General features: G+C 67.3%; 104 protein-coding genes, 2 tRNA genes, 1 other RNA gene and 2 pseudogenes (1 of these 109 running past the window's edge). 48 read left to right on the top strand and 61 right to left on the bottom strand.

Annotated elements, in window-relative coordinates; translation table 11 throughout:
• From AC07XP_RS07150 to AC07XP_RS07140, 3 genes are all read right to left on the bottom strand, one after another.
• Positions 1–1141, bottom strand: partial view of an ATP-binding protein gene (locus AC07XP_RS07150; RefSeq protein WP_495264215.1) — the 5' portion only. The gene continues 188 nt to the left of window position 1, outside the view; only the first 1141 of its 1329 coding nucleotides appear in the window; the start codon lies at positions 1139–1141; its stop codon lies beyond the left edge, outside the window.
• Between the two features lie 11 nt (positions 1142–1152).
• Entirely contained in the window at positions 1153–1812 is a 660-nt protein-coding gene (locus AC07XP_RS07145) for a response regulator (protein ID WP_062478105.1), read from the bottom strand.
• 61 nt (positions 1813–1873) lie between these two features.
• Positions 1874–2644, bottom strand: a complete 771-nt coding sequence (locus AC07XP_RS07140) for an IclR family transcriptional regulator domain-containing protein (protein ID WP_070060906.1) — start codon at positions 2642–2644, stop codon at positions 1874–1876.
• Positions 2645–2798: 154 nt separating this feature from the next.
• On the opposite strand from AC07XP_RS07140, the gene pobA reads away from it, so the two are divergent.
• Complete coding sequence (gene pobA, locus AC07XP_RS07135) at positions 2799–3980, top strand: 4-hydroxybenzoate 3-monooxygenase (protein WP_495264214.1); 1182 nt, start codon at positions 2799–2801, stop codon at positions 3978–3980.
• Here pobA and AC07XP_RS07130 read toward each other — a convergent pair.
• From AC07XP_RS07130 to AC07XP_RS07110, 5 genes are read right to left on the bottom strand one after another with little or no spacing between them, the layout of a single operon-like run.
• Positions 3950–4396, bottom strand: coding sequence for a nuclear transport factor 2 family protein (locus AC07XP_RS07130; RefSeq protein WP_495264213.1), 447 nt, complete (start codon positions 4394–4396; stop codon positions 3950–3952). The genes pobA and AC07XP_RS07130 overlap by 31 nt on opposite strands.
• Positions 4393–4800 (bottom strand): SRPBCC family protein, encoded by a 408-nt coding sequence (locus AC07XP_RS07125; RefSeq protein WP_495264212.1) that lies wholly within the window; start codon positions 4798–4800, stop codon positions 4393–4395. Before AC07XP_RS07125 ends, AC07XP_RS07130 begins: the two co-directional genes overlap by 4 nt.
• Before the next feature lie 19 nt (positions 4801–4819).
• Positions 4820–5179 carry a VOC family protein gene (locus AC07XP_RS07120; protein ID WP_159276673.1) on the bottom strand — a complete coding sequence of 120 codons (360 nt, stop codon included), beginning with the start codon at positions 5177–5179 and terminating at the stop codon, positions 4820–4822.
• Entirely contained in the window at positions 5158–6075 is a 918-nt protein-coding gene (locus AC07XP_RS07115) for a helix-turn-helix transcriptional regulator (protein ID WP_495264211.1), read from the bottom strand. The genes AC07XP_RS07120 and AC07XP_RS07115 overlap by 22 nt, the downstream gene beginning before the upstream one ends.
• 39 nt (positions 6076–6114) lie before the next feature.
• Positions 6115–8445: a xanthine dehydrogenase family protein molybdopterin-binding subunit gene (locus AC07XP_RS07110; RefSeq protein WP_495264210.1), complete on the bottom strand. Its 2331-nt coding sequence runs from the start codon at positions 8443–8445 to the stop codon at positions 6115–6117.
• A 227-nt stretch (positions 8446–8672) separates the two neighbouring features.
• Here AC07XP_RS07110 and aat point away from each other — a divergent pair, with 227 nt between their 5' ends.
• From aat to AC07XP_RS07095, 3 genes are read left to right on the top strand one after another with little or no spacing between them, the layout of a single operon-like run.
• Entirely contained in the window at positions 8673–9428 is a 756-nt protein-coding gene (gene aat, locus AC07XP_RS07105; protein WP_495264209.1) for a leucyl/phenylalanyl-tRNA--protein transferase, read from the top strand.
• A gap of 6 nt (positions 9429–9434) precedes the next feature.
• The gene (locus AC07XP_RS07100; protein ID WP_062478083.1) at positions 9435–10184 is read left to right on the top strand and encodes an arginyltransferase; all 750 of its coding nucleotides are present in this window, start codon (positions 9435–9437) and stop codon (positions 10182–10184) included.
• A gap of 30 nt (positions 10185–10214) precedes the next feature.
• On the top strand, positions 10215–11039 hold the full coding sequence (locus AC07XP_RS07095) for an IclR family transcriptional regulator (RefSeq protein ID WP_062478081.1): 825 nt from the start codon (positions 10215–10217) through the stop codon (positions 11037–11039).
• A 104-nt stretch (positions 11040–11143) separates the two neighbouring features.
• On the opposite strand, the gene AC07XP_RS07090 is transcribed toward AC07XP_RS07095, so the two are convergent.
• The 7 genes from AC07XP_RS07090 to AC07XP_RS07060 all read right to left on the bottom strand — a co-directional run bounded on the left by AC07XP_RS07090 (position 11144) and on the right by AC07XP_RS07060 (position 20523).
• On the bottom strand, positions 11144–12310 hold the full coding sequence (locus AC07XP_RS07090) for a serine hydrolase (protein ID WP_095950197.1): 1167 nt from the start codon (positions 12308–12310) through the stop codon (positions 11144–11146).
• Between the two features lie 117 nt (positions 12311–12427).
• Positions 12428–13966 carry a 2-isopropylmalate synthase gene (locus tag AC07XP_RS07085; protein ID WP_070060915.1) on the bottom strand — a complete coding sequence of 513 codons (1539 nt, stop codon included), beginning with the start codon at positions 13964–13966 and terminating at the stop codon, positions 12428–12430.
• Between the two features lie 53 nt (positions 13967–14019).
• Positions 14020–15723, bottom strand: a complete 1704-nt coding sequence (gene leuA, locus AC07XP_RS07080) for a 2-isopropylmalate synthase (RefSeq protein ID WP_492696960.1) — start codon at positions 15721–15723, stop codon at positions 14020–14022.
• A 211-nt stretch (positions 15724–15934) separates the two neighbouring features.
• Positions 15935–16759, bottom strand: coding sequence for a CDP-diacylglycerol--serine O-phosphatidyltransferase (gene pssA, locus AC07XP_RS07075; protein WP_062478071.1), 825 nt, complete (start codon positions 16757–16759; stop codon positions 15935–15937).
• A 193-nt stretch (positions 16760–16952) separates the two neighbouring features.
• On the bottom strand, positions 16953–17969 hold the full coding sequence (ilvC, locus tag AC07XP_RS07070; protein WP_062478069.1) for a ketol-acid reductoisomerase: 1017 nt from the start codon (positions 17967–17969) through the stop codon (positions 16953–16955).
• A gap of 148 nt (positions 17970–18117) precedes the next feature.
• Positions 18118–18609 carry an acetolactate synthase small subunit gene (gene ilvN / locus AC07XP_RS07065; protein ID WP_062478068.1) on the bottom strand — a complete coding sequence of 164 codons (492 nt, stop codon included), beginning with the start codon at positions 18607–18609 and terminating at the stop codon, positions 18118–18120.
• 129 nt (positions 18610–18738) lie between these two features.
• Entirely contained in the window at positions 18739–20523 is a 1785-nt protein-coding gene (locus tag AC07XP_RS07060; RefSeq protein WP_062478065.1) for an acetolactate synthase 3 catalytic subunit, read from the bottom strand.
• 283 nt (positions 20524–20806) lie between these two features.
• On the opposite strand from AC07XP_RS07060, the gene AC07XP_RS07055 reads away from it, so the two are divergent.
• From AC07XP_RS07055 to AC07XP_RS07030, 6 genes are read left to right on the top strand one after another with little or no spacing between them, the layout of a single operon-like run.
• Entirely contained in the window at positions 20807–21373 is a 567-nt protein-coding gene (locus AC07XP_RS07055; RefSeq protein ID WP_062478063.1) for an RNA polymerase sigma factor, read from the top strand.
• Entirely contained in the window at positions 21370–21795 is a 426-nt protein-coding gene (locus AC07XP_RS07050; RefSeq protein ID WP_062478060.1) for a DUF3619 family protein, read from the top strand. Before AC07XP_RS07055 ends, AC07XP_RS07050 begins: the two co-directional genes overlap by 4 nt.
• Before the next feature lie 59 nt (positions 21796–21854).
• The gene (locus tag AC07XP_RS07045) at positions 21855–22670 is read left to right on the top strand and encodes a DUF3106 domain-containing protein (RefSeq protein ID WP_369646839.1); all 816 of its coding nucleotides are present in this window, start codon (positions 21855–21857) and stop codon (positions 22668–22670) included.
• A 12-nt stretch (positions 22671–22682) separates the two neighbouring features.
• Complete coding sequence (locus tag AC07XP_RS07040; protein WP_495264208.1) at positions 22683–23243, top strand: RDD family protein; 561 nt, start codon at positions 22683–22685, stop codon at positions 23241–23243.
• Positions 23240–23638 (top strand): diacylglycerol kinase, encoded by a 399-nt coding sequence (locus AC07XP_RS07035; protein WP_062481435.1) that lies wholly within the window; start codon positions 23240–23242, stop codon positions 23636–23638. Before AC07XP_RS07040 ends, AC07XP_RS07035 begins: the two co-directional genes overlap by 4 nt.
• Positions 23639–23669: 31 nt before the next feature.
• Entirely contained in the window at positions 23670–24260 is a 591-nt protein-coding gene (locus AC07XP_RS07030; RefSeq protein WP_495264207.1) for an LOG family protein, read from the top strand.
• A 132-nt stretch (positions 24261–24392) separates the two neighbouring features.
• On the opposite strand, the gene AC07XP_RS07025 is transcribed toward AC07XP_RS07030, so the two are convergent.
• Both AC07XP_RS07025 and AC07XP_RS07020 read right to left on the bottom strand, forming a co-directional pair.
• Positions 24393–24731: a P-II family nitrogen regulator gene (locus AC07XP_RS07025; RefSeq protein ID WP_056580191.1), complete on the bottom strand. Its 339-nt coding sequence runs from the start codon at positions 24729–24731 to the stop codon at positions 24393–24395.
• Positions 24728–26425, bottom strand: a complete 1698-nt coding sequence (locus tag AC07XP_RS07020; protein ID WP_492676825.1) for an NAD+ synthase — start codon at positions 26423–26425, stop codon at positions 24728–24730. Before AC07XP_RS07020 ends, AC07XP_RS07025 begins: the two co-directional genes overlap by 4 nt.
• Positions 26426–26444: 19 nt before the next feature.
• Between AC07XP_RS07020 and AC07XP_RS07015 the strand changes: the two genes are divergently transcribed.
• Positions 26445–27605 carry a GNAT family N-acetyltransferase gene (locus AC07XP_RS07015; RefSeq protein WP_495264206.1) on the top strand — a complete coding sequence of 387 codons (1161 nt, stop codon included), beginning with the start codon at positions 26445–26447 and terminating at the stop codon, positions 27603–27605.
• A gap of 77 nt (positions 27606–27682) precedes the next feature.
• The gene (locus AC07XP_RS07010) at positions 27683–28435 is read left to right on the top strand and encodes a hypothetical protein (RefSeq protein WP_447744682.1); all 753 of its coding nucleotides are present in this window, start codon (positions 27683–27685) and stop codon (positions 28433–28435) included.
• Between the two features lie 41 nt (positions 28436–28476).
• Here the strand turns inward: AC07XP_RS07010 and ppa are convergent, their stop codons facing one another.
• Positions 28477–29004 carry an inorganic diphosphatase gene (ppa, locus tag AC07XP_RS07005; protein ID WP_007834256.1) on the bottom strand — a complete coding sequence of 176 codons (528 nt, stop codon included), beginning with the start codon at positions 29002–29004 and terminating at the stop codon, positions 28477–28479.
• 254 nt (positions 29005–29258) lie between these two features.
• Here ppa and AC07XP_RS07000 point away from each other — a divergent pair, with 254 nt between their 5' ends.
• The 7 genes from AC07XP_RS07000 (at position 29259) to AC07XP_RS06970 (ending at position 37721) form a co-directional block, all read left to right on the top strand.
• Positions 29259–31775 carry a sodium-translocating pyrophosphatase gene (locus AC07XP_RS07000; RefSeq protein ID WP_495264205.1) on the top strand — a complete coding sequence of 839 codons (2517 nt, stop codon included), beginning with the start codon at positions 29259–29261 and terminating at the stop codon, positions 31773–31775.
• Between the two features lies 1 nt (position 31776).
• Positions 31777–32145 (top strand): nuclear transport factor 2 family protein, encoded by a 369-nt coding sequence (locus tag AC07XP_RS06995; protein WP_062481424.1) that lies wholly within the window; start codon positions 31777–31779, stop codon positions 32143–32145.
• Positions 32146–32218: 73 nt separating this feature from the next.
• Positions 32219–32950 (top strand): MerR family transcriptional regulator, encoded by a 732-nt coding sequence (locus tag AC07XP_RS06990; protein WP_495264204.1) that lies wholly within the window; start codon positions 32219–32221, stop codon positions 32948–32950.
• A 5-nt stretch (positions 32951–32955) separates the two neighbouring features.
• A complete protein-coding gene (locus AC07XP_RS06985; protein ID WP_495264203.1) occupies positions 32956–34392 on the top strand; it encodes a TolC family protein in 1437 nt (478 codons plus the stop codon).
• Between the two features lie 2 nt (positions 34393–34394).
• Positions 34395–35381 carry an HlyD family secretion protein gene (locus AC07XP_RS06980; protein WP_495264202.1) on the top strand — a complete coding sequence of 329 codons (987 nt, stop codon included), beginning with the start codon at positions 34395–34397 and terminating at the stop codon, positions 35379–35381.
• A gap of 13 nt (positions 35382–35394) precedes the next feature.
• Positions 35395–36579: an ABC transporter permease gene (locus AC07XP_RS06975; RefSeq protein WP_495264201.1), complete on the top strand. Its 1185-nt coding sequence runs from the start codon at positions 35395–35397 to the stop codon at positions 36577–36579.
• Positions 36579–37721: an ABC transporter permease gene (locus AC07XP_RS06970; protein ID WP_495264200.1), complete on the top strand. Its 1143-nt coding sequence runs from the start codon at positions 36579–36581 to the stop codon at positions 37719–37721. Before AC07XP_RS06975 ends, AC07XP_RS06970 begins: the two co-directional genes overlap by 1 nt.
• Here AC07XP_RS06970 and AC07XP_RS06965 read toward each other — a convergent pair.
• The gene (locus tag AC07XP_RS06965; RefSeq protein ID WP_062473073.1) at positions 37718–38347 is read right to left on the bottom strand and encodes a TetR/AcrR family transcriptional regulator; all 630 of its coding nucleotides are present in this window, start codon (positions 38345–38347) and stop codon (positions 37718–37720) included. The two genes, AC07XP_RS06970 and AC07XP_RS06965, sit on opposite strands and share 4 nt — an antisense overlap.
• A gap of 118 nt (positions 38348–38465) precedes the next feature.
• Between AC07XP_RS06965 and AC07XP_RS06960 the strand changes: the two genes are divergently transcribed.
• A complete protein-coding gene (locus AC07XP_RS06960; protein ID WP_495264199.1) occupies positions 38466–39302 on the top strand; it encodes a metal-dependent hydrolase in 837 nt (278 codons plus the stop codon).
• Positions 39303–39307: 5 nt separating this feature from the next.
• Here AC07XP_RS06960 and AC07XP_RS06955 read toward each other — a convergent pair whose 3' ends face one another.
• The 8 genes from AC07XP_RS06955 to AC07XP_RS06920 all read right to left on the bottom strand — a co-directional run bounded on the left by AC07XP_RS06955 (position 39308) and on the right by AC07XP_RS06920 (position 46841).
• Complete coding sequence (locus AC07XP_RS06955; protein WP_070060930.1) at positions 39308–39901, bottom strand: hypothetical protein; 594 nt, start codon at positions 39899–39901, stop codon at positions 39308–39310.
• A gap of 226 nt (positions 39902–40127) precedes the next feature.
• The gene (locus tag AC07XP_RS06950; protein WP_056580179.1) at positions 40128–40376 is read right to left on the bottom strand and encodes a hypothetical protein; all 249 of its coding nucleotides are present in this window, start codon (positions 40374–40376) and stop codon (positions 40128–40130) included.
• Positions 40363–40722 (bottom strand): hypothetical protein, encoded by a 360-nt coding sequence (locus AC07XP_RS06945; protein ID WP_370680636.1) that lies wholly within the window; start codon positions 40720–40722, stop codon positions 40363–40365. The genes AC07XP_RS06950 and AC07XP_RS06945 overlap by 14 nt, the downstream gene beginning before the upstream one ends.
• A 26-nt stretch (positions 40723–40748) precedes the next feature.
• Positions 40749–41660: a DUF6999 family protein gene (locus AC07XP_RS06940; protein WP_495264198.1), complete on the bottom strand. Its 912-nt coding sequence runs from the start codon at positions 41658–41660 to the stop codon at positions 40749–40751.
• On the bottom strand, positions 41644–43563 hold the full coding sequence (locus AC07XP_RS06935; RefSeq protein ID WP_159276637.1) for an iron-containing redox enzyme family protein: 1920 nt from the start codon (positions 43561–43563) through the stop codon (positions 41644–41646). Before AC07XP_RS06935 ends, AC07XP_RS06940 begins: the two co-directional genes overlap by 17 nt.
• 4 nt (positions 43564–43567) lie before the next feature.
• The gene (locus tag AC07XP_RS06930; RefSeq protein WP_495264197.1) at positions 43568–44512 is read right to left on the bottom strand and encodes a fatty acid desaturase family protein; all 945 of its coding nucleotides are present in this window, start codon (positions 44510–44512) and stop codon (positions 43568–43570) included.
• On the bottom strand, positions 44493–45266 hold the full coding sequence (locus AC07XP_RS06925; protein ID WP_495264196.1) for a sterol desaturase family protein: 774 nt from the start codon (positions 45264–45266) through the stop codon (positions 44493–44495). The genes AC07XP_RS06930 and AC07XP_RS06925 overlap by 20 nt, the downstream gene beginning before the upstream one ends.
• Positions 45267–45275: 9 nt before the next feature.
• On the bottom strand, positions 45276–46841 hold the full coding sequence (locus tag AC07XP_RS06920) for a phospholipase D family protein (protein WP_062473093.1): 1566 nt from the start codon (positions 46839–46841) through the stop codon (positions 45276–45278).
• Between the two features lie 131 nt (positions 46842–46972).
• Between AC07XP_RS06920 and AC07XP_RS06915 the strand changes: the two genes are divergently transcribed.
• Both AC07XP_RS06915 and AC07XP_RS06910 read left to right on the top strand, forming a co-directional pair.
• Positions 46973–47530, top strand: a complete 558-nt coding sequence (locus tag AC07XP_RS06915) for a peroxiredoxin (RefSeq protein ID WP_492741496.1) — start codon at positions 46973–46975, stop codon at positions 47528–47530.
• Positions 47531–47585: 55 nt separating this feature from the next.
• The gene (locus AC07XP_RS06910; protein ID WP_062473096.1) at positions 47586–49019 is read left to right on the top strand and encodes an aldehyde dehydrogenase family protein; all 1434 of its coding nucleotides are present in this window, start codon (positions 47586–47588) and stop codon (positions 49017–49019) included.
• 24 nt (positions 49020–49043) lie between these two features.
• On the opposite strand, the gene AC07XP_RS06905 is transcribed toward AC07XP_RS06910, so the two are convergent.
• A complete protein-coding gene (locus tag AC07XP_RS06905) occupies positions 49044–49943 on the bottom strand; it encodes a ZIP family metal transporter (protein WP_495264247.1) in 900 nt (299 codons plus the stop codon).
• 43 nt (positions 49944–49986) lie between these two features.
• Positions 49987–50625, bottom strand: a complete 639-nt coding sequence (locus tag AC07XP_RS06900; RefSeq protein WP_495264195.1) for a superoxide dismutase — start codon at positions 50623–50625, stop codon at positions 49987–49989.
• Positions 50626–50864: 239 nt separating this feature from the next.
• Between AC07XP_RS06900 and AC07XP_RS06895 the strand changes: the two genes are divergently transcribed.
• The 4 genes from AC07XP_RS06895 to moeA are packed head-to-tail and all read left to right on the top strand — an operon-like array spanning position 50865 to position 55312.
• A complete protein-coding gene (locus AC07XP_RS06895; RefSeq protein ID WP_495264194.1) occupies positions 50865–52154 on the top strand; it encodes a serine hydrolase domain-containing protein in 1290 nt (429 codons plus the stop codon).
• Positions 52155–52203: 49 nt separating this feature from the next.
• Entirely contained in the window at positions 52204–53343 is a 1140-nt protein-coding gene (gene moaA / locus AC07XP_RS06890) for a GTP 3',8-cyclase MoaA (protein ID WP_495264193.1), read from the top strand.
• Positions 53344–53354: 11 nt separating this feature from the next.
• The gene (mobA, locus tag AC07XP_RS06885; RefSeq protein WP_495264192.1) at positions 53355–53999 is read left to right on the top strand and encodes a molybdenum cofactor guanylyltransferase MobA; all 645 of its coding nucleotides are present in this window, start codon (positions 53355–53357) and stop codon (positions 53997–53999) included.
• Positions 53996–55312 (top strand): molybdopterin molybdotransferase MoeA, encoded by a 1317-nt coding sequence (gene moeA, locus AC07XP_RS06880; RefSeq protein ID WP_495264191.1) that lies wholly within the window; start codon positions 53996–53998, stop codon positions 55310–55312. Before mobA ends, moeA begins: the two co-directional genes overlap by 4 nt.
• 116 nt (positions 55313–55428) lie before the next feature.
• On the opposite strand, the gene rnhA is transcribed toward moeA, so the two are convergent.
• Positions 55429–55878, bottom strand: a complete 450-nt coding sequence (gene rnhA / locus AC07XP_RS06875) for a ribonuclease HI (RefSeq protein ID WP_062473103.1) — start codon at positions 55876–55878, stop codon at positions 55429–55431.
• 66 nt (positions 55879–55944) lie between these two features.
• A complete protein-coding gene (locus AC07XP_RS06870; RefSeq protein WP_223301333.1) occupies positions 55945–56706 on the bottom strand; it encodes a class I SAM-dependent methyltransferase in 762 nt (253 codons plus the stop codon).
• Between AC07XP_RS06870 and gloB the strand changes: the two genes are divergently transcribed.
• The 3 genes from gloB (at position 56705) to AC07XP_RS06855 (ending at position 60910) form a co-directional block, all read left to right on the top strand.
• Positions 56705–57484, top strand: coding sequence for a hydroxyacylglutathione hydrolase (gene gloB / locus AC07XP_RS06865; RefSeq protein ID WP_390343511.1), 780 nt, complete (start codon positions 56705–56707; stop codon positions 57482–57484). The two genes, AC07XP_RS06870 and gloB, sit on opposite strands and share 2 nt — an antisense overlap.
• Complete coding sequence (locus AC07XP_RS06860) at positions 57481–59085, top strand: transglycosylase SLT domain-containing protein (RefSeq protein ID WP_495264190.1); 1605 nt, start codon at positions 57481–57483, stop codon at positions 59083–59085. Before gloB ends, AC07XP_RS06860 begins: the two co-directional genes overlap by 4 nt.
• Positions 59086–59149: 64 nt before the next feature.
• Positions 59150–60910, top strand: a complete 1761-nt coding sequence (locus AC07XP_RS06855; RefSeq protein ID WP_095950227.1) for a monovalent cation:proton antiporter-2 (CPA2) family protein — start codon at positions 59150–59152, stop codon at positions 60908–60910.
• Between the two features lie 18 nt (positions 60911–60928).
• Here the strand turns inward: AC07XP_RS06855 and AC07XP_RS06850 are convergent, their stop codons facing one another.
• From AC07XP_RS06850 to dnaX, 7 genes are all read right to left on the bottom strand, one after another.
• Complete coding sequence (locus AC07XP_RS06850; protein ID WP_062473112.1) at positions 60929–61762, bottom strand: ABC transporter permease; 834 nt, start codon at positions 61760–61762, stop codon at positions 60929–60931.
• On the bottom strand, positions 61759–62574 hold the full coding sequence (locus AC07XP_RS06845) for an ABC transporter ATP-binding protein (protein WP_495264189.1): 816 nt from the start codon (positions 62572–62574) through the stop codon (positions 61759–61761). Before AC07XP_RS06845 ends, AC07XP_RS06850 begins: the two co-directional genes overlap by 4 nt.
• Positions 62575–62626: 52 nt before the next feature.
• The gene (locus AC07XP_RS06840) at positions 62627–63664 is read right to left on the bottom strand and encodes an ABC transporter substrate-binding protein (RefSeq protein WP_062473116.1); all 1038 of its coding nucleotides are present in this window, start codon (positions 63662–63664) and stop codon (positions 62627–62629) included.
• A gap of 138 nt (positions 63665–63802) precedes the next feature.
• Positions 63803–64195 (bottom strand): MAPEG family protein, encoded by a 393-nt coding sequence (locus AC07XP_RS06835; RefSeq protein WP_447744740.1) that lies wholly within the window; start codon positions 64193–64195, stop codon positions 63803–63805.
• A gap of 51 nt (positions 64196–64246) precedes the next feature.
• Complete coding sequence (recR, locus tag AC07XP_RS06830; protein WP_062473120.1) at positions 64247–64837, bottom strand: recombination mediator RecR; 591 nt, start codon at positions 64835–64837, stop codon at positions 64247–64249.
• Between the two features lie 7 nt (positions 64838–64844).
• Positions 64845–65177 (bottom strand): YbaB/EbfC family nucleoid-associated protein, encoded by a 333-nt coding sequence (locus AC07XP_RS06825; RefSeq protein ID WP_007836669.1) that lies wholly within the window; start codon positions 65175–65177, stop codon positions 64845–64847.
• Between the two features lie 73 nt (positions 65178–65250).
• Positions 65251–67098: a DNA polymerase III subunit gamma/tau gene (gene dnaX, locus AC07XP_RS06820; RefSeq protein WP_495264188.1), complete on the bottom strand. Its 1848-nt coding sequence runs from the start codon at positions 67096–67098 to the stop codon at positions 65251–65253.
• A 114-nt stretch (positions 67099–67212) separates the two neighbouring features.
• Between dnaX and ffs the strand changes: the two genes are divergently transcribed.
• Positions 67213–67309, top strand: an RNA gene (ffs, locus tag AC07XP_RS06815) — signal recognition particle sRNA small type.
• Between the two features lie 105 nt (positions 67310–67414).
• Positions 67415–67843: a GNAT family N-acetyltransferase gene (locus AC07XP_RS06810; protein WP_495264187.1), complete on the top strand. Its 429-nt coding sequence runs from the start codon at positions 67415–67417 to the stop codon at positions 67841–67843.
• Between the two features lie 12 nt (positions 67844–67855).
• On the opposite strand, the gene AC07XP_RS06805 is transcribed toward AC07XP_RS06810, so the two are convergent.
• Genes AC07XP_RS06805 through AC07XP_RS06795 form a run of 3 tightly spaced genes read right to left on the bottom strand, consistent with a single transcriptional unit; the run spans position 67856 to position 74915 of the window.
• Entirely contained in the window at positions 67856–69094 is a 1239-nt protein-coding gene (locus AC07XP_RS06805; protein ID WP_495264186.1) for a TIGR03862 family flavoprotein, read from the bottom strand.
• Positions 69091–72363 (bottom strand): UvrD-helicase domain-containing protein, encoded by a 3273-nt coding sequence (locus AC07XP_RS06800; protein WP_495264185.1) that lies wholly within the window; start codon positions 72361–72363, stop codon positions 69091–69093. The genes AC07XP_RS06805 and AC07XP_RS06800 overlap by 4 nt, the downstream gene beginning before the upstream one ends.
• Positions 72360–74915: a PD-(D/E)XK nuclease family protein gene (locus tag AC07XP_RS06795; RefSeq protein ID WP_495264184.1), complete on the bottom strand. Its 2556-nt coding sequence runs from the start codon at positions 74913–74915 to the stop codon at positions 72360–72362. The genes AC07XP_RS06800 and AC07XP_RS06795 overlap by 4 nt, the downstream gene beginning before the upstream one ends.
• A 160-nt stretch (positions 74916–75075) precedes the next feature.
• Between AC07XP_RS06795 and trxA the strand changes: the two genes are divergently transcribed.
• A complete protein-coding gene (gene trxA / locus AC07XP_RS06790) occupies positions 75076–75408 on the top strand; it encodes a thioredoxin TrxA (RefSeq protein WP_042578306.1) in 333 nt (110 codons plus the stop codon).
• Positions 75409–75590: 182 nt separating this feature from the next.
• Positions 75591–76856 carry a transcription termination factor Rho gene (gene rho, locus AC07XP_RS06785; protein ID WP_062473130.1) on the top strand — a complete coding sequence of 422 codons (1266 nt, stop codon included), beginning with the start codon at positions 75591–75593 and terminating at the stop codon, positions 76854–76856.
• A gap of 55 nt (positions 76857–76911) precedes the next feature.
• Here the strand turns inward: rho and AC07XP_RS06780 are convergent, their stop codons facing one another.
• A complete protein-coding gene (locus AC07XP_RS06780) occupies positions 76912–77979 on the bottom strand; it encodes an oxidoreductase (protein ID WP_495264183.1) in 1068 nt (355 codons plus the stop codon).
• Between the two features lie 197 nt (positions 77980–78176).
• On the opposite strand from AC07XP_RS06780, the gene AC07XP_RS06775 reads away from it, so the two are divergent.
• From AC07XP_RS06775 to AC07XP_RS06765, 3 genes are all read left to right on the top strand, one after another.
• Entirely contained in the window at positions 78177–78437 is a 261-nt protein-coding gene (locus tag AC07XP_RS06775) for a type B 50S ribosomal protein L31 (protein ID WP_056580149.1), read from the top strand.
• 90 nt (positions 78438–78527) lie between these two features.
• Positions 78528–80255 (top strand): hypothetical protein, encoded by a 1728-nt coding sequence (locus AC07XP_RS06770; protein ID WP_495264182.1) that lies wholly within the window; start codon positions 78528–78530, stop codon positions 80253–80255.
• A gap of 3 nt (positions 80256–80258) precedes the next feature.
• Positions 80259–81617 (top strand): MATE family efflux transporter, encoded by a 1359-nt coding sequence (locus AC07XP_RS06765; RefSeq protein WP_495264181.1) that lies wholly within the window; start codon positions 80259–80261, stop codon positions 81615–81617.
• Between the two features lie 16 nt (positions 81618–81633).
• On the opposite strand, the gene phoR is transcribed toward AC07XP_RS06765, so the two are convergent.
• The 7 genes from phoR to pstS are packed head-to-tail and all read right to left on the bottom strand — an operon-like array spanning position 81634 to position 88300.
• Positions 81634–82971: a phosphate regulon sensor histidine kinase PhoR gene (gene phoR / locus AC07XP_RS06760; protein WP_307693032.1), complete on the bottom strand. Its 1338-nt coding sequence runs from the start codon at positions 82969–82971 to the stop codon at positions 81634–81636.
• Between the two features lie 44 nt (positions 82972–83015).
• Positions 83016–83708, bottom strand: a complete 693-nt coding sequence (phoB, locus tag AC07XP_RS06755) for a phosphate regulon transcriptional regulator PhoB (protein ID WP_062473140.1) — start codon at positions 83706–83708, stop codon at positions 83016–83018.
• A gap of 31 nt (positions 83709–83739) precedes the next feature.
• Positions 83740–84441, bottom strand: a complete 702-nt coding sequence (gene phoU, locus AC07XP_RS06750) for a phosphate signaling complex protein PhoU (protein ID WP_062473142.1) — start codon at positions 84439–84441, stop codon at positions 83740–83742.
• 19 nt (positions 84442–84460) lie between these two features.
• Positions 84461–85246, bottom strand: coding sequence for a phosphate ABC transporter ATP-binding protein PstB (pstB, locus tag AC07XP_RS06745; RefSeq protein WP_056580144.1), 786 nt, complete (start codon positions 85244–85246; stop codon positions 84461–84463).
• A gap of 17 nt (positions 85247–85263) precedes the next feature.
• Entirely contained in the window at positions 85264–86148 is an 885-nt protein-coding gene (gene pstA, locus AC07XP_RS06740) for a phosphate ABC transporter permease PstA (protein WP_095950235.1), read from the bottom strand.
• Positions 86145–87227 carry a phosphate ABC transporter permease subunit PstC gene (gene pstC, locus AC07XP_RS06735; RefSeq protein WP_139140218.1) on the bottom strand — a complete coding sequence of 361 codons (1083 nt, stop codon included), beginning with the start codon at positions 87225–87227 and terminating at the stop codon, positions 86145–86147. Before pstC ends, pstA begins: the two co-directional genes overlap by 4 nt.
• A gap of 38 nt (positions 87228–87265) precedes the next feature.
• On the bottom strand, positions 87266–88300 hold the full coding sequence (gene pstS, locus AC07XP_RS06730) for a phosphate ABC transporter substrate-binding protein PstS (RefSeq protein ID WP_062473144.1): 1035 nt from the start codon (positions 88298–88300) through the stop codon (positions 87266–87268).
• Positions 88301–88549: 249 nt separating this feature from the next.
• Here pstS and AC07XP_RS06725 point away from each other — a divergent pair, with 249 nt between their 5' ends.
• Positions 88550–90070, top strand: coding sequence for a Ppx/GppA phosphatase family protein (locus AC07XP_RS06725; RefSeq protein ID WP_307635620.1), 1521 nt, complete (start codon positions 88550–88552; stop codon positions 90068–90070).
• 6 nt (positions 90071–90076) lie between these two features.
• Here the strand turns inward: AC07XP_RS06725 and AC07XP_RS06720 are convergent, their stop codons facing one another.
• From AC07XP_RS06720 to AC07XP_RS06705, 4 genes are all read right to left on the bottom strand, one after another.
• The gene (locus tag AC07XP_RS06720) at positions 90077–90928 is read right to left on the bottom strand and encodes a hypothetical protein (RefSeq protein ID WP_492741475.1); all 852 of its coding nucleotides are present in this window, start codon (positions 90926–90928) and stop codon (positions 90077–90079) included.
• Between the two features lie 228 nt (positions 90929–91156).
• Complete coding sequence (locus AC07XP_RS06715) at positions 91157–91618, bottom strand: SixA phosphatase family protein (RefSeq protein WP_062473174.1); 462 nt, start codon at positions 91616–91618, stop codon at positions 91157–91159.
• A gap of 31 nt (positions 91619–91649) precedes the next feature.
• Positions 91650–93977, bottom strand: coding sequence for a polyphosphate kinase 1 (gene ppk1 / locus AC07XP_RS06710; protein ID WP_495264180.1), 2328 nt, complete (start codon positions 93975–93977; stop codon positions 91650–91652).
• Entirely contained in the window at positions 93974–94888 is a 915-nt protein-coding gene (locus AC07XP_RS06705; protein ID WP_495264179.1) for a GNAT family N-acetyltransferase, read from the bottom strand. Before AC07XP_RS06705 ends, ppk1 begins: the two co-directional genes overlap by 4 nt.
• Before the next feature lie 158 nt (positions 94889–95046).
• Between AC07XP_RS06705 and AC07XP_RS06700 the strand changes: the two genes are divergently transcribed.
• The 9 genes from AC07XP_RS06700 to AC07XP_RS06660 all read left to right on the top strand — a co-directional run bounded on the left by AC07XP_RS06700 (position 95047) and on the right by AC07XP_RS06660 (position 103764).
• Entirely contained in the window at positions 95047–96723 is a 1677-nt protein-coding gene (locus AC07XP_RS06700) for an FAD-dependent oxidoreductase (RefSeq protein WP_495264178.1), read from the top strand.
• 23 nt (positions 96724–96746) lie between these two features.
• A complete protein-coding gene (locus AC07XP_RS06695) occupies positions 96747–97010 on the top strand; it encodes a UBP-type zinc finger domain-containing protein (protein WP_139704574.1) in 264 nt (87 codons plus the stop codon).
• Between the two features lie 101 nt (positions 97011–97111).
• The gene (locus AC07XP_RS06690) at positions 97112–97816 is read left to right on the top strand and encodes a glutathione binding-like protein (RefSeq protein ID WP_095745562.1); all 705 of its coding nucleotides are present in this window, start codon (positions 97112–97114) and stop codon (positions 97814–97816) included.
• Positions 97817–97851: 35 nt separating this feature from the next.
• Positions 97852–97928, top strand: a tRNA-Pro gene (locus AC07XP_RS06685).
• A 330-nt stretch (positions 97929–98258) separates the two neighbouring features.
• Positions 98259–98444: a hypothetical protein gene (locus AC07XP_RS06680; RefSeq protein ID WP_139140528.1), complete on the top strand. Its 186-nt coding sequence runs from the start codon at positions 98259–98261 to the stop codon at positions 98442–98444.
• Between the two features lie 559 nt (positions 98445–99003).
• A tRNA-Arg gene (locus AC07XP_RS06675) sits at positions 99004–99080 on the top strand.
• 174 nt (positions 99081–99254) lie between these two features.
• Positions 99255–100493 carry a tyrosine-type recombinase/integrase gene (locus AC07XP_RS06670; protein ID WP_495264177.1) on the top strand — a complete coding sequence of 413 codons (1239 nt, stop codon included), beginning with the start codon at positions 99255–99257 and terminating at the stop codon, positions 100491–100493.
• A 540-nt stretch (positions 100494–101033) separates the two neighbouring features.
• Entirely contained in the window at positions 101034–102053 is a 1020-nt protein-coding gene (locus AC07XP_RS06665; protein ID WP_495264176.1) for a P63C domain-containing protein, read from the top strand.
• Positions 102054–102459: 406 nt separating this feature from the next.
• Positions 102460–103764: a hypothetical protein gene (locus tag AC07XP_RS06660; protein ID WP_495264175.1), complete on the top strand. Its 1305-nt coding sequence runs from the start codon at positions 102460–102462 to the stop codon at positions 103762–103764.
• A 136-nt stretch (positions 103765–103900) separates the two neighbouring features.
• Here AC07XP_RS06660 and AC07XP_RS06655 read toward each other — a convergent pair whose 3' ends face one another.
• Positions 103901–104101 (bottom strand): hypothetical protein, encoded by a 201-nt coding sequence (locus tag AC07XP_RS06655; RefSeq protein ID WP_495264174.1) that lies wholly within the window; start codon positions 104099–104101, stop codon positions 103901–103903.
• A gap of 178 nt (positions 104102–104279) precedes the next feature.
• On the opposite strand from AC07XP_RS06655, the gene AC07XP_RS06650 reads away from it, so the two are divergent.
• Positions 104280–104870, top strand: coding sequence for a hypothetical protein (locus AC07XP_RS06650; RefSeq protein WP_495264173.1), 591 nt, complete (start codon positions 104280–104282; stop codon positions 104868–104870).
• A gap of 818 nt (positions 104871–105688) precedes the next feature.
• On the opposite strand, the gene AC07XP_RS06645 is transcribed toward AC07XP_RS06650, so the two are convergent.
• The 6 genes and pseudogenes from AC07XP_RS06645 to AC07XP_RS06620 all read right to left on the bottom strand — a co-directional run bounded on the left by AC07XP_RS06645 (position 105689) and on the right by AC07XP_RS06620 (position 109616).
• Entirely contained in the window at positions 105689–106177 is a 489-nt protein-coding gene (locus AC07XP_RS06645) for a hypothetical protein (RefSeq protein WP_495264172.1), read from the bottom strand.
• Positions 106178–106269: 92 nt separating this feature from the next.
• Complete coding sequence (locus tag AC07XP_RS06640) at positions 106270–106842, bottom strand: hypothetical protein (protein WP_495264171.1); 573 nt, start codon at positions 106840–106842, stop codon at positions 106270–106272.
• A gap of 794 nt (positions 106843–107636) precedes the next feature.
• Positions 107637–108122 (bottom strand): hypothetical protein, encoded by a 486-nt coding sequence (locus AC07XP_RS06635; protein WP_495264170.1) that lies wholly within the window; start codon positions 108120–108122, stop codon positions 107637–107639.
• 117 nt (positions 108123–108239) lie between these two features.
• Complete coding sequence (locus tag AC07XP_RS06630) at positions 108240–108785, bottom strand: hypothetical protein (protein ID WP_495264169.1); 546 nt, start codon at positions 108783–108785, stop codon at positions 108240–108242.
• A gap of 9 nt (positions 108786–108794) precedes the next feature.
• A pseudogene (locus tag AC07XP_RS06625) lies at positions 108795–109347 on the bottom strand (glycoside hydrolase family protein).
• Positions 109347–109616 carry a holin gene (locus AC07XP_RS06620; RefSeq protein WP_495264168.1) on the bottom strand — a complete coding sequence of 90 codons (270 nt, stop codon included), beginning with the start codon at positions 109614–109616 and terminating at the stop codon, positions 109347–109349. The pseudogene AC07XP_RS06625 and the gene AC07XP_RS06620 overlap by 1 nt, the downstream one beginning before the upstream one ends.
• Positions 109617–109725: 109 nt before the next feature.
• On the opposite strand from AC07XP_RS06620, the gene AC07XP_RS06615 reads away from it, so the two are divergent.
• A complete protein-coding gene (locus tag AC07XP_RS06615; protein ID WP_495264167.1) occupies positions 109726–109947 on the top strand; it encodes a hypothetical protein in 222 nt (73 codons plus the stop codon).
• A gap of 4 nt (positions 109948–109951) precedes the next feature.
• On the opposite strand, the pseudogene AC07XP_RS06610 reads toward AC07XP_RS06615, so the two are convergent.
• Positions 109952–112137 (bottom strand): annotated as a pseudogene (locus AC07XP_RS06610) (PLxRFG domain-containing protein).
• Positions 112138–112871 lie beyond the last annotated feature (734 nt).

Genomic DNA, 112871 nt, shown 5'->3' with positions numbered 1-112871 from the left:
CGGGCAAGCCGGGGCCGCTGTCGTCCACGCGCAACTCCACCGCGTCGGCGCGCTTCACGAGACTGACGTCGACCCGCCCGCCTTCGGGTGTGTACTTCACGGCGTTGTCGATCAGGTTGCGCAGCAGCATGCGCAGCGCCTCGGGCTGGCCGCTCACGGTGGCGCCCGCGTCAGCTTGCGCCACGCCGATGTCGATGCGGCGCGCCTGCGCGGCCGCCACCGCATCGGAGATCGCCAGGCGCGCCACCTCGGCCAGATCGACCGTCTCGGGCTTGGCGCCCGCGGCCACGCTGGCTTCATGCCGGGCCAGCGCCAGCATCTGCTCGACGAGCCGCGTGGCGCGGTCGATGCCGGCCGACAGCCGGCTCACGGCCAGCGTGCGCGCCGCATCATCGGGGGCGCGCTGCAGGCCCTGCACCTGCAGCTTGAGCGCCGCCAGCGGCGAGCGCAGCTCGTGCGCGGCATCGGCCACGAAGTGCTTCTGCGCATCGAAGGCATGGCGCACGCGGCCGAACAACAGGTTGAGCTCCTGCACCAGCGGGCGCACTTCTTCAGGCAGGTTCTCCTCGCTCACGGGCGAGAGGTCGTCGGCTTGCCGCGATGCCACCTGCCGGCGCACGCGTGCCACGGGCGCCAGCGACAGGCTCACCACCCACCACACGACCAGCATCAACAGCGGCGCCATCAGCGCCACGGGTACGATGGTTCGCAGCGCGAGCGAGCCCGCCATGTGGCGGCGCGCCGCCATGTCCTGCGCCACCTGGATCACCAGCCCGCGCGTCTGCATCGAGAACACGCGGTAGGTCGTGCCACGGGCGCGCACGTCGGCAAAGCCCAGCACCGCGAGCTGCGGCAGCGCGGCTTCTTCGGCCGACTCGAAGATGCGCACGCCGTCGACCGTCCACACCTGCACCACGAAATCGAAGTTCTGTTCCGCGCCGCCGAGCCCGCCCACGGCCGCGCTCGGCGCCAGGCCCGCGCGCAGCGACAGCGCCATCTGCTGCATGTGGTAGTCGAAGATGTCGTCGGCCTCCTTCAGCACCGTGCGGTAGGCCACCAGTGCCTGCGCGCCGGCCGCGAGCACGATGGCGGCGAGCAAAAACACCAGCAGCCGCGCGCGCAGCGATCCGGTCCATCGCATCACGCGGCGCATCATGCCTTGGGCACCATGTAGCCGACGCCGCGCACGTTGCGGATCAGCTCCGCGCCCAGCTTCTTGCGCAGGCCGTGCACGTAGACCTCGACCGCGTTGCTGCTGATCTCGTCCTTCCAGCCGTAGAGCTTTTCTTCGAGCTGGGCGCGCGAGAGCACCATGCCCGGGCGGGCCAGCAGCGGTTCGAGCACGGCCCACTCGCGCGCCGAGAGCACCACCGGTTCGCCGTTCACCGCGACCTCGCGCGTGGCCGGGTTGATGCTCACGCCCATGTGCTCGTACACCGGCTCGGCGCGCCCCGATGCGCGCCGCAGCAAGGCGCGGATGCGGGCCAGCAGCTCGTCGAGGTCATAGGGCTTGAGCACGTAGTCGTCGGCACCGGCGTCGAGGCCTTCGATGCGCTGCTGCACCGAGTCGCGCGCGGTGGCGATCAGCACCGGCATGCGCTGCTTGCGCGCACGCAGGGCGCGCAGCACTTCCAGGCCGTCGCGGCGGGGCACGCCCAGGTCGAGCAGCACGAGGTCGTACTGCTGGGTGCGCAATGCGGATTCGGCGGCGTCGCCATCCTTCACCCAATCGACCGCGTACTGCTCGGCCCGCAGCAGGTCGAGCACGGCCTCGCCGATCATCACGTCGTCTTCGAGAAGCAGGAGTCGCATGGTGGTGTCCGTTTCGGGGGTTCGAGGCCGCGCCGTCGCTGAAAGTTCAGCGCGTCTGCGTTCACAGGAGGGAGCGCACCTCGCGCGCCGCTTCGAACAGCAGCGGCAGCATCTCGCGCTGCAGGGTCTCTTCCTGGTAGCGCGTGCCCGACAGCACCACGTTGAGCGCCGCCACCGTGTGGCCCTGCATGTCGCGCAGCGGCACCGCCAGCGCCTGCACGCCGAGCTCGTGTTCTTCGCTGGCGAAGCAGTAGTCGTCCTTGCGCACCTGCGCGATGCGCTGGCGCAGCGCGCGCGCCTGGGTGATGGTGTGCGGCGTGAGCCGCGCCAGGTGCCGCCCCTTGAGCCACTGCGTGAGCTGCGTGGCGGCCATGGCGGCCAGCAGCACGCGCCCGGTCGAGGTGGCGTGGGCCGGCAGGCGCGCCCCCAGGTGCAGGCCGTACGCCAGCACGCGCGTCGGCGTGCCGTAGCTGCCGCTGCGCGCGACGATGACCACCTCTTCGCCGTCGAGCACCACGGCGGAGAACGACTCGCCCGTCTGCGCCGCGAGCCGGTTCAGCGTGGGCTGCAGCGCGCGCGGCAGGCGCGACGAGGCCAGGTAGCTGCCCGAGAAGCGCAGCACTTTCGGCGCCATCCAGAAGTAGCTGCCGTCGGTTTCCAGGTAGCCCAGGTGGGCCAGCGTGAGCAGGTGGCGCCGGGCGGCGGCGCGCGTGAGGCCGGCGCGCTCGGCCGCCAGCGTGGCGTTCAGGCGCTGGCGCTCGGTGTCGAAGCTTTCGAGCACCGCCATGCCCTTGGCGATGCCCTCGATGAAGTCGGCGCGGGCGATGGTCATTCGTCGTCGGGAGTTCGTCGTGGATCGGTCGGCTGAAGAAGTGTTGCGCGATCATCGCGCACGCGTTCGCATGATCGCACAGAGCCTCGCCAGCCGCCGCCCCAACCGGCCGGCCGCGCCCTACGCTTGGCAAAACCCTTTCGGAGACACGAACATGCGCACCCAGGTCGCCATCATCGGCGCAGGCCCCGCCGGCCTTCTGCTCGGCCAGCTGCTGCACAAGGCAGGCATCGACAACGTCATCGTGGAGCGCCAGAGCGGCGACTACGTGCTGGGCCGCATCCGCGCCGGCGTGCTCGAACAGGTCACGATGGACCTGCTGGCGCGCGCCGGCGTCGACACCCGTGCCAAGGCCGAGGGCCTGCCGCACGACGGCATCGAGCTGCTGTTCAAGGGCGCGCGCCACCGCATCGACATGCACGGCCTCACGGGCGGCAAGCAGGTCACGGTGTACGGCCAGACCGAGGTGACGCGCGACCTGATGGAAGCGCGCACGGCCGAAGGCCTCACGACGATCTACAGCGCAGCCAACGTCAGCCTGCACGACTTCGATTCGGCCAAGCCGCGCGTTCGCTACGAGAAGGACGGCCAGACGCACGAGATCGAGTGCGACTTCATCGCCGGCTGCGACGGCTACCACGGCGTGAGCCGCGCCAGCGTGCCAGCCGACGCGATCCAGACCTACGAGAAGGTCTACCCCTTCGGCTGGCTCGGCGTGCTGGCCGACGTGCCGCCGGTGTCGCACGAACTCATCTACGCGAACACCGAACGTGGCTTTGCGCTGTGCAGCATGCGCAGCGCCACGCGCTCGCGCTACTACGTGCAGGTGCCGACCGAAGAGAAGGTGGAGAACTGGAGCGACGAGGCCTTCTGGAACGAGCTGCGCGCGCGCCTGGACCCCGAAGCGCGCGAACGGCTGGTGACCAGCCCGTCGCTCGAAAAGAGCATTGCGCCGCTGCGCAGCTTCGTCGCCGAGCCGATGCGCTTCGGCTCGCTGTTCCTGGCCGGCGACGCCGCGCACATCGTGCCGCCGACCGGCGCCAAGGGGCTCAACCTTGCGACGGCCGACGTGGGGTACCTGTCGCGCGCGCTGGAGATCTTCTACAACGAGAAGTCGGCCTCGGCGCTGGACCGTTATTCCGACCTGTGCCTGCGCCGGGTCTGGAAGGCCGAGCGCTTCTCGTGGTGGTTCACCTCACTGATGCACCGTTTTCCCGAGACGGGTGCCTTCGGCCAGAAGATCCAGGAAGCCGAGCTCGACTACCTCGTGCATTCGCGCGCGGCGTCCACCGCGCTGGCGGAAAACTACGTGGGGCTGCCGCTCGAAGACTTCTGAGCGGCGGGCGACGACAGCACCTCGTCGACCCAGCGCTGGTCTTCGTCGTAGATCCAGCATTCGCTGAGCTTGCCGTCTCTCACGGCGTAGCGCAGCTGGCGCTCGAGTTCGACCGGGCGCCCCTGGTGCTCGAACTGCTCGACGGCGACGATCAGTCCGAAATGCTCGCCGGCCAGCACGTCGCGGATCGCGACCAGCCGGCGGTTCGTTCGTTCCTTCACCTGCTTGAGCACCTCGAGGCAGGCCGCCTTGCCCCGGTGCGTGCCCGCGAGCGGGCTGCGGCCGAAGTAGTGAAAGACGACCTCGTCGTGGTAGCAGTCGACGATGGCCTTGAGGTCGTTGGCGGCCCAGGCTTGTGCGTAGCGCTGCACGACCGCCAGGATCTCGCTCGCAGCAGGGCTTGTGGGCGTGCTCATCGTTCGTCGGCCTTCTCCAGCATCTTCTTCATGGCGCCGCCGCCCTGCGCCATCATGGGTTCGACGTACGCCGCGAGCCCGTCGGGCAGCACGTCGGTGATCCAGACGAAGCGCGACCGGCCTTCGCCGTGCGCGAACACCTGGGCCGACGCGTGGTGGTGCGTGGCCTTGCCGTCGGTCACGGTGTAGGCCAGCCGCCGGTTCTCTTCGTCGAGGGCCACGAGCAGCTCGCGCGCCACGAGGCCATTGGCAAAGTGGACGATGCGGGCGCCCTGCCCGTCGAGCTCGCAGCCGGTGAGAAAGCCCGGCGCCAGGCGCGTGTGCACGGCGCCGAAGTCGCGCAGCGCGTCCCACACCTGCGCGGCATCGGCCTCGACGATGAATTCCTTGTAGACGGTGGCCATGGGGTCGATGCCTTTCGTGTCAGGGGCAGACGGCCTCGACGTTGTTGCCGTCGGGGTCGATGAGGAAGGCCGCGTAGTAAGTCGGGCTGTAGTCGGCGCGCGGCCCCGCGCCGCCGTTGTCGGTGCCGCCGGCCTTCAAGCCGGCCTTGTGGAAGGCGGCGACGGCGGCGTGGTCGGGTGCGCGGAACGCGATGTGAGTGCCCGGGCCCTTGGCGCCTTTCGCGGCGTAGAGCCACAGCGCCGGCTCGCCGGCCGGGCCGAGGCCGGCGTAGCTGTCGTCGTGCGAGCCCAGCACGTGGCCGAGCGGCGCGAGCGCGGCTTCGTAGAAGCGCCGGCTGGCGGCGAGGTCTTTGACTTTCAGTCCGATGTGGTCGTACATGGCGATGACTTCCTGCTTGAAGGGTGGATCAAGCGGTCATCGTGAAGCAGCGCGGCCAGGCGGTCTTGGAAAATCTTGCGGTCGCCCTTGGCAGCAAGCCGGAACCCGCGCGGCGACACGCCGGCCGCGCGGTGGAAGGTGCGCACGAAGTTGCTCAGGTCGGCAAAGCCGGCTTCGAGGGCGACCTCGGTCACGGCAAGGTCGCTGTCCGCCAGCAGGCGCGCCGCGCGGCGCAGCCGGGAGCGCACGAGGTACTGGTGCGGCGTGACGCCCAGCACCTGGGAGAACAACCGCAGGAAATGGAAAGCGCTCAGGCCCGCCTGGGCGGCCGCGTCTTCCAGGCCGATCTCGCCGGCGGCGTGGGCCTCGATCCAGGTCGCGGCCTCGACCGCACGGCGACGGTCCCGCGGCGTGGCCGACGGCGGCGCCGCCGCGGGCTTGCCGCGCCCTTTCACCACGTCGAGGAAACGGCTGGCGAAGCCCATGCCCAGCTCGTCCAGGCCCACGTCGCTGCCGCCTTCGACCGCGACCTGCGCGAGTTCGCCCAGCACCATGAGTTCGGGCAGCGGCGGCAACGCCCAGGCATGCCAGCTGCGCCGGTCGCCGCCGATCAGGTCGACGAAGCCCGGCGAGAAGTGGAACGACAGGCACTCGTCGCCACAGGCGAAGTGCTCGTGCGTGCAGACGTAGTCGTCGCCCGGCGCACCGACCAGCACCGCACCGGCCACCAGCTCGTAGTCGCGGCCGAGCGCGCGGCAGCCGAAGCTGCCCTTGCGCACGTACGAGACCGAATGCGTCTCGTGCATCTCGGTGAACGGCGCCGCCCCGACGCCCGCATCGCAGCGGTAGGTCGAGACGCGGATGGCGTCGGTCTGCAGTTCGGTGGTGACGCGCATGATGACTTTCGTCGCCCTTCGATCACCGGCCGGCGGCGCTCAGTCGATCGTCTGCATGGCCTGCCACACGCGCGACGGGCTCAGCGGCATGTGCAGGCGGGGCGCGCGGGCGCCGAGGCCGTTGCGTGCGAAGGCGTCGGCCACCGCGTTGACGATGGCCGGCGTGGCGCCGATGGTGCCCAGCTCGCCCACGCCCTTCACGCCCAGCGGGTTGTTCTTGCAGGGCGTGGATTCGTCCATTTCCATCTGGAACATGGTGTCGACGATGTCGGCGCGCGGCGCGGCGTAGTCCATGAGGCTGCCGGTGACGGGCTGGCCGGTTTCGCTGTCGTACACCACCTGCTCGTACAGCGCCTGGCCAATGCCCTGCACCGCGCCGCCTTCGAGTTGGCCGCGCACGATCATCGGGTTGACCACGCGGCCCACGTCGTTGACCGAGCTGTAGGCCACGACGCTGATCTCGCCCGTGGGCGGGTCGAGCTCGATCTCGCAGATGTGGCAGCCGTTGGGCCAGCTCGGGCCGGCCACGGTGCTGGTGGAGTCGACGAAGATCTCGCGCCCCGGCTGCTTGGCGGCCAGGGTGAACAGGTCGAGTTCGAGGTCGGTGCCGGCCACGATGAAGGTGCCGCGGCTGTAGACGATGTCGTCGATGGAGGCCTCGAACTCCTGCGCCGCGAGTTCGCGCGCCTTGTCGATGGTGCGCTCGGCACCGATGCGCACGGCCGAGCCGCCGGTGAAGAGCGAGCGCGAGCCGGCGCTGCCGAAACCGTCGCCGCGGTCGGTGTCGCCGAGCACGACGCGCACCTTCTCGATGGGCACGCCGAAGGCATCGACGGCCAGCTGCGCGAGCGAGGTCGCGATGCCCTGCCCCATGGCGTTGACGGCCGAGAACACCTCGATCACGCCATCGGCCTGCACCGAGACGGTCACGCGCTCTTCGAACACGTTGCCGCCGGTCCATTCGAGAAAGGTGGCGATGCCCAGGCCGCGCTGCTTGCCGCGCGCCGCCGATTCGGCCGCGCGGGCCTCGAAGCCCTGCCAGTCGGCCAGCTGCAGCGCCTGGTCCATCACCGACTCGAACTGGCCGGTGTCGTAGGTCTGCGCCATCGGGTTCTTGTAGGGCATCTGCTCGGGGCGGATGAAGTTGCGCCGGCGCAGCGCGATGCGGTCGATGCCGGTCTGGCGCGCGGCTTCGTCCATCAGGCGCTCGATGGTGAAGATGGCCTCGGGCCGGCCCGCGCCGCGGTAGGCGCCGGTGGGCGCGGTGTTGGTGAGCACCGCCTTGAAATGGAAGTCGATGGTCTGGATGTCGTAGACGCTGGTCTGCACCCAGGGGCCGATCAGCAGCTGGATCGCGACGCCGGTGCCGGTGGCGTAGGCGCCGACGTTGGCGAGCGTCTTGATGCGCAGGGCCAGGATCTTGCCGTCGGCGTCCAGGGCCATTTCGGCGCGCGCCTCGATGTCGCGGCCGTGCGCGCTCGAGAGGAACTCTTCGCTGCGGTCGGCCACCCACTTCACGGGCCGGCCCACCTGCAGCGCGGCGTAGGCGACCGCGATGTCCTCGGGGTAGGCGCCGGTCTTCATGCCGAAGCCGCCGCCGACGTCGCCCACGACCACGCGCACTTTTTCCTTGGCGAGGCCAATGGCCGCGCAGACCGAATCGCGCACGCCGGAGGGCATCTGGGTGCTCATGCGGATGGTGAGGCGGTCGGTCTTGCTGTCGTGCGTGGCGAGCACGGCGCGCGGCTCGATGGTGAGCGCGACCACGCGCTGGTTGTTCACGTCCAGGGCAATCACGTGGGCGGCGCGCTCGAACGCGGCGGTGGCGGCTTCGCTGCTGCCGTGGCGCATCTCGGCGGCGATGTTGCCCGTGGCCTCGTCGCACAGGAGCGGCGCACCGTCGGCGGTCGCGCCCGGCAGGTCGACCACCATCGGCAGCTCTTCGTAATCGACCATCACGGCCTCGGCCGCATCGCGCGCCTGCTGCACGGTGTCGGCAATGACGGCCGCCACCGGTTCGCCGACGAAGCGTGCGCGCTCGTGCGCCAGGGCGCGGCGCGGCGGGCTGGCGCTATCGCTGCCGTCCGCGCGCTTGAAGCCGGCCGCGCCGGGCATCGGCTTGACGCCGGCCTCGGCCAGGTCGGCCCCGGTGATCACGCGCAGCACGCCGGGCATGCCGACGGCCGCGGACGTGTCGATGGACACGATGCGCGCATGCGGATAGGGGGAGCGAAGGAAGACGAGATGCGCCTGCTCGGAGAGCGTGACGTCGTCGGTGTAACGGCCGGCGCCTGCGAGCAGGCTTTCGTCCTCGAGGCGGCGCACCGCCTGGCCGCTGCCGAAGCGCGTGGGATTGGGTTCAGTGGTCAACGTGGTCCTCTTGTGCTGATCCCCGGCGCCCTGCACATGCCTGCCGGATCCGCTGTGGTACTGCGAAAGCAAGCTGTGCACTATAGGTTTTTCGACGGGTCTTGTGGGGTTGTCTCGCGTGCCATCGGCGGTGGCACCAGGGCCGCAGCCTTGTGGACTGTTCCCGTGTGAGCGGGATTTTCCCTCAACTGGCTTGCGTTTTCGAGAAGCCGTGTATACCTGCATCCATGCGACAACTGCCTTGGCTCGAACCCGGAGATGCACTGCCCGACCCCGCTTCGGCGTGGGACGAACGGGACCCGGTGCCCGGCCTGCTGGCGGCCGGTGGCTCGCTCGATGTCGATACTCTGATGCAGGCCTACAGCCGCTGCGTCTTCCCCTGGTTCAGCGACGACCAGCCCATCCTGTGGTGGAGCCCCGACCCGCGCATGGTGCTGCGGGTGAACGACTTCCGGCTGCATCGCTCGCTGCGCAAGACCCTGAGCCGCTTTGCCGCGACGCCCGGCTGCGAGCTGCGCATCGATCACGATTTTGGAACGGTGATCCAGGCGTGTTCGCAGTCGGCGCGGGCCGGCCAGTCGGGCACCTGGATCGTGCCGGACATGGTGAAGGCCTATACGCAATTGCACCGCGCCGGGCACGCCCACAGCGTCGAAACCTGGATCGACGGCGAGTTGGCGGGCGGGCTCTACTGCGTGGCGCTGGGCCGCGCGGTGTTCGGCGAATCGATGTTCACGCGCCGCCCGGACGCCTCGAAGATCGCGCTGGCCGGCCTGGTCGCGCTGTGCCGACGCGCCGGCATCGCGATGATCGACTGCCAGCAGAACACCGCGCACCTGGCCAGCCTCGGCGCCCGCGAAATGCCGCGCGCGCGCTTCGTCGCGCACGTGGCCCAGGCCCGAAAACAGGAGGGCCCGCAGTGGCAATTCGACCCCGTATACTGGTCCGAACTCCTTTCCGAGCGACCTTTTCTTTCGACGTGACGTGACGTGACGCACCTCAAGGATCTTCCGCTTCACACGCTGCAGTTCTACGCGACGGCGCCCTATCCCTGCAGCTACCTGCCGGATCGCCAGGCCCGCTCGCAGGTGGCCACGCCCAGCCATCTGATCCACAACGACGCCTACTCCGACCTGGTGCTCAGCGGCTTCCGGCGCAGCGGCATGTTCACCTACCGGCCGTATTGCGACGGCTGCCGCGCCTGCATCCCGCTGCGCGTGCTGGCGCACAGCTTCAAGCCGAACCGCAGCCAGCGCCGCACCGCCAAGCAGCACGCCGACCTGCAGGCGCGCGTGCTCAAGCTGTGCTTCGTGCCCGAGCACTACCAGCTCTACCTGCGCTACCAGACCGGCCGCCATTCGGGCGGCGGCATGGACCACGACAGCATCGACCAGTACACGCAGTTCCTGCTGCAAAGCCGGGTCAACTCGCGGCTGGTCGAGTTCCGCGAAACCCTGCCCGACGGCAGCCCGGGCGCGCTGAAGATGGTGTCGATCCTCGATGTGCTGAGCGACGGCATCTCGGCCGTCTACACCTTCTACGAGCCCGAGGACGGTGCCGGCTACGGCACCTACAGCGTGCTGTGGCAGATCGAGCAGGCCCGCAAGCTGGGGCTGCCGCACGTCTACCTGGGCTACTGGATCGAGCGCAGCCCCAAGATGCACTACAAGGCCCGCTTTTCCCCGCACGAAGTGTTGGTGGACGGCCACTGGCAGGCACCGAGCGATTTCACAAGGTAAAATGGCGCACGGTCATCACCGCATTGCGCCATGAGAAAAAACCTATCCGACGTTCCCGCCACTCCCGTCATCCAGGTCATCGAGCGCATGTTCTCGCTGATCGACGTCCTGGCCTCGCGCGAAGAAGCGATCTCGCTGAAGGAAATCAGCGAAAAGACGGGGCTGCACCCGTCGACCACGCACCGCATCCTCAATGACCTCGCGGTCGGCCGCTTCGTCGACCGCCCCGAAGCCGGCAGCTACCGCCTCGGCATGCGCCTGCTGGAGCTGGGCAACCTGGTCAAGGGCCGGCTGAACGTGCGCGACGCGGCCCTGGGCCCGATGCGCGAGCTGCACAAGCTCACACAGCAGCCGGTCAACCTCAGCATGCGCCAGGGCGACGAGATCGTGTACATCGAGCGCGCCTACAGCGAACGCTCGGGCATGCAGGTGGTGCGCGCCATCGGCGGCCGTGCCGCCCTGCACCTGACCTCGACCGGCAAGCTGTTCCTGGCCGCCGACGATCCGCAGCGGGTGCGCAGCTATGCCACGCGCACCGGCCTGGCCGGCCACACCCGCAACAGCATCACCCAGCTGCCCGCGCTCGAGCGCGAGCTGTCGAAGGCGCGCCAGTACGGCATCGCCCGCGACAACGAAGAACTGGAACTGGGCGTGCGCTGCATGGCCGCCGGCATCTACGACGACCAGGGCAAGCTGGTGGCGGGCCTGTCGATCTCGGCCCCGGCCGATCGCCTCGACGAAGGCTGGCTGCCCAAGCTGCAGGCGACCGCCAACGAGATCTCGGGCGCGCTGGGCTTCAAGGACGGCGTGGCCGCAACGCCTGCGTCGGGCGCGAACGTGACAACGGGCGCCTGAGCGCCCGTTTGCTTTCGACTCTTTTCCTCTCTATCCCGGCGAGTCAGCCGGTTGGCCCTGTACAAGGGCAGCAGGCAGGCCGCTGAACGGCCTCCCCGCTCAGATTAGCCAGCGACCTGGAAGCCGCGCGGACCCGACACGGCATGCGTGGCCTCGACCCAGCGGCGAACCCGCTCGGCGTCGGCGATGCGGCTGAACTTGCCGGCTGAATCCAGGAACACCATGATCAGCTTGCGCCCAGCCACCTTGGCCTGCATCACGAGGCACTGGCCGGCTTCGGAGATGTAGCCGGTCTTCTGCAGGCCGATGTCCCATTCCGGGCTCTTCACGAGGCGGTTGGTGGTGTTGAACTGCAGCACGCGGTTGCCGACTTCGACCTGGTATTCCGGCGACGTGGACAGCGAACGCACGGTGGCGTCCGAATAGGCGGCGTTGACCAGAAGCGCGAGATCTTGCGCGCTCGACTGGTTGCGACTCGACAGGCCCGTGGGCTCCACGTAGCGCGTGTCCTTCATGCCGAGCATGCGGGCCTTGGCATTCATGATGCTCACGAAGGTCGTGAGACCGCCCGGGTAGGTGCGGCCCAGCGCGTGCGCCGCGCGGTTCTCACTCGACATCAGCGCCAGGTGCAGCAGCTCGCCGCGCGACAGCGTGGTGCCGACGGTCAGGCGCGAACGGCTGCCCTTTTCGGTGTCGACGTCGTCCTGCGTGATGGTGATGAGCTCGTCGTTCGGCAGGTGGGCTTCGCTGATCAGCAGGCCGGTCATGAGCTTGGTGAGCGAGGCGATGGGCAGCACGGCGTGGTCGTTCTTGCTGAACAGCACCTCGTGGGTGTCCTGGTCGATCACCAGGGCGACGCTCGACTTCAGGTCGAGTGCGTCGTCGGTGCTGTGCAGGCCGGCCATCTGGCCGAAGGACTGGCGAGCCGGCGTCTCGACGCGCACCACCGAACGGCGCTGCACGGCGACGACGGTCTTGCCGTTCTTCTTGTGGATGGTGGCCACGACATTGCGGCCGCCGCGCACGACCTTGTCGGCCTGCTCGGCGCGACCGCCCCGTGCCACCTTGGAAGCGGACGCATTGCGTTGCTTGGCCTCGGCGGGGGCCTTCGCCTTCTTGGCGACGGCGGACTTGGCGGCAGCGGGTTTTTCCTTCTTCGCGGCCTGGGCGCCAGGCAGCAAAAACGCCGAGGCGCACAGCGCCACGGCGAGGAACTTGAAGGCGGGTAGGAACCGCTGGATGGAAACTCGACGTAGACGGGTTTCAGGCATCAATAAATCTCCAGCGGCAACAAACGAGGACCGCAGTGTATCGAAATCAAAAAAGACACGCAATATCAGTTACTTGCATCCTCTTCTTCATTCGAATACCAAGGAACGCCTGAAAACCTAACCTTGTGCCGCCACTCTCTCAGCTTGGCTCTGTAACTTGTTGAGCGCACTCAAATAAGCCTTTGCCGAAGCGACCACGATGTCTGGGTCTGCACCCACACCGTTGACCACCCGCCCTGCGTTTTGTAACCGGACTGTAACTTCTCCCTGGCTTTCCGTCGAGCCGCTGATGGCGTTTACAGAGTAAAGAACCATCTCGGCGCCGCTCTTGACGTGAGCCTCGATGGCCTTGAGGGACGCATCGACCGGCCCGTTGCCGTCGGATTCGCTGGTGACTTCCTTGCCCTGGACCGTGAACACGATCTTGGCTTGAGGCCGTTCGCCGGTTTCGCTGTGCTGGGAGAGAGAGACGAAAGCAAACTGTTCACCAACGTGCGACAGTTCTTCCGCGCTGACCAGCGCCAGGATGTCTTCGTCGAAAATTTCGGACTTGCGGTCGGCCAGCTCCTTGAAACGCGCGAACGCGGCGTTGACCTCGGTTTCGCTTTCCATCGTCACGCCCAGGTCCTGCAGGCGCTGCTTGAAGGCGTTGCGGCCGCTGAGCTTGCCCAGCACGATCTTGTTGGCGGTCCAGCCCACGTCTTCGGCGCGCATGATCTCGTAGGTGTCGCGCGCCTTGAGCACGCCGTCCTGGTGGATGCCCGAGGCGTGCGCGAACGCGTTGGCGCCCACCACCGCCTTGTTGGGCTGCACCACGAAGCCGGTGGTCTGGCTGACCATGCGGCTGGCGGCCACGATGTGCTGGGTGTCGATGTTCAGATCGAGACCGAAGTAGTCCCTGCGCGTCTTCACGGCCATGACCACTTCTTCGAGCGAGCAGTTGCCCGCACGCTCGCCCAGGCCGTTGATCGTGCACTCGACCTGGCGCGCGCCGCCGATCTTCACCCCGGCCAGCGAGTTCGCCACGGCCATGCCCAGGTCGTTGTGGCAATGCACCGACCAGATCGCCTTGTCGCTGTTGGGAATGCGCTCGCGCAGCATCTTGATGAAGTTGCCGTACAGCTCGGGAATGGCGTAGCCGACGGTGTCGGGCACGTTGATGGTGGTGGCGCCCTCGTTGATCACGGTTTCGAGCACCCGGCACAGGAAGTCCGGGTCGCTGCGGTAGCCGTCTTCGGGGCTGAACTCGACGTCGGCGATCTGGTTGCGCGCGAAGCGCACGGCCAGCTTGGCCTGCTCATGCACCTCGTCGGGCGACATGCGCAGCTTCTTCTCCATGTGCAGCGGCGAGGTCGCGATGAAGGTGTGGATGCGCCCGCGTGCCGCGCCCTTCAGGGCCTCGGCCGCGCGTGCGATGTCGCGGTCGTTGGCACGCGAGAGGCCGCACACCGTCGAGTCCTTGATCGCATTGGCGATGGCCTTCACGGCCTCGAAGTCGCCGTTCGAACTGGCCGGAAAGCCGGCTTCGATGACGTCGACCCTGAGCCGCTCCAGCAGCTTGGCGATGCGCAACTTTTCGTCGCGCGTCATCGAGGCGCCGGGCGACTGCTCGCCGTCGCGCAAGGTGGTGTCGAAAATAATGAGTTGGTCGGTCATCGTGGATCTCCTTGGTTCGTTCCCACCTTGCGCGTGCGGCTGGTGCCGGTGCGTCAGGCGACTTCAGCCACCGATTGTGCGCTGCGCGCGCCCCGGCCTCTGGCCCGCTGCACGCCCGAGATGATCGCCTTCAGCGAGGCCGAGATCACGTTCGCATCGATGCCGACGCCGAACAGGGTCTGCGACTCGTCGACGCGCAGCTCGAGGTAGGCCACCGACTTGGCGTCGGCGCCCGCGCCGATGGCGTGCTGGTGGTAGTCCATGACGCGCACCGTGTGGCCGGTGGCCTGGCTCAGTGCCTGTGTGAAGGCGTCGATCGGGCCGTTGCCGCGGCCTTCGATGGCGCGGGTCTCACCGTCCCATGGCAGGTCGCCGCGCAGCACGACCGTGGCCTCGGCGCCCTCGCCTTCTTCCTGGATCACGCGGTGCTGCAAGGCCTTGGCGGTCTCGATACCGTATTCGTTCACGAAGATCTGCCAGAGGTCGGCGGCGGTGAGTTCCTTGCCGCCCACGTCCATCACGCGCTGCACGACCTGCATGAACTCCATCTGCAGGCGCCGCGGCATCTCGAGGCCGTACTCGCTCTCGAGCAGGTAGGCCATGCCGCCCTTGCCCGACTGGCTGTTCACGCGGATCACGGCTTCGTAGCTGCGGCCTACGTCCTTCGGGTCGATGGGGAGGTACGGAATGTCCCAGATGTCGCCGTCCTTGCGCGCGGCGAAGGCCTTCTTGATCGCGTCCTGGTGCGAGCCCGAGAACGAGGTATAGACGAGGTCGCCTACATACGGATGGCGCGGGTGTACCGGGATCTGGTTGCAGTGCTCGACAGTCGCGCGGATCTCGTCGATGTTCGAGAAGTCGAGTTCAGGCGAGACGCCTTGCGTGTAGAGATTGAGCGCGACGTTCACGAGGTCGAGGTTGCCGGTGCGTTCGCCGTTGCCGAAAAGGCAGCCTTCGATGCGCTCGGCGCCCGCCATCAAGGCCAGCTCACCGGCTGCGGTGCCGGTGCCACGGTCGTTGTGCGGGTGCACGCACAGCACGATCGAGTCGCGGCGTGCGAGGTTGCGGTGCATCCACTCGATCATGTCCGCGAAGATGTTCGGCGTGGAATGCTCCACCGTGGTGGGCAGGTTGACGATGCACTTGCGCTCGGGCGTCGGCGCCCAGACTTCGGTGACCGCATCGACCACGCGCTTGGAGAAGACCACGTCGGTGCCCGAGAACATTTCGGGCGAGTACTGGAAGGTCCACTTCGTGTTCGGCTGCTTTGCGGCGAAGTCGTTGAACATGCGGGCATGGCTGCTCGCGAGTTCGACGATCTGGTCTTCGTCCATGCCGAGCACCACGCGGCGCATCACCGGAGCCACCGCGTTGTAGAGGTGGACGATGGCGCGCGGCGCGCCCTGCAAGGCTTCGAAAGTGCGTTCGATGAGGTGGTCGCGCGCCTGCGTGAGCACCTGGATCGTCACGTCGTCGGGAATGCGGTCTTCCTCGATGAGCTTGCGCACGAAGTCGAATTCAACCTGCGACGCCGAGGGAAAGCCGACTTCGATTTCCTTGAAGCCGATGGCCACGAGGGTTTCGAACATGCGCATCTTGCGCGCGATGTCCATGGGTTCGACCAGGGCCTGGTTGCCATCGCGCAGGTCCGTCGACAGCCAGATCGGGGCCTTGGTCAGCACGGCATCGGGCCAGGTGCGGTCCTTGAGACCGATCGGGGCGAATGCGCGGTATTTGGCTTGAGGTTGCTTGAGCATGTCGATTTCTCTGTGATGGTTGGAACTCAACCAGCAACCCCAAAAGACAAACGGCCCGTTGCTGGTGCGAACGGGCCGTGATGAGGGATTAGCGCGTGCGCTACCGTCTCCGCCCGTGAGGGAGGGCTAGTAGGGCCAGCAGCGAAATCTTGGTCATGAGGGTTGCGAATGTAGCACAGCCTTCGCGGGCCTGTGAAGGCCCGGGGCTTCTTCAGTTGTGCAGCCCCCGCTCGTCGGGCTCTTCGGTCGAGGTGCTGATCACGCTCACCGGCTGGCCCTTGGCTTTGCGCCATGCGTACACCACGTAGCCGCTCAGGCCATAGGCCACGAAGAGGCTGAACAGCACGGTCGGCGGATGGATGTTGATGACCGCAATGCCCAGCGCGATCAGCACGATCACGACAAAGGGCACGCTCTTCTTCATCTGGATGTCCTTGAAGCTGTAGAACGGCGCATTGGTCACCATGGTGAGGCCCGCGTACAGCGTGAAGGCAAAAGTGACCCAGGTGATCTGCGTCCACGAGAGGTACAGCACCTCGCCACCACGCTTGCCCCATTCGTTGACGAGCCAGATGAAGCCCGCCACCAATGCCGCGGCCGCCGGCGACGGCAGGCCCTGGAACCAGCGCTTGTCGACCACGCCGGTGTTGACGTTGAAGCGCGCGAGCCGCAGCGCGGCGCAGGCGCAGTACACGAAGGCCGCGATCCAGCCCCAGCGTCCGAGGCCTTTGAGCGACCACTCGTAGGCGATGAGTGCGGGCGCGGCGCCGAACGACACCATGTCGGACAGCGAGTCCATCTGCTCGCCGAACGCGCTTTGCGTGTTGGTCATGCGGGCCACGCGCCCGTCGAGGCTGTCGAGCACCATCGCGGCGAACACGCCGAGCGCGGCCAGGTCGAAGCGCGCGTTCATGGCCATCACGACCGAGTAGAAGCCGCCGAACAACGCCGCCAGCGTGAACAGGTTCGGCAGGATGTAGATGCCCTTGCGACGCTTGCGCGGTTGCGCGTCGTCGGGGACGGTGTCGTCATGCATTGAATTGGCCTCCGTCCCTCGTGGGAACTGCCCGATCAGCTATCCATTCGATAGCATCTTGGTCTGTGAATCGCATGCTTCGCAGTGTAGTTCAGGGGACCCGTGCACTCCCCTTCAAACAAAAGGGCCACCGCGACGGGTGGCCCTCCGAAACAGGGTGCCTAAGCACCCTGTTGGCTCTTGCCTCTGAAGATCAGTTGCGGGTCTGGTCGACCAGCTTGTTCTTCTTGATCCAGGGCATCATCGCGCGCAGCTTTTCGCCGACGACTTCGATCTGATGCTCAGCGTTCAGGCGACGGCGGCTGATCAGCACCGGCTGGCCGGCAGCGGCTTCGAGCACGAAGCTCTTGGCGTATTCGCCGGTCTGGATGTCCTGCAGGACCTTCTTCATGGCCTTCTTGGTCTCGTCGGTCACGATGCGCGGGCCCGTGACGTACTCGCCGTATTCGGCGTTGTTCGAGATCGAGTAGTTCATGTTGGCGATGCCGCCTTCGTAGATCAGGTCGACGATCAGCTTCAGCTCGTGCAGGCATTCGAAGTACGCCATTTCGGGCGCGTAGCCGGCTTCCACCAGCGTTTCGAAACCAGCCTTGATCAGCTCGACCGTGCCGCCGCACAGAACCGCTTGCTCGCCGAACAGGTCGGTCTCGGTTTCTTCGCGGAAGTTGGTCTCGATGATGCCAGCCTTGCCGCCGCCGTTGGCGGTGGCATAGCTCAGCGCGAGGTCACGCGCCTTGCCGCTCTTGTCCTGGTGCACCGCGATCAGGTGCGGCACGCCGCCACCTTGCGTGTACGTGCCGCGCACGGTGTGACCCGGAGCCTTGGGAGCGACCATCCACACGTCGAGGTCGGCGCGCGGCTGCACGAAACCGTAGTGCACGTTGAAGCCGTGCGCGAAGACGAGCGAAGCGCCTTCCTTGATGTTCGGGGCCACGTCGTTCTTGTAGACGGCGGCGATCTGCTCGTCGGGCAGCAGGATCATGACGACGTCGGCCGACTTCACGGCGTCAGCGACTTCAGCGACCTGCAGGCCGGCCTTGCCGACCTTGTCCCACGAAGCGCCGCCCTTGCGCAGGCCGACCACGACCTTGACGCCGCTGTCGTTCAGGTTCTGCGCGTGTGCGTGACCTTGCGAGCCGTAGCCGATGATGGCAACCGTCTTGCCCTTGATGAGGCTCAGGTCCGCGTCCTTGTCGTAATAAACCTTCATGATGTTCTCCAGATAGATAAGCGAGTTGCAGTGTGTTGTTGTGCCGTTCGTCCTGAGCCTGTCGAAGGGCTCAATGCAGTCCCCGCTCGCGCGGAGGCTTCGACAAGCTCAGCCCGAACGGGCAGCGACTGAGCTCCGAATCATGGTGTCAGACCCGCAGGATGCGTTCGCCACGTCCGATGCCACTGGCGCCGGTGCGCACCGTCTCGAGGATGGCGCCGCGGTCGATCGCCTCCAGGAAAGCGTCGTTCTTGCCGTGATCGCCAGTCAGCTCGATGGTGTAGCTCTTGTCGGTCACGTCGATGATGCGGCCACGGAAGATTTCCGCCATGCGCATCATTTCCTCGCGTTCCTTGCCCACCGCGCGCACCTTCACCATCATGAGCTCGCGCTCGGTGTAGGCGCCTTCGGTCAGGTCGACCACCTTCACGACCTCGATGAGGCGGTTCAGGTGCTTGGTGATCTGCTCGATCACGTCGTCCGAGCCGTTGGTGACGATGGTCATGCGCGAGAGGCTTGCGTCCTCGGTCGGCGCGACGGTCAGCGATTCGATGTTGTAGCCACGGGCCGAGAACAGGCCCACCACGCGGGAAAGAGCACCCGGCTCGTTTTCCAGCAGCACTGCAATGATGTGTTTCATGTTGGCGTGACTCCTCTTTTCGCCTACGCGGAAGCTTTCGCTTTCGCCGCCCTCCCCCGTGCACGGTAATGCGCGGGCTTGGCGGGCAATAGATTCGTCAGTAAAGGTTGAACGAACGAATGTTCCGGATCAGAGATCTTCGGAACCCAGCAGCATCTCGGTGATGCCCATGCCGGCCTTGACCATCGGGAACACGTTCTCGGTGGGGTCGGTACGGAAATCCATGAACACCGTACGGTCCTTGAGCTTGCGCGCCTCGCGCAGCGCCGGCTCCACGTCTTGTGGACGCTCGATCAGCATGCCGACGTGGCCATAGGCCTCGGCGAGCTTCACGAAGTTGGGCAGCGCGTCCATGTAGCTGTGACTGTAGCGGCCGGAGTATTCGATCTCCTGCCACTGGCGCACCATGCCCAGGTAGCGGTTGTTGAGCGAGCAGATCTTGATCGGCGTGTTGTACTGCAGGCAGGTCGAGAGTTCCTGGATGCACATCTGCACCGAGCCTTCGCCGGTGATGGTGAACACTTCCGAGTCGGGCTTGGCGAGCTTGATGCCCATGGCGTAGGGAATGCCCACGCCCATGGTGCCCAGGCCACCCGAATTGATCCAGCGGCGCGGCTCGTCGAAGCGGTAGTACTGGGCGGCCCACATCTGGTGCTGGCCGACGTCCGACGTGATGTACGTGTCGGCGTCCTTGGTCATGTTCCAGAGGGTCTCGACCACGAACTGCGGCTTGATCACGTCCTTGTTGTCGCGGTCGTACTTGAGGCAGTCGCGCGAGCGCCAGCTTTCGATGGTCTTCCACCAGTCGGCCAGCGCGCCGGCGTCGGGCTTGGTGGTGCTCTCGCGGATCATCGAGATGAGCTCGGTGAGCACGTCCTTCACGTCGCCGACGATCGGGATGTCGACCTTCACGCGCTTGGAGATGCTCGACGGGTCGATGTCGACGTGGATGATCTTGCGTTCGTTCTGCGCGAAGTGCTTCGGGTTGCCGATCACGCGGTCGTCGAAGCGCGCGCCCACGGCCAGCAGCACGTCGCAGTTCTGCATCGCGTTGTTGGCTTCGATGGTGCCGTGCATGCCCAGCATGCCCAGGAACTTGCGGTCGCTCGCCGGATAGGCGCCCAGGCCCATCAGCGTGTTCGTGACGGGGTACCCCAGCATGTCGACCAGCGTGCGCAGTTCGTTCGTGGCGTTGCCCAAGAGCACGCCGCCGCCGGTGTAGATGTACGGGCGCTTGGCCGCCAGCAGCAGTTGCAGCGCCTTGCGGATCTGCCCGCCGTGGCCCTTGCGCACCGGGTTGTACGAGCGCATCTCGACCTTGTCGGGATAGCCGCTGTACGGAATCTTCTTGAAGGAAACGTCCTTCGGCACGTCCACCACCACCGGGCCGGGACGGCCGCTGCGTGCGATGTGGAAGGCCTTCTTCATCGTCATGGCCAGATCCTTCGGATCCTTGACGAGGAAGTTGTGCTTGACGATGGGGCGCGTGATGCCGACTGTGTCGCACTCCTGGAAGGCATCGAGGCCGATGGCGGCCGTCGGCACCTGGCCGGAGATGATCACCATCGGGATCGAGTCCATGTACGCCGTCGCGATGCCGGTGACCGCATTGGTCAGGCCGGGACCGGAGGTGACCAGTGCCACGCCGACTTCGCCGGTGGCGCGTGCATAGCCGTCGGCTGCGTGCACGGCAGCCTGCTCGTGGCGCACCAGCACATGCTGGATGGTGTCCTGCTTGTAGAACGCGTCGTAGATGTAGAGAACCGCGCCGCCCGGGTAGCCCCAGATGTACTGGACGCCTTCGGCCTGCAGTGCCTTGACCAGCACTTCAGCGCCCATGAGTTCTTGCGTGGTGTTGCCGGCGCCAGAGGACGCGGCTGCTGCGGAAGCGAGTTCCGCCTTCGAGATTTCCATGATCAACCTTTGTGTTTTTTCGGGAACGAAAAACCTTGGGTGCCCCTTGCCAGCCCTTGTGGGGCCGCGCCAGGACTTGAGGCCAAAGCCATGAGCGGACTGATGTTCCGCCGGACCGTGACCCGTTTGCCTTTTGACTTGCAAGGCGGATTATGACACTACCGGCGCGTTCAGACTCGCTTCAGGTGCCCTGTCTTGGCACAAAGGCATAATCCGCGGCATAAAAACATGAGCGTTCGCCAAACACCCTCCCCACGCGGCGCGTCCCGCCGCCCCCTCTCATTTGGCTACTGAACACGAACTCTCCGACTTCCTGAAAAACGTCGAACGACGGGCCTTCAAGCGCTCGGTCTATCACGTGCGGGACGAAGAAGCGGCCTTGGACATCGTGCAGGACAGCATGATGAAGCTGGCCCAGCACTACGGCGACAAGCCTGCCGAGGAACTGCCGATGCTGTTCCAGCGCATCCTGTCGAACTGCACGCTCGACTGGTTCCGCCGCCAGAAGACCCGCCGCGCCCTTTTTTCCAATCTGAGCGACTTCGAACCGGCCGACAACGGCGAAGATTTCGACCTGCTGGAGAACTTCGTCTCGCCAACCGACTCCAGAGAATCGGAGAGCGCCGAAGACACCACCCGCCGCAGCCAGGTCTTTCACGAAATCGAAGAACAGATCGCGGCTTTGCCCGGCCGTCAACGCGAGGCTTTCCTGATGCGTTACTGGGAGGAAATGGACGTCGCAGAGACGGCCGCCGCAATGGGCTGCTCCGAGGGCAGCGTCAAAACCCATTGTTCGCGAGCTGTCCACGCTCTGAGCAAGGCGCTCAAGGCCAAGGGAATATCGCTATGAACACTAAGGTTCCAACCTCTCAATCCAGCGCAGCAGAAGACCGCTTCGGCCAACGGCTGGCGGCCCGGCTGTCGGACGGCAATCAAGCGTTGCCGCACGACATCAGCGAGCGTCTGCGCGTTGCCCGTTCGCAGGCCGTGGCCGCGCGCAAGCAGGCGCCGCAGTTGCGCACGGCGCCCGTGGCGGTCCAGTCGGGCCACACGGTCACGCTGGGCGGCAGTTGGTGGACGCGCATCGGTTCCGTGGTGCCCCTGATCGCCCTGGTGGCCGGCCTGATCACCATCAGCGTGTTGCAGGACGACGACCGCGCCAGCGAACTCGCCGAGGTCGACTCGGCCCTGCTGACGGGCGACCTGCCGCCCGCCGCCTACACCGATCCCGGCTTCGCCCAATTCCTGAAGTCCGACAGCGCCTCCGACTGAACACCTTGCCCGACCGAATGCGACGCCGCTCCGTTTCCCGTGCGAAAGCCCTGCTTCCGTTGCGCCCGCTCCCGGCGGGCGCCGTCGTTTGGGCGGGTGCGCTGGCAGCCGCTGCCTTCGGCCTGACGCTGGCCGATGCACAGACGCTGCCCGAAACCGCCAAGCCCGCCACGCACGCCGCAGCCACCAATGGCGCGGCAAGCCCCAAGGCCGTTGCCACGACCAAGCCCCTGTGGAACGAACTGAGCAATGAGCAGCAGCACGCCCTGAAGCCGCTGGCTTCGCACTGGAACACGCTGAACGCCGGCCAGAAGCGCAAGTGGCTGGCCTTGTCGCGCAACTACGCGAACATGCCCGCCGACGACCAGGTCACGCTGCACAGCCGCATGATCGAATGGGCGGCGCTGAGCAACCAGCAGCGCGCCCAGGCCCGCCTGAATTTCGCCGAGGTCAAGCGCGTGCCTGCCGACGAGCGCAAGCTCAAGTGGGAGCAGTACCAGGCGCTGAGCGAAGAAGAAAAACGCAAGCTCGCCGAGAGTGCCCCGCCCAAGCCCCGCGGCGCCGCCTTGCCGGTTCGCCCGGTCTCGTCGCAAAAACTCGTGCCTGTGCCGGCCGTCACACCGCCCGGACAGCACACGCCCCGCATCGTGCCGGCCACACCCCCCACGCCCGTGCTGCCGCCGTCAGCCATCGTGGTGAGTTCGCCGGCGACGCCGCCTGCCGCCGTGGAACGCCCTGCCATGCCGGCCAGCACCGTCGTCGCTCCAGCGGCGTCGGCACCGAGCAGCCTCACGCCGCCACCGGTGCCCGCCGAAGCCCAGGTGCCAGCGCCGTCCGCGGCCACGGCGCCTGCGGCCTCGTCCTCCGCCCCCTGACCGAAGGTTTCGATGGTTTCCAGTTCGCCCGAGGCCTCGGGACCCGGCCAATCGGCCTCGCCCTCTTTATCCACCCCCAACGCTCCCGCGGTGCCTGGCCTGTGGCGGCGCATGGCCTGCTGGCTCTATGAGGGCATGCTGCTGTTCGCGGTCGTTTTCGTGTCCGGCTGGCTGTTCAGCACGCTGGGCCAGATGCGCGACGCCATGGACGAACGGCGGCACCTGCTGCAGGCCTTCCTCTTCGTGGTGTTCGGCGTCTACTTCGTCTGGTTCTGGGCCAAGGGCCAGACGCTGGCCATGAAGACCTGGAACATCCGCATCGTCGACCGCCACGGCCGGCCCGTCAGCCAGGGCCGCGCACTGGCGCGCTACCTGCTGAGCTGGGTCTGGTTCCTGCCGCCGCTGGCCGCCATCGCCCCGTTCAAGCTGTCGGGCGGCGAGTCGACCGTCCTGATCTTCGGCTGGGTCGCCATCTGGGCGCTGCTGGCCCGTTTTCACCCCGAGCGCCAGTTCTGGCACGACGCCTGGGCCGGTACGCGGCTCATCACCTCCAAGCCGATGAGCCGCCAATGAGTGCCCTGCCCGACCCCGCCGTGAACCCGCAGAAGGCCCGCAAGGGCTTCGAGCGCGTCTGGCATGCCACCCTGATCTCGCTGCACGGCCTGCGCGCCGGCTGGAGCGAGCCGGCATTCCGCCAGGAAGCCATCCTGTCGATGCTGATGATCCCGGCCGCCTTCTGGCTCGGGCGCAGTTGGGTCGAGGTGGCGCTGCTCGCCGGCAGCGCCATCCTGGTGATGATCGTGGAGCTGCTCAACACGGCGGTGGAAGCCGCCATCGACCGCATCGGCCCCGAATGGCACGACCTCTCCAAGCGTGCGAAGGACATGGGCAGCGCCGCCGTCCTGCTGTCGCTCACGCTGTGCGGCGGCATCTGGGCCGCGGCCCTGTGGCAACGCTTCGTGTCATGAGCGGGTCCGCCGCCTGCGGCATGATCGCAGGATGACCCCTGAATTTTCGATTTGCGTGTATTGCGGCTCGCGCCCCGGCGAGCGCCCCGAGTTTTCCCAGGCCGCCCAGGCCGTGGGCCAGTGGATCGGCAGCCACGATGGCCAGCTCGTCTACGGCGGCGGCCGCACCGGCCTGATGGGCACGGTGGCCGAGGCCACCCGCCAAGCCGGCGGCCGCGTCGTCGGCATCATCCCCAAGGCCCTGGTCGACAAGGAACTGGCCAACCCCCTGTGCGACGAGCTGCACGTCGTCGACACCATGCACGAGCGCAAGGCCATGATGGGCGAGCGCGCCGACGCCTTCCTCGCGATGGCGGGCGGCATCGGCACCTTTGAAGAACTGTTCGAGATCTGGACCTGGCGCCAGCTCGGCTACCACGACAAGCCGACCGGCATCCTCAACACCGCCGGCTACTACGACGGCCTGCTGGGCTTCCTGGCGCACAGCGTGCGCGAGGGTTTCATGGGCGAATGGCAGATGGACCTGGTGCGCACCGGCACCGACGTGCCTGAGCTGCTGACCGCGCTGCGCGCCGAAGTCCCCCTGCACCCCCGCGACGACAAGCTCTCAGAAAACCTCTGACCCGAAAACCCCAAGAGCCTCGGGGTTCCATTCCAGCGAACACCGCGGAACCGGCTTTGCCGGGCCGCAGGTGTTGCCCCCGGTAGGGGGTTGGCGAAGCGACACGAAGTGCGCGAAGCCTGGGGGCGAGCTCTAGACTGCGTTTTCGTTTTCTTCGCCGGTGCGGATGCGCACGATGCGCTCCACCTCGGTCACGAAGATCTTGCCGTCGCCGATCTTGCCGGTGCGCGCCGAGCTCACGATGGCCTCGATGCAGCGCTCCACGTCGCTCTCGTTGACGACCACTTCGACCTTCATCTTGGGCAGGAAGTCGACCACGTACTCGGCGCCGCGGTACAGCTCGGTGTGGCCCTTCTGGCGGCCGAAGCCCTTGACCTCGGTCACCGTGAGGCCGGTGACACCCACCTCGGCGAGGGCTTCGCGCACGTCCTCGAGCTTGAAGGGTTTGACGATGGCGGTGATCTGCTTCATGGTTTTTGTGCTCCGGCGGTTTCGTTGAACTTGCTGGTGATAGGGTAACGCCAATCCTTGCCGAAGCTTCGGTGGGTGACCCGGATGCCTACGGGCGCCTGGCGCCGCTTGTATTCGTTGATCCTGATGAGCCGCGCAACCCGCTCGACCACCGCGCGGTCGTAGCCCGCGGCAATGATCTCGTCGATGCCTTCATCGTCCTGCATGTAGCGTGCCAGGATGCCGTCCAGCACGTCATACGGCGGCAGGCTGTCCTGGTCGGTCTGGTCGGGGCGCAACTCGGCGCTCGGGGGCCGCGTGATGATGCGCTCGGGAATCGGCGCCGCCCCGGTGCCGTAGGGGTCGTGGGCATTGCGCCAGCGCGCCAGCGCGAACACCGTGGTCTTGAGCAGGTCCTTGATGACCGCGAAGCCGCCCGCCATGTCGCCGTAGAGCGTGCAGTAGCCGGTGGCCATCTCGCTCTTGTTGCCGGTGGTCAGCACGATGGCGCCGAACTTGTTCGACAGCCCCATGAGCAGCGTGCCGCGGATGCGGGCCTGGATGTTCTCCTCGGCCGTGTCTTCCGGCCGGCCCGCGAACTCCCCGGCCAGCGCGGCCTTGAAGGACTCGAAGGTGTGCTTGATCGAAATCTCGTCATAGCGCACGCCCAGCCGGCCGGCCATGTCGCGCGCGTCGATCCAGCTGATGTCGGCCGTGTAGGGCGACGGCATCATCACCGCGCGGACCTTGTCCTTGCCCAGCGCGTCCACCGCGATCGCGAGCACCAGCGCCGAGTCGATGCCGCCCGACAGCCCCAGGATCGCGCCCGGAAAACCGTTCTTGCCGATGTAGTCGCGCACGCCGAGCACCAGCGCGTCCCACAGCTGCGCCTCGGCGTCGCGCGGCGCGGCGATGGCCGACGGGTCGGCCACGACGGCGACGCCGCCCTGCGCCCCGCGCGCGAGCTCCATGAAGACCAGCCGTTCGCGAAAGCTCTCGGCCTGCGCGGCCAGCGCGCCGTCGGCCTGCAGCGCGAACGAGGCACCGTCGAACACCACCTCGTCCTGCCCGCCCACCAGATGTGCGTAGACCAGCGGCAGGCCCACGGCGCGTGCGCGGTCGGCCATGCGCGCCACGCGTTCGCCTTCCTTGCCCACGTGGTACGGCGATGCGTTGATCACCGCCAGCACCTCGGCACCGCCGGCGCGCGCCAGCTCGGCCGGCGCGTCGAACCAGGCGTCCTCGCAGATCAGCAGGCCCACCGACACGCCGCCCGCCTCGAACACGCAGGTGCCCTGCCCCGGCGTGAAGTAGCGGCGCTCGTCGAACACCTGGTAGTTCGGCAGCTCGCGCTTGGCGTAGGTTTCGAGGATGCGGCCTTCCTTGAGGACGCTGGCCGCGTTGTGACGCAGCTGCACGGCCACAGATCGGCTGCGCAGGCTGCCGCCGCTGGGATGCCCCACCACCACGACCATGTCTTTGAGGTCGGCCAGCGCGGCGGCAATGCCTTTCACGGCATCATCACAGGCTTCGGTGAAGGCAGGACGGAGGAACAGGTCCTCCGCCGCATAGCCGGCAATCGAGAGTTCGGGTGTCAGCAGAAGGCGCGCGCCTTGCGCGTAGGCCTCGCGTGCGGCGCCGACGATCTTCTGCGCATTGCCGACGAGGTCGCCCACCACAAAATTGAGTTGCGCGATGGCGAGCTTGAGCGTCATACAGAAGGAAGAAAAAGGCTTGAACGATTATGTCATTCGGGTTCTGGCGTCGCCGTCGGACATCGACCCGCAAGCCTGGAACGCCCTGCTCGCCGCGCAGCCCGAGCCCTCGCCCTTCATGCGCCACGAATACCTCGCGGCGATGCACGACAGCGGCAGCGCCTCGCCCGAGCGCGGATGGACACCGCAGTTCGTCACGCTGTGGCGCGGCGAGGTGCTCGAAGCCGCCTGCGCGCTCTACCTCAAGGACCATTCCTATGGCGAGTACGTGTTCGACTGGGCCTGGGCCAACGCCTACGAACAGCACGGGCTGGCCTACTACCCGAAGGCCGTGGTGGCGGCGCCCTTCACGCCCGTGCCGGGCGCCCGGCTGCTGGCACGCGACGCGCAAAGCCGCACGCTGCTGGTGCAAGCGCTGGTGGCCGTCTGCAAGGAACAGGAACTTTCGTCCTTGCATCTGCTGTTCGGCGCCGACGCCGACATCGCCGCGTGCACCGAAGCCGGGCTCATGCTGCGCCACACGGTGCAATTTCATTGGACGAACACGCAACCCGGCTACACCGACTTCGACACCTTCCTCGCCAGCCTCTCGCACGACAAGCGCAAGAAGATCCGCCAAGAGCGCCGCAAGGTCGCCGAGGCCGGCATCAGCTTCCGCTGGTCGCGCGGCACCGACATTGCCGCCGCCGACTGGGATTTCTTCTACCGCTGCTACGAACGCACCTACCGCGAGCACGGCAACCCGCCCTACCTCACGCGCGATTTCTTCCAGCGCATGGCCGACACGCTGCCCGAGGCGTGGCTGCTGTTCGTGGCGGAGCGCGACGGGCGCCCCATCGCGACCAGCCTGATCGCGCTCTCCACCGATGAAGCCCAGCCGCTGGTGGCCTACGGCCGCTACTGGGGCGCGCTGGAGCGCGTCGACTGCCTGCACTTCGAGGCCTGCTACTACCAGCCCATCGCCTGGTGCATCGCGCACGGCGCGGTGCGTTTCGAAGGCGGCGCGCAGGGCGAGCACAAGATGGCCCGCGCGCTGATGCCGGTGCGCACCACCAGCGCCCACTGGCTCGCGCACCCATCGTTCGCCGATGCGGTCGAGCGCTTTCTCGAGCGCGAAGGTGCCGGCATCGAGAACTACATGGACCACCTCGGCGAGCGCAGCCCGTTCAAGGCGACCTGATCGGCGCGGGAGCGCCGGGGGCTGCTATAAAGCCGCCCGGCACTCAAACAACCATACACAACACACAGGGAGCACCGATGCCATTCGTCGGACTGGGACTGCACATCCTCATCGCGCTGTACTTCGCCGTGCATGCCATGCGCCACGGCAAGCAGATGTACTGGCTCATCATCCTCTTCAGCTTTCCGCTGCTCGGCAGCATCGTGTACTTCGTGGTCGAGTACCTGCCGGCCTCGCGCATGCAGCGCACCGCGGGCAAGGTGGCGAACGCGGCCATCGGCTTCATCGACCCCGAGCGCGAGTACCGCGCCGCCGCCGAGGCTTACGACCTCGCGCCCACGGCGCAGAACAAACTGCGCCTGGCCAAGGCTGCGCTGGACCGCGGCCAGGCGGCCGACGCCGTCGGGCACTACCGCGACGCGCTGAAAGGCCCCTTCGCCTCCGACCCCGAGCTGCAGTTCGGCCTGGCCAGCGCACTGGTCGCCGAAGGCAGCCCGGCCTCGGCCCGCGAAGCCTCGCAGGCGCTGCAGAGCCTGCGCGCCACGCGCGACGACTACCGCAAGGACGAGGTCGCCGTGCTGAACGCCCGCGCGCTGGCCGCCGAGGGCCGCACGCCCGAAGCGCGCGAAGCCTTCGAGGCTGCGCTGAGCAGCTACAACACGGTGGAAACGCGCGCCCGCTACATCGCGTGGCTGGCGCAGCAAGGCGACACCGCCGGTGCGCAGCGCCATTGGAACGAGCTGCAGCAGGCGGCGCGCCACTGGAACGCGCATGCGCGAGGCGTCAACCGCGAGTGGATGCGGCTGGCCGGGGATGCGGTCCGGGGCTGACGGCCCGGAGCCTCCAGGCCGTTTCTTTCAAGCGAAAGAAATTACTTCTTGTACGCGGCGATGCCGTCGAGAACTTCCTTCTTGGCGGCGTCGATGCCTTCCCAGCCCAGCACCTTGACCCACTTGCCGGCTTCCAGGTCCTTGTAGTGCTCGAAGAAGTGGCTGATGGCCTTCAGGCGCATCGGGTTCACGTCGTCGACCGACTTCCAGTGGCTGTAGATCGGCAGCACCTTGTCGGTGGGCACGGCCAGCACCTTGCCGTCGACGCCGGCTTCGTCTTCCATCATCAGGATGCCCAGGGGGCGGCAGGGCACGACCACGCCCGGCAGCAGCGGGTACGGGGCGATCACCAGCACGTCGACCGGGTCGCCGTCGCCCGACAGGGTCTGCGGCACGTAGCCGTAGTTGGCGGGGTAGTACATGGCCGTCGTCATGAAGCGGTCCACGAAGATCGCGCCCGATTCCTTGTCGACTTCGTACTTGATCGGGTCGGCGTTCATCGGGATTTCGATCACGACATTGAAGGCGTCGGGGACGTTCTTGCCGGGGGAGACTTTGTCGAAGGACATGACGTTTTTCGAGTAGTTGAAAAGTATGAGACGGATGGGGACAAACCCGGAGTTTACTTTCCGTGTCACGGGCCGGTCGCACGCGTGTGTGTTTTTGCCTGTAAATTGCAAGCGTTGGCCAATCGGCTCCGCACCTTCGGTGCAGCGAGCTTCGAGGAAGCAACGCGGCGGAGAACATGGTCCCGTACGCGTTGCGCGCAGGGCCCAGGCTGTCCGTCTCCACAAGTCACAACGAACGAATGGAGAAGCAAAGCATGAGCGGCAACACCCCCCTGATTCTTGCCATCGTCTGCGGCCTGGTGGCAGTGGGCTACGGTTTCTGGGCCCGAAGTTGGATTCTCGCCAAGGACCCGGGCAACGCCCGGATGCAGGAAATCGCCGCGGCCATCCAGGCCGGCGCCTCGGCCTACCTCGCCAAGCAGTACACCACCATCGCGGTGGTGGGCGTGGTGCTCGCGGTGCTCATCGCCCTCTTCCTCGACCTGACCACGGCCGTCGGCTTCGTGGTCGGCGCGGTGCTCTCGGGCGCCTGCGGCTTCATCGGCATGAACGTGTCGGTGCGCGCCAACGTGCGCACCGCGCAAGCCGCGACCAAGGGCATCGGCCCGGCGCTCGACGTGGCATTTCGCGGCGGCGCCATCACCGGCATGCTGGTGGTGGGCCTGGGCCTCTTGGGCGTGACGGGCTTCTACTGGTTCCTGGCCGGCAGTGCGCCGAAGGCGGACCACAGCTTGGCGGCCATCCTCAATCCGCTGATCGGCTTTGCCTTCGGCTCCTCGCTGATCTCGATCTTCGCGCGCCTGGGCGGCGGCATCTTCACCAAGGGCGCCGACGTCGGCGCCGACCTGGTGGGCAAGGTCGAAGCCGGAATTCCGGAAGACGACCCGCGCAACCCGGCGGTGATCGCCGACAACGTGGGCGACAACGTCGGCGACTGCGCCGGCATGGCGGCCGACCTGTTCGAGACCTACGCGGTGACGCTCATCGCCACCATGGTGCTGGGCGCGCTGATGGTCACGGCGGCCCCGCTGGACGCGGTGCTGTACCCGCTGGCGCTGGGCGGCGTGTCGATCATCGCGTCGATCATCGGCTGCTTCTTCGTGAAGGCCTCGCCGGGCATGGTCAACGTGATGCCAGCGCTCTACAAGGGGCTGGCGGTGGCGGGCATCCTGTCGCTGATCGCGTTCTGGTTCGTCACGAGCTGGATCATTCCGGACAACGCCATTGCCGCCAGCGGCAGCCAGTTGAAGCTGTTCGGCGCCTGCTTCGTGGGCCTGGCGCTCACGGCCGCGCTGGTGTGGGTCACCGAGTACTACACCGGCACGCAGTACAAGCCCGTGCAGCACATCGCGCAGGCCTCGACCACCGGCCATGGCACCAACATCATCGCGGGCCTGGGCGTGTCGATGCGCTCCACCGCCTGGCCGGTGATCTTCGTGTGCATCGCGATCCTGGCCTCCTACGCCCTCGCGGGCCTGTACGGCATCGCGGTGGCCGCGACGTCGATGCTGAGCATGGCCGGCATCGTGGTGGCGCTGGACGCCTACGGCCCCATCACCGACAACGCCGGCGGCATCGCCGAGATGAGCGAGCTGCCCGCCAGCGTGCGCGACATCACCGACCCGCTGGACGCGGTGGGCAACACCACCAAGGCCGTGACCAAGGGCTACGCCATCGGCTCGGCCGGCCTGGCTTCGCTGGTGCTCTTTGCCGACTACACCCACAAGCTGGAGAGCTTCGGGCTGAACATCAGCTTCAACCTGAGCGACCCGATGGTGATCGTGGGCCTGTTCATCGGCGGCCTGATCCCCTACCTCTTCGGCGCGATGGCCATGGAGGCCGTGGGCCGCGCGGCCGGTGCGGTGGTGGAAGAAGTGCGCCGCCAGTTCCGCGAGATCCCCGGCATCATGGAAGGCACCGGCAAGCCCGAGTACGGCAAGGCTGTGGGCATGCTGACCGGCGCGGCCATCAAGGAAATGATGATCCCCTCGCTGCTGCCGGTGGTGGTGCCGATCCTGGTCGGCCTGCTGCTCGGACCGAAGGCGCTCGGCGGCCTGCTGATGGGCACGATCGTCACCGGCCTGTTCGTCGCCATCAGCATGTGCACGGGCGGCGGCGCCTGGGACAACGCCAAGAAGTACATCGAAGACGGCCACCACGGCGGCAAGGGCTCCGAGGCGCACAAGGCGGCCGTCACCGGCGACACCGTGGGTGACCCCTACAAGGACACGGCCGGCCCGGCGGTGAACCCGCTGATCAAGATCATCAACATCGTGGCGCTGCTGATCGTGCCGCTGGTGGTCAAGTTCCACGCCGGCGATGCGGCAGCGGCCGTGCCGACCAAGGTTGAGACGCCGCCTGCTGCCACCGCTCCCGCCGCGATGGCGCCGGCGGCCACGCCGGCCGCCACCCTCGCCTCGGCGGCCGTCGGGGCCACCGAAGCCGCCGCCGTGAAGGTCGAGAACGGCATCGTGAAGTTCTACTTCGCGAGCGCCAGCGCCGAGGTCGCACCCAATGCCAAGGAGGCGCTGTCCGATGTCATCAAGGCCGTGCAGAGCGGCAGCACCGTGCTGGTGAGCGGCTACCACGACGCCAGCGGCGACGCGGCCAAGAACGCCGAGCTGGCCAAGCAGCGCGCCATGGCCGTGCGCGACGCCATCAAGGCGGCGGGCGCCCCCGAAGACAAGATCGAACTCGCCAAGCCCGAGCAGTCGCAGGCCGACGGGCCGGCCTCGGAAGCGCGCCGCGTCGAAGTGAAAGTGAAGTCCTGACATGCCCACGCCCGCCCGGCTCGAAGCCTTCATTGCCGCCGTCGAAGGCGGCGCGCATGCCCAGGTCATCGAAGATTTCTACACCGAAGACGCCACCATGCGCGAGAACCAGGCCGAGCCGCGGCGCGGGCGCAGCACGCTCGTTGCACAGGAAAGCGCCGTGCTCGCGCGCACCGAGTCGGTGGCGTCGACCTGCGTGCGGCCGGTGCTGGTGAACGGCGACCATGTCGGGATCCACTGGATCTTCGAGTTCACGTTCAAAGGCGGCGGGCGCATGCGCATGGAAGAGATCGCCTGGCAGCGCTGGGACGGCGAGCGCATCGCCGAAGAACAGTTCTTCTACGACCCGGCGCAGCGCAAGCCGGGCTGAGGATGCCCCGCCTGGACCGCGCGATCCGGGCTGGTTTTATGCAACATTTTCGATGTAACATTGAAACTGTCACATGAACGCATCCACCGCCACACCCGATTCCACGGCCCCGCAGGACCTCTCCATCGAGGCCCTGGCGGCGCGCACGGGCGTCACGGTGCGCAACATCCGCGCCTACACCACGGGTGGCCTGCTGCCGCCACCGCGGCTGCAGGGCCGGCTCGGCCTGTACGGCTCTGACCACATCCAGCGCCTGGCGCTGATCCGCGAACTGCGCGAACAGGGCTTCGGCATCGAGGCGATCCGCCGCATCTTCACGCGCGCCCCGGCCTCCACCTGGCCCGACCTGCTGGCCGTGGCGCGCTCGGTGTCAGGCAGCCTGTTCGCCGAAGAAACGCCCGTGGTGGTGTCGGCCCAGGCGCTGGCCACCAAGTGGCAGGGCCAAATGACACCCGCCCTGCTCGGCCGCGCCACCCGCGCCGGCCTCATGCGCGAGCTGCCCGACGGCCAGGTGCAGGTGCTGAGCCCGGCGCTGGGCCAGGTCGCCGAACAGCTGGCCGCGCTGGGCCTGCCGCTCGAAGCGGTGATCGGCATGCAGGAAACCATGGTGCGCACGCTGCGCACCGTGGCGCGGCGCTGGCTGCGCACGCTGGCCGACAGCCTGCTTTCCGGCGACACCCTCGATGCCGGCCGTGCCGCACAGCTGCTCGAGAAAGCACGGCCGTTGGCCACCGGGGCGGTGCAGGCCGCCTTTCCCGTGATCCTGCAGCAGGAGCTCGACGCCCTGCTGCACAAGACCGCCTGATGCCGATGACACGACCTCGCCTCGCCCTTCTTCTGTCCCTGCTGCTGTTGCCGACCCTCATCGGCGGCGCGGCTTTCGCGCAGCAGCAGGCCCGCGGCGACACCACCTCCACGCTGGCGCTGAGCTTCGACGCCGCGCGCCAGCGCATGGTCGAGCGCTCCGACAAGCTGGCCGCCGCGCGCATCGCCGTCGAGGCCAAGGAACTGCAGAGCGAGGGCGTCAAGCGCCTGGGCGGGCCGGTGGTCAGCATCTCGGGGCTGGCCTATGCGTACAACGCGAACCTGAACCTCGACCTCGACCCGCTCAACCAGAAGCTCGGCCAGATCGGTTCGTCGCTGCCGTCGTCGATCCAGAGCTTCGTCTCGCGCGTGCCGATTCCGCAGCTGCCCAACAGCTACACGCTGAACCGCCACGACACCGGCGCCAACGCCTCGGTGTCGGCCGTGTGGCCGATCTACCTGGGCGGCGCGACCGACGCGGTGCGCGGCTTCGTCTCGGCGCAGGCACGCGAAGCCCAGGCCGACGCCGAACAGGCGGGCCATGAGGTCGACACGCTGCTGGTGCAGCGCTACTTCGGCGCCCAGCTCGCGCAGCGCGCCGCCACGCTGCGCCTGCAGGCCGAGCGCACCATTGCCCAGCACGACGCGGCGGCGCAGAAGATGCTCGCGGCCGGCGTCATTTCCCGCGTCGAGCGGCTGCAGGCCAGCGCCGCGTATGAAGAAGCACGCCGCAACGCCCGCAAGGCCGAGAACGACGCGGCACTGGCGGGCGTGGCCCTGGCGCGCACGGTGCGCGCCGAAGGCAGCGTCACGCCGCAGACGCCGCTGTTTCTCATCAGCGCGCCGATCGAACCGCTCGGCCACTTCATCGATGCGGCGCTCATGCGGCATCCGGGCCTGGGCAAGGTCGCGGCCAAGAAGGCACAGGCCGAGCAGCTGCACGAGGGCGAAGAGGCCCTGCGCCGCCCGCAGGTGATCGCCTTCGGCACGCGCGAAATCAAGAGCGGCAACGCCGACTGGGTGGCCGGCCTCGGCGTGCGCTGGACGCTGTACGACTCGGTCGACCGCAACGCGCTGTCGGCCGCCTCGCACAAGCAGGTCGAACAGGCCGAGCGCACCGACCTGCAGGCGCGCAGCGACATCTCGCTGCTGGTCGAACGCAATTGGCGCGCGCTGGACAACGCGCGCCGCCAGTACCTCGAGATGAAGGTCTCGGTCGAGCTTGCACAGGAGGTGGTCAAGCTGCGCACCGCCGGGCTGCGCGAAGGCACCAGCACCACGCTCGACCTGATCGACGCCGAGACCAACCAGGCCAAGGTGCTGACCGAACGCGCGCAGGCCGCCAACGACTACGTGCAGGCGCTCGCGCAGCTGCTCGAGAGCGCGGGCCTGTCCGAGACTTTTTCCGACTACATCGCGCGCGCCGACGTGAAGGTGAACTGACCATGATGAGTGCCAAGACCCGCCGACTGATCGCCATCGCCGCCGCACTGCTCGTGCTGGTGCTGCTCGTCTGGGGCTTCTGGCGCGCCGCGCAGCCGGCGCCCGAGGTGTTCCAGGGCCAGATGGAAGCGCGCGAGACCGATGTGGCCGGCAAGGTCACGGCCCGCATCGCCGAAGTGGCGGTGAAGGAAGGCGACCGCATCCAGGCCGGCGCCCTGCTGGTGCGCATGGACAGCCCCGAGGTGCGCGCCAAGCTGGCGCAGGCCACCGCCGCCGAGCAGGCCGCGCAGGCCGTGGCCGACAAGGCGCAGAACGGCGCCCGCCCGCAGGAGATCGAAATGGCGCGCATGCAGTGGCAGCGCGCCGAAACCGCTGCCCAACTCGCGCAGACGTCGTTCCGCCGTGTCGACGGCCTGGCACGCGACGGCCTCGTGGCCGACCAGAAGCGCGACGAGGCCGAAGCCAACTGGAAGGCCTCGCGCGACGCCGCCGTGGCGGCCAAGGCACAGTACGACATGGCGCGCACCGGCGCCCGCCCCGAGGACAAGGCCGCCGCCAACGCGCAGGCGCGGCAGGTGGCCGGCGTGGTCGCCGAGGTGGAAGCCGCCAAGGCCGAGACCGAGCTGCGCAGCCCGGTCGGCGGCGAAGTGGCCAAGGTGCTCGCCAAGGTCGGCGAACTCTCGCCGCAGGGCGTGGCCGTGGTCACGGTGGTCGACCTGAACGACCAGTGGGTGGTGCTCAACGTGCGCGAAGACCGGCTGGCCCGCTTCGCGCTCGACAAGGAATTCGACGCCCGCCTGCCCGCCCTGCCCGAGGACCGGCGCACCGCCCGCTTCAAGGTCTACTACAGCGGCGTGCTGCCCGACTTCGCCACCTGGCGCGCCACGCGCGGCGGCGCGGGCTTCGACGTGCGCACCTTCGAGGTCCGCGCCCGGCCGCTCAAGCCGATCGAAGGCGCGCGCCCCGGCATGAGCGTTCTGGTCGACTGACGCCGCACCCGCCATGAGCCTGCGCGGCTTTTCCACCGCCAGCGCCCGGCGCGAATTCGCGCTGCTGCGCACGCGCCCGTGGGACCTGGCCATGATCTCGTGGGTGCCGCTGCTCGCGGTGTTCCTGATCTGGTGGATCTTCTCGGCCGGCCTGCCCACGCGCCTGCCGATCGGCGTGCTCGACCAGGACCACTCCGCCCTCTCGCGCCAGCTGGTGCGCTTCCTGGACGCCACGCCGGGCCTGCGCGTGGCGCAGCAGTACGCCGACGAAGGCGAGATGCAGCGCGCGCTCACGAGCGGCGCCGTCGACGCCGCGGTGCAGCTGCCGCGCGAACTGAGCCGCGACGTCAAGCAGGGCCGCGTCGGGCAGGTCGTGCTGCTGCACAACGCGCAGCTGGGCACGCATTCGAGCCTGATCCAGCGCGACGTGCGCACCGCCGTCGCCACGGTATCGGCCGGCGTCGAGCTCGCAGTGCGCAACAAGCGCGGCGAGTCGATGAAGGCCGCGCGCGTCAGCATGGACCCGGTCAAGGCCAGCATGGTGGCGCTGTTCAACACCTCGACCGACTACGAGCAGTTTCTCGGCGCCGCGCTCATTCCGGCGCTGCTGCACATCCTTGCGATGACGGCCGGCGCCTGGGCCGTGGGCCGCGAGCTGCGCGACCGCAGCCTGGGCGGCTGGCTCGGCGCCGCACCGCGCTGGCCTGAAGCGCTGGCCGCGCTGGCGGGCAAGCTGGCGCTGCCGTTCGCGAGCCTGTCGGCGGTGGGCCTGGCCGCCATGTTGTGGATCACGGCGGGCCGCGGCTGGCACCCGGTCGGCTCGGTGGGATGGACGCTGTTCACGCTGATGGTGTTCCTGGCGCTGTCGATCGCGCTCGGCGCCTTCGTGGCCAGCCTCACGCGTTCGCTGCGCACCGCGCTGTCGGCCACCGGCTTCATCACCGCGCCGGCCTTCGCGTTCGGCGGCGTGGGCTTTCCGCTGGTCGCCATGCCGGTGCTCGCGCAGCTGTGGGCCGGCCTGCTGCCGTACACGCACTACATCCGCGTGCAGATGGAGCAGCTGCAGATGGGCGCGCCCCTGGCCTACTCGGCCGCCACGCCGCTGTGGATGGTGGTGGGCACCGCGGTGCTGCTGGCCGTGTCGGCCACGCTGCTGGTGCGTGCGGCCGGTGCGCCCGAGACGTGGGGAGGCCGCTGATGAGCACGCGCATCCAGGGCTTCGCCGACGCCTGGCGCGACACCGCCCTCGGCGTGCTGCGCGACAAGGGCGTGCTGCTGATCATGCTGCTCGCGCCCATCATCTACGGCTTCTTCTACCCGTGGCCCTACGGCACGCAGGCCGTCACGCGGGTGCCGGTGGCGGTGGTCGACCAGGACCACAGCGGGCTGTCGCGGCAGATCGCGCGCTTCGCCATGGCCAGCCCGCGGCTGGATGTGCGCATGGTCACGTCCGACGTGCACGAGGCGCAGCAGGCGCTGTGGCGCGGCGAGATCGAAGGCTATGCGCTGCTGCCAAAGGACCTCAAGCGCAACGTGCTGCGCGGTACGCCGGCGGTGGTGAGCATCGAGGGCAACGGCGCCTACGCGCTGCTGAACAAGGCGGTGCTGTACGGCTTTTCGGAGGCGGTGGGCACGGTGTCGGCCGGTGTGGAGATCCGCAAGCTGCAGGCCGGCGGCCAAAGCGCGGTGCAGGCTGCGCGCAGCCGCAGCCCGCTCAACACGCAGCTGGTGGCGCTGTTCAACCCGACCGAGGGCTACGGCAGCTACGTGGTGCCGGCAGTGGCGCTGCTGATCCTGCAGCAGACGCTGCTGATGGGCGCCGCGATGCTGGCCGGCACCTGGGCCGAGGCCGGCCGGCTGCGCGCCGGCATGGGCGCGTGGCTGGGGCGGCTGGGCGCGCTGTCGGGCTTCGGCGTGCTGAGCGGCCTGTTCTATTTCGGCTGGGTGTTCTTCCTGCAGGACTACCCGCGCGGCGGCAATCCGTTCGCCGCGCTGGTGCTGCTGCTGTTCTACGTGCCGGCGATCTGCGTGCTCGGACTGCTGCTGGGCTGCTGGTTCCGCGACCGCGAGCGTGCGTTGCAGGTGCTGCTCTTCACTGCGCTGCCGATGGCCTTTCTCTCGGGCTTCTCGTGGCCCGTCGAGGCCCTGCCCGCGCCGCTGCAGGCGCTGCGCTGGCTGTTCCCGAGCACGGCGGGCATCCAGGCTTCGCTGCGGCTCAACCAGATGGGGGCGCCGCTGCACGACGTGCTGCCGTACCTCGGGGCGCTGGCGGCGATGGTGGTGGTGGGGCTGCTCGTGCTGTGGGCTGCGGCCACGCCGCGCAAGGCCGAGCAGGCCTAACGTCGACTGTCGGCCGCGACCGCGCGCACCAGCCGCGTGGCCGGCGCCACCAGCTCGCGCAGGTCGCCCACGCGGTCCTGCTCGATGGCCTGCAGCACCAGTTCGTTGATGCCGCCCACCACCGTCATCGCCATCTGGCTGCTCATGTGTGCCGCGGGCACCTCGCCTGAGTCGCTGCTGTTGATCGCCACCTGGATGAAGTTGGCGATCTCGCCGTTCACGCGCCGCCGCGCCGCCAAGCCCGGCAGGCCGAGCCCGAGGATCTCGACGAACAGCGTGCGCAGCAGCACCGGGTCTTGGGCGAGGTAGTCCATGTAGGCGGTCATCGCCTGCTCCACCTGCGTGTGCCAGGGCTGGGCCGGGTCGAAGGCCTCGCTCACAGCCTGCAGGCCGAGCCGGCTGGCCGTTTCGTACAGCGCGATCAGGCACTCGGTCTTGGTGCTGAAGTGCTCGTAGAACGTGCGCCGCGACACGGCGGCCTCGCGCACGATGTCGGCAATGGTGGTGTCGGCGTAGCCCTTGGCCGCCACGGCATGCGCCATGCCCTGGAGCAGCCGCGCGTAGTGCTCGCTGGGCGCGCCTTCGGCGGCATCGGGCGTGGCGGTTTTGTCGATGGTGGCAGTCATGTGCGATTCATTTTCCTACGCCTTGGTACTTGACAGTACCAGCTCACAATTGCACTATGGCGGCACGCGGTACGGAGTTGTACCAACTTTTACCCACGAACTCAGGAATTGCCACCCCATGACCGAACTCGTTGTCCGCCGCCTGCTGATTGATCTGCAACCGCCCTTCTCGCACGACTGGTGCGGCGGCGATGCCTTTTCGACGGCTTTCTTCAACGCCTTGTCGATGAGCTTCCCCTTCGGCGAGCAGTTCTTCATCGACGCCGTGCGCGACGCCATGGCCACGCTGCCGCCCGAAGTGCAGGAGCGCCATCGCGCCGACGTGCGCGGCTTCATCGGCCAGGAGGCGACGCACCGGCGCATCCATTCGCTGTTCAACGCGCACCTCGAGCAGCAGGGCCTGGTCGACCGCTGGACCGCGCGCGCCAGCCAGCGCATGGAACTGATGGACGGCGCCGATCCGCGCCACGCGCTGGCCGTGACGGCCGCCACCGAGCACTTCACGGCCATGTTCGCCGAGTGGCTGCTGGCCCGCCCCGAGATCCTCGACGGCGCCGAGCCCCGGCTGAGCACGATGTGGCTGTGGCACAGCGCGGAAGAGTTGGAGCACAAGAGCGTGGCCTTCGACATCTACAAGGCCGCGGGCGGCTCCGACGAATGGCGCACGCGCTGGTTCCGCCGCGTGACGGTGATGTTCCTCGGCGACCTGATGCGCCAGACGGTCGACAACCTGCGGCATGAAAAGCAATTGTGGAAGTGGGCCACCTGGAAGAGCGCCGCGCGCATCCTGCTGGGCCGCGGCGGCCTGCTGCGGGGCAATCTCGCGGGCTGGCGCCAGTACCTGCGCAGCGACTTCCACCCCGACCAGCAGGACAGCAGCCTCTCGGCACGCTGGCTGGCCGACAACGGCGCGCAGTTCACGCCCGTGGGCGCGCCTGCGGCAACGTCGGCCTGAGTTCGTCAGTAGATGCTGGCGCGGTGCGGGCTCAGCGCGCCCGCCTGCGTTGGCTGCCCGTCGGCGCGCAGCGTGAGGTCGTGCAGCGTGTCGAAATCGGACGGCGCATCGGGCACGCGCATCACCACTTCGAGTTCGTGCATGGAAGCGACCCAGCGGCCGGCCGGCGATTCGGCCGGCTCGTCGTTGGCGAACACGCCGTCGCGGATGTAAAGCGTTTCGCCTTCGGGGCGCTCGCCGTGCAGCTCGATCAGGCGCGCGATCGAGAAGTTGTAGGTCACGAGCTTTTCGCGCGTGCGGCGGTCCTTGCCGCCGCAGTTGAACGAGCCCTCGGCCGCGATCACGATGCAGGAGCCGTCCACCCCGCCGTCGATGGCGATCTCGTTGCCCGAGCGCCAGATGGCGTTGGGCAGGCGCACGCGCACCTTGTCGATCACGAGGTCGCGTTGCTTGTTGAGGGCGCCAAGCGGCGGCACCAGCGAGCGCAATTGGCGCAGGCGCTCGGCGAAGTTGTCGTCCATGAGGAATTCGACATGGTGCGTGGCGCTGCCGGACGAGCGCTTGACGACCTGCATGACGACGTGACGTGGCTTGTTCACAGCTCAGGCCCTCCACGCAGAGAAAAATCCACGCCCGCTGCGGGGCACCGATCGCCTTCTTGCTGGATTTGAGTGGTCATCGGCTACAAATTAGAACTTTAGATTAAATGCAATTACTTGCATCATTTGTGTCCAACTGTATATCGATTGCGACCGGGATGGAAGGCAATCGACGACATGCCGATGAGGCCATGTCGCCAACGCGACGCGGCGCCGTGCTAGGCGCTCAGCTCGACGATGCTTCGGCCTCGAGGGCCTCGTCGAGCGCCTTGCACGAGGGCGCGCAGACGGTCTGCGACTTGCCCAGCACCTGGCGCGTGCGCAGCTGCGAACGCACGCGGTGCTTGCCGCACATGAAGCAGGACATCGTGGCCCCGCTGAACGACGCCGAGGCGCGGAACGGAGAGCCCGGCGCCTTCGATTTGTAGCGCAGCCCGTCCGCCACCACTGCCGTTTTCACTTCACCCTTGGCCATGCATCTTGTCCTTGTTCGATTCGTCACCGCGCATGGCGCGGGCAATGGCTTCCCTGGCTGCGCCTTCGGCGGCCAGGGAAACGTCCAGCGCCGAGCGGCAAAGGCCGGCGTGCTGGTAATTCATATTTTCGTAGACCTCGGAGGCGGCCGGATAGGCATCGAGCAACTGGCCCAGTTCGGCACCGGGCTCGACGTCTTCGAATTCATGCACCAGGTGCTCGACCACCGAGCGGTACTGCTCGGCGCCGACCGGCACGGCGCTGTGCTCAAGCCTCTCCAGCAGTTGAGCCAGCACGTGGGTCACCGCCAGATCGGTCTTGGGGGACGGATTTCGGGTCGTGTTCATGGTTTGCATGTGGGGACAGCATACCCCTATGCAAGGGGCGGGTCGCGCGGAAGTGTCTCTGCCGACATGGCTTCCTGCGCCGCGCGCATGCGCTGGAGCAGGCTGTGAAGCATTTCGGTCGACAGGCCGTGGATCACCAGCCGGTGCCCGGCCCGCAAGGTCGACAGCGGCACCAGCGGATGCTTGTTGTTGACCAGGATCAGGTGCTCGGGCGCGTTCAGGATCGTCGCCGCGTAGATGCCGATGGTTTCGTCCAGTTGCAAGGAGTTGGCGGCGCGCCAGAAATCGTTGTCGGTCAGCATCAGCTGGTACAGCGGCGTGAACAGCTCGATGGCGCTTTGCAGGTCGAGAAAATTGAGCTTGCCCTGCGGCATGTCTTCCAGCCGCAACGCCGGCGGCTGGATCATCGAGAAATCGACCTGCTCGGCCTTGCACAGCGCCAACCCCTTGTCGCGCAGCGCGGTGTTCAACCGGATCACGAAGTTAAACAGGTTCAGGTCGTGCTTCAGGAACATCTCGTCCTTCAGCGCGTCGATGTCGGCCGGCTCCAGCGGCGAGGTGCCCACGGGCGCGGGCGAGTTGCGGCCGATGAAGGCCAGCACCTGCGAGCCCAGGTGAAAGTGCCGCAGGATCAGCCAGTTCGCCTCGGGCGACACGAAGCGCTTGAGCCCCCACGCCAGGAAACGGTGCAGCAGCACCGAGTGCGACCAGTTGCGCGGCACGAACACCTTCACGATCTGGATCAGGATGATCGTCAGCCGCGCGATCGGCCGCAGGAACGGCAGCAGGTACTGGCGCGAGGCCGAGCTCGAATCGGCCAGCCACGCGGCCTTCACGTCATCGGGCAGCGGCGTGCTCTGGTCGAGGTACAGCGCCAGCCACGGGCTGGGGTCGCGCTCGTCGTGGGCTTGCGTCAGGAATTCAGGCGTTCGATCCATGGGGCATTCGTTCGGTGATGTGCTGGAACTGCATCAGGTACAGCGCCGCCGTGTGGCGCGCGGTGTCGGCAATCTGTCGGGCGGCGCGGGCCTGCCCTTCCACGGCCATCACCATCTCGACCGCGGCGAGCCAGCGGTTCAGGTGGTGCTCATCGTTGTGGCCGTGGTACTCGAGGAAACGGAAGGCGTCGGGCGGCAGCTTCAGGCTGGCCTTGAGCAGCGGCAGCAGCGCCGGCACGATGCGCTGGCCCGTGCCTTCGATGATGTAGATCGCGCCCAGCAGGCCGATCGGGTCGCGCGTGGCGGCCAGCCCGTGCAGGTAGGCGTTGAGTGCCTCGCCGCCGGGGTTGCGGCGCAGTTCATCGATCGATTCGACCGTGCCACCGGCCTTGCGGTAGTCGCTGAAGAGGATGTTGAAGTCGTTCTGCTCCTCGCCCGCGTGCACGTCGATCAGCGACGACAGCATGCGGTACGGCTCGCTGAGCGAGGCGGCGCCTTCGCGCATCCACAGACTGCCTTCGCGCACCTGCGGCACCCACTGCTCCATCCAGTTCAGGTAGTCGGGCACGGCGAAACGGCGCTCGCGGATCTGGCGGATCAGCGGCGTGCGCCACACGCGCGAGCGGTAGTCGTGCCAGATGGCGGCCAGCTCGGTGAGCAAGGCGCCCAGGCCTTCGGGCGCGGCGGCCGGGTCGTGCGGGGGCGCGATGACGAGGTCGTCGTCGGGCGCCACCGCCGCCGCGCGGGGCGCGATCACGACGGGCGCCGCATCGACGGCCTCGACCTCGAGCAGCATGTACGCCGCCATGAAGCGCCCCGACTCCGGCACGTAGCAGAAGATCTGCTCGCCCGGCTTCAGCGCCTTGGTGTGCAGGAACTCGGCCAGCATCACGAGGATCGACGCTGCGCCCGTGTTGCCGCGCCAGGCCAGGTTGCTCCACCAGCGCTCGCGCGGAATCGCCAGGTCGGCCTTGGCCATCAGGTCTTCGACCACCGGGATGAATTTTTCCGACGAGTAGTGGCACAGGAAATGGTCGACCCGCTTCGGATCGACCCAGCCGTCGCGCACCAGGCCCGCGTATTCGTGGATGCCGATGTCGAACAGGTGCGGCAAGAGCCGGATGTCCTGGCGCAGCGACAGCGCGCCGGCCGCCTCGGCCTCGGCCCATGAGCCGAAATCGAGATGCCCGCGCGCGCGGTCTTCGGTCAGGCCGAGCTGCATGCACACCGGGTAGTCGCCCGAGAAGGCGCGCTGGTGCACCCACTTCAGCTTCAGCCGCAGCCCCGGCTTGCCGGCCAGCGCAGGCGTGCCGTCGGACAGCAGCAACGCCCCCGCGCCATCGGACAGCATCCAGCGCAGGAAGTGCGAGTCGAAATCGGTCTCGTAGCCACGCGCCGCGAAGCGCGAGCGCTTGAACAGGCGCGACGGCATCTCACTGGCCACCGCCAGCGCCGAGCGGTGTGCGCCCAGCTCGATGCCCTGCGCCGCCGTCTGGATCGCCGACACGCCGGCCGCGCAGATGCCGTGCACCGAATGCGTTTCCATCGGCTGCGCCGCCAGCTCGCCCTGGATCATGTTGGCGAAGCCGGGCATCAGCGTGTCGCCGCCCGAGGAGCCGCTGGCCAGCAGCGACACGCGCGACAGCTCCGCGCCGCCACGCTGCAGGCAGTCGCGGATCGCGCCGGCCGCCAGCTGCGCGTTGGTGTGCCGCGTCACGCCTTCCTCGTCGATCGCGTAGTGCCGCGTGAGGATGCCGTTCTCGGCCAGGATGCGGCGCTTGATGCGCTCCGACATGCGATTGAGCGGCGCGATGTACGCGTCCATGCGGTCGTTGGGAACAGGCTCGCCGGGCATGAAGTAGCCGGCGCTTTCGAGGTACACGCGTTGGAATGAAACGGGCATGGGTTCAGGAGATGGGTGAATCGGGAGGCATCAGCGAGCGGCTGCGAAAACGCGGCCACACGGTCCCCAGCACGAAGACGCGCACCATGTACGGCACCAGCCCGCCCTCGTTGAGCGCGGGTGCCACCTGCGCGCGGTAGCGCGTGTGATGCAGGTGCGTGAGCTCGGACCAATGGGCATGCGGGTTCTCGTGGTGTGCGGTGTGCAGGCCGATGTTGAACAGCAAGGGGTTCACCAGCCCCTCGAAATTGCGCGCGTAGTTCAGCTGGCTACCGCGGGTATCGCCGGATGCCTCCTTGCGCGGCGTCTTGCGGCCGTCGGCGTGCGCGTGCTGCAGGTAGTTGGTGGCCAGCAGCCAGTGCAGGCCGTGCAGCTGCGGCACGATCACGAACAGCAATGCCTTGCGCCAGTCGATCGCCAGCAGCACGGTCCAGCTGACCAGCCACAGCGCGTACTGCGCCATGCAATAGCGCCAGGCGCCGCGGTGGTGCCGGTGCAGCCGCGCGAGCCAGCCGAAGAACACCGGCATCAGCACCCACACTGCCTGGAACGGGTGCAGCAGGTAGCCCCACAGGTGGTTGGTGTCGCCGCCGAAGCGGTAGGTGCGCGCCACGTCCTTCGGCCCGTGGCGGTGGCGATGGTGGTTGGCCACGTGCGCAGGCCAGAAGACGAAGGTCGGATGGCCCTGCAGCAGCGTGATCCAGAAGTCGGTCAGCCGGTTCATGCGCCGCCCGCGCCACATGCGCAGGTGCACGTGGTTGTGATGAATCACGCCGATGCCGAGCGTGAGGAACAGCATCAGCGCATACAGCACCACCTGGAAACCGTGCACCCACTGCCACGCCGCCAGCGCGGGCAAGGCGACGAGGTACGCGAGGCTTTGCCAGTCGCGCCAGTGGCGCAGCCGCGGCAGCCGATGGCGCACGGCGTCAGGCCGTCGTGGCGCCATGCTTCTTTCGAAACGCCTGGAACAGCGGCTCGGCCGCATCGGCCGCGATGCGCGTGCGGAACAGCCGGTCCATGAAGGTGAACTGGAAACCGTAGTTGCCGTTGTGCACGGCATGGTGCAGGTGGTGACGGCGGCTCGCGGCGAACCAGTGGCTGTACGACACGCCGGGCACGAAGTCGTAGTTCGAATGCCCGACGCAGTTGAAGAACAGGCTGAACACCGGCACCGACGCCAGCGACCAGAAGCTGAAGTCGTGCAGCACCATCGGCAGCAGGATCACGTTGCCGAGCATCAGCGCCTCGATCGGGTGAAAGCTGTAGGTGGCCCACGGCGTGGTCACGAACGAGCGGTGGTGCGGCCCGTGGAAACGGCGCAGCCAGCGCGTGTGCAGCAGCCGGTGGTTGAGCCAGAAATGCACGTCGTTCCACACCGCGAGCACGAGGATCTCGAGCCCGATGCGGCGCCAGCCCGCGTCAGGCTCGAGCTGCGCCCAGCCCAGCTGCAGCAGCCCCCACGGGAACACCATGCCCAGCCCGAAGATCAGCACCGAGATGCCCGACTGCGTGAGCTCGCGCCGCAACTGGCCGGGCTGCAACGGCCGAGGGTCGAGCGCGCGCCCGATGCCCAGCGCCGGCAGCACGCGCTTCGTGAGCAGCCAGGTGAGCGCGCCGAAACCCAGGTAGATGCCGCCGAAGAACAGCAGGCCCCACAGCATGACCTGCGGGGCCGAAAGAGAAGTGAAGGTCTGCGCCATCCCCCGAGGCTACAACAGCATCTCGGGCACCAGCGGGGAGATCAGGGTGTTGTACAGGCGCTGGAAGAAACCCGACTCGGGTTCCGAGGTGAGGATCACCTCTTTCTCGCCGTCGTTCGTGAGCCACTCGAGCGTGCCGCCCTCCTTCGACAGCCGCAGCCGGTACGAGTTCTGCAGCTTGCTCACGTGGATGATGCGCAGCATCTCGCGCGCCAGCTGCGGGTTGTCGACCACCACGCCCATCTCGGTGTTCTGGCTGGCCGAACGCGGATCGAGGTTCATCGAGCCGATGAAGATGCGCGTCTTGTCGATGGCGGCGGTCTTGGCGTGCAGCCGGCCCAGCGAGTTGCCGAAGCTGCCGAAGCGCATGCTCGCGGTGGTGCGCTGCGGGCTCAGCTCGTACAGGTCAGCGCCGCCTTTCAGCAGGCGCTCGCGGTAGCGCGCGTAGCCGGTGTGCACCAGCGGCTCGTCGTTGGCGGCCAGCGAATTGGTCAGCAGCGTGAGCTTGACCTTGCGCTTGGCCAGGTCCTCGAAGGCGGCCATGCCGCGCTCGCCCGGCACGAGGTAGGGCGAGGTCAGGTCGACCTCGGTCTTGGCGTCGAGCAGCAGCGCCCAGACCTTCATCGTCACGCTGGTGGCAATGGCGTCCTCGGCCGTCAGCGTCGTGGGCTTGGAGGGCGGGTCGGCGATGGCGCGGGCCTCGCCCCACAGCAGGCCCATGCGGCCGCCGTCGAGTTCTTCGGCGATGGGGCCGTAGCCGAGGATGTCCGAGGGCGGCAGCACGACCTTCGGCGGCGGGCCCGACATGCCGATCTCGGCATCGAAGGTGGCGGCGCCGGCCTCTTTGCGCACGATCTCGGCAATGGGCCAGATCTGGTCGCTGTTCCAGTAGGCGTCGAAGATGGACTCGAGCTGCGGCACCACCTTGCCGACCACCAGCGCGTCCATGTCGATGAAGTTCTGCGCCTCGCTCAGCACGAAATACTCGTCAGCGATGTTGCGCCCGCCCACCACCGCCATCGCGCCGTCGGCAATGAAGAGCTTGTTGTGCATGCGGTGGTTGAGGCGGTGGATGTCGAAGATCGACACCACGAAGCGCGACAGGAACCCGTCGCGCGCGCAGCAGAACGGGTTGAACAGGCGCACCGACACATTCGGCGTCTCGGACAGCGCCAGCAACAGCTGCTGGCTCTTCACCGTGTACAGGTCGTCCACCAGCACCCGCACCTTCACGCCGCGCGCCGCCGCCTCGCGCAGCGTGCGCAGCAGCAGCCGGCCGGTGGCGTCGTTCTCGAGCTGGTAGTACTGCACCACCAGCGAGCGCTCGGCGCGCTGCGCGAGCTGCAGGCGCGCGTCGAGCGAGTACACGCCCAACGGCATCAGCCGGAAGCCCGAATGTTCGCCGGGCGGCGTGGAGGCCGCGACGATCTTCGCGAGCGCGGTACCCGGGTCGGCAGCGGCCGCGTGTTCGGCCGGGCGTTCGCGCGCCGGCGGCAGCGAGCCGCACGCGCCGAGCAATGCCAGCAGCACGCCGGCCAGCGCCGTGCGCAGAAGAGATCGGGCCCAGGCGTTCATGGTCGGGTTCCTCTTGTCGTTGTGGATGCCACTGCCCTGATGTACGCCGGTCCTCCCGCGGCGGTTTCAACGGGGCCCTTTTTGCGAAGCGTCGTCCTAGAATTCGATTCACTTCGCTTCGGAGTTACATCATGGCCCGATCGCTCCTTTTGCGCACCGCTTTGTGGGCCGCGGCCCTCGCCGCCGGGGTACCCAGTGCCCACGCCGCACTCGACATCGGCGACCCGGTGCCCAAGTTCACGGCCACGGCCGCGCTCGGCGGCAAGACCTTCCGCTACTCGCTGGCCGAGGCGCTGGCCAAGGGGCCGGTGGTGCTGTACTTCTTTCCGGCGGCCGATTCCAACGACTGCTCCATCGAGGCCCACGCCTTCGCCGAGGCAGTCGACCAGTTCGCCGCGCTGGGCGCCTCGGTGATCGGCGTGTCGGCCGACGACATCGACACGCTCTCCAAGTTCTCGGTCAAGTCGTGCCAGAGCCGCTTTCCGGTGGCCTCCGACCAGGGCAAGACCGTGATCCAGGGCTTCGACGCGCTGATGCAGACCCGGCCCGACTTCGCCAACCGCCTGTCGTACGTGATCGCGACCGACGGCAAGGTTGCCTACTACTACCAGAACCTCAACCCCGACAAGCATGTCGAGCGCATGCTGAACGCCGTGCGCGCGCTGCCCAAAGCCACCGCGGCGAAGTAAGGCGGGCCGGCCGGGGCGCCACGCGCGGGGCGGGCTTCGCGCAAAATCTCGCCCCATGCAGCTCAACTACATCGCCAACGCGGACGTTCCCTCCGCCTCCGGCCGCACCCTCCCCGTCATCGACCCGTCGGACGGCCAGCCCTTCGACGAAATCCAGCGCAGCAACGCCGCCGACATCGACGCCGCCGTGCGCGCCGCGCGCGACTGCTTCGAGGGCGTGTGGCACAAGGTCAGTGCCGCCGACCGCGGCCGCCTGCTCTTCAAGCTCTCGCAGAAGATCGCCGAGCACGTCGACGAGCTCGCGCTCATCGAGCAGCGCGACTGCGGCAAGCCCGTGAAGCAGGCCCGCGCCGACGCGGTGGCGCTGGTGCGCTACTTCGAGTTCTATGCCGGCGCCTGCGACAAGCTGCACGGCGAGACCATTCCCTACCAAGACGGCTACAGCGTCTTCACCTGGCGCGAGCCGCACGGCGTCACGGGCCACATCATTCCGTGGAACTACCCGATGCAGATCTTCGGGCGCAGCGTGGGCGGCGCCCTGGCGGCCGGCAACGTGTGCGTGGTCAAGCCCGCCGAGGACGCCTGCCTGTCGCTGATCCGCGTGGCGCAACTGGCGGCCGAGGTCGGTTTTCCGGCCGGCGCGCTCAACATCGTGACGGGCTACGGCCATGAAGTGGGCGACGCGCTCGCGCGCCACGAAGGCATCGACCACATCAGCTTCACGGGCAGCCCGAAGATCGGCACGCTGATCCAGCAGGTGGCGGCCGAGCGGCACTGCCCGGTCACGCTCGAGCTGGGCGGCAAGAGCCCGCAGATCGTGTTTGCCGACGCCGACCTGGACGCGGTGATTCCCGTGGTGATCAACGCCATCGTGCAGAACGCCGGCCAGACCTGCTCGGCAGGCTCGCGCGTGCTGATCCAGCGCGACATCTACGAGCCCCTGCTCGAGCGCCTGGGCCATGCCTTCGAAGCCCTGCGCGTGGGCCCCGCGGCGATGGACCTCGACGTCGGCCCGCTGATCCGCCAAACGCAGCAGCAGCGCGTGTGGGACTTTTTGAGCGACGCGCAGCACGCCGGCATCCCGATGGTGGCGCAGGGCGTGGTGGTCGAGGAAGCGCCCGAGACCGGCTTCTACCAGGCCCCGACCCTGCTGCGCGACGTGCCCGTGGGCCATCGCCTGGCGCAGGAAGAAGTGTTCGGCCCCGTGCTCGCCGCGATGCAGTTCGCCGACGAGGACGAAGCCGTGGCCCTGGCCAACGCCACCCAGTTCGGCCTCGTGGCCGGCGTCTGGACGGCCGACGGCGCGCGCCAGTTCCGCATGGCCCGGCGCGTGAAGAGCGGCCAGGTGTTCATCAACAACTACGGCGCGGGCGGCGGCGTGGAACTGCCGTTCGGTGGCGTGAAGTCGTCGGGCTACGGGCGCGAAAAGGGCTTCGAGGCGCTGTACGGCTTCACGACCCTGAAGACCATCGCCGTCAAGCACGGCTGAAGCTGACGACGCCGCGCGCGGGCATCAGCCCAGCGCGGTGTCCAGCAGCATCATCAGCACGAAGCCGATCATCAGCCCGCTGGTCGCATAGGCCTCGTGCCCCTTGCGGTGCGATTCGGGAATGATCTCGTGGCTGATCACGAACAGCATCGCGCCTGCCGCGAAGCCCAGCCCCCAGGGCAGCAGCATCGCCGAATGCCCCACCACCGCCGCGCCGAGCACGGCGCCCAGCGGCTCGACCAGCCCCGAGGCCATGCCGATCAGCACCGCGAACAGGCGGCTGTAGCCCGCCGCCAGCAACGCCACGGCGACCACCAGCCCCTCGGGCACGTCCTGGATCGCGATGCCGGTGGCGAGCGCATCGGCGCGCACGCCGTTGTTGGCCGCATAGCCGACGCCGATGGCCAGACCCTCGGGCACGTTGTGCAGCGCGATCGCGAACACGAAGAGCCACGTGCGGCGCAGCTGCCGCCCGCTCTGCCCTTCGCGGCCCTTGATGAAGTGCTCGTGCGGCAGCACGCGGTCCATGGTCATCAGCACCAGGCCGCCCAGCAGGATGGCCGTGCCGATCACGCCGCCGGCGGCCCAGTCGCCGCCGCCGAAGACGCCCGTCGACTTGGCGGCGTCCAGCCCGGGAATGATCAGCGAGAAGGCGCAGGCCGCGAGCATCACGCCGGCGCCGAAGCCGAACAGCGTGTCCTGCAGCTTGTCGGGCAGCTTCTGCGAGAACAGCACCGGCAGCGTGCCCAGCGCGGTCGCCAGCGCCGCCACCGAGCCGCCGCGCAGCGCGTTCCACACCAGCGGGTCGGCGCGCACGAAGGACCAGAACTGCGACGCCAGCGCCAGCGCGCCGGCCGCGACGATGGCAAAGCCGATCCACTCGCGCACCGGGCGCGGCGACCTTGGCGGCGGCTGTGCGGCCATCGTGCCTTGCGGCGAGTCGTTCATGGGCGGGCTCCTCTTCGGTTCATCGGCCGCCGGTCGCGGCGGCATGGCGGCGGGCCACCTCGGCCCAGTTCACCACGTTGTAGAAGGCCGCGATGTACTCCGGGCGGCGGTTCTGGTACTTCAGGTAGTAGGCGTGCTCCCACACGTCCAGGCCCAGGATCGGGGTCTTGCCCGAGCCGATGCCGCGCATCAGCGGGCTGTCCTGGTTGCCGCTGCTTTCCACGGCCAGCTTGCCGTCGGCACCGACGACCAGCCAGGCCCAGCCGCTGCCGAAGCGCGTGAGCGCGGCCTTGGTGAAGGCGTCCTTGAAGGCGTCGAAGCCGCCCAGGTCGGCGTCGATGGCCTGCGCGAGCGCGCCCGACGGCGCCCCGCCACCGCCCTGGTCCACGGGGGCCATCACGGTCCAGAACAGGCTGTGGTTGGCGTGGCCGCCGCCGTTGTTGCGCACGGGGGCGCGCAGCGCCTCGGGCAGTTCTTCGACACCGGCGACGAGGGCTTCGACCGGCGTGTCCGCGTGCGGCGTGTCTTTCAACGCCGCATTCAGGTTGTTCACGTAGGTCTGGTGGTGCTTGCCGTGGTGGATCTCCATCGTCTGCGCGTCGATGTGGGGTTCGAGCGCGTCGAAGGCATAGGGCAAGGCTGGCAGGGTGTACGGCACGGTTCGGAAGCTCCTTGTTGGAAGAGAGCCCTTTGCGTGGTGCTTGTGCTGCGTACTCAGGCGTTCAAATGATAGTAATTCTCATTGTCTGCGTCAAGATATCGGCGTCATAGATGCCGCCAATCGGCCAGCACGCCATCGCCGAAGCGCCGATACACTGCCCCGCGACCGGCTCGCACGGACGGCGCCAAGACCGTCCTGCCGGTTGCATCCATCCACCACCGACGGAGACAACACGCATGACCATCCTGAAGCGCCGCGCCCTGGTGCGCACGGCCCTGCTCGGCCTGAGCCTCGCCCTGCCGCTGCTCGCCACCGCCCAGTCGCTGCCCACCGCCCGGCCCGAGTCGGTGGGCCTGTCGGGCGAACGCCTGCAGAAGCTCACCGACGTGCTCAAGGCCGACGTGGCCGCCGGCAAGATCCCCGGCGCGGTGCTGCTGGTCGCTCGCCAGGGCAAGGTCGCGTGGTTCGAACCCGTCGGCAAGCTCGACGCCACCGCCGGCACGCCGATGCCGCGCGACGGCATCTTCCGCATCTACTCGATGAGCAAGCCCATCACCACGGTCGCCGCGATGATGCTGGTGGAAGACGGCCGCATGAAGCTGGACGACCCGGTCGCGATGTACCTGCCCGAGTACGCCCGCATGACGGTGGGCATCGAGAAGCCCGGCGCCGACGGCAAGCCGGTGCTCGAGACCGTGCCCGCGCGCCGCCCGATCACCGTGCAGGACCTCATGCGCCACACCTCGGGCCTGACCTACGGCTTCTTCGGCCCGGGGCTGGTGAAACAGACCTACAACACCGCCAACCTCGCGGAAGGCGATCCGACCAGCGCCGAGTTCTCGCAGCGACTGGCCAAGCTGCCGCTGGCCTACCAGCCCGGCACGACCTGGGACTACAGCTACTCGACCGACATCCTGGGCCGCGTGGTCGAGGTGGTGTCGGGCCAGTCGCTGTACCAGTTCGAAAAGGCGCGCCTGTTCGACCCGCTGGGCATGAAGGACACCACCTACTACGTGCCCGAACCGGCGCGCCAGCCGCGCATCGCCGAGCCGCTGCCGAGCGATCGCAGCTTCGGCGTGGGCGCCGACCTGAACGACCCGCGCATCGTGCGCAAGTTCGAATCGGGCGGCGGCGGGCTGGTGTCGACCGCATCCGACTACGCGCGCTTCCTGCAGATGCTGCTCAACGGCGGCACGCTCGACGGCACGCGCTACCTCGGCCCGCGCACGCTGGCGCTGATGACGACCGACCATTCGAACGCCGGCGCCGGCATCGTGCCCGGCCCGCTGTACCTGCCGGGCCCGGGCTACGGCTTCGGCCTGGGCTTCGCGGTGCGCCGCAACGACGGCGAGGCACCCTACCCGTCCGGCGGCGGCGAGTACAACTGGGGCGGCGCGGGCGGCACCTACATGTGGGTCGATCCGAAGAACGAGCTGTTCGTCGTGCTGATGCTGCAGTCGCCCAAATACCGCACCCACTACCGAAGCCTCGCGCGCAACATGGTCTATGCAGCAGTGCTGAAGTAGCCCGCATGGCGCGCGGTCGCGGGCCATGGCGCAAAATCGGCATCGCCCCATGAAGAAAAGCAGCAGCACCGTCATTCCGATCGCTCAGGCCGGCCACGCCGTCGTGGCCGCGCCGGACATTGCCGTGCCCGCCACCGGCCTGCTGGCCGACCGGCTGGGCCGCCCGCTGACCGACCTGCGCATCAGCGTGACCGACCGCTGCAACTTCCGCTGCAGCTACTGCATGCCCAAGGACGTGTTCGACAAGGACTACCAGTACCTGCCGCACAGCGCCCTGCTGAGCTTCGAGGAAATCACGCGCCTGGCGCGCCTGTTCGCCTCGCACGGCGTGCACAAGATCCGCCTGACCGGCGGCGAGCCGCTGCTGCGCAAGCACATCGAAGGGCTCATCGCCCAACTGGCCGAGCTGCGCACGCCCGGCGGCGACCCGCTCGAGCTCACGCTCACCACCAACGGCTCGCTGCTGAAACGCAAGGCCACCGCGCTGAAGGCCGCCGGCCTGCAGCGCGTGACCGTGAGCCTGGACAGCCTGGACGACGCCGTGTTCCGCCACATGAACGACGTCGACTTTCCGGTGGCCGACGTGCTGGCCGGCATCGACGCCGCCCTGGCCGCGGGCCTGGGCCCGATCAAGGTCAACATGGTGGTCAAGCGCGGCACCAACGAGCAAGAGATCCTGCCGATGGCGCGCTACTTCCGCGAGCACCACGGCGGCAAGGTCGTGCTGCGCTTCATCGAGTACATGGACGTGGGCGCCACCAACGGCTGGCGCATGGACGAGGTGCTGCCCTCGGCCGACGTCATCGCCCGCATCGCGGCCGAATTTCCGCTCGTGCCGCTCGAAGCCACCACGCCCGGCGAGACCGCCCAGCGTTGGGCCTATGCCGACGGCGGCGGCGAGATCGGCGTGATCAGCAGCGTGACCCAGGCCTTCTGCCACGACTGCAGCCGCGCGCGCCTGTCGACCGAGGGCAAGCTGTACCTGTGCCTGTTCGCAAGCCAGGGCCACGACCTGCGTCCGATGCTGCGCGACGGCGCGAGCGACGGCGACATCGCCTCCGCCATCGGCCATATCTGGCAGGGCCGCGCCGACCGCTATTCCGAGCTGCGCGCGCTGCGCGGCCCCGACGACAGCCCCCCCGACGCGGCAGCGCCCCGGCGCGTCGAGATGAGCTACATCGGCGGATGAGGCCGCCAGCCATGAGTACCTCACCGGCCATCGCAGCGGCCGACATCACGGGCCTCGTGCTCGCCGGCGGGCGCGGCACCCGCATGGGCGGGGTCGACAAGGGCCTGCAACCGCTCCAGGGCGAAGTGCTCGCCGCGCACGCCGTGCGGCGCCTGCGCCCGCAGGTCGGCCGCGTGCTGATCAATGCCAACCGGAACTTCGCGGCCTACGAAGCGCTGGGCGTGCCCGTGTTCGCCGACAGCGTGCCCGACCACCCCGGCCCGCTCGCCGGCATGCTGAGCGGGCTCGAACACTGCCCCACGCCCTGGCTGCTCACCGTGCCCTGTGACACGCCGCGCTTTCCACCCGACCTGGCGGTGCGGCTGGCCGAAGCCCTGGCCGCCGAGGGCCCCCACGCGCGCATCGCCATGGCCGCCGCGCCTGAAACCGAGGCCGACGGCCGCACAGTGCTGCGTCGCCAGCCGGTGTTCTGCCTGCTGCACATCGAACTGCGCGACAGCCTGCGCCGCTTTGTCGAGGAAGGCGGCCGCAAGGTCGGCGCCTGGACCGCGCAGCACAACGCCCTGACCGTTCCCTTCGATCGCCCCGGCGACGCGCCCGACGCCTTCTTCAACGCGAACACGCTGGCCGATCTGCAGACGCTCGAACAGCCATGAGCCGCATCGCCGCCATCGCCGCCGACCTCGCGGACTACGACGCGGGCGACCTCGACGTCGACACCGTCGCCGCCTTTCTCGCGCGCCTCGTCGCACCGCTGGCCGTGGCAGACACCGAAGAGGTCGCGCTGCGCGACGCGCTCGGCCGCGTGCTGGCCGACGACCTCGTCTCGCCGGTGAGCGTGCCGCCGCACGACAACTCGGCCATGGACGGCTACGCCTTCGACGGCGCGCTGCTGCCGGCCGATGCGCCCATCGACCATTCGCTCACGCTGCGCGTGGCGGGCACGGCGCTGGCCGGCTCGGCCTGGCGCGGCGCGCTCGGGCCGCACGACGCGGTACGCATCATGACCGGCGCGATGATGCCGGCGGGCCTGGACACCGTGATCCCGCAGGAGTTCTGCAAGGTCGACGGCGACCAGGTCTGCTTTCCGGCCCGCGTGCTGGGCCGCGGCGACAACCGCCGCCTGGCCGGCGAAGACCTGATGCAGGGCCAAGCGGCGCTGCGGCGCGGCGAGCGCCTGTCGCCGGCCGCGCTCGGCATGGTCGCCAGCCTCGGCCTGGCGCGCGTGACCGTGCGGCGCCGGCTGCGCGTGGCGTACTTCTCGACCGGCGACGAAATCCTCTGCCTGGGCGACACGCCGCGCGAAGGCGCCGTGTACGACAGCAACCGCTACACCCTGTTCGGCCTGCTCACGCGGCTGGGCTGCGAGGTGGTCGACCTCGGCCTGGTGCACGACGACCCCGCCACGCTCGCGGCCACGCTGCAGCGCGCGGCGCACGAGGCCGATGCCATCGTCACCAGCGGTGGCGTGAGCGCAGGCGCGGCCGACCACACGCGCGACGTGATGCAGCAACTGGGCGACATGGCCTTCTGGCGGGTCGCGATGCGGCCCGGCCGGCCGCTGGCGGTGGGGCTGATTCCGCGTCCGCGCGAGGCCACCGCCACGTCGGCCGTGCTGTTCGGCCTGCCGGGCAATCCGGTGGCGGCGATGGTCGCCTTCCTGGCCTTCGTGCGGCCGGCGCTGCTGCGGCTGATGGGCTGCCACGACGAAGCCTGCGCCCCGCCGCCGCTGCTGCGCGCACGCAGCGCCGGGCCCATCCGCAAGAAGCCGGGGCGCACCGAGTACCAGCGCGGCGTTGTCCGCCAAGTGCCGGGGTCGTTGCCCGAGGTGCGGGTGGCGGCGCACCAGGGTTCGGGCGTGCTGAGCTCGATGCTCGAGGCCAACGGGCTCGTGGTGCTGCCCCACGAGCAGGGCCATGTCGACGCCGGGCAGGAAGTCGACGTGATGGTCTTCGAAGGGCTCATCTAGTACACCCCCAGGCTTCGCGCACTTCGTGTCGCTTCGCCAACCCCCTCGCCGGGGGCGACACCAGCGGCCCGGCAAAGCCGGTTCCGCGGTGTCTCACGAACAGACAGTCTCGACAGTCAGAGCCGCCCCAATGCCTTGTCCACGCCCTTGTTGGCCAGCATGTCGGCCCGCTCGTTGCCCGGATCGCCTGAGTGCCCCTTGACCCAGCGCCACTCGATCTGGTGGCCGCCCTCGGACACCAGCTTGTCGAGCTTCTGCCAGAGCTCGACGTTCTTCACGGGCTGCTTGGTCGAGGTGAGCCAGCCCTTGGCCTTCCAGCCGCGAATCCATTCGGTGATGCCCATGCGCACGTACTGGCTGTCCAGGTACAGCAGCACCTTGCAGGGCCGCTTGAGCGCGGCCAGCCCTTCGATCACGGCCGTGAGTTCCATGCGGTTGTTGGTGGTGTTGAGTTCACCGCCGAACAGTTCCTTCTCGGTGGGGCCCGACTTGAGCCACGCGCCCCAGCCGCCCGGTCCCGGGTTGCCCTTGCACGCGCCATCGGTGTAGATCACGACTTCGTTCAAACTGACTGTTCCTTTTTTCTCTAGCGTCATGGGGGCGATGCCGCCCGCGTCCATGGATTCGTTCGTTCACTGCTTGCTGCGGTGCACCTTGCCCGCGATGGGCACCGGCGCCGTCGCCCGCGCGCCGCTGCGGCGCCAGTCGGCGCTCAGCAGGCGCATGCCGCGCACGCGCTTCACCGCCACCAGGAAGTAGGCGGCGCCGAAGATCGGCCACCAGCGCTCGCCGGCGGCGTCCATCCAGCGCGAGCGCTCCAGCCAGGCGTCGCTGCGCACCGCCGGCCGGTAGATGCCGAAACGGCCCGACTCCACCTCGAAGCTCAGCAGGCGCAGCCAGTCGCGCATGCGCCAGTAGCCGATGAACTCGCCGGCCTCGGGCAGGAAGGTTTCGCCCAGGCCCAGCCGGCGGTACAGGTGCCCGCGGCGCTGCCGCAGGCCCCACAGGCTGGTCGGGTTCAGGCCGCAGATCACCACCCGCCCCTCGGGCACCAGCACCCGCTCGACCTCGCGCAGCGTGGCGTGCGGATCGGGACTGAGTTCCAAGGCGTGCGGCAGCACCACGAGATCGAGGCTGTTGGCCGCGAACGGCAAGGCGGCGAAATCGGTCACCAGCGTGGCCTTGCCGGCCCGCACCGGGTCGGTCAGGGCCAGCCAGCGGTGCGGCATGCGGTTGGCGCGCAGCCCGTCGACCTCGGCGGCCCCGAGCTGCAAGGCGTGGTAACCGAAAACATCGGCCACCGCCTCGTCGAACTGGGCCTGCTCCCAGGCCAGGAGGTAGCGGCCGGGGGGGGTCGCGAACCAATCCTGCAAACCTATAATTTGACCGCTCATGACCCTTGTTCCGCTGCCCGCTTTTGCTGACAACTACATCTGGATGCTGCACGACGGGCACCACGCCATCGTGGTGGACCCGGGCGATGCCCAACCGGTGTTCGATGCGTTGGCGCACCACAAGCTGCAGCTGGCCGCGATTCTAGTCACGCACCACCACCCCGATCACACGGGCGGCGTGGCCGCGCTGCATGCGGCCACGGGCGCGAAGGTGTGGGGCCCGGCGCGCGAGCGCATCCCCGAGCCTTTCACGCCGCTGGTGCAAGGCGACGTCGCACAGGCCCTGGGCCTGCGCTTCGAGGTCATTGACGTGCCGGGCCACACGGCCGGGCACATCGCCTACTTCCTGCCGGCCTCGGCCGCGCAGGCCCCCGTGCTGTTCTGCGGCGACACCCTTTTCTCCGGCGGCTGCGGCCGCCTGTTCGAAGGCACGCCCGCGCAGATGCTCGCCTCGCTCGACGCCCTGGCGGCGCTGCCCGGCGACACGCGCGTGTGCTGTGCGCACGAATACACACTTGCTAACCTGAAGTTCGCCCGCGCCGTGGAACCCGGCAACGACGAACTCACTCACTACAACGCGCATTGCGAAAGCCTGCGCGCACAGGGGCAGCCCACGCTGCCGTCGCAACTGGCGATCGAACGCCGGATCAACCCCTTTCTTCGCAGCCGCGAAGCCACCGTCTTTCGAGCAGTGCGGGCCCATGCCGAGCTTTCCGCGGATGCCGCCGAAGCCGAGGTGTTCGCCGCCCTGCGCCAATGGAAAAACGACTTCCGATGAAATTTATCGTTGCCACCTGCCTTGCAGGCTCCCTGGTACTCGCGGGCTGCGCGGGCACGGACAACAGCGCTTCTTCCTCCACCAACGCCAAGGCCGGCGCCTCCGCCGGCGGCACGGGCGCCCGCCCGTCGGGCAGCGCCACCCCGGTCTATCCGCGCGACAGCAACCTCAGCCCGCTCACCAGCGGCCAGGCGCGTTCGCAGAGCGTGGTCACGCTGGCACCGCCCGCCGACATGTGGGATCGCATCCGTCGCGGTTTCAAGATGCCCAACCTGGAAAGCGACCTGGTGCGCGACCGCGAGCAGTGGTACGCCAGCCGGCCCGACTACATCCAGCGCATGACCGAGCGCTCGAACAAGTACATCTTCCACATCGTCGAGGAGCTCGAGCGCCGCAACATGCCGACCGAGCTGGCGCTGCTGCCGTACATCGAGAGCGCCTTCAACCCGCAGGCCGTGTCCAGCGCGCGCGCCGCCGGCATGTGGCAGTTCATGCCCGCCACCGGCACCGACTTCGACCTGAAGCAGAACATCTTCCGCGACGACCGCCGCGACGTGGTGGCCTCCACCCGCGCCGCGCTCGACTACCTGCAAAAGCTCTACGGCATGTTCGGCGACTGGCAGCTTGCACTGGCCGCCTACAACTGGGGCGAAGGCAGCGTGGGACGCGCCATCGCCAAGAACCAGCGCCTGGGCCTGCCCACCACCTACAGCGACCTGTCGATGCCGGCCGAGACCCGACTGTACGTGCCCAAGCTGCAGGCCGTGAAGAACATCGTGGCCAACCCGCAGGCCTTCAACGCCGAGCTGCCGCTGATCGCCAACCACCCCTACTTCCAGACCGTGCCGCTCACGCGCGACCTCGACGTGGAACTGGCGGCCAAGCTGGCCGACGTGCGCATCGAGGACTTCCGCGCGCTCAACCCCGCCGCCCACAAGCCCGTGCTGATCGCGGCCGGCACCTCCGAGATCCTGCTGCCCTGGGACAACGCGGCGGTCTTCAAGCGCAACTTCGACGCCTACACGCAGGGCCAGTACGCCAGCTGGACCGCCTGGGTCGTGCCCACCACCATGACGGTGGCCGACGCCGCCCAGCGCTCGGGCATGAGCGAATCGGACCTGCGCGCGCTCAACAACGTGCCGCCGCGCATGCTCATCAAGGCCGGCTCCACGCTGATCGTGCCCCGCGGCGCACGCGTGAAGGAAGACGTGGCGGCGGTCGTGGCCGACGGCGGCCACCTGAGCTTCCAGCCCGAGATCATCACGCGCCGCACCACCGTCAAGGCCGGCCGCTCGGACAACGTGGCGAGCATCGCGCGCCGCTACAACCTCAAGCCCGCGGCCGTGGCCGACTGGAACGACGTCAATCAGAACCACGCCTTCAAGCGCGGCTACAGCGTGGTCGTGTACCTGCCGGTGCGCGCCACGCCCGCGGCGCGCGTCGGCTCGGGTGCCGCGCCCGCGCGTGGCCGGGGCGCGGCGGTGGTCACATCCAAGCGCGGCGGCGCGCCGGTGAAGGCCGCCGCACGCGGCAGCAGCAGCGCCAAGCAGGCTGTGGTGCGCCAGCCGCGCGGCGGCACGCCGTCCAAGCGCAAGCGCTGACCCCTGCCCTGCCGGCGGGCGGTGCCGGGCCCGGACAAGAGAAGCGACATCAGGAGGACAGGCCATGGCAGTCGAAGGAAGCGCGGGCGATCTCATCAAGGTCGTCACGTTGTTGGGGGCCGCCGTCGTGGCCGTGCCGCTGTTCAAGCGGCTCGGGCTGGGCTCCGTGCTCGGCTACCTGGCGGCGGGCCTGGCCATCGGGCCCTTCGGCTTCGGCCTCTTCACCGACCCGCAGACCATCCTTCACACGGCCGAACTCGGTGTCGTGATGTTCCTCTTCGTGATCGGGCTCGAGATGCGCCCGTCGCACCTGTGGAGCATGCGGCGCGACATCTTCGGCCTGGGCAGCCTGCAGGTGGTGGTGTGCGGCATCCTGCTGACCGGCGTGGGCATGGCCTTCGGCTTCCCGCTCGCCGTCTCGTTCGTGTGTGCGATGGGCTTCGTGCTCACCTCCACGGCCATCGTGATGCAGCTGCTCGGTGAACGCGGCGACATCGCCGCGCCGCGCGGCCAGAAGATCGTCGCCGTGCTGCTCTTCGAAGATCTGCTGATCGTGCCGCTGCTGGCCATCGTCGCCTTCATCGCACCGGTGGATGCGGCGCAACAGGCCATTGCGCCTTCGCGCTGGATCGGCATCGGCATTGCCGTGGGTGCGCTCGCGGCGCTGGTGGCGGCCGGCATCTGGCTGCTCAATCCGCTGTTCCGCGTGCTCGCCAACTCCAAGGCGCGCGAGGTGATGACGGCCGCGGCGCTGCTCGTGGTGCTGGGCGCGGCGCTGCTGATGCAGGTCGGCGGCCTGTCGATGGCCATGGGCGCCTTCCTGGCCGGCGTGCTGCTCTCCGAATCGACCTTCCGCCACCAGCTCGAAGCCGATATCGAACCCTTCCGCGGGCTGCTGCTCGGGCTGTTCTTCATCGGCGTGGGCATGTCGCTCGACCTCGCGGTGGTGGCGCAGAACTGGCAGCTCATCGTCGCGGGCGTGATCTCGATGATGGTGGTCAAGGCGCTGTGCATCTACGGCGTGGCGCGGCTCGCCAAGAGTTCGCCCGCCGATGCGCTCGACCGCGCCGTGCTGATGGCACAGGGCGGCGAGTTCGCCTTCGTGCTGTTCTCGTCGGCGCTCGCCGCCAAGGTCATCAGCCCGACGGTCAACGCCAACATGACGGCGGTGGTGGTGCTGTCGATGGCGCTCACGCCGCTGGTGGTGCTGGCGCATCGCCGCTTCGCGCCCACCGCGCAGGCCTCGATGGAGGGCGTGGAGAAAGCCGAAGAACTGGCCGGCAACGTGCTCGTCATCGGCTTCGGCCGCTTCGGGCAGATCGCGATCCAGGGCGCGCTGGCGCGCGGTGCGTCCATCTCCATCATCGACAACGACACGCAGGTGATCCGCGACGCCGCCGACTTCGGCTTCAAGGTGTACTACGGCGACGGCGCACGCGCCGACGTGCTGCACGCGGCGGGCGCGCACAACGCCCGCGCGATCATGGTGTGCATCGACAACCGCGCCGTGGCCACGCGCATCGCCGAACACGTGAAGGCCGAGTTCCCGCATGCGCACCTGATGGTGCGCGCCTTCGATCGCGAGCATGCGGTGGAGCTCGTGAAGCTCGACGTCGACTACCAGATCCGCGAGACCTTCGAATCGGCCATGGCCTTCGGCCGCCAGGGCGTGGTCGCACTGGGCGCCACGCCCGAGGAAGCCGACGAAGTGATCGACGACCTGCGCCGCCGCGACAAGGAACGGCTGGTGCTCGAGATGTCCGGCGGCCTCTTCGCGGGACGCGCGCTGGTGCAGGTCAACACCGAAACGCGCCAGACCCACTGAACGCGCTGAACGCGCGGCTCAGAGCTTTTCAGTCTCTCCGCTGCGCGGCTGCCACTTCATGAGCCGCTTCTCGATCAGGCCCACGAGCCCGTCGAGCGCCAGCGCGAAAGCCGTGAGCACCACGATGCCGGCGAAGACCGTGTTCACGTCGAAGGTGCCCTCGGCCTGCAGGATCAGGTAGCCCACGCCGCGCGCCGAGCCCAGGTACTCCCCCACCACCGCGCCGACGAAGGCCAGGCCCACGGAGGTGTGCAGGCTGGAGAACACCCAGCTCGTGGCGCTGGGCAGGTACACCGTGCGCAGCAGCTGCCGCTGGTTGGCGCCCAGCATCTTCGCGTTGGCCAGCACCACCGGGCTCACTTCGCGCACGCCCTGGTAGACGTTGAAGAACACGATGAAGAACACCAGCGTGACCGCCAGCGCCACCTTGCTCCAGATGCCCAGGCCGAACCACAGCGCGAAGATCGGCGCGAGGATCACGCGCGGCATCGAGTTGGCGGCCTTGATGTACGGATCGAGGATCAGGCTCGCCGTGGGCGCCAGCGCCAGCCACAGGCCGCAGCCCAGCCCGAGCGCCGTGCCGATGCCGAAGGCCAGCACCGTTTCGAGCAGCGTGGTGCCCAGGTGGCGGTAGATGTCGGCATTGCCCTTCAGGCCTTCGGGAAACAGCAGGTTCGGCGGCACCTCGAAGGGCAGGAACCAGCTCCAGATGCGCCCCGCCACCACGATCGGCTGGCCGAGGAAGAACGCGATCTGGTCGTTGCGCGAAGCAACGTGCCACAGCACAAGGATCACGGCCAGCAGCGCGAGCTGCCAGAAGCGCGCATGGCGTGCATCGAGGCGCGGCATCATGCGGCCTTCCTCAGTTGCTGCGCGTAGCCCTTGAGCACCTCGTCGCGCAGCACCTCCCAGATCTGGCGGTGCAGCTCCACGAAGCGCGGCTGCGTGCGCACCTCGGCCACGTCGCGCGGACGCGGCAGGTCGATCACGAACTCGCCGATCGGCCGCGTCGCCGGGCCGGCCGACAGCACCACCACGCGGTCGCTCATCGCAATCGCCTCATCGAGGTCGTGCGTGATGAAGAGCACCGCCTTCTTCTTCGCGCTCCAGAGTTCGAGCACTTCGTTTTCCATCAGCTGCCGCGTCTGCACGTCGAGCGCGCTGAAGGGCTCGTCCATGAGGATGATGTCGGGGTCGAGCACCAGCGTCTGCGCCAGCGCCACGCGCTTGCGCATGCCGCCCGAGAGCTGGTGCGGGTAACGGTCGCCGAAGCCCGAAAGGCCCACGCGCGAGAGCCAGGCCTCGGCCTGCGCGTGCGCCGCGGCGTCGGGCACGCCGCGGTACTGCAGCCCCACCTTCACGTTGTCGATGGCGCTGCGCCACGGCATCAGCGCCTCGGTCTGGAACATGTAGCCCGCACGCTTGTTCACGCCCGTGAGCGGTTGGCCGAACACCTTCACCCCGCCCGACGACGGCTCGAGCAAGCCCGCGCCCACGTTCAGCAGCGTCGACTTGCCGCAGCCCGTGGGCCCGACCACCGAGACGAACTCGCCCGCGCCGATGCGCAGCGTGGTGTCGTCCACCGCCGTGTAGCGCTGGCCCGGGTCGTCCTTCGAATGGAAGGTGCAGCGGATGGAAAGGAGTTCGAGGGCGTAGTCGGACATGGCGCTCCGGAAGAAAAAACCCGGCCGAAGCCGGGTTGCTGAACGTTCGCAATCAGGCTTTGAACCTGTCTTTCGCACGCTTTGCAAAATCGTTGGTGTAGGTCCTGGCGAGGTCGATCTTGTCGGCCTTGACCGAGGTGTCGAAGCTCGCGATGGCGTTGAGCGCCGTCTTCGGCCCTTCGGCCGGCACGAGGCCGTCGGTGGCGATGGACTCGCGCACCTTGTCGAACGACGCGAGGTACAGCGCGCGGTCGCCCAGCAGATACGTCTCGGGCACGGTCTTGATGATGTCGCCCGGCCCCGCCGTCTGCAGCCACTTCAGGCCGCGCACGATCGCGTTGGCCAACGCCTGGCAGGTGTTGGGGTGCTTCTGGATGAAGTCGATCGGCGCGTAGAGGCAAGCGGCGGGCATCGGCCCACCGAACACCTGCTCGGTGCCCTTGAGCGTGCGCGTGTCGCTGATGATCTTCACGTCGCCCTTCTGCTCCAGCATGGTCATCACCGGATCGGTGTTGCTGATGGCGTCGATCTGGCCCGAGCGCAGCGCGGTGAGCGCACCGGCCGCCACGCCCACGCCGATGAAGCTCACGTCACTGGCCTTGAGGCCGCCGCGCGAGAGCACGAGGTTGGCCACCATGTTGGTCGAGGAGCCCGGCGCCGAGACGCCGATCTTCTTGCCCTTGAGGTCCTGGATGCCGGTGTAGCCCGCCATGTTCTTCGTCGACACGCCCACCGCGATCTGCGGTGCGCGGCCCTGCAGCACGAAGGCCTGGAAGAACTGGTTCTTGGCCTGCAGGTTGATCGTGTGCTCGTAGGCACCCGAGCAGACGTCGGCCGAGCCACCCACCACCGCTTGCAGTGCGCGCGCACCGCCGGCGAAGTCGGAGATTTCCACTTCGAGCCCTTCGGCCTTGAAGTAGCCCAGCTGCTCGGAGATGGTGAGCGGCAGGTAGTAGAACGCCGCCTTGCCACCCACCGCGATCGAGACCTTGGTTTTCTCCAGCTTGGCCTGCTGCGCAAAGACCCGCGGCAATGCAATCGCTGCGGCAGCGACTGCGGAGGCGGAGATGAGGGTTCTGCGATGAAGCATGGCGCGGTCCTGCGGGCTCTGTGATTCTGGTGAACTGAATCGAGCTTAGGCGTGCGCCCTGTGGGCCTGCATCGGGGTCATCCCGTGCGGGTTTTCACGTAAGCACGAAGGCCTCCTGGAGAAGCCTTCGCCAAGGCGCTATCGCGCCAGAAAAAGTATCGCGATATTGACCAGGAACGCGAGTGCCCAGACCGCGCTGCGCGCGCTCGGCGCGCCGCGGATGTACAGGCCGAGGTAGATCACGCGCAGCACGACGTAGGCCACCGCGAGCATGTCGAGCCGCGCCTGCGCCACGCCGAGCTGGTGCGCAATGAGCACCGCGCCGATGAAGAACGGCAGGCCTTCGAAGCTGTTGGCCTGCGCGCTGTTGGCGCGTGCGCGCCAGCCGCTTTGCTTGGCGGCCCAGTCGCGCGGATGCATGTTGTCGCGCACGCCGAAGCTGCCCGCCTTCGCGATCCATGCCGCGAGGTACGGCAGCCCGCAGGCGATGAACACGCACCAGTAGGCGATGGTGAGCAGGGAGAAGGTCATGGTAGCGACAACAAGAGGGAAGAACGAGCGCGGCCTTGAACAGGCCGCGCGTCAGCGGCGATCGACCAGCGCGTGCGCGATGGTGCCGAGGTCGACGTACTCGAGCTCGCTGCCGGCCGGCACGCCGCGCGCGAGACGCGTCACGGTGAGCCCGTGCTGCTTGAGCGCCTCGCCGATCACGTGCGCCGTGGCCTCGCCTTCGGCGGTGAAGTTGGTCGCGAGGATGACCTCGCTCACCGTGCCATCGCGCGCGCGGTCGAACAGCTTTTGCAGGCCGATGTCCTTCGGCCCGATGCCGTCGAGCGGGCTGAGCTTGCCCATGAGCACGAAGTAGTAGCCGCGAAAGGCGCCCGTGCGTTCGAGCGCGGCCTGGTCGGCCGGCGTCTCGACCACGCACAGCTTGGTGCCGTCGCGCCGCGAGTCCATGCAGACATGGCAGATCGGCGCTTCGGTGAAGGTGTTGCACAGCTCGCAGTGCCGCACCTGGCCTGCCGCCTGCTGCAACGCGCGCGCGAGCAGTTGCGCGCCCTCGCGGTCGTGCTGCAGCAGGTGGAAGGCCATGCGCGAGGCCGACTTGACGCCGACACCGGGCAAGCGGCGCAGCGCATCGACCAGCGCATCGAGCGAACTGGCGTCTGCCATGCCTCGCTTAGAACGGGAGCTTCATGCCGGGCGGCAGGCCGGGCATGCCGGCGGTGAGCTTGCCCATCTTCTGCTCGCTGGTTTCCTCGGCCTTGCGCACGGCGGCGTTGAAGGCGGCAGCCACGAGGTCTTCGAGCATGTCCTTGTCGTCGGCCAGCAGGCTGGGGTCGATGGTGATGCGCTTGACGTCGTGCTTGCAGGTCATGACGACCTTGACGAGACCGGCGCCCGACTCGCCTTCGACCTCGATGTGTGCCAGTTCTTCCTGGGCCTTCTTGAGGTTGTCCTGCATTGCCTGCGCCTGCTTCATGAGGCCGGCCAGTTGTCCTTTGTTGAACATCGTTGGTCCTGTCTGTGATGGGTTGGTGATGGAAAGAATACGGTCGAAAAATGCGGCGACTGCAGCGCCGACTTCAGAGGGGCTTCAGCGATCCGGGCACGATCTTCGCATCGAAGTCGCGCATCAGCATCTGCACCTCGGGGTCGCTGCGGATGGCTTCCTCGGCCACCCGCTGGCGCTCGTCGGCCGCCTGCTTGTTGCGGCGCGCCGGGCTGTCGACCACGCCGCCGATCTCGATGGCCAGCCTCACATTGTGGCCGAGGCCCTGCAGCGCCGCCGTGAGCTTCTCTCGGCTGGACGGCTGGTTGAGGGTTTCGCGCTCGATGCGCAGCATCCACTGGTCGGTGTCGCGCGCCACCAGCTGCGACTGCAGCGCGAGCTCGCGCGCCAGTGCCGCGACGCTTTCGGCGGCGACGAGCTGCATGACCGTGGCATGCCAGAAGTCGCCCTCTTCGCTCGGCGGGATCGGGGTGTAGGTGCTGCGCTGTTCTTCTTCGCGCGGCACGTCGCGCTGGCCGGGCGGCGGTTGCACGCGGATCGGCACGCCGACGACATGGGCTGCGGGGGCGTCGGACGCCTCTTGCGGGGCAGGCCGAGGCATGGGCTGGCGCTGCGGGGCATCGACCACCGCGAGCCGCTGGCCGGCCGGCGCGGGTTGCGCGGGCGGTTGCGAAGGCGCGGCAGCAGGTGTCGGATCGGGCACCGAAGGCCGGGAAACCGGGGTGGCTTCGCGCGCGGGAGCCCGCGGCGCGGCGCTACCGGCGTCATTCAGAGTTTTTTTTTCCGTGGAGGCCGTCGAGGCGGCCGCGTGGGAAGGCTTGAAGGCCAGCAGCCGCAACAGCACCATGGTCAGCGCCGCGTACTCATCGGGCGCCAGGCCCAGCTCGCCACGCCCATGCAGGCACAGGCTGTACAGCAGCTGCGTCTCGTCGGCGGGCATCAGCGACGCCAGGCGCGCCGTGTCGGCCGCGTCGGGGTCGGTGGCCGCGTCGGCCGATTCGGCGCGCGAGGGCACGGCCTGCAGCACGGCCATGGCCTGCAGCACCGCCGTCATTTCTTCGAGCGTGGACGCGGCGGACATGCCGTCGCGACGCAGCGCCTCGGAGGTGTCGACGACGGTCTTGCCGTCGCCTTGTGCCAGCGCTTCGATCAGGCGGAACACATGGCCGCGGTCGACGCTGCCGAGCATCTGGCGCACACCGGTCTCGAGCAGCTCGCCGTTGCCGAAGGCGATGGCCTGGTCGGTGAGCGAGAGCGCGTCGCGCATCGAGCCGCGCGCGGCGCGCGCCAGCAGGCGCAGCGCCTGCGGCTCGGCCGGCACCTGCTCGGTCTGCAGCACGCTCGTGAGGTGTTCGAGCACCGTCTCGGGCGCCATCGGCCGCAGGTTGAACTGCAGGCAGCGCGACAGCACCGTCACCGGCACCTTCTGCGGATCGGTCGTGGCCAGCACGAACTTGAGGTACTCGGGCGGCTCCTCGAGCGTCTTGAGCATCGCGTTGAACGCGGTGTTCGTGAGCATGTGCACTTCGTCGATCATGAAGACCTTGAAGCGCCCCTGCACCGGCTTGTAGACCGCCTGCTCGAGCAGCGACTGCACTTCGTCCACGCCGCGGTTGGAGGCCGCGTCGAGCTCGGTGTAGTCGACGAAGCGGCCCGAGTCGATGTCCTGGCAGGCCTGACAGACGCCGCAGGGCGTGGCGGTGATGCCGCCCTGCCCGTCCGGGCCCTGGCAGTTGAGCGACTTGGCCAGGATGCGCGACACCGTGGTCTTGCCCACGCCCCGCGTCCCGGTGAACAGATAGGCGTGGTGCAGGCGCTGCGTCGTCAGCGCGTTTTCCAGCGCCTGGACCACATGCCCCTGACCGACCATCTCACCGAAGGTTTTCGGACGGAACTTGCGAGCGAGCACGAGATAAGACATTGCGGGCATTCTAAAAGGCGCGGCGGGGGTCACTTCACGCTTGTTTCCCATCCGCCGTCGAAATGATTCACGCCCCGGCCAAGGGGGCAAATCCGCGCGGTTAGAATGCAGGCTGACGGGCCTCCCTGCATGGTGAAGTGGCCAACCGGGTCAGGTGGGGAACCAAGCAGCCCTAACTGCGTAGTCAGTGCCAGGGGTAAGGCTCGTCAACCTAACATCCAGAAGCCGTGAGTTCCTTTTCAGAGAACTTACGCGCCGTGTCCAGGGGTTACCGGCCCCGGGCACCTCAAATTCCCAGAACTTCGCGCAGCCATCCATGAACTTGGACATCCGGCCCGCCCGCATCAGCGATCTCGAAGCGTTGGAGCGCCTCGACACCGTGGCCGCGCACGATGCGTGCCGCGCCGTGCAGATCCAAGGCTGGATCGAAGATCGCTTCTGCCATGTGATCGAGGTGGATGGCGACATCGCCGCCTACGGCGTCCTGCACCACCACTTCTTCGACTGCGGTTTCATCGAGATGCTCATGGTCGGCGAAAGGTTTCGTCGCAGGCGACTCGGCCTGCGGCTCGTCGATCACTTCAAGTCGATCTGCGAACGCCCCAAGCTTTTCACCTCCACGAACCGCTCCAACGGGGCGATGCAATCGCTGCTGAAGGAAGCCGGGTTCAGGGAAAGCGGCCACATCGAGAACCTCGATGCGGACGACCCCGAGCAGGTGTTCTTCTGGCCCTGCGAGCGCTGAGCAGGCCTGCGGCTATAGCCCCAGCCGCTGGATCGCGCCGCGCGCTGCAGCCGCGCCGCTGGCCATCGCCGCCGTGAGCAGGTAGCCGCCGGTCGGCGCTTCCCAGTCGAGCATTTCCCCTGCCGCGAACACACCGGGCAGCGCCGTCGCCATCAGGGTCGGATCGAGCGCGTCGAAGCGCACGCCGCCCGCCGTGCTGATCGCCTCGTCGACCGGCCGCGTCGCGACCAGCTTCAACGGCACCGCCTTGATGGTGGCCGCCAACTGCGCCGGGTCCTGCATCGCTTCCTTGCTCAGCGCCTCGTGCAGCACGCCCGCCTTGATGCCCTCGATGCCGAGACGGCTCTTGAGGTGGCTGCTCAGCGAGCGCGCGCCGCGCGGATGCTTCACCGCGGCGAGCACCTGTTCGGCGCTGCGGTCGGGCAGCAGGTCGAGCAGCAGCGTCGCACTGCCGTTCGCTGCAATCTCGTCGCGCAGCAGCGCCGACGCCGCGTAGACCAGGCTGCCTTCGATGCCGGTGGCCGTGACGACGAACTCGCCCTTGCGCGCGAAGTGCCGGCCCTGGCTGTCGGTGAAGGCGATCGCGACCGACTTGAAGGGCTGCCCCGCGAAGCGGCTTGAAAAATGCTCGCTCCAGCCTGCGCCGTCGAAGCCGCAATTGGCCGGCAGCAGCGGCGCCACCGCCACGCCCTGCGCCTGCAGCCACGGTGCCCACGCGCCGTCGGAGCCCAGGCGCGCCCAGCTCGCGCCGCCCAGGGCCAGCACCACGGCATCGGCCTTGGCGCTGACCTCGCCCGTCGGCGTCGCGAAGCGCAGCGCGTTCGCATCGAAGGCCCCGTCGCCCACCCAGCGATGGCGCATGTGGAACTGCACGCCCGCGGCGCGCAGGCGATGCAGCCAGGCACGCAGCAAGGGCGCGGCCTTCATGTCGGTCGGGAACACGCGGCCCGAGGTGCCGACGAAGGTCTCGATGCCCAGTCCGGCCGCCCACTCGCGCGCCTGTTGCGGACCGAATTTGGCGAGCAGCGGCTCGAGTTGCGCGCGGCGCTCGCCGAAGCGGGTCACGAACACGTCGAAGGGCTCGGAGTGCGTGAGGTTGAGGCCGCCGCGGCCGGCCAGCAAAAACTTGCGGCCCACCGAGGGCATCGCGTCGTACACATGCACCTGCGCGCCGGACGCGCTCAGCACTTCGGCCGCCATCAGGCCGGCAGGTCCGCCGCCGATGACGGCGACGGTAGAAGAAACAGTCATTCGAGATTCACCAGTTCGCCCTGCCCGGTCAGGAACGCGGCGCGCACCGTGGCACCGGGGTAGGCATGTTGCACGGCAGCGCGGTAGCGCTGCATCTGTGCGATCAGGGCCGCGTCCCGTTCGGGGCGCGCGGCCGATTTGTAGTCGAGGATCCACCATGCGCCGGTGGCGCGCTCGCGCACCAGCCGGTCGATGCGCAAGGTATCGCCCTCGTGGACCAGCGTGACTTCGTTGCCATGCCAGTCGATGCTGCGATCGTCCCACACCCAGGCACCGGCGCCCGCGCGGATGCTCTGGGCCAGCGCCGCGGCGCCACGTGCCTGCTGCGGGTCGAGCATGAATTCGCGCGCGGCCGCCCGCACATGGGCCGGTGGCAGCGCCTCGCCGGGCACCGCCCATTCGAGCAGCCGGTGCATGGCCTGGCCGAACGCGGCGGCGCGCGCGTCGACCGTGGCGTCTTGTGCCTTCTTCTTTTCGGGTGGCGCACCGGTTGCAGCCACGAGCGGTGCGGGCAGGCGCTTCATCGCGAAGGTGCCCACCCCGGTATCGCCGGCGGCGGAAGCTTCGACCAACGGCTCGTCGGCCTCGGTCGGCTCGCACAGCGGCTCCAGCCGCGCCCACCAGCTGCCCTCGTTGGCGCGCGACGGCTTCACCGACGACAGCACCAGCCGCTCGCGGGCCCGCGTGGTCGCCACGTAGAGCCCGTTGAGTTCTTCGCGGTGGCGCGCGCGCTGCTCCTCCTCGAGCAGCGCGGCGGCGCAGGCCGGTGGCGTCTTCTCACTGGCCAGGAACACAAAGCGCGTGGGCGCGCTGTCGCTGCCCTTCCACTCGACCAGCACGCCCATGGTCTGCGCGCGCGGCGGCGGGGCATCGCAGTCGAGCATCAGCACGGTGTCGGCTTCGAGGCCCTTGGCACCGTGCACGGTCAGCAGCTGCACCGCCTCGGGCGCGGCCACGGTGGGCGCACGCACGCCGCCCGCGCGCAAGGCCCGCACCAGGGCATAAGGCGTCGCGAAGCGCGCACCGTCGATGTCGAGCGAGGCAGCGACCAGCCCGCGCAGGTTGGCCAGCGCGCTCTGGCGCAAGGCCGCCGGCACCGCGGCGCCGAACTTCGCGAGCACGTCGCCGTCGTGAAAGATCGCATCCAGCGCGTCGTGCGGCGGCATCGCCATCAGCCAGCGCTGCCAGCGGCGCAGCTGCACGCCCGCCTCGGTCAGCACGGGCGGCAGGCCTTCGCCCTTCTGGATCAGCGAGAACCAGCTGGCGACCGGTGTCTCGCGCTGGCAGCGGGCCAGCTGCACCAGCGTGTCGTCGTCAATGCCGAACAGCGGCGACTTGAGCGCGCGCGCCAGCGACAGGTCGTGCGCGGGCGACACCAGCGCGTCGAGCAGCGCGACCACGTCCTGCACTTCGGGGGCGTCGTTCAGGTCGTTCTTCTCGGGCTGCTGCACAGGAATGTGGCGACGGCGCAGCGCGTCCTGCATGGCCGACAGCCGGCTGCGGCGGCGCGCCAGCACCATGATCTGGCGCGGCGGCGTGCCGTCGGCGATGCGCTGCGCGACCCAGCGCGCGGCCTGCTCGCATTCCTTCTGCAGCAGCTGTTCTTCGGGGAGCACGCGCGGCGTGACGAGGCTGTCGCGCCAGTGCAGCATGCCGTCGTCGGCCGGCGCGGCGGCCACGGCGGTGTCCAGCGCGTCGCGGTCGATGGCGGGCAGCTTCAGCAGCTCGCCGTCGTCGCCGCGCTCGGTGGTGTGGGCACGGTAGCCGTCGAACTCGCCGGCCGCCTGCGCGGCCAGCATCGCGCTGTTGACGAGGCCGACCACGGCGCGCGCGTTGCGGTGCGTGTGGTCGCAGTTGAGCAGTTCGCCGCCGAGCCCTTCGCGCACGAACTTCTTGGCGGCGATGAACACCTGCGGCTCGGCGCGGCGGAAGCGATAGATGCTCTGCTTGGGGTCGCCCACGATGAACACGCGCGGCGCGCTGCCGCCCGCGCCGGTGTAGGCACTGAGCCAGCCGTAGAGCGCCTGCCACTGCAGCGGGTTGGTGTCCTGGAACTCGTCGATCAGCAGGTGCGCGACGCGCGCGTCGAGCCGCTCCTGCACCCAGCCCGACAGCGCCGACTGGCCCAAGAGCAGCTGCGCGGCCTGTTCGACATCGTTCATGTCGACCCAGCCGTGCGCGCGCTTGACCTCGCCGAACGCGGTGATCAGCAGGCGCGTGAGCCGCGTCATGCGTTGCTGGTACAGCCATGCCGCGTGCTGGGCCTGCGCGGCGCACAGCAGCTGCAGTTCGGTCTCGGCCTCTTGCGCGGCGGGGAATTTCTGCAGGTTCTTGGTGAGCCGGTCTTCGGTGGCGACGAAGAAGGTCTTGCGCAGCACGGCGAGCGCGTCGGCCAGCGCTGCAGGCGCGGGCTCGCCCGTGCCGAACACATCGATGATCGCTTCGGCCGCCTTCTGCGGTGTCTTGTTGGCCTCGCGGCCGAGGGCGGCGGCGCGGTCGAGCCAGCGGCGGCGCACGGCCTCGCCGCGCAGCGCGTCGGTCGGCAGCTCCAGCCCCTGCAGGGCCGGGTACAGCACGTCGAACGGCGTCACGGCATCCTGCGGATCGGACAGCGAGAACTCGACCCGCTTCGACAGCGCCTCGCCCAGCGCCTTCGCCGTCTGCGAGCGGCCGTGCGTGGCGACGACGGCGTAGTAGTCGGCCAGCGCGCGCGCATCGCCAGTCACGGCCTCGAAGAACGGCCGCCAGGTGTGGTTGCGCGCCTCCGCATCGTCTTCGAGCAGTTCGTAGTTCGCGGGCAGCCCCAGCTCGCGCAGCACGGCCAGCGGCGCGTTGCGCAGCAGGCCCGCGAACCACGCGTGGAAGGTGCGGAACTGCACCGGCCGCCCGCCTTCGAGCAGCCGCCGATAGAGCCCCTGCAGGCGCGGCACAGCCGCCTGCGCGGCCTCGGGCGTCATGCCGCGCATCACGAGCTCGCGCTGCGACGCGGCCGGATCGAGTTCGGCGAACAGCGCGAGCCACTGGTCGAGCCGCTCGCGCATCTCGCCGGCGGCCTTCTTGGTGAAGGTGATGGCCAGGATCTCGTGCGGCTCGCAGGCGGAATCGCCCTCTTCGAGCAGCGCACGCACGATGCGCGACACCAGCATCCATGTCTTGCCGGCGCCCGCGCAGGCCTCGACCGCGACCGAGCGCCGCGGATCGCAGGCGACGGTGTAGAAGGCCTCGCGCGCGACGTGCCGGCCGTTGTGTTCGTAGGCAGCGCCGTTCATGGCGTGACCTCCCAGAAATCCTTGCGGCACAGGCCGCGCGCGGCGCAGAAATCGCAGACGCTGCCCTCGCCCAGCGGCGGCAGCGGCGCGCCCTGCGCGATGCGCGCGAAGTCCTCGATGATGCCGGCGACCAGCGCATCGCGCGCCTCGACCACGGCGGGCTGCTCGACGGTCTGCGTGCCGGACGACTTCTCGCCCACGTTGACGTAGGCCGCGCGCAAGGTGTCGTCGGCCACCAGCGCTGCGTAGAAGGCGAGCTGCGTGTCCTCGGTCGGGTCCTTCACGCGCTCCTTGGTGACGGAGGCGGTCTCGGTCTTGTAGTCAATCACGAAGGGCTGGCCGTCGGCCGTGCGGTCGACGCGGTCGAGCCGGCCGACCAGCCGCAGGATGCCCAGGGGCTGTTCCTTCCAGGGCTCGGCCTCGACGAAGACCGCCCCGTCCGCTTCATGTTTCGCGAGCCAGTCGAGATACCCGTCGCGCACCGCCGGCCACGCCGCGGCGAAGGGCAGGAACTCGGCGTCGGAGTAGCCGAGGGTCTGCGTGACATCGCGCGCGGTGTCGGCCAGCAGCGTGGCGCGCGCTTGCGCATCGCCTATTGGCGCGTCGCGCAGGGTCTCGTGGAACTGGCCGAGCACCGCGTGCAGCCAGTTGCCGAAGTCGCGCTTGTCGACCTCGGCATCGAGCTCGTCGGCGGTGCGCAGGCCCAGCTGGCGCAGCGCGAAGAAGCGATAGGGACAGCGGCGCAGGTCTTCGTAGACGCTGGTCGACACATTCGTGAGCGGCAGCAGCGCGCCCGAGGGCGTGGGCCGCAGGGTCGGCGTGACGGCGACGTCGCGCGGCGTGCGCGGATCGACACCCGACTGCAATGCGTGCGCGAGCTGCAGGGCCTGCACCAGCGGGCTCGGGCGCACAGGCTCGCCGCTGGCGTCGGAATGGCGCCAGACCAGGTCGCAGCTCGGGTTGCGCGTGGCCATGGCCCAGGCCGCGCGCTGTGCGGCCTCCAGCACCTCGCGCGAGGCCAGCCCCAGGTCGAGGCGCTGCGCCGCGCTCCAGTTGCCCGGCGGCTCGGGCGACGCGGGCATGCGGCGGTCGTCGCAGCCGGGAATGACGACGGCGCCGAAGACGCGGCCCAGCAGCTGGTACATCGGCAGCACGGACACCCTGGGCGCCTCGTCGCCGGCGGGCGGCACGAAGCTGGCGTCTTCGAGCACGTCGCGCGCCCAGGCCGTGAACTCGGCCAGGCTGTGGCGTCCGCCGGGGAACTCGTCTTCCTCGCCGTGCGCGTCGGCATCGAGCCAGAGGGCGGCGATCACCTTGGCGCCCGCGAAGTCGGCGGTGAGCGCTTCCCATTGCTCGCCGGCCGTCAACAGCTCGCGCAGCGCACGGTGCCACTCGGCCAGCGAGCGCGCGCGCGCCATCGGGGCCCGGCGGGTTTCGATGGTGACGGTGAAGGCGCGCAAGCCCTCGTCCTGCGGCTTGTCGCTGCGCGCCATCAACGCGCACCATGCCTGCCAGTCGCGCACGCCTTCGCGTCGCAGGCGCATTTCGAGCGACTGCACGGCGAACACATCGACCTCGGCGCCGCTCTTGAGCCATTCGAGCACCTGGTCGGTGGCCGCGTCGTGCGCGCAGGCGCGCAAGGCACTCATCAGTGTGGCGGCGGCGCGCGTGGTGGACAGCTTCCAGCCGGTTTCGTCGTGCGTGACGATGCCTTGGGTGCTCAGTTGGGCGCTGATGCGGCGGGTGAGCGCGCGGTCGGTGGCGACGAGCGCAACCGGCGCGCGGCCCTCGGCCAGGTGCTGCAGCACGCAGGCGGCGGCCAGCTGGGCCTCGTCCTCGGGGTCGAGCGCCACGTGCGCGTGGGCCGCAGACGGCGGGGCATCGGCGGGCACGAGCGGAATGCGGATCGCGCGATCGCCCCACAGCGCGCACAGGGCCTGCGTGAGCGGATCGGTCTGGAAGCCTTCGAGCACGATCAGCGCATCGACCTGGCTGCGCGCCGCATCGCGCAGCAGCACGTCGGTCGCGTAGCCCGAGTTCGCGGCCCAGGCCACGGCGACGCGGATCAGCGCGCTCTCGATGCGGAACCACTCCGACTCGCTGCCGGCGTCGGCCACCTTGGACGCCCCCTGGGCCCAGTCGCTGCCGCGCACGTCAGGCGCCACGGCGGATGCCAGCGGCGCCAGCTGGTAGGCCAGCTCGACCACGCGCCCCGCGAGCGCGAAGCGTTCGGCCTGGAAGCCCGACTGCGCAAGCAGGCCCTGGGCCGTGACCAGGTCGCGCGCCATGTCGAAGGCGATGTCGTAGCCGGATGGCAGGAAGCCGCCCGCGCTGCGCGCCCAGTTGTGCGTGGTCTCGAAGCGCGGCACGAAGCCCGGGCTGCCGCAGCGCGCCCACATGCCGCGCGCGACCGCCATCAGCTGCGCATACGGCACCAGCACCACGGTGCGCGCCGCATGCAGCTGGCGCTCGTCGAGCGCGCGCACGATCCGTGCGACGACGCCGTCGGCGGGATCGCACCACAGGGCCTGGACGGGGTGGCCTTCGTTCATGTTCTATCGAGGGGGTTGAGGGGGTCGGCGGCAGGGCCGCAAAGGGCTTTGGCTATCGCCGCCATAGCCGGGCCGCATGGCACGTCGCCCCTTGGTTTCTGTCACAATGACCCGCACTTTAGCTGCACCGAAACTCTCTCTGCGCACAAGGACACATCACATGGCCAGCGAACTGATCAAACACATCTCCGATTCTTCCTTCGAGGCCGACGTGCTCAAGTCCAGCCAGCCGGTTCTGGTCGACTACTGGGCCGAATGGTGCGGTCCCTGCAAGATGATCGCCCCGATCCTGGACGAAGTCTCGGCCACCTACGAAGGCAAGCTGCAGATCGCCAAGCTCAACGTCGACGAGAACCGCGACATCCCCGCCAAGTTCGGCATTCGCGGCATCCCCACGCTGATGCTGTTCAAGGACGGCCAGCTGGCCGCCACCAAGGTCGGCGCCATGAGCAAGGCGCAACTCACGGCCTTCATCGACCAGCAACTCGCCTGATGCATTTCTTCCGGCCAGCGCGCAATGCGTTGGCCGGGGCGATTTTCCTGTCATAATCGCCCTCAGTTCACCGGGCCTTTCATCAGGCAACCGGTTCGAGTTCCCCGGTTCGTGAGGCAGTTCTTGCCCCACATCAAACCTCCCCCCGTTCCCGATTCGATTACCCCTCCAGGGGTCGTTCCATGCACTTAAACGAACTCAAGGCACTCCACGTGTCTGAAGTCTTCAAGCAGGCTGAGGCGCTTGAGATCGAAAACATCGGCCGCATGCGCAAGCAAGAGCTGATGTTCGCGATCATCAAGAAGCGCGCCAAGGCCGGCGAACAGGTCTTCGCCGACGGTGTGCTCGAAATCCTGCCCGACGGCTTCGGCTTCCTGCGCAGCCCGGACACCAGCTTCACGGCCAGCACCGACGACATCTACATCTCGCCCAGCCAGGTGCGGCGCTTCAACCTGCACACCGGCGACATGATCGAAGGTGAAGTGCGCACGCCCAAGGACGGCGAGCGCTACTTCGCACTGACCAAGCTGGACAAGGTCAACGACGGCGCACCCGAAGCCAACAAGCACAAGGTGATGTTCGAGAATCTGACGCCGCTGTTCCCCAAGGAACAGATGAAGCTGGAACGCGAAGGCGTCAAGGGCGAAGAGAACCTCACCGGCCGCATCATCGACATCATCGCCCCCATCGGCAAAGGCCAGCGCGCCCTGCTCGTGGCGCCGCCCAAGAGCGGCAAGACGGTGATGATGCAGCACATCGCCCACGCGATCAGCGCCAACTACCCCGACGTGCACATGATGGTGCTGCTCGTGGACGAGCGCCCTGAAGAAGTGACCGAAATGCAGCGCACGGTGAAGGGCGAAGTCATCGCTTCGACCTTCGACGAGCCCGCAGCGCGCCACGTGCACGTCGCCGAAATGGTGATCGAGCGCGCCAAGCGCCTGGTCGAACTCAAGAAGGACGTGGTGATCCTGCTGGACTCGATCACGCGTCTGGCCCGCGCCTACAACAACGTCGTGCCCTCGTCGGGCAAGGTGCTGACCGGCGGTGTGGACTCCAACGCACTGCAGCGCCCCAAGCGCTTCCTGGGCGCCGCGCGCAACGTGGAAGAAGGCGGCTCGCTGACCATCATCGGCACCGCGCTGATCGACACCGGCAGCCGCATGGACGAAGTGATCTTCGAAGAGTTCAAGGGCACCGGCAACTCCGAAATCCACCTGGACCGCCGCCTGTACGAAAAGCGCGTGTTCCCCTCGATCCAGCTCAACCGCAGCGGCACGCGCCGTGAAGAGCTGCTGCTGGCGCCCGAGATCCTGCAGAAGACCCGCATCCTGCGCCAGCTCATGTACAACATGGACGAGATCGAGTCGATGGAGCTGATGCTCAAGAACATGAAGGCGACCAAGACCAATGTCGAGTTCTTCGACATGATGCGTCGCGGCGGCTGAGCTTCAGGCTCTTCCGCAAAAAGCGCGTTGGCCCTCACGGGTCAACGCGCTTTTTTCATGGGCGCTCGATGCGGATGGCGCGGCCTTCGGCAGCGCTCTGGCGGCCGATGTCGAGCAGCTCCATCAGTGCGACGGCCTGCGCGGGTGGCACGGGATTGGGCCCCTTGCCGAGGATCGCATCGCGGACCGCCGCGTAGTAGGCGACGTAGTTGCCGGCCTGCGTCGGCACCGCGCGAAAGTGCGGGGCGCCGTCGCTGCCCGTCAGCGTGAGTTCGCCGTCGAGCGGATCGCCCCCCCACCCTTCCGCCGGCGGCCGCTGGCCGGCGCGCAGTGCGTCTTCCTGCGGATCGACGCCGTGCTTGACGTAACTGCCGCGCGTGCCTTGCACGATGTAGCGCGGCGCCGCATGGGCCGCGAGCGTCGTGGCGTGCAGCACCAGGCGCAGCGGCGCATGAGGGCCGCTCTCGTAGCGCAGCACGGCGTGGAAATAGTCTTCGACCAGCGCGCCGTCGCGCAAAGCGGCCGTGTCGAGCTGCAGCGTGTCGGGCCGGCCGAAAAGCTGCACGGCCTGGTCGAGCAGGTGCGAGCCCAGGTCCACCCACAGGCCCGCGCCCGGCACGGGCTGCTCCCGCCACCGCTCGCGAACCTCGGGACGGAACCGGTCGAAATGCGATTCCAGATACACCGGGCGCCCCAGATCGCCAGACGCCAGGACCTGCTGGAGCGTCAGGAAATCGGCGTCGAAACGCCGGTTCTGGTAGACCGAGAGCACGCGATTGTTGCGCGTAGACAACAATTCGAGATCCCGCGCTTCGGCCACATCGAGCGTGAACGGCTTGTCAACGACCACGTGCTTGCCCGCCTCCAGCGCCGCCTTGGCGACCGGATGGTGCTGGGCATTGGGCGTCGCCACCACCACGAGGTCGATGTCCGTCCGGGCGACCAGCGCCGCCACGTCGGGCACCACGGCCACGCCGGGCCAGTCGGCATGCACCTTGTGCGGCTGCGAGCTCGCCACGGCCGCCAGTTCGAGTCCCGGAACGGCCGAGAGCACCGGCGCATGGAAGGTCTGGCCGGCAAAACCGTAGCCGACGAGGCCGGCGCGAAGGGGTGTAGAAGTCATGGGAGGGCCCGGTTTGCTCGCAATTGGGGCAGTATGCGATAATCATGGGCTCCGCGAAAAGTGCGGCTGGGCACGTCGCCCGGCTTCCTTGGCCTTCACTTCACGTCAAGACCTCAGGGCGGCGCGCCAGATTGCTGGCACGCTGGTGGCTCTCGCATCGACCGCGCATTGATTCCAACAGCGCAAAAGGAAACACCATGGCAAAAGAAGGCATCCACCCGAATTACCGCGAAGTTCTGTTCGTCGACATGTCGAACGGCTTCAAGTTCGTGACCCGTTCGTGCGCGAACACCAAGGAAATGGGCAAGACCGACGACGGCCGCGAGCTGCCCCTGTTCAAGCTCGACACCACGAGCGAATCGCATCCCTTCTACACCGGCACGCAAAAGTCGGTGGACAACATGGGTGGTCGCGTCGAGAAGTTCCGCAACCGCTTCGGCAAGACCGCTGCCAAGTAATCAGGCACGCGCTCTGGCGTCGAGGGCAGCCCGGTTTACCGCGCTGCCCTTTTTCTTTCCAATCACCCCTTCGCCTCTTCCGCCTCGCCCTTGAACCAGCCGACCCCCGCGATCGTTGCCCAGAATGCCGTACGCCGGCTGCCGCGCGTCGCGTTGCTGCTGCTGTGCGCGGCCTACCTGCTGCCGGGCCTGCTCGGCCGGGGCCCCTGGAAGAGCGCCGACATCACGGCCTTCGGCTACATGGCCGAGCTGGCCCGCAGCACCGAGGGCATCGCCCGCTGGTTCGATCCGCTGCTGCTGGGCATGCGCCCCGAGACCCCCGCGCTGATCCCCTACTGGATCGGCGCCTGGGCGATCCAGCTCGCCCCCTCGTGGGTCAACCCCGACCTGGCCGTGCGCTTCGTGTTCGCGCTGATGCTGTGGGGCACCTTCACCGCGACCTGGTACGCCGTCTACTACCTCGCCCGCACGCCGCGCGCCCAGCCCGTGGCCTTTGCCTTCGGCGGCGAGGCGCGCCCGACCGACTACGCCCGCGCCATCGCCGACGGCGGCCTGCTGGCGCTGATCGCTTCGCTGGGCCTGGCACAGCTCGGACATGAAACCACGCCCGCGCTGGCGCAGCTGTACTTCGCCTCGCACCTCTTCTACGGCGTCGCCGCACTGCCCTACCGACGCGTCGGCCCGGTGATCGCACTCGTGGTCGGCACTCTCGGCATGACGCTGAGCGGCGGGCCGACGGTCGGCCTCGCGCTGGCGATCGGCAGCGCCGTGTACATGGCCTACGAACGCCACCAGCGTGCCATCCGTGCAGCGGAAGGCTACAGCGACGACGAGAGCCCCGGCTTCACGCTGGGCGCGCTGCTGACGATGGTCGGCATCACCGTACTGGCCGCCGTGCTGGTCTTCGGTCTGGGCCTGGCGCAATGGAAGATCACGCTGGGCCACTCGCTGCTGTCCGACGTGCGCAGCCAGGCCAAGCTGCTGCTGTGGTTCACCTGGCCGGTCTGGCCGCTCGCGATCTGGACGCTCTGGCGCTGGCGCCGCCAGTGGCTCGAGCGCCACGTCGCGCTGCCGCTGTGGTTCGCGCTGGTACCGCTGGCCGCCACCTGGACCACCGACTTCTCCGACCGCTCCCTGCTGCTGGCCCTGCCCGCCTTCGCCACGCTGGCAGCCTTTGCGCTGCCGACCTTCCGGCGCAGCGCGGCGGCGCTGATCGACTGGTTCAACGTGCTGTTCTTCAGCGGCCTGGCCGTGCTCGGCTGGATGTACTGGATCGCCATGCTGACCGGCGCGCCGCGCAAGCCGGCCGCCAGCGTGGCGCGGCTGGTGCCGGGCTTCGTGGCCGAGTTCTCGCCGGTGGCCTTCGTGCTCGCCCTGGCCGCCACGCTGGCCTGGTGCTGGCTGGTGCGCTGGCGCACCGGGCGCCATCGCGCCGCGCTCTGGAAGACGCTGGTGCTGCCGGCCGGCGGCACCGCGCTGTGCTGGATGCTGCTGATGACGCTGTGGCTGCCGTCCATCGACTACGCGCGCAGCTACGTCCCGCAGGTGCGCGCCGTGACCGAGCGCATCGGCCACCCGCGCTGCGTTGCCGAGCTGGCGCTGAGCCGGCCGCACGTCGCGGCGCTGCGCCACCACGGCAACCTCAACCTGCAGCCGCTGCTGCTGGGCAACGACTGCCCGTGGCTGCTCGTGAGCCCCGACACCATCGAACGGCTGCACACCATCATCCCGCTGGAACAGTGGCGCTTCAGCGGCACCCTGCGCCGTCCCAGCAGCCCGGCGGACGACCTGCTGCTCTACGAAAAGATCGTGCGCTGACCCGTGAGCAGCAGCACGCACGGGAACGAACGCGGACTCATCGCACGGCACGCCGGCACGGTGCTGATCGGCCAGCTGGCCGTGATGGCCTTCGGCGTGGCCGACACCATCATCGCGGGCCGTTATTCCGAAGGCGCGCTGGCCGCGCTGTCGGTGGGCGCCGCCATCTTCGTCAGCGTGTATGTCTCGCTGATGGGCGTGCTGCAGGCGCTGCTGCCGGTGTGGGCCGAACTGCACGGCGCCAACCGGGGCAGCGAGATCGGCCGCTCGGTGCGCCAGTCGCTCTACCTCGCAGCCATCGCCGTCGTGGTCGGCATGACCGTGCTGCTGCTGCCCGGCGCCGCGCTGCGCTGGACGCAGGTGCCCGCCGACATGCGCGGCGAGGTCGAGGCCTACCTCGCGGTGCTGGCCTTTGCGCTGGCACCCGCCCTGCTCTTTCGCCTCTTCAGCACGCTGAACCAGAGCCTGGGCAAGCCCAAGCTCGTGACCTGGCTGCAGCTGGCCTCGCTGCTCGTGAAGCTGCCGCTGTCGGTCTGGTTCACTTTCGGTGGTGCCGGCCTGCCGGCGATGGGGCTGGTGGGTTGCGCCTGGGCCACGCTGTGCGTGAACTGGGCCATGCTGGGCTGCGCGGTCTGGCTGCTGCGCCACGGCGCGTTCTACCGCGGCTACCAGCTGTGGGAACGCATCGAGGCGCCCGACTGGCGCCAGATCCGCCTGTTCGCGCGGCTGGGCGTGCCCGGTGGCCTCGCGGTGCTGGTGGAAGTGACGTCGTTCACGCTGATGGCGCTCTTCATCGCGCGCCTGGGCACCGCGGCCGCGGCCGCGCACCAGATCGCCTCGAACCTGCTGGCCGTGGCCTACATGACGCCGCTGTCGCTCGCCATCGCGACCAGCGCGCGCGTGAGCTTCTGGCTCGGTGCCGGCGACAGCGCCCGGGCGCGCCATGCCTGCCGGCTGGGCTTCGAGCTCACCGCCCTGTTCGCGCTGCTCTATGCCGGCGCGATGGCCGTGTTCCGCACGCAGCTCGCCAACGTGTACTCCGACAACCCGGCCGTGATCGCGATGGCGGCGGCGCTGCTGACCACGGTGGCGCTGTATCACATCGCCGATGCGTTCCAGACGCTGTGCGTCTTCGTGCTGCGCTGCTACCGCGTGACGCTGGCACCGCTGGTCATCTACTGCGCGATGCTCTGGGGCATGGGGCTGGGCGGCAGCTACCTGCTGGCCTACCGCGGCCTGGGGCCGTGGCCGGCCATGCAGTCGCCGCTGGCTTTCTGGCTCATGAGCGCCGCGGCGCTGGCGCTCACCGCGCTGTTGTTCGTGGCGCTGCTGCGCTGGACGATGAAGGCGCGGGCCCACTGAGGGCCACGCGGCTCGCTTACTTGCTCATCACGCGCGCTTCGCGCACGCGCGTCGCCGGGAACAGCAGCGCGAAGCGGCTGCCCTTGCCCACCGTGCTTTCGATCCGCAGCTCGGTGCCGTGGCGCTGCGCGATGTGCTTCACGATCGCCAGCCCGAGCCCCGTGCCACCGGTCTCGCGCGAGCGGCTGCGGTCGATGCGATAGAAGCGCTCGGTGAGCCGCGGAATGTGCTCGGCGGCAATGCCCGGGCCCGTGTCGCGCACGGCGTATTCACCGCGCCCGTCGGGCAGCACCCGCCAGGTCACGACCACCTCGCCGCCGCCCGGCGTGTAGCGGATGGCGTTGCTCACGAGATTCGACATCGCACTTTGCAACTCGGTCGGCGCGCCCGACAGCTCGGACTCGGCCTCGGACGTGAACGTGAGCCGGTGCCCCTGCGGCGTGAGCCGGCCCGACAGGCCGCGTCCTTCGTCTTCGCACTGCGCCAGCAGCGCGCGCATGCGCACCCACTGGTTGCCTGACGGCGCCGCGCTGCCTTCGAGGCGCGACAGCGTCAGCAGGTCGTTCACCAGCGTTTCCATGCGGTGCGACTGCTGCCCCATCAGCGACAGGTAGCGCGTGCGCTCGTCGGCATCCAGCGGCAGGTTCTGCAGCGTCTCGACGAAGCCCGCCAGCACCGTGAGCGGCGTGCGGATCTCGTGCGACACGTTGGCCACGAAGTCGCGCCGCATCGCCTCGGCCTGCTCCAGCGCCGTGATGTCGCGCGTGAGCAGCATGCGCCGGTTGCCGGCGTAGGGATGCACCTGCACCGACAACCGCACCGGATGGCCGCGATGCTGTGCATGCACGAGACCGGGCGCATCGATGACGACGTCGCGGCTGTAGTTCCACGAGGCCAGGTAGGCCACGAACGCCGGATCGCGCACGAGGTTCGCCAGATGCTGCAGCAGGTCGCGCTCGGCATCGATGCCGAACTGCCCCGCCGCCGTCTGGTTGCACCACTCGATGCGGCCCTGCTCGTCGAGCAGCACCACGCCGTTGGGCGACGCCTGGATGGCGGCCAGGAATTCCTGCAGCCGGTCTTCGGCCTGCCGGGTCTGTTGTTCGCGCTCTCGCAGCAGCTTGCGGATGCGCTCCGAGAGCTCGCCCCACACGCCCGGCCCGCGCGACGGTAGCCCGGCTGCGTCGTTGCGCAGCACGCGCAGCAGGCGTTCGGCGCGCCAGGCATCGAAGCCCAGCCAGAGCACCGCGCCCAGCCAGGCACCCAGCCAGCCGTACTTCCAGCCGAAAAGGCCGACAGCACCCGCCGCAATTGCGAGGGACGCTATTAAAAAAGTAGCAATACGGAAAGGCATGGCGGGCGATTATCCGCGCCCGCCGCCGAGGCTCACGGCGCTGCTCACACCGTGACTTGGGCCGTCAGCCGGTAACCCGCTCCGCGAACGGTTTCCACCATCGGCGCAGCCACGCCCAGCGACTCACGCAGGCGCTTGACGTGCACGTCGACCGTGCGTTCCTCGATGTAGACGTGGTCGCCCCACACCTTGTCCAGCAGCTGCGCGCGGCTGTGCACGCGCTCGGCATGCTGCATCAGGTAGGCCAGCAGCTTGAACTCGGTCGGGCCGACCTTCAGCGCCCCGCCCTGCCACGTCACGCGGTGGGTGGAGGTGTCGAGGGCCAGTTCGCCGATCTCGACGCGCTCGGTCACCACCTCGGGCGCGCGGCGGCGCAGCACGGCGCGGATGCGCGCCAGCATTTCCTGGGTGGAGAACGGCTTGGTGATGTAGTCGTCGGCCCCGGCATCGAGGCCGGCGACCTTGTCGGGCTCGTCGCCGCGCGCCGTGAGCATCAGGATCGGGATGGCCTTGGTGCGCGGGTCTTTGCGCCACTGGCGCGCGAGCTGCAGGCCGCTCTGGCCCGGCAGCATCCAGTCGAGCAGGATCAGGTCCGGCAGGAAGGCGTCGATTTCACGCTGGGCGGCGGCACCGTCTTCGGACCAGATCGGCTCGAAGCCGTTGTGGCGCAGGTTGACGGCGATCAGCTCGGCGATCGAGGATTCGTCTTCGACGATCAGGACTCTTGGTTTCTTCATGCGTTATGGGGAGTCTTTGCGGCGACGGTCGTCACTGCAATGCCGACTCGATTTCCTCCATCGAAGTGTGCCGCACATCGGCGCCCTTGACGATGTAGATGATGAACTCGGCGATGTTCTTGGCGTGGTCGCCGATGCGTTCGATGGCCTTGGCCAGGAACAGCAGGTCCAGGCTGGCGGAGATGGTGCGCGGGTCTTCCATCATGTAGGTGACCAGCTTGCGCACGAAGCCGTCGAACTCCTTGTCGATGAGGTCGTCGTCCTTGAGGATCGACAGCGCGGCGGCCGTGTCCAGGCGCGCGAAGGCGTCCAGCGCGGTGCGCAGCAGGTTCGAGGCCAGGTCGGCGGCAATGCGCAGCTCGGTGGTGGGCAGCTGGCGAGCCGAACCGCTCTCGATGATCGACTTGACCATGCGCGCGATCTTGTTGGCCTCGTCGCCCACGCGCTCCAGGTTGGCGGTGGTCTTGCTGATGGCGATCAAGAGGCGCAGGTCGCGCGCCGTGGGCTGGCGACGGGCGATGATCGACGACAGCTCGCGGTCGATCTCGATCTCCATCGCGTTGACGCGGTGCTCGGTCTCCATCACGCGGTCGGCGGCTTCGGCGTCGAACTGCAGCAGGGCGTACACGGCCTGGTGGATCTGCGACTCGACCATGCCGCCGAGCTCCATCACGCGCGACGAGACGCCGTTGAGTTCGCTGTCGAACTGGCTGGAAAGGTGTTTCTCGGTCATGGTGTTGTTTCCTTTGACTTCAACCGAAGCGGCCGGTGATGTAGTCCTCGGTCTCCTTGCGCTGCGGCTTGAAGAACATCTGTTCTGTGGCACCGAACTCGATCAGGTCGCCGAGGTACATGTAGGCGGTGTAGTCGCTGCAGCGGGCGGCCTGCTGCATGTTGTGGGTCACGATGACCACGGTGTACTCGTTTTTCAGCTCGGCGATCAACTCTTCGATCTTCGCGGTCGAGATCGGGTCGAGTGCCGAACACGGTTCGTCGAGCAGCAGCACTTCGGGCTTGATCGCGATGCCGCGTGCAATGCACAGGCGCTGCTGCTGGCCGCCGGAGAGGCCCGAGCCGCTTTGCTGCAGCTTGTCGCGCACTTCGGTCCACAGGGCTGCCTTCTTCAGGGCCCACTCGACGCGGTCGTCCATTTCGCTGGCCGACAGATTTTCGAACAGCTTCACGCCGAAGGCGATGTTGTCGTAGATCGACATCGGGAACGGCGTGGGCTTCTGGAACACCATGCCGACCTTGGCGCGGATCAGCGCCACGTCCTGCTTGGACGTGAGCAGGTTCTCGCCGTCCAGCGCAATGGTGCCTTCGGCGCGCTGCTCGGGGTACAGCTCGAACATGCGGTTGAAGGTGCGCAGCAGGGTCGACTTGCCGCAGCCCGACGGGCCGATGAAGGCCGTGACCTTGTTCTCGGGGATCTCGAGGTTGATGCCCTTGAGCGCGTGGAACTTGCCGTAGTAGAAGTTCAGGTCCTTGACCGAGATCTTCGAGCGCGACGGTTGTTGTTGTGCGACGGTGTTTGGCATGTTGGCGCCTTCTTGATTTAGTGTTTGTTGCGCGTCAGCACGCGCGCCAGGATGTTGAGGGCAAGCACGGCGACGGTGATCAGGAACACACCGGCCCAGGCCAGTTGTTGCCAGTTCTCGTACGGGCTCATGGCGAACTTGAAGATCGTGACCGGCAGGCTGGCCATCGGCTGGCTCACGTCGGCGGTCCAGAACTGGTTGTTCAGCGCGGTGAAAAGCAGCGGCGCGGTTTCGCCGGCGATGCGGGCCACGGCCAGCAGCACACCTGTGACCACACCGGCGCGCGCGGCGCGCAGTGTGATGCTGAGAATGACCTTCCACTTCGGCGTGCCCAGTGCGTAGGCCGCTTCACGCAGGCCCGGCGGCACCAGCTGCAGCATGTTCTCGGTGGTGCGGATCACCACCGGAATCACGATGAGCGCCAGCGACAGTGCGCCGGCCAGGCCCGAGAAGGTCTTGAAGTAGGCCACCACCACGGCGTAGACGAACAGGCCGATCACGATCGAGGGTGCCGACAGCAGGATGTCGTTGACGAAGCGCGTGATCGAGGCCAGCAAGCCCTTGGGGTTGTACTCGGCCAGGTAGATGCCGGCCATGATGCCGATGGGCGTGCCCACGAAGGTCGCCAGCATCACCATCACGAACGAGCCGAAGATGGCGTTGGCGATGCCGCCCGCCTCGTTCGGCGGCGGCGTCATCTCGGTGAAGGTGGCCAGCGCCAGGCCGCCCACGCCCTGGCGCAGCGTTTCCCACAGGATCCACACGAGCCAGAACACGCCGAACGCCATCGCGGCGAGCGACAGCGTGAGGGCGATCTTGTTGACGCGGTTGCGCGCGGCGAACTTCGCCTGGCGCGTCTCTGCCAGGGTCTTGGCGTTGATCAGGTTTTGCGCGGTGCTCACGACTTGGTTCCTTCGCTCTTCTTCATCTGGGCCAGCAGCATCTTCGAGAGCGACAGCACGACGAAGGTGATGAAGAACAGCACGAGGCCGAGGTACATCAGCGCGGCCTGGTGCAGGCCCGCGCCGGCTTCGGCGAATTCATTGGCGAGGGCCGAGGTGATGCTGTTGGCCGCCTCGAACACCGACAGGGAGTTGAGCTGGTTCATGTTGCCGATCACGAAGGTGACGGCCATGGTCTCGCCCAGTGCGCGGCCGAGGCCGAGCATGATGCCGCCGATCACGCCGGCCTTGGTGTAGGGCAGCACGACCTTGGAGACGACTTCCCAGGTGGTGGAGCCCAGGCCGTAGGCCGACTCCTTGAGCAGCGCGGGCGTCACTTCGAACACGTCGCGCATCACCGAGGCGATGAACGGAATGATCATGATGGCCAGGATGATGCCGGCCGACAGAATGCCGATGCCCACGGGCGGGCCGGACACCAGGGCACCGAGGTACGGCACGCCGGCCAGCAGCTTCTGCAGCGGCTGCTGCACCCAGGTGGAAAGAATGGGGCCGAAGACCAGCAGGCCCCACATGCCGTACACGATGGACGGCACGGCAGCCAGCAGTTCAATGGCGGTGCCCAACGGGCGCTTGAGCCAGTTGGGCGAGAGTTCGGTCAGGAACAGCGCGATGCCGAAGCTCACCGGCACGGCGATCAGCAGCGCGATGAACGAGGTGGCCAGCGTGCCGTAGATCATCACAAGGCCGCCGTACTCGTCCTTCACCGGGTCCCACACGCTGCTCGTGAGGAAGCCGAGGCCGTACTTCGAAATGGCGGGCCAGGCACCGACGATCAGCGACAGCAGGATGCCGATCAGCATCGCGAGCGTCAGCAGCGCGGCGCCCTTGGCGGCCCAGCCGAAGATGCGGTCGGCCATGGGGCCGGAACGGGGCGCCTTCACGGGCGGCGGAGGAGCGGCAGAGGTGCGCGCGCGCTCGGCCGCAAGGTCGAGGGAGGCGGCAGCAGGGAGGGTGGATGACACGGGTCGCTCCGGCAAAGACGAAAGCGGCGCGTCCTGGAGCGAAGAGTTGCTCATGGGCGCGCCGTCCTGGAGGGTGGATGAAGGGTTGCTTCTTACTTGAACGCGACCGGCTTGCCCGATGCGTCCTTCACTTCACCCCATGCCTTGGCAATGGTGGCCTTCACGGCGTCGGGCATCGGCACGTAGTCGAGTTCGTCGGCCGTCTTGTCGCCGCCCTTGTAGGCCCAGTCGAAGAACTTCAGCACGGTGGTGGCGCTGGCGGGCTTGTCCTGCACCTTGTGCATCAGGATGAAGGTGGCGCCGGTGATGGGCCACGAATCCTTGCCAGCCTGGTTGGTCAGCACCTGGTAGAAGCTCTTGTTCCAGTCGGCACCGGCGGCGGCGGCCTTGAAGGCGCTGTCGTCGGGCGAGACGAACGTGCCGGCGGCGTTCTGCAGCTGCGCGTAGGTCATCTTGTTCTGCTTGACGTAGGCGTACTCGACGTAGCCGATTGAGTTGGGCAGGCGGTTCACGAAAGCGGCGACGCCTTCGTTGCCCTTGCCACCCGCGCCGGTGGGCCAGTTCACGGCCGTGCCTTCGCCGACCTTCGACTTCCACTCGGCGTTGACCTTGCTCAGGTAGTTGGTGAACAGGAAGCTGGTGCCCGAACCGTCGGCGCGGCGAACCGGGGCGATGGCGGCGTCAGGCAGGGCCAGCGACGCGTTCAGAGCCTTGATGGCGGGGTCGTTCCACTTGGTGATCTTGCCCAGGTAGATGTCGCCCAGCACCTGGCCATTGAGCTTCAGCTCGCCCGGCTTGATGCCGGGGATGTTCACCACGGGGATCACGCCGCCGATGACGGTGGGGAACTGCATCAGGCCCTTGGCTTGCAGTTCGTCGTCCTTCAGGGGAGCGTCCGAAGCGCCGAAGTCGACGGTCTTGGCTTCGATCTGCTTGAGGCCGGCACCCGAGCCGACCGACTGGTAGTTGATCTTGACGCCGGTGGCCTTGTTGAAGTCGGAAGCCCACTTGGCGTACAGCGGTGCGGGGAAGCTGGCGCCGGCGCCGGTCACGTCTTGTGCGAAGGCGGAAATGGAGAACAGCGCGGTCACGAGGCCGGCGGTTGCAAATTTGAACGTCGTTTTCATAAAGCTTCCTTGAGAAGTAAGAAGTAGTCCCTTTGGGGGCTCGAACGGACTCTAAAAAGCTTTTGTGACATCGATGTGACACCCCTTCTGTCGAGGGAAAATGCCGCTGCGCCACCCCTGTCGTGTGTGACGCTGTCACACAACCGTCATTCACCCCACCTAACCTCCAGCCCTCGCCGTGACGTGACTTGGGAGGCGGCGCCTGCTGTCACGGCGCTACGATCAGAGAACCGCCCTCTTCACTACAACATGCAAAACGGCACCCGCCTCGCAGCGGTCGATCTCGGCTCGAACAGCTTCAGGCTGGAAATCGGCCAGGTCGACCACGGACAGATCCACCGCACCGAGTACCTCAAGGAAACCGTGCGCCAGGGCAACGGCCTGGACAGCGCCCGCAACCTCACGACCGAAGCCATGCAGCGCGGCTGGGACGCCCTCGCCCGCTTCGGCGAGCGGCTGGCCGGCTTCAAGCGCTCTCAGGTGCGCGCCGTGGCCACGCAGACCCTGCGCGAAGCGCGCAACCGCGAAGAGTTCCTGTTGCGCGCGCGCACCATCCTGGGCTTCGGCATCGACGTGATCCCGGGCCGGGAAGAAGCCCGCCTGATCTACCAGGGCGTGGCACACCACCTGCCGCACACCGACGCGTCCGACCAGGAACGCCGGCTCGTCATCGACATCGGCGGGCGCTCCACTGAAATGATCATCGGCCACGCCCTCGAGGCCGAGCGCATGGAGTCGTACCGCGTGGGCAGCGTCGCCTGGTCGATGAAGCATTTCGGCGAAGGCCAGTTCACCGCCCCCGCCTTCCGCGCCGCCGAAGTAGCGGCCAAGGCCGTGCTGGACGACGCGCTCTCCAGCTACACCCGCGACCAGTGGGACGTGGCCTATGGCGCCTCCGGCACCATCGGCGCGGTGGGCGACGTGCTCGCGGCGGCCGGCGGCGAAGCCGGCCTTGTCACGCGCGAGGGCCTCGACTGGCTGCTCGACCGCCTGCTCAAGGCCGGCAGCATCGACAAGCTGCGCATCGACGGCATGCGCGAAGACCGCAAGGCCGTGATCGGCGGCGGCCTGAGCGTGCTGCGCGCGGTGTTCGATCTGCTCGACATCCAGGAAATGAAGGTCGCCCAGGGCGCCCTGCGCCACGGCGTGCTCTACGAGTTGCTCGAACGCGACGAGAGCGTGGCCGACATGCGCAGCGCCACGGTGACCCGGCTCGCCACCCGCTTCGCGGTCGATCCGGCCCAGGCCAAGCGCGTGAGCGACACCGCCGCCGCGCTGTTCGTGCAGCTGGCCCCCGCCGCACGCGGCGGCAGCACCTCGAGCCGCGCCGGGCGCGCGCTGCGCAAGCTCGGCTGGGCCGCGCAGCTGCACGAGATCGGCGCGCTGGTCTCGCACAGCGACTATCACAAGCACGGCGCCTACATCCTCGACAACACCGACGCGCCCGGCTTCGCGGTGAACGAACTGCACGCCCTCGGCCAGCTGGTGCTGGGCCAGCGCGGCAAGCTGCGCAAGCTCGAAGCCTCGCTGGACGACGAGACCTTCGTGATGCAGCTGCTGGCGCTGCGCCTGGCGGTGATCCTGTGCCACGCGCGCCGCGACCCCGAGCCGCAGGCGCTGAACCTCGCGGCACTCGGTGCCAGGGCCTTCACGATCGCCTGCGCGCCCGACTGGGCCGAGATGTACCCGCAGTCGGCGCACCTGCTGCGCGAGGAAGTGCTGGCCTGGCAAAAGACCGGCAACTGGCGCGTGGAACTCAGCGGCGCCTGAGCCGTTTCACTTCGTGTCGATGCCGGCCGTCTGCGTGACTGCCGCAGCGCTGGCCTTGCGCGGCTCGTCTTCCCCGAACAGGCTGACATAGGCCGGCTGCACGATCTGGTCAAGCCCGCGCTTCAACCCTTCGCGAGCGCCTGCAGTGTCCTTGAGCAAGCCGTCGTACAGGAGATAGGTCGGCTCGCTCACGTCGGCGACCTGCAACGTCTGGCCCACGACGGATTGCTTCTCGTCCCTGAGCAACTGCTCCACCCAGACGTACGGCTTGAAGCTCGATGTCGCATCGGCCGCGCCATAGGACGTCGTGATCCGCAAGATCAATGTGCTGTAGCCGGGCGTCGGCTGGAGCTCCTGCACCTGCATCTGCGCGTGCTCTCCGGTCGCGCGGAAGAAAGGCGTCAGCTTCACCTCGCGGCCACTGTCCCGCAGGCGCGCCGCCAGTCGCTCTGCGAACTGCCTGTTGAGCCCCATGGTCACTCCGCTGTTCTTCACTGCGGCCGTGAACTCCTTGCTGCGCTGGTCGGTCCGGGCGGCCATCGTCAGTCGGCTGTTGGTATCAACGGAGATGGCCACCAGCGCAGCGAGGGGTCCCAGAAACCCTGCGAAGCCCGTCAACCCCGACCCGCCGCCATCCGTGACGATCAGTTGGTCTTCCTGGTTGTAGATGAGCTCGACCTTCTCGATCGACCGGGCGACATCATGACGGGTCGGCGCCACAGGCGCGGCGGTGTTCGTCGCGCACCCCGACAGCAGGGCTGCGGCAACAAGCAGAAAAATCAGCGCCTTCAACCGCATGTCCGCGTCTGCACGCAGCATGTTCATGAAGCTTCCTGGCAGTGTGTTGAGCGGTTTCATGCGTCTTCCCCAGTGATGTGGTCGACCGGCACCGCTTCTTTCCCGCATCGGCGTCAAAAGCACGCTGCCGTGGAGTCACACTGTAGAAATTGCGCCGCGCGCGCGCATGAGTGCTTCGCCCCTTTTTCCGGGAGACAAGCGCCCTGCCAGCTCTGCCCGCAACCGTGACAAAGCGCCTGTCCGCAAGCGTCAGGCAGGGGTATTCCCGGCGAAGGACGGCTTTGGCAGCTAGAGAAGCTCGGGCGCCTGCACCGTCACCACGACGGTCTGCACGTCGCCGTCGCGCTCGCGGGTGCGGATCCACCACAGCGAGCCCTTGCGCACCGGGCAGCTGTCCTGCTTCAGGCCGAGCAGCATCGAGATGGCCTGGCCCAGCGAGGGCTGGTGGCCGATCACCAGCACCACCGACTTGCCGTTGGGCCAGCCCGTGGCGGCCAGCAGCGCGTCGGGGGTGGTGTCGGGCGACAGCTCGGAGCGCAGCTTGTATTTGCGGCCCAGCGCAAGCGCGGTCTGCTCGCAGCGGCGCGCCGGGCTGCACACGATGCGCGTGCCGTCGGGCAGTTGCCGGTCGAGCCAGGTGGCCATGCGCTTGGCCTGCTTTTCGCCGCGCGGGGTGAGCGAGCGCTGCATGTCGTCACACCCTTCGGTCCAGTCCTCGGCTTCGGCGTGACGCCAGAAGATCAAGTCCATGCTCATCGTCTTTCGAACTTCTTCTTCAATTTCAATTGCCGGACGCATCACGGTGGTTTCCTCGTGATGCATAGCGGCCCATCAAGGCGGCCTGGGCGCCATGCGCTTCGATCGCGGGGGACGCACCCGCCTCGCCGGGGTGCGTGTCATGGTCGACACGCCGGTAGATGCCGTCGCCGCCCAGGTCCCAGGCGTCGCGCCCATCGTGCAGGTAAGCCACCAGGCACTCGTCGATGAGGCGCTGGCGCAGGTTGGGGTCGGTCACGGGCCAGGCCAGCTCGATGCGCCGCATCATGTTGCGGTTCATCCAATCGGCGCTCGACAGGTAAAGCGACTCGTCCTCGCCATGGCGGAAATAGAACACCCGCGAATGCTCGAGGAAGCGCCCGATCACCGAGCGCACGCGCACGTTGTCGGTGAGACCCGGCACCTGCGCCGGCAGCGTGCAGGCGCCGCGCACGATGAGGTCGATCTTCACGCCCTTCTGCCCCGCGCGGATGAGCGCGCCGATGATCTCCTCGTCGGTCAGCGCGTTCATCTTTGCGACGATGCGCGTGGGCTCGCCGCTGGCGGCGGCCTGCCCCAGCGCATCGATGCGCGCGACCAGGTTCTTGTGCAGGTCGAAGGGCGCCAGCCACATGCGGTTGAGCTTGGGCAGGCGGCTCTGGCTGGCCATGTGCACGAACACGGCCTCCATGTCGGCGGTGAGCGCCGGGTCGGCCGTGAGGTGGCTGATGTCGGTGTACAGCCGTGCCGTGCGCGGGTTGTAGTTGCCGGTGGACAGATGGCCGTAGCGGCGCAGCTGCTTGCCCTCGCGGCGCGTCACCAGCAGCATCTTGGCGTGGGTCTTCAGGCCCACCACGCCGTACACCACCTGCGCACCGATCGACTCGAGCATCTCGGCCCAGTTGATGTTGGCCTCTTCGTCGAAGCGCGCCTTCAGTTCGACCACCACCGTCACTTCCTTGCCGCGGCGCACGGCTTCGCGCAGCAGGTCCATGAGCTCGGAGTCGGCGCCGGTGCGGTAGATGGTCTGCTTGATCGCCAGCACCTGCGGGTCGAGCACCGACTCGCGCAGGAAGGCCAGCACGCCGTCGAAGCTCTCGAAGGGCTGGTGGATCAGCACGTCGCCGCGCTGCAGCCGCTCGAAGAACGACTGGGCGGGCGACAGCGTGACGGGGAACGACGGCGCGTACGGAGGAAAACGCAGCTGCGGCTCGCCGATCAGGTCGATGAGCTGCGTGAGCCGCGCCAGGTTCACCGGGCCGTGCACGCGGTACAGCGCCTGCGGCGGCAGGTTGAACTGCGCCAGCAGGAAGCTCGCGAGCGATTCGGCGCAGCTGGCCGACACCTCCAGCCGCACGGCCTGGCCGTAGTGGCGGTGCTGCAGGCCCTGGCGCAGCGCGGTGCGCAGGTTCTTGACGTCTTCCTCGTCGACCGCGAGGTCGGAGTGGCGCGTGACGCGGAACTGCGAGAAGTCGCCCACCTCGCGGCCCGGGAACATGCTGGCCAGGTGCGCGCGCACCACGCTCGACAGCGCCACGAACAGCGTCTTGCCGTCCGACACCTTGGCCGGCATCTTGATCAGGCGCGGCAGCACGCGCGGCAGCTTGACGATCTGGATCGGGTTCTCTCGGCCGAAGGCGTCCTTGCCGCCCAGGCGCACGATGAAGTTCAGCGACTTGTTGGCCACCTGCGGGAACGGGTGCGCCGGGTCGAGCCCCACGGGGATCAGCAGCGGGCGCACTTCGCGCTCGAAGTACTCGCTGACCCACTTGCGCTGGGCCGGGTTGCGTTCGCCGTGCGACACGATGTGGATGCCGTGCGTGGCAAAGGTCGGCATCAGCTCGTCGTTGTACAGCGCGTACTGGCGCGCCACGAGCGTGTGGGCCGCTTCGGACAGGCGTTCGAAAGACTCGACCGTGTAGGTGCCCTTGCGGTCACCGGCGCTGCCCGCGCTCAGGTGCGGTGCGGCGCGGACTTCGAAGAACTCGTCGAGGTTCGACGACACGATGCACAGGTAGCGCAGCCGTTCGATCAGCGGCACTTCGGGCCGGTGGGCCCAGTCGAGCACGCGCTCGTTGAACGAGAGGATGCTGTGGTCGCGGTCCAGCAACGCGAACGAAGGCGCTTCGCCGGCGCGCGACGGGTCAGCGGAGAGGGAGGGCATGGGCACTGATTCTGGAGCAAGCGGCACGGGAGAACACGACGGCTGAAATATGACAGTGTCAACTTCGTCCGTGACAGTTCCATGACATTCGCGTGACGCGCCCTGCCCCACAGAGAGCGAACCTGACACATTCGTCGACAGCGAAGCAGCGTGCGGCCCGGCGTCGGGCCGGATGGCCGCCGGCTTCATGCGCCGAGGAAGTGCTTGCGGTAGCGCGCCGGCAGGTCGTCGATGCGCATCAGCATCGGCAGGTCGGCGGTGTTGAAGTCCGGGTCCCAGGCCGGCGCGCCGAGCACCTTGGCGCCCAGGCGCAGGTAACCCTTGATGAGCGCGGGCGGTTCCACGTCGAGCGCGCTGTCGAGCCGCTCGACCGGCAGCGGCAGGCGCGGCTGCACCTGGTACTGGATCGGCGCCAGGTGGCTGGCCGAGAGCTGGCGCCAGATGCTGGCCGCCGCGTCGCCGCTGGTCACGCCGTTGTGCGACATCGGGATGCTCGCGCAGCCGATCATGGTGTCGAGCTTGTTGCGGTGCATGAAGCCGGCGAGCGCGCCCCACAGCGCGAGGATCACGCCGCCCTGGCGGTGCTCGGCGTGCACGCAGCTGCGGCCCAGCTCGACCATGCGCTCGCGCAGGTCGCGCAGGCGGGTCAGGTCGAACTCGGTGTCGCTGTAGGTGCTGCCGACGCGGCGCGCCTGCGCGGGGGTCAGCACGCGGTAGGTGCCGATGACCTGGCCCGTGAGTTCGTCGCGCACCAGCAGGTGTTCGCAGAAGTCGTCGAACAGGTCGATGTCGTGGCCGGCCAGCGGCGTGGTCAGGCGTGCGCCCATCTCGCCGACGAACACGTCGTGACGCAGGCGTTGCGCGGCGCGCACGTCATCCAGATGACGCGCCCAGCTCACCGTGATGCCCGGCTTGGCTTCGACCACCGGCGGCACGATGACGGCCAGCGGCGCCTCGGGCACCGACGTGCGGGTGGCCAGTGCGGCGACGGTGGCGGCAGCGGCAACAACGGCGGGGGTTCCGGCCGCGGGTGCGGGCCACAAGGCTGCGCGCAGTCCGAGCTGCGAGAGCGGAAACGTCGGGTTCGGCAGTTCTTTCATGGGAAATCCCTTTCTGCTGACCGAGTCTGGACACGCGCAATGAAACCGGCATGTCAGCGGCGTGGCAGACACATGACGTTGTTACATCGCGCGTCAGCGTCGCTTTGGCGCCGCTTCGGCGTCTAATGCGGGGCATTCGCGACACGGAGTTCGACCCCATGGCCACCGACGCACCAGGCGCCAACAGCCGCCTGCACCAGACTTTCCCCGTCCTCAGTGACGCCGAGATGGCACGCATCGCCAGCTTCGGCAGCGTGCAGCGCTTTGCGCGCGGCGAGCGCCTGTTCACCGCCGGCGAGACCGGCGCCGGCATGTTCGTGCTGCTCAAGGGCGTGGTCGCCGTCACGCAGCGCGACGGCCTGGGCCACGTGGTGCCGATCGCGCGCCAGGGGCCGGGCGAATTCCTCGCAGAGGTCGGCCAGCTGAGCGGGCGCCCTGCCCTGGTCGACGGGCATGCCGACGAAGAGGTCGAGGCGCTGGTCGTGCCGCCGGACCGCTTGCGCGCGCTGCTGGTGGCCGAGGCCGACCTGGGAGAGCGCATCACCCGCGCGCTGATCCTGCGACGCGTGGCGCTCATCGAATCCGGTGCGGCGGGGCCGGTGCTGATCGGGCGGCCCGATTCGCCCGAAATGGCGCGGCTGGAGAACTTCCTGCGCCGCAACGGCCATCCTTATCACCTGGTCGACGCCGCCGCCGACGCCGATGCCGCCGCCCTGCTCGCCCAATACGGCCCCGACAAATTACTCGCTGTCTGCCCCGACGGCTCGGTGCTGGTCAACCCGAGCGACGAAGGCCTGGCGCGCTGCCTCGGCATGGTCGACACCGCGGCGCGCGACGAGCTCTACGACGTGGCCGTGGTCGGCGCCGGGCCGGCTGGCCTCGCGACCGCCGTGTATGCGGCCTCCGAAGGGCTGCGCGTGATCGTGCTCGACTGCCGCGCCTTCGGCGGACAAGCCGGCGCCAGCGCGCGCATCGAGAACTACCTGGGCTTTCCGACCGGCATCTCGGGGCAGGCGCTGGCGGGCCGCGCGTTCGTGCAGGCGCAGAAGTTCGGCGTCGAGATGCTGATCCCGGCGCAGGTCGCGGCGCTCGACTGCTCGCGCGAGAACGCGCTGGACAGCCTGGCGCTGAAGCTCACCGACGGCCGCACGATCAGCGCGCGCACGGTCGTCATTGCGAGCGGCGCGCGCTACCGCCGCCCCGGCGTGCCGCGCCTGGCCGAATTCGAAGGCCGCGGCATCTGGTACTGGGCCTCGGCCATCGAAGCCAAGATCTGCGCGCAGCAGGAAGTGGCGCTGGTGGGCGGCGGCAACTCGGCGGGCCAGGCGGCGGTGTTCCTGTCGCGCCATGCGGCCAAGGTCAACGTGCTGGTGCGCGGGCCGTCGCTGGCGGCCAGCATGTCGCGCTACCTCATCGACCGCATCGAGGCCACGCCCAACATCTCGCTGCAGCCGCACACCGAGCTCGTGCGGCTGCATGGCGCGCCCGAAGAAGGCCTGACCGGCGCCACCTGGCGCTGCCACACCTCGGGCCAGGAGCACGACTGCCCCGCGCGCAACATCTTCCTGTTCGTCGGCGCGGAGCCCGAGACATCATGGCTCGAAGGCTGCGGCGTGTCGGTCGACAAGCACGGCTTCGTGCTGACCGGCCCGGCCGCGAGCAGCGGCTTTCCGGCACGCCCGGCCACGGCCCTCGAATCGAGCGTGTCGGGCGTGTTCGCGGTGGGCGATGTGCGCTCGGGCTCGGTCAAGCGCGTGGGCGGCGCGATCGGCGAAGGCGCCGCGGTGGTGGCGCTGATTCACCAGCACCTGTCGTCGGCCTCGGCCGTGGCCTGAACCCTTCTTTTCCTGAAACGCCCATGCCCATCCACGCCTGCGAACACGTTCCCGCCGACCTCGCCCCACCGCACACGCCCCGCGGCTGCGAAGACTGCCTGAAGACCGGCGACACCTGGGTGCACCTGCGCCTGTGCGTGCACTGCGGCCACGTCGGCTGCTGCGACTCGTCGAAGAACCGCCACGCCACGAAGCATGCGCGGGCCGAAGGGCATCCGGTGATCCAGTCGATCGAGCCCGGCGAACACTGGATGTGGTGCAACGCGCACGAGCGGCAGGTGGGGTGACCAGCGGCCGAACGGCCAATGCCCGCACCCGCACGCGACCGCAGGGGCGTGTATATGCTGCCGTTCTCCCGTCACAACCCTCTCACTCCGGAGCCCGCGACATGCCTGCATCGCCCATCGAGGTCTATTCCTGGCCCACGCCGAACGGCCACAAGATTCACATCATGCTCGAGGAGTGCGGCCTGCCGTACCACGCGCACCCGGTGAACATCGGCACCGGCGACCAGTTCGCACCCGAGTTCCTGAAGATCAGCCCGAACAACAAGATCCCCGCCATCACCGACCCCGACGGACCGGACGGCCAGCCGATCTCGCTATTCGAATCGGGCGCCATCCTCGTGTACCTCGCGGGCAAGACCGGCAAGTTCCTGCCCACGGGCGACCGCGAACGCTACGACGTGCTGCAGTGGCTCATGTTCCAGATGGGCGGCGTCGGTCCGATGCTCGGCCAGGCGCACCACTTCCGCATCTACGCGCCCGAGAAGATCGCCTATGCCGTCGACCGCTACACCAACGAGGCCCGGCGCCTGTACGGCGTGATCGACCGACAGCTGTCCAAGCACAAGTTCATCGCCGGCACGAGCTATTCGATTGCCGACATCGCCATCTTCCCGTGGCTGCGCAGCTGGGAGAACCAGGGCATCACCCTCACCGACTACCCGCACCTGAAGGCCTGGTTCGACGGCATCGCCGCACGCCCCGCCGTGCAGCGCGGCGTGAAAGTGCTGGCCGACCTGCGCCGTCCCATCACCGATGACAAGGCGCGCGAGATCCTTTTTGGCAAGACACAGTACGAGAAGCGCTGAGCGGCCTCTTATTCGGGCTAGAATGGAAGGCTTGGCGGGGTGTAGCGCAGCCTGGTAGCGCATCTGGTTTGGGACCAGAGGGTCGAAGGTTCGAATCCTTTCGCCCCGACCAAAAGAAAAGTGAAAGCCTGCAACGATGAAAGTCGTTGCAGGCTTTTTTCTTTTCCGAGCCGCTCGCGATCACCGCGAATCTCACCGCCCTTTAGACGTTTCGTAGCACGACCCACGGCTTTCCGTACATCGGGCAACGCCGCTGCCTTGTTGTTACACCGTCAAGACAACCTTTTTCTTAAGGAACTACCCGCGAGGCCCTCGGCGCTCACGCAGAATCAAGCCAATCGTGATCGTGTTTACAAAGTAAGCGGAATCGCGTTTACAAAGCCGAAGAGCTGAGTCAGGGATGGACGTCGCAACAGAACCCTCACCCCTGGACCCTTTTCCGATGCTGAATTACTTTTCCCGCTGTTCTTGCGGCCTCAGGCATCTCGCACGCATCGAGCGCCGGCCATGGATGCGACTCTTCTCGAGCCTGCGCTTCTACCAATGCAGCGCCTGCGGAAAGAAGCAACTGGCGTCCGAACGCGCGGTGAACGACGCGGTCTGGAAGTACCGCTCGGAAAACGTCTGACGCCCTCTCGGCCCCAGCGATCCACAGAGGCATCGGACGGTCGAAACGCCGTCCTTAGCAATCTGTTGCGCGTGCAGCCCTTTCGCTGCATGCCCTGCGCCCCCACAGAATCGAACGCGGGTGCTTCACGGTTGCGCAAACCGCGAAGCAGCGTCGGGGAAAGAGTGTCGACACCTTCCCGGTTTGAACTCTTCTGTGATGCTGCTGAATCTGTTTCTCCGATGTTCCTGCGGCCTGGCCGGCCTTCGCCGCATCGAGCGGCGAACCTGGATGAGGATGCTGCCGGCCCTCAGGTTCTACCGGTGCAGCACCTGCGGCAAGAAGCAGCTCGTGTCGAAGCAGGCCGCCGAGACCGCCAGGGTGTCGTCCCGCGCCGACCCCGCCCTTTCGCCCGCTCAACGACCGCCGCCGAAGGCGTCGTGCATGGAGGGATGTAGGTAGAATCCGCGCTTCCCCGGTCAGAGGCAGAAGCGTCCAGACCGTTGATTTTTCGGGTCTGTTGCCGCACCGCTTGCGGCCCGAGGACCGAAGGCTCCGGCCCTCGCTTCTCGACCGGAATCTGCCCGTAGCTCAGTTGGATAGAGCACCTGCCTTCTAAGCAGGTTGTCGGGGGTTCGATCCCCTCCGGGCAGGCCATTTCTTGGCTCCACGTTCCCCCACAAAGAACCGTGAACAGCCATTTCCCCTCTGTAGAGACCGGCGGTATTGCTTCACGAGCAATCACGAAAAACCACTGAGATTCCTCCAACTTGGGGGAACAAACGGGGGAATGGGTACAGTTTTAGCCTCAGTCGCCGAAATTGTTCCCCCATGCTCACCGACACCGCCTGCAAGAAGACCCTCTGCCCTGCCGACAAGCTGCGGCTGCGCCTCGCCGACTCCGGCGGCCTCTATCTGCAGATCGAGCCCAGCGGCTCGAGGCGCTGGTTTTGGAAGTACCGCTTCGACGGCAAGGAAAAGCGCCTAGCACTGGGCAGCTATCCCGAGGTGACGCTCAAGGCAGCGCGCACCGGCCGCGACGACGCCCGCAAGATTCAACAGCAAGGCATCGACCCCGCGCAGCGCCGGCAGCTTGAGAAGCTCGAGCGCAAGGTCGACACCGATGCCAGCTTCGAGGCGGTGGCGCGCGAGTATCACAAGACCAAGAGTTCGGCGTGGAGCCCGCGGTACGCGGAGCGCTGGCTCTCCATCATGGAGAAGGACGCCTTCCCCTGGCTTGGCAGCCCGCCCCTATCCAGCATCACGGCGCCCATGCTGCTGCAGGTTCTGCGTCGCGTCGAAGCCCGCGGTGCGCATGAGACTGCGCACACCTTGCGCCAATGGTCCGGCCAGGTGTTCCGCCACGGCATCGCCACCGGCCGGTGCACCAGCAACCCAGCGCCCGACCTGCAAGGCGCGCTGGTGCCGGTGCAGGTCAAGCACATGGCCGCGGTGCTGGAGCCAGTGAAGGCGGGCGAGCTCATGCGCGCTATCGCCGCATACGCTGGTCAGCCGGCGACGCGCGCGGCACTGCACCTCTCCGCCCTGCTCTTCCAGCGCCCCGGCAACATCCGGCAAATGCGCTGGTCAGACCTCGTCCTCGAGAAGGCGCTATGGACCATCCCGGCGGCGGACATGAAGCGCACGAAGACCGCAAAGATCAACGGGCGCCCGCACCTGGTGCCGCTGCCACAGCAGGCCGTCGAAGTCCTTGTCGACCTCAAGCCGCTCACTGGCCACGGCCAGTACGTTTTCCCGAGCCTGCTGACCGGCGAGCGACCGATGAGCGACAACACCGTGAATACGGCGCTGCGCCGCATGGGCTTCGACAACACCGAGATGACAGCCCACGGTTTCCGTGCGATGGCGCGCACGATCATGGTCGAGCAGATGGACGTCGAGCTCGAGGTCATCGAGGCGCAGCTTGCGCACGGAAAGAGTGGGCCGCTGGGCGCCGCCTACGATCGCGCGGAGTTCGTGGTCAAGCGTCGCAAGATGATGCAGCTGTGGGCCGACCACCTCGACGAGCTGCGCCACGGAGCAAAGATTTTGGCGTTCAAGGCTGCATGAGCAGCACCCATGCCCTCTGCGGCTCAAGGCCGTGTGGAGGCGGCCGTCGACCTCGACGATAGCTGCAGGTGCGCGTCGGAGCCTGTCACTCTCCCCCCGCAAATCGGCCTGAGCCAATCAGTGGCGGCGTCGTTGGGTGGCATCGCCCTTAGGCGTTCGTCGCGCCACAGGTCGCGAGCGACCTCTTCCAGCTCGATAGGGTCGATGGTGTGCCATTGCTGATGCAAACGATGCGCGCAGGTGCCAATCCAAAGGGTGGCAGGGATTCTTTCCATCATTCACCCCCCGAAATACTGTATCTTTAAACAGTATATCGAAAGAGGTGCCCTACCTGGGGAGAACATCCCGGTTGAGCACTTGGGCGTGTGCCTGGAGGTCGTCGGCAACAAGCCCGGCGCCGTGGCACCACTGGCGGCGAGACGTTCTCGCCCTTGCCTCCAAGGAAACTTAGCAAGCATTTTTTCAGAAAATATGAAAATAAACTTGCTTTCCTCCATTCCCTAGAGAGAATACAAGCACTTTTCAAAGAAAGGTGCTTGCATGAGTGACGATTCGCTTCCTTCAAGACGTGCCAGAGGCGGTATTGCACGGGCAGAAAAACTAAGTCCCGAACGCCGCAAGGCAATCTCCAGCCAAGGAGGAAAAGCACGCATGGCAAGCGTTGCTATCCCCGATGAGGTGATACCGAAATTGCCCATCGCCACACACGGTTCGCTGGATCGCCCAATCCGAATCGGCGACATCGAGATCCATTGCTACGTGTTGCCGGACGAAACTCGCGTATTGGCTCTGCGAGCTCTTCACTCCGCATTGGGAATGTCGCACGGAGGCGGTCAAGGCGGTGTGCGCAAAATCGTCGCTCTTATGGAGCGATTCGAGAAAAAGGGCATACGTACCAACAACTTAGCCGTGCGCGCAAATCAGCCGATTCGCTTCATTCCCCCTCATGGTGGGAATCCCGCCGCGGGATACGAAGCATCCCTGCTGCCGGATATCTGCTCCGCGATTTTGAAAGCCTCACAGGAGGGGGTGCTGGATGCCCGCTTAGGCTACTTGGCAGAGCGTGCTGAAATCCTGCAGCATGGTTTTGCGACTCTGGGCATCATCGCGCTGGTCGACGAGGCAACAGGATTTCAAGAAATTCGAGCGAAAGATGCCCTTCAGGCGTACTTGGAACGGTTCATTCGCAAGGAGCTGGCAGCCTGGGTGCAACGCTTTCCGTTGGAATTTTTCCGCGAGCTTTACCGCCTTAAAAAGTGGTCATGGAATGGTTCCTCGCGTCGACCTGGCGTTGTCGGTCTTTACATCAAGGACCTTGTCTACGAGCGGCTTGGCCCTGGCGTTTTGGAGGAATTGGAACGGAAGAATCCAAGCGATGGGCGCGGGCAACGTAAGGCCAAGCACCATCAATGGCTCTCCGATGACATCGGCAACGTCGCGCTTTCTCAACACATGTTCGCGCTCATCGGATTTATGCGCGCTGAAGAAGACTGGGATTCTTTCAAGGCGCGATTTCATCGTGCCTTTCCAAAGAAGGGTGACAACCTCTCTCTGCTATGAGATGGGGCTATCCTGCATAGCCGAAAAGCCGCCTAGAAGGCGGCTTTTTCACGGGCGCTCACTCCTCGGACAATTAAGTCGTTAGACTTAATTTGCGGTCCCCACTCTCTATCCTCCCTCCTCCGGGGATCGCCTTGCCCGCCTTCGTGCGGGCTTTTTCTTGGGTGCTCGTCAGCTCCGTCCTCCCGAAAGCCAAGAGCGCTCCCAGCCGGGAGCCTGCAATTCTTGGCAGCATCGACATCTACAGCCAGAAATGAGCTGGACGCCATCGCCCACAGTCTTAACAATCGACCGCGAGCTGGTTTTGACGCCGATGGCGGTCTTCCATCACTTCACGAAAGCCGCTCGGCGGACTCCAGCCTTCCCCGCTGATCCAAGCATTGCGCTTGTAACCTAAACCCTTCACATGAAAATCAAACTCTGCCTAGCACTCTCGATATTGGGCTTAGTCCAATCTGTCTGGGCCAGTGACATAGCAATTCAGAAGAACGTTTTTAACTCCAACTTGCGCATTACGGCATCAACAGATCGCTTTGCAGGAGCAATTTATTCGGTGACTTTTCGCGGGAAAGAATACATAAACTCCAAGGATCATGGGCGCGAATTGCAATCAGCATCGTCTTTTGATAGGTTTGGGGAATGCTTCAATCCTACTGAAGCTGGCCGTGATGCAGATGGCGTTGGACTGACCAGTTCAAGCGTGCCAATAAATTACTCGAATCCGAACAACGTGCTGCAAACAAGCACCAACATGGCGTTCTGGTTAGCGCCAAACACGACACCCAATGAAGGGTGTGCTGATAGTGGGGCCACAGCATCGCAAAATACCACAATCGTCTCGGGCCATATATTTGAAAAATCAGTTTCGATTGGCCACCAAGGCATCCCAAACGTTGTGCGTTATGAGGCTTCATTCAATGTGCCCGAAGCGCATCAACAAGCCACCTTCGAAGCTGTAGCAGGCTATATGCCGCCGGATTTTACAGAGTTTCGGATTTACGACCCCGTCAAACGCACATTGTCCAGTACGTTATCCACTCCCTCCGAACAAATGGGCGAACAGGCGTGGCCCGTGATAGTTGCCACAAAAGATGGACGCCACGCGATGGGCGTTACCTCTTTCGATCTCCCTCACACAGCCTCGTCACCCTTCACGCGTGGCCGATTTTATGGACGCTTTCGATTTCCAGGAGAAACAAGCAAGTTTAATTGCGTTTTTCGCGAAGGTGCTATTTCCGTAGGAAAGCACACCTACACCTGCTATGTGGCAATTGGTACTGTGGATGAGGTTATGGCAGCGCAAAACTCTCTATATTCAAGTGGTAGCCTGCCGATTCCTGTATTCCGATTTTACAACGGCAAAGACCATCTTCTAACATCCACATATGGAGAGGGTGCTGGTGCGGGGTACAGCTTCGAGGCAACAGCATTCAAGGTCCACTCCACCAATTTTGATGGAACGATGGTGCAGATATATCGCTGCGTCACTGGTGACGGCGATCACTTTATTTCAGGCGACCCAAATTGCGAAGGCGTAAATCTCGATGGCCCTTTCGGCTTCATTTCTCCCACGCATCGCACAGGCTTCACCGCCTTGTATCGATTTTACAAAGCGGCAGATCACGATCACCTAGATACAACCGACTATCAAGAGGGTTTGAATGCTGGTTATTCGTACCAAAACACAATAGGCTACGTTTTGGTGAATTGATTTTTCAGCGACGCTCTGCATCCGCGTCGATCGGCAGCGAACGAAAATCGCACGGCTCGCATCGACTTTGTGTTGCGTAAGGGAAATGAACGTCACCACTTCCACCAACGCACCAGCATCGCCCAGATGATGGGGCTCATTCCAGGCTCCCAAGACAGTACCGCGTCTCGTCCGCACGGCGGTTGGCCAAGCCCTGGACGAAGAAATAGACCTTCACCCCGGTGTTCGGGTCGATGCGGCTCGTGAAGCTCCACACGAGCTTGCCGTCATCGCCGCGGCTCAGGCGCTGGCAGCGCCGCGGGTCGCGGGTCGCGGGTCGCGGGTCGCGAAGTAGCATGCGCCCATGTGGAAGCCCGCCAGCCCCATCGTGATTGCTGGCCGCACCTTGACCGATCAGGAGGCCTGGCGGCACAAGTTCAAGGACGAGTTCTACGAACTGTACGAGGGCAACGTGGCGCCCTGATAGATCGTCAGGTTGCGCTTGGCTGCTGGGTTGGATGCGGACATGGGGCGGCATGCTGCCGGCCCATCCCGCCATCGTCGAACGCCACAGGGGGCCGTTCAAGTGTCTATGCGATCATTCGCCGAAGGCTGCCATCGCCCACAAACGAACGGTCATTGAGGAGAACATGAAGAATCATGCTGAAAGCCGTGCAGCTCCCTTAGGGCGCAGCACCAACCTATCAGCCTTCCGCCGTTCACTTTCGGTGGTGCTGCTAGTGGCGCCTGCATGTGTTCTTGCGTGCATGCCAGCGATGCACAACGAACCGACCGCCTCACTGAGCGACTTCTACGATGCCGACGCGCTGGTCGCTCTTGTCACAGGCAATCCGGCGTATTCGCAAAAGTCGGCCAATGGCATCACCAGACTCAAGGTGGTTAAGTGGCTCAGAGGAACAGGCCCTAGCGAACTTGATGCCAAAGGATTCCCACTGCTCGACGAACGCAGTCCGATGTTCAACTCGTGCAGCCTTGGCACGCTCTATCCAGGGAAACAATACATCGTGGTTTTTGACTCTCCGCTGAGCGGGGATTTCGCACATATCTATAGCCAGCCGCGCGCGGCTGGCAAACTGGTGGTGCAAACGTCTTGGGAATCTCCATAGCGCGTCATGGCTGTAGGCGGCCAGAACCGGACTTTCAAAAAATGGATCACCTTCCCATCCTTCTGCTGTTCCTTTTGGTCTTCGGTCTTTTCTTCTGGCGTCTCGTATTCGTAGTCACGATCAGCATGCTTTTTGCTTTTTTGGTCTCCAAGACGACTACCGCAAACACTGCGTACTTCAGCTACGCCCTGCTTCTTGCTAGCTTAGCGGGAGGCGTTCTATGGGAGATAAGAGCTCGTCGGCGACTTCGCGCGTCCGTTTTTTCCGACGATCATCGGTAGCGTGTTTATCGGGGCGAAGCGGTCTGTTGGGAGGGCGGCTGGCTGAGCCATGGAGATCAGATGCATGACGGAGGTAGCTGAGTTCTCGGTGTGGGCCAAGATTCGCCGAGACGCCAAGCGAGAATTTCGGAAGTGGATGGCCGCCCAGACCGGGTGGAGAGAAATCGACGTTCACCGACTGCTAGTTGCAGCGGTGGATGCGGGCCGGCCGGTTGAACTCTTCCAACTCTTGGGATGGGAAGACGCACACGTTGAGCTTGGAAGGCTGCCGGCATTTGTCGAAGCCGGAACCGAGCAACTGACGGTGACTTCGTTCGCTCCAAGCAACCAAACGCCATACTGCGCCGTCCATTCGCTGTACACGTGGAACCTAGGATGTCCTGTGTGCGAGGAGAACTATGTCCATAGAGGCGCCAGAAGTAGGCCAGAGCCAGACTGGGTGTTTCATGAGTGACCGCTTTGGAGCGATGCGTAGAGCCGCTTTGGGCCCACTGCAGTCTCTCGCCTTGCTCCAGAGCAGTCATTCGCCGCTGGCATCTACGGACGCCGTTCACGTGCGCCTGCGGCCTCCGAGAACACATTCCAATAGGCAGCAAGGTAGGAGTTCTTTTGAGAAAGCTGCTCAATCCGCTCCACGACGCTCTGGTCCAATCTGACCCTATCCCAAAAAAGCGCGACTCGAATTCGCGCGTCTTCAAACACGCCCTTGGCGGAGCGGTTGAAGCCACAGAAAAAGTAGAGCCTAAGTAGCGCTTCGCCAACAACGTTGGCGTCCATGTCCGAAAGGGCACCGATCAGCACTTCGCTCTCGTCGACCTTAGATGGATGAAGAATGCTGACCAGGCATCCGCGCCAGCTAGCTGGCTTCGTCTTTGCAGAGCGGAACAATACTGCGCGGTCTTCTGCGTTCAGCCTAGAGAGAAGCTCTTCGCCGTCTTCATAGGCGTACTCACACCAGTTCATTGAGTCCGGATCGGACTTCGTCAAAAGAGCATCGAGTTCGATAACTGCGTTGGACTGCTGCATGGGAATGTCTGGTTCTGGCCGATTGTTCCCCGCCAGCCGGTCAGTGCGCACACGCTCAGGCCGTCGCGGCCCGCCGAGCGGAGCACATGGCCCTAGTGACGGACAAGAATCGCAAGCCCCGCCACGATTTGGCAGACTGCGCCGAGCTTCGCAGCCATTGATGCGCCCGGCGAAAACATCCACGGCAAGAGGCACAAGGCGCCGAGGACGACGAGCGATATTCCCGACCATGGAGGCGGAACGGTCAATGCGATAACGAGCAGTAACAGCAGCTGGGCGCAAACGGCCCACATCGATTTGGCAACAAGCCTGAGCCAGTCGGGTGGACTGAGCCAGCCTGGGAGGGCACGCGGGCGATTCAGTTCGTGGCGAATTCCCGAATTGGACTTCGTGCGCGGCCGAAGCTCAATGCTCGGAAGTAGCGCAATGCAAACTCCAATGAAGAATCCGTTGAGCGCGGCCAGGACCACGGACCTGCTCACGGCGAACGTGACTGCTGCCACCATCGCGCCTGACCCAGCGAACCATTTGGCAAATTTGATTGCGCCGAAGACAGGCTCGACCGCGGCGCCGCATGAGGGACAAGTCTTCTCGTTCATCCCCCGTTGGCCCTGCCACTCCGGGGAAAAAACACCGATGACGCTCGAGCATTGGCTGCACTTCATGAGGAAGCCGGGACGTTCGCGAAGGCGCAGCGATGGTTCATCGTTCTTGAAATCAGAAGGTGAATTCGAATGTCGGGTTCTGGCCGGATTCTGCCGGTCGTAGTTTTAGCGCAGCCGTACGTCGGTGCATATGAGCCGAACGAATGTCGTGCGAAGGTCGTTCACAAAGCCCGCCATGTCATCGAGACCATGCACTTCAACATCGCGGCTGTCCGTGTGGAGAACGACACGCATCAACTCACTGTCGTACCAGTAGAGGCTTGCTCGGCCGACCTCGGGACTTGCCAGGAGCAAGGTGCGGGACGTTGGAGTATCCCGCGATATTCCGCCGGAAGTGACGTCGATGAATGTGTTCTCGAGAACAGCCACGGACGGCCGTAGCCACCTGCGAATCACCAGTACCAGCACGGCCACTGCTAGAGCGAGAGCAAGATAGACGACAAGTACTGGGAGTTGCCCCGTCTCCAGAGGCGCAAGCTTCCAATAGCCGACAGGCGCGACAACGCATGCCACGGTTGCGGCGCCCCAGAATCTTCCAGTGTGCGAAAAGGGCCGGCCAAGAAAGGCTTTGCGCGTCTCAGACAATCGGTGCTTCATCGCGATTTGCCAAGTGTCCTTGGGGATCTGTACTTCCGAATACGCGAACAGGCGAGGTCAAGTGGAGGATGGAGATGAGTGTCGGCTTCTGGCCGACTGTAGCCTGTCGCGCCGCCGTCGTGAACGGGCCCGTTGCAGTCCTTCAGCCGCCCGACCTCAGCGGTACAAAGCTGTCTTTCACCCGTTGCCCCAGCTAATCATGCGTACTTACGCAGCACTCGGATCAGCCGTCGTGCGTGCTTCTCAATCGCCGGCCAATCCCACAGGTCGGGTTCGCCCAAGCGGGGGTAGGTTTTGGCCCAGGCACGCGCGCGTTCAGCGCTGTTAACCGCGATGCGACAGCCGACCAAGCCGGGCTGGCGGAATTCGAGTTGCAGTTGTATGAGGCCCCATCCGCCGAGGGTGTAGCGCCAAGTAGCGCCATTGGCGGCGGGATTGCTCAGATCGATGCGTTCCTGCACTGCAAGGCCGCCCGTCTCGGGATAGTGCAGCGCCAGATTAGCTGTGGGGCGGCCGGCTGCCAGTTCGGCGGCGATGAACTGCTCGAGCGCTGGCTGGTCGTCGAATTGCATCAGTTCGCAGCCGGGCACGGCATAGCCCTCCATCACCACGGGTGAGCCTTGGTAAACCGCGCCCAATACCTGGGTCAATGCCTCTCGTGGAATGCTGTCTTTGCGTTGCATAGGTTTGAGTGTGGCCGAGCAGTCGCTGGCCTACGCGCAAGCCGAAGTTGGTGACTGGCTGATAGTGGCCGATAGTATCTGTTCGCCCTTGCGTCGCGAAAGGCCGCTAGCCGCCTGTCACGGCACGCAAAAAGCCCTGTCAACGTCGAGCTGCGCTTTCAACGCCTTCACTTCACTGTCTCGACGTGTGACGATACTGCGAGCTTCCTCCTGAAGGCCTGCAAATCGAGCAAGTAGCTCTCCTGCTTCGCCAAAAAGGCTGTCGATGGTGCTGGGTCGATCTCCTGTATCACCCGCGCCAGCTGCGTGGGTTTGGGCTTCTGCGCGATCACGGGCGGCGAAGGCTGCGAAGGCGTCGCGCAGCCCTGCAGCGAGTTGGCCATTGCTGCGCTCAGCAGCGAGACGAGCAGCAGTTTCTTGAGCGAGTGCATGGGTGAGTACCTGTTGTGCGGCCGCATGCGCAGCCATCTTTTCGGAAGAGCGTAGCGCATCGGTCAGCGCCACGCGGTCGCGAGCCGAAACCTCCTCCGCACGGTCGCGCTTTTCACTTGCAAGGTCAGCGCGTGCGACGGTCGCGCGCGTGCGCTCGACGCAGCCCATGCCCCAGCCCGCGACTGCGAGGGCCAGTAGCAGCCAGATTGCGAGGTTACGGATATCAAGCATGGCCCTTTCCTATTGCGCAGCAAGGCACGCGCTGTGTCGGGCCTGCTGCCGCACCCAGACGCCCTTGCAACCCTTGGGGCCCCAGTTCTGCGGCAGCCGGCAGTCGCGACCAGCCTGGAAGCGCCAGGCCAGCAGCGCTTCGCAGGCGCCGAGATAGTCGCCGCGCAGCAACCACGTCCGCGGTGACTTGGGCTTCAGCCAGTTGCCGATCCCGTACTGCCCCTCGAAGTCCATGTAGAGGTCGTATTCCTCCTGGAGCAACTTCACGTCCGGCAGCGAGTCGGCGAAGCGCTGCTCTTCTGCACGGTGCAGGTTGCGCGCGAGCTCGGCGGCGCGCCGGCGCGTGATGGGGGTCTGCAAGCGTCACCCGCTTGCCCTCCTCATAGTGGGTCGAGCCGTGGCCGATGGTCGGCACATCACCCCGTGTCGGAACGTAGGGGTGCAACACCTCGGTGCCGCCTGCGCGCACCGTCACCGGGCCGTTGCCTTCGTTTGCTTGCCACGCGGCGAACCCGGCGACGGAAAGGGTCAGCGCGGCAACGGCGATGCGAACGCGCTGCATCAGTCGTCCTCCCCGAGCGCGGCCAGGTCGGTGTCGGACTTCATGCCGCGGCGCAGACGCGCAACGCGCAGCTCGTGCTCGACTGTCTGCCGGCGGTTGGCCTCGCGCTTGTAGTACCACGCCAGCACCAGTCCGCCGACGGCGACGAGGGCGCCGACCAGCCCAAAGAATTCGTTGGAGAGGAACCACCCGACGCCGGTCATGCCAACCCCGGTCACGGATGCCTTCCCGCCGATGGCGGCCAGAGTGTCGATGGTTTCGTTTCGCATGAGCCCGGATGATTCCGGGGCAAGCACCTTCGGTCGAACCCTAGAGGGGGCCTAGACTCGAAATGTTTCAGCACGAGCAAGCCAGCTCACCACAAAGGAGACTTCCAGAATGGGCCTTGAAATCAACGAGCACGGTGCCCGCGTGATCCTCGAACAGGCAGAGAAGCTGCTACAGCAAGCCCTGGACAAGATCAAGGAATGCGAGGAAAAAATGTCAAAGGTCAGGGACGCGGAAGTTGAAAAGCTGACCGCCGAAATGCATTGGGCGCAGAGCCTGAAGCAGTTCGCGGAAACGAAGATCGAGGAGATGAAAAAGCTCCTCGACTCCTAGCCGCTCAGGCGGCATCCGCTTTCGTCCGCGCCAGGTCTTCCCGCATCTGTGCCCGCATCGCGCGCGGCGCAGTGTCCGCGATCCGCTCATCCTTGGACTTGCGCATCTCGCGCACCCGGCGCATCACGTCGGGGATGCGAACCAGCATCGGCTGCTCAGGGTTCTTTCGATTCCACGTCGCCACCTGGTCGCGGGCCTGTTGCACCTTCTGGGGGTCGCTCTCGAAGAGGCCTTGAGCCCCCAGCGCTCGAATTTCCTGGGCACGCAGGTTGTAGAAGGCCTTCGCGCCCTGGCTGATGCGATTCGCCTCCTGGATCGTGGCCACGCTGCCCGGCTGGAAACCGATGGACTTCATGGCCGCTTCTAGCGCTCCGGTGTCGAGCACCTTGTAGCCCTTGGCGTCCCGATACATGCCAGTGGCCGCCATGTCGGCGCCCTTCACAAGGTTGCGCACGGCTGCTGGCGACATTTCCAGCATGCCGGCGCCCACGTCGCCCGTCAACACGCTACGGCCGCCGGACAGGATGCGGCTGGCGAAGTCGCCGGCCGGGCCCGCGATCTCGAGCACGTCGCGCGCGTGGCTCGTCTTCTCCAGCAGCAGCCCGGTGCCGGGGATCAGGTTGCCCATGCCCAGGCGACCCGGCACATCGAGCGGCGCGCCCGGCAGGCCGCTCACGCCCTTGTCGATGAACTGCGCGATGCCGCGCGGCAGGAGGCTCTCCAGGAACTCCTGCCGCGCCTTCTTCGCCGAGAAGTTGTAGCCCATCATCTGCGCCAAGCCGTCGGCGGCATCCTCCAGGTCTTCGGCGAACGGCAGGCCGCCAGCGCCCCCCATCAGCATCAACATGCCCAGCGCCAGCAGCGCCGCGCGCTTGCCCTCGGGCCCGCCCTGCGTGTACATGCGGTGCAGCAGCTCCAGGTAGGCCACGCTGTACGTCTTGAACGTGAGAAGTGTGCCGCCGACGGCACCGCGCGCCCACTCCATCTTGTTGGCCTTCGAGTAGAGGAACTGCGTCTCGGTGATGGCTTTGCGCGCGAAGTCTGCGGGGTCGGCAATGCCCTGCGCCTTCTCGGTGCGATAGGCCGCGATGAAGGTGATTCGGCGGTTCAGCTGCTCAGCCACGCCGAACACCTTGCCCCATGCCAGCGACACGCGCGACAGCGCGTTCTGGCCCCGCGCGCGCAGGTCACCAGCCCGGGTGCCGTCACCCGAGCGCAGCGAGCCAGCGCCGCGCGCCTGCGCCATCAGCTGGTGCACCTCCTGCGGCGCCACCACGCCCTCGGCCTCGGCGCGCTTGAGCGCGGCCGCGAGGTCAGGTTCGTAGTTTTTGCCGCGTGCGGCCAGATCCTTTGCGGCCCGGCCGATCTGTGCGGCCGCAGCCTTGGCGCCGCCGTACTGGCTCAGCCAAGGGAAAGTCACCTGCACCGGCTGCAGCGCATTCACCAGCGCCGATGCGACCGAGCCGCCCAGGTACTGCGCGAACAGCAAGCCGCGCACCGCCTGCGCTTCTTCCTGCGGGTTCTTCACGTAGTCGGCGAGGCGCACGGCCGCATCCTTCAGCTCGCCCTGCTCTTTCGGGATGGCCGTCACAGCCTCGCCCAGGTCGCCCATGTTCAGGCCGGCGGCGGTCTGCCGCGCGTTGGAATACACGAACGTCGCCAGCACGCGACCCACGTCTTCGCTGAAGCCGGCGATGCCCTTGCGGTGGATCAGCCGGCGCATGGCGCTGCGGTTGTCTTCGTGAGGCGCAGGTAGTCCTGGAAGGCCTTGTCCTGCGCGCTGTCGCCGGTGGAGTCGAGGCCGAGGGCATTGCCGAACAGCTCCAGCGTTTCCGGCGTCACGCCGGCGAACATCTTGAAGGCCTCCTCGGACAGCGTGCCCTGGCTGACGCCGGCCTCGCCGAACTCCTCGCGCATGCGCGCCGCCATCGTGTTGGCCTCGCGTGCGGTCTCGAACAGGCCGAAGTACTGGCGTTCACCGGCGGCGTCCACTGCATCGACGGTGAAGCGCCCGAAGCGCGACAGCGGCGCGTAGCCGCGGGCTTGCAGGTCGCGCACCTTGTCCGCGCGGTCGATGATGCCGTTGGCGGTGTTCAGCAGCAGGGTCGCACGGTCGGGCTGGTCGCCCGCCAGCTGCACCAGGTGGTCGCGGATCAGCACTGCGGCCGTCTGCGCATCCGGCGCATCCATCACCCTGCCGCGCAGGCCCTTGGCGTCGTCGCCTGCGTAGCGCAGCATGTCGGCCCGCGCCATCGTGTCCAGGCTGCGGTCGGTGGCTTCGCGGAACTCGCGATAGAGCTCCAGCTGGCCATCGTTGAGGTTGAACATGGAGCGCAGCTCGGCATCGCTCCAGACCACGCCTGGCTGCAGCATGCGCGACTCGAAGCGCGTGCCCACAGCCTTCTCGTAGGACTCCAGAGGCATGCCCTGCCACGCCTTCAGCATGCGCTCGTCGAGGTGGCCGTTGCGCAGCAGGCGCTGCGCCTTCTGCTCGGAGGTCAGGCCGGCGGCCGCATCGATCAGGCTCTGCACCGGCACGGCCTTGCCCTGCTCGTCGCGGGCCCACGTCAGCGTGCCCTCGAACACTGGCTTGGCGACAGCCTTGTTATCGGCGGCAGCCACAGGCGACTTCAGGGTGTCGCGCCAAGTCTCCAGCTTCGGCAGCAACTTGGGCGCCAACTCGGCGGCGTCGTTGGCGAAGAAGCTCACGTCGTCCACGAAGGCCTGCGCGGCTTCGAACACCGGCTTGAAGGCCGGCGAGCGCTCGGCGAGGTGGTACATCGTGCCCACAGTCTTGTGCCACCAGGACAGCGTGCCCGGCGCACTGAACGTCTTGTTCAGCTCGGCGTAATAGTCTGACGAAGGCCGTCCTTGCCTGATGCGCGGGCCGCGGGAAGCATCTGACCCGAATCGCAGACCCGCTT

The organism is Variovorax sp. GW531-E2, assembly GCF_059423125.1.
This window is presented reverse-complemented; position numbering and strand designations above follow the sequence as displayed.

Coding starts and splice junctions, on each gene's coding strand:
- AC07XP_RS06850 (WP_062473112.1), bottom strand. CDS start 61,762: ATGATGCCGCGCCTCGATGCACGCCATGCGCGCTTCTGGCAGCTCGCG.
- AC07XP_RS07010 (WP_447744682.1), top strand. CDS start 27,683: ATGCCATTCGTCGGACTGGGACTGCACATCCTCATCGCGCTGTACTTC.
- AC07XP_RS07020 (WP_492676825.1), bottom strand. CDS start 26,425: ATGACGCTCAAGCTCGCCATCGCGCAACTCAATTTTGTGGTGGGCGAC.
- moaA (WP_495264193.1), top strand. CDS start 52,204: ATGAAGAAAAGCAGCAGCACCGTCATTCCGATCGCTCAGGCCGGCCAC.
- AC07XP_RS07140 (WP_070060906.1), bottom strand. CDS start 2,644: ATGACCATCGCCCGCGCCGACTTCATCGAGGGCATCGCCAAGGGCATG.
- AC07XP_RS07035 (WP_062481435.1), top strand. CDS start 23,240: ATGAGTGCCCTGCCCGACCCCGCCGTGAACCCGCAGAAGGCCCGCAAG.
- phoU (WP_062473142.1), bottom strand. CDS start 84,441: ATGACCGAGAAACACCTTTCCAGCCAGTTCGACAGCGAACTCAACGGC.
- AC07XP_RS07050 (WP_062478060.1), top strand. CDS start 21,370: ATGAACACTAAGGTTCCAACCTCTCAATCCAGCGCAGCAGAAGACCGC.
- AC07XP_RS06960 (WP_495264199.1), top strand. CDS start 38,466: ATGACCGAACTCGTTGTCCGCCGCCTGCTGATTGATCTGCAACCGCCC.
- AC07XP_RS06975 (WP_495264201.1), top strand. CDS start 35,395: ATGAGCCTGCGCGGCTTTTCCACCGCCAGCGCCCGGCGCGAATTCGCG.
- AC07XP_RS07030 (WP_495264207.1), top strand. CDS start 23,670: ATGACCCCTGAATTTTCGATTTGCGTGTATTGCGGCTCGCGCCCCGGC.
- AC07XP_RS06855 (WP_095950227.1), top strand. CDS start 59,150: ATGGCAGTCGAAGGAAGCGCGGGCGATCTCATCAAGGTCGTCACGTTG.
- phoR (WP_307693032.1), bottom strand. CDS start 82,971: ATGCCTTTCCGTATTGCTACTTTTTTAATAGCGTCCCTCGCAATTGCG.
- AC07XP_RS06695 (WP_139704574.1), top strand. CDS start 96,747: ATGCCCATCCACGCCTGCGAACACGTTCCCGCCGACCTCGCCCCACCG.
- AC07XP_RS06945 (WP_370680636.1), bottom strand. CDS start 40,722: ATGAACACGACCCGAAATCCGTCCCCCAAGACCGATCTGGCGGTGACC.
- AC07XP_RS07095 (WP_062478081.1), top strand. CDS start 10,215: ATGAGAAAAAACCTATCCGACGTTCCCGCCACTCCCGTCATCCAGGTC.
- AC07XP_RS06720 (WP_492741475.1), bottom strand. CDS start 90,928: ATGAAACCGCTCAACACACTGCCAGGAAGCTTCATGAACATGCTGCGT.
- AC07XP_RS07040 (WP_495264208.1), top strand. CDS start 22,683: ATGGTTTCCAGTTCGCCCGAGGCCTCGGGACCCGGCCAATCGGCCTCG.
- AC07XP_RS06805 (WP_495264186.1), bottom strand. CDS start 69,094: ATGACTGTTTCTTCTACCGTCGCCGTCATCGGCGGCGGACCTGCCGGC.
- AC07XP_RS06650 (WP_495264173.1), top strand. CDS start 104,280: ATGCTGCCGGCCCATCCCGCCATCGTCGAACGCCACAGGGGGCCGTTC.
- recR (WP_062473120.1), bottom strand. CDS start 64,837: ATGGCAGACGCCAGTTCGCTCGATGCGCTGGTCGATGCGCTGCGCCGC.
- AC07XP_RS06680 (WP_139140528.1), top strand. CDS start 98,259: ATGCTGAATTACTTTTCCCGCTGTTCTTGCGGCCTCAGGCATCTCGCA.
- AC07XP_RS07145 (WP_062478105.1), bottom strand. CDS start 1,812: ATGCGACTCCTGCTTCTCGAAGACGACGTGATGATCGGCGAGGCCGTG.
- leuA (WP_492696960.1), bottom strand. CDS start 15,723: ATGCTCAAGCAACCTCAAGCCAAATACCGCGCATTCGCCCCGATCGGT.
- AC07XP_RS06905 (WP_495264247.1), bottom strand. CDS start 49,943: ATGGCCGCACAGCCGCCGCCAAGGTCGCCGCGCCCGGTGCGCGAGTGG.
- AC07XP_RS06925 (WP_495264196.1), bottom strand. CDS start 45,266: ATGGCGCAGACCTTCACTTCTCTTTCGGCCCCGCAGGTCATGCTGTGG.
- AC07XP_RS06930 (WP_495264197.1), bottom strand. CDS start 44,512: ATGGCGCCACGACGGCCTGACGCCGTGCGCCATCGGCTGCCGCGGCTG.
- AC07XP_RS06690 (WP_095745562.1), top strand. CDS start 97,112: ATGCCTGCATCGCCCATCGAGGTCTATTCCTGGCCCACGCCGAACGGC.
- AC07XP_RS06665 (WP_495264176.1), top strand. CDS start 101,034: ATGAGTGACGATTCGCTTCCTTCAAGACGTGCCAGAGGCGGTATTGCA.
- AC07XP_RS07090 (WP_095950197.1), bottom strand. CDS start 12,310: ATGCCTGAAACCCGTCTACGTCGAGTTTCCATCCAGCGGTTCCTACCC.
- dnaX (WP_495264188.1), bottom strand. CDS start 67,098: ATGTCTTATCTCGTGCTCGCTCGCAAGTTCCGTCCGAAAACCTTCGGT.
- AC07XP_RS06640 (WP_495264171.1), bottom strand. CDS start 106,842: ATGAAGTGCAGCCAATGCTCGAGCGTCATCGGTGTTTTTTCCCCGGAG.
- pobA (WP_495264214.1), top strand. CDS start 2,799: ATGCGCACCCAGGTCGCCATCATCGGCGCAGGCCCCGCCGGCCTTCTG.
- AC07XP_RS07025 (WP_056580191.1), bottom strand. CDS start 24,731: ATGAAGCAGATCACCGCCATCGTCAAACCCTTCAAGCTCGAGGACGTG.
- AC07XP_RS06940 (WP_495264198.1), bottom strand. CDS start 41,660: ATGGATCGAACGCCTGAATTCCTGACGCAAGCCCACGACGAGCGCGAC.
- AC07XP_RS06860 (WP_495264190.1), top strand. CDS start 57,481: ATGAAATTTATCGTTGCCACCTGCCTTGCAGGCTCCCTGGTACTCGCG.
- AC07XP_RS06935 (WP_159276637.1), bottom strand. CDS start 43,563: ATGCCCGTTTCATTCCAACGCGTGTACCTCGAAAGCGCCGGCTACTTC.
- moeA (WP_495264191.1), top strand. CDS start 53,996: ATGAGCCGCATCGCCGCCATCGCCGCCGACCTCGCGGACTACGACGCG.
- AC07XP_RS06670 (WP_495264177.1), top strand. CDS start 99,255: ATGCTCACCGACACCGCCTGCAAGAAGACCCTCTGCCCTGCCGACAAG.
- ppk1 (WP_495264180.1), bottom strand. CDS start 93,977: ATGAAGCCGGCGGCCATCCGGCCCGACGCCGGGCCGCACGCTGCTTCG.
- AC07XP_RS06840 (WP_062473116.1), bottom strand. CDS start 63,664: ATGCTTCATCGCAGAACCCTCATCTCCGCCTCCGCAGTCGCTGCCGCA.
- trxA (WP_042578306.1), top strand. CDS start 75,076: ATGGCCAGCGAACTGATCAAACACATCTCCGATTCTTCCTTCGAGGCC.
- AC07XP_RS06910 (WP_062473096.1), top strand. CDS start 47,586: ATGCAGCTCAACTACATCGCCAACGCGGACGTTCCCTCCGCCTCCGGC.
- AC07XP_RS06915 (WP_492741496.1), top strand. CDS start 46,973: ATGGCCCGATCGCTCCTTTTGCGCACCGCTTTGTGGGCCGCGGCCCTC.
- pstB (WP_056580144.1), bottom strand. CDS start 85,246: ATGCCAAACACCGTCGCACAACAACAACCGTCGCGCTCGAAGATCTCG.
- pstS (WP_062473144.1), bottom strand. CDS start 88,300: ATGAAAACGACGTTCAAATTTGCAACCGCCGGCCTCGTGACCGCGCTG.
- AC07XP_RS06705 (WP_495264179.1), bottom strand. CDS start 94,888: ATGAAAGAACTGCCGAACCCGACGTTTCCGCTCTCGCAGCTCGGACTG.
- AC07XP_RS06980 (WP_495264202.1), top strand. CDS start 34,395: ATGATGAGTGCCAAGACCCGCCGACTGATCGCCATCGCCGCCGCACTG.
- AC07XP_RS06655 (WP_495264174.1), bottom strand. CDS start 104,101: ATGCTACTTCGCGACCCGCGACCCGCGACCCGCGACCCGCGGCGCTGC.
- AC07XP_RS06825 (WP_007836669.1), bottom strand. CDS start 65,177: ATGTTCAACAAAGGACAACTGGCCGGCCTCATGAAGCAGGCGCAGGCA.
- AC07XP_RS07125 (WP_495264212.1), bottom strand. CDS start 4,800: ATGGCCACCGTCTACAAGGAATTCATCGTCGAGGCCGATGCCGCGCAG.
- AC07XP_RS06660 (WP_495264175.1), top strand. CDS start 102,460: ATGAAAATCAAACTCTGCCTAGCACTCTCGATATTGGGCTTAGTCCAA.
- AC07XP_RS06645 (WP_495264172.1), bottom strand. CDS start 106,177: ATGCAGCAGTCCAACGCAGTTATCGAACTCGATGCTCTTTTGACGAAG.
- AC07XP_RS06870 (WP_223301333.1), bottom strand. CDS start 56,706: ATGAGCGGTCAAATTATAGGTTTGCAGGATTGGTTCGCGACCCCCCCC.
- AC07XP_RS06800 (WP_495264185.1), bottom strand. CDS start 72,363: ATGAACGGCGCTGCCTACGAACACAACGGCCGGCACGTCGCGCGCGAG.
- AC07XP_RS06845 (WP_495264189.1), bottom strand. CDS start 62,574: ATGTCCGACTACGCCCTCGAACTCCTTTCCATCCGCTGCACCTTCCAT.
- aat (WP_495264209.1), top strand. CDS start 8,673: ATGCGACAACTGCCTTGGCTCGAACCCGGAGATGCACTGCCCGACCCC.
- ppa (WP_007834256.1), bottom strand. CDS start 29,004: ATGTCCTTCGACAAAGTCTCCCCCGGCAAGAACGTCCCCGACGCCTTC.
- AC07XP_RS06715 (WP_062473174.1), bottom strand. CDS start 91,618: ATGGACTTGATCTTCTGGCGTCACGCCGAAGCCGAGGACTGGACCGAA.
- AC07XP_RS06965 (WP_062473073.1), bottom strand. CDS start 38,347: ATGACTGCCACCATCGACAAAACCGCCACGCCCGATGCCGCCGAAGGC.
- AC07XP_RS07000 (WP_495264205.1), top strand. CDS start 29,259: ATGAGCGGCAACACCCCCCTGATTCTTGCCATCGTCTGCGGCCTGGTG.
- AC07XP_RS06990 (WP_495264204.1), top strand. CDS start 32,219: ATGAACGCATCCACCGCCACACCCGATTCCACGGCCCCGCAGGACCTC.
- AC07XP_RS07115 (WP_495264211.1), bottom strand. CDS start 6,075: ATGCGCGTCACCACCGAACTGCAGACCGACGCCATCCGCGTCTCGACC.
- AC07XP_RS06775 (WP_056580149.1), top strand. CDS start 78,177: ATGGCAAAAGAAGGCATCCACCCGAATTACCGCGAAGTTCTGTTCGTC.
- AC07XP_RS06795 (WP_495264184.1), bottom strand. CDS start 74,915: ATGAACGAAGGCCACCCCGTCCAGGCCCTGTGGTGCGATCCCGCCGAC.
- AC07XP_RS06615 (WP_495264167.1), top strand. CDS start 109,726: ATGGGCCTTGAAATCAACGAGCACGGTGCCCGCGTGATCCTCGAACAG.
- AC07XP_RS06620 (WP_495264168.1), bottom strand. CDS start 109,616: ATGCGAAACGAAACCATCGACACTCTGGCCGCCATCGGCGGGAAGGCA.
- AC07XP_RS07085 (WP_070060915.1), bottom strand. CDS start 13,966: ATGACCGACCAACTCATTATTTTCGACACCACCTTGCGCGACGGCGAG.
- ilvC (WP_062478069.1), bottom strand. CDS start 17,969: ATGAAGGTTTATTACGACAAGGACGCGGACCTGAGCCTCATCAAGGGC.
- AC07XP_RS06920 (WP_062473093.1), bottom strand. CDS start 46,841: ATGAACGCCTGGGCCCGATCTCTTCTGCGCACGGCGCTGGCCGGCGTG.
- AC07XP_RS07060 (WP_062478065.1), bottom strand. CDS start 20,523: ATGGAAATCTCGAAGGCGGAACTCGCTTCCGCAGCAGCCGCGTCCTCT.
- pstC (WP_139140218.1), bottom strand. CDS start 87,227: ATGAGCAACTCTTCGCTCCAGGACGCGCCGCTTTCGTCTTTGCCGGAG.
- AC07XP_RS06810 (WP_495264187.1), top strand. CDS start 67,415: ATGAACTTGGACATCCGGCCCGCCCGCATCAGCGATCTCGAAGCGTTG.
- AC07XP_RS06895 (WP_495264194.1), top strand. CDS start 50,865: ATGACCATCCTGAAGCGCCGCGCCCTGGTGCGCACGGCCCTGCTCGGC.
- gloB (WP_390343511.1), top strand. CDS start 56,705: ATGACCCTTGTTCCGCTGCCCGCTTTTGCTGACAACTACATCTGGATG.
- AC07XP_RS06995 (WP_062481424.1), top strand. CDS start 31,777: ATGCCCACGCCCGCCCGGCTCGAAGCCTTCATTGCCGCCGTCGAAGGC.
- AC07XP_RS06985 (WP_495264203.1), top strand. CDS start 32,956: ATGACACGACCTCGCCTCGCCCTTCTTCTGTCCCTGCTGCTGTTGCCG.
- mobA (WP_495264192.1), top strand. CDS start 53,355: ATGAGTACCTCACCGGCCATCGCAGCGGCCGACATCACGGGCCTCGTG.
- AC07XP_RS06970 (WP_495264200.1), top strand. CDS start 36,579: ATGAGCACGCGCATCCAGGGCTTCGCCGACGCCTGGCGCGACACCGCC.
- AC07XP_RS06950 (WP_056580179.1), bottom strand. CDS start 40,376: ATGGCCAAGGGTGAAGTGAAAACGGCAGTGGTGGCGGACGGGCTGCGC.
- AC07XP_RS06725 (WP_307635620.1), top strand. CDS start 88,550: ATGCAAAACGGCACCCGCCTCGCAGCGGTCGATCTCGGCTCGAACAGC.
- phoB (WP_062473140.1), bottom strand. CDS start 83,708: ATGAAGAAACCAAGAGTCCTGATCGTCGAAGACGAATCCTCGATCGCC.
- AC07XP_RS06700 (WP_495264178.1), top strand. CDS start 95,047: ATGGCCACCGACGCACCAGGCGCCAACAGCCGCCTGCACCAGACTTTC.
- ilvN (WP_062478068.1), bottom strand. CDS start 18,609: ATGAAACACATCATTGCAGTGCTGCTGGAAAACGAGCCGGGTGCTCTT.
- AC07XP_RS07120 (WP_159276673.1), bottom strand. CDS start 5,179: ATGTACGACCACATCGGACTGAAAGTCAAAGACCTCGCCGCCAGCCGG.
- AC07XP_RS06780 (WP_495264183.1), bottom strand. CDS start 77,979: ATGACTTCTACACCCCTTCGCGCCGGCCTCGTCGGCTACGGTTTTGCC.
- rho (WP_062473130.1), top strand. CDS start 75,591: ATGCACTTAAACGAACTCAAGGCACTCCACGTGTCTGAAGTCTTCAAG.
- AC07XP_RS06835 (WP_447744740.1), bottom strand. CDS start 64,195: ATGACCTTCTCCCTGCTCACCATCGCCTACTGGTGCGTGTTCATCGCC.
- AC07XP_RS07130 (WP_495264213.1), bottom strand. CDS start 4,396: ATGAGCACGCCCACAAGCCCTGCTGCGAGCGAGATCCTGGCGGTCGTG.
- AC07XP_RS06630 (WP_495264169.1), bottom strand. CDS start 108,785: ATGCTTGATATCCGTAACCTCGCAATCTGGCTGCTACTGGCCCTCGCA.
- AC07XP_RS06635 (WP_495264170.1), bottom strand. CDS start 108,122: ATGCAACGCAAAGACAGCATTCCACGAGAGGCATTGACCCAGGTATTG.
- pssA (WP_062478071.1), bottom strand. CDS start 16,759: ATGCATGACGACACCGTCCCCGACGACGCGCAACCGCGCAAGCGTCGC.